Origin of the sequence: Dactylosporangium sp. NPDC051485 (assembly GCF_040682015.1) — a bacterium.
Classification (GTDB): domain Bacteria; phylum Actinomycetota; class Actinomycetes; order Mycobacteriales; family Micromonosporaceae; genus Dactylosporangium.
The window spans coordinates 1-86,233 of the sequence record NZ_JBFAZW010000036.1 but is presented as its reverse complement, the minus strand read 5'-3'; the positions used below and the strand labels follow the sequence as shown (position 1 = coordinate 86,233).

The following is an 86,233-nucleotide window of genomic DNA, read 5'->3' as shown; positions in this document are numbered from 1 at the left end:
GGGCCACCGGCATGCCCCACCCGCCCAACACCACAACAACACATCGGCTATCAGCGATATTTGGCTCACGCCTCCGCTACCCGCGGATCCGGGTCTGAGATCGCTGCCATTGCCGCCCTGAGCCTCATGGTTGCGTCCCGCCGTCGATGGGCCGTCGTTTGGCTGCGCAGTTCGGTACGGACGATGGCTAGGACGGCGTCGGCGGGGTGGCCATCCGGGTCGCCGATGGTGGTGGTGTAGGCGTCAAAGGTGACCGGTGCGGACGCGCGGATGACGGTGACATCGGGCCACAGCTTGCGGCAGGTGGCGTAGGCGTTCGTGCTGCCGCAGCGAGTCGGGCGGCGAGCCGGCCTGCGGGCGGCCCCAGCACGACTCACGTGCTGCCTACCCGGTGCAACCTTCGGTGTGTGAGGCTCTAGGCACCCGATAATCGTCCATGTAGTCGGTTAGACACGTTTGGGCAGTTTGTTGTCGTTGCTCGTGCGTCAGCCAGTCAGGCTTGATTTGCCTGGTCTTACACTCGATCTGCCAACGATGGCTTTGGGTTGGTGAGGCGCTGCACAGGTCAGATGATGATGATCGTTGTGTGCGATCAGCGTTCGTCGGTGTGGCGTGATCCGCCATTGGGTCAGGCTCGTGTTTGCTACCTCGAGTCGTGCTGTTGGCCGACTATCGGTCGGCAGCCCGATGAGGACTTGGTGGATTGCTTCGACCGTTTCCGCGTGCCCGACGAGGAGGAGCACCTCTGCGGGATGCTGGTCGGTGATCTTGTGTAGTAGCCGTTCGGTGCGGGTGACGTATTCGGTCCATGGCTCGCCACCCACTGCCAGCGGCAGCGAAGGGTCACTGGTTCGGCCGGTGGCCCGTGCTTCGTCGAGGACTTCCTTCCAGAGGCGTCCGTCGGCGTTGTCGCCATAATCTGGGTCGCGTAGTTCATCGATCGTGACAAGAGGCTTGCCGAGCCGCTCTGCCACCGGTTCAGCAGTCTCTGCCGTCCGCCGTCGAGGGCTGCTGTACACGACGGTGGCCTGCCCGGCGAATTGCCGGTGGAGCCGGTCGGCGAGCAGGTCTGCCTGTCGACGTCCGAGGTCGGTCAGTCCGGTGCAGGTGCGCGGTCCGCCGATGGTGCCCCTGACGTTGCAGTGCGCTTCGGCGTGACGGATGACGACGAGCTCGGTCACGGCACGGCTCCAGCAGGTGTGCGGCGGGTCAGGCAGTTCGCCGCGCGTCGGATGGGAACAGGAGCATGTTCCGCAGCCGTGGGTCGGCGAGGGTGGGGAACTCCATGTGTGCGGCCGGGAGCGGCATGTCCGGCTGCGAGGGTACGCCGATGACGTAGAGTCCGGCGGCGCGGGCGGCTTGGGCGCCGAGTGCGGAGTCCTCGACGGCTATGGCGGTTCGTGGGTCTGCTCCGAGTTGCTCGCACGCGTATCGGTACACGTCAGGGGCGGGTTTCGGGGCGGCGACGTTGTCGCTGCCGGCGATGACGGCGAACAGGTCGGCGAGGCCGAGCTGGATGAGGTACTGCTCGACGATGCCGCGCAGCGTGTTGGAGGCGACGCCCAGGAGTCGGCGTCCAGCGAGGCCTGCGAGCAGGTCGGTGACGCCGGGCATCGCGGTGACTCCTTGCCCGTGGTTGGAGGTGACCAGGGCGATGACCTCGTCGCCGAGTGCGGTGTGCTGGCCGGGCAGGTCGAGCAGCCGAGCGAGTTCGTGGCCGAGGTCGATGCGGGTCAGGCCGACCAGCCGGTGCCGGTCGGTCCTGGCGAGTTTGCGCTGGTGCCGGGTGAACAGGGTTGCGTATGCCTTGTCCCAGGCTCCTTCGGTGCTGACCAGGGTTCCGTCGCAGTCGAAGATGACGGGTCCGTCGGGGATCGTGCGGGGGTGCAGCTCGGTCATGGTGAGCTTCCTTTCCAGTTCAGGCCGTCCGCCGGCGGGCGGCAGCGCAGACGGTCAACGGGAAGTGGGGGTCGTGGTGGTTGAGCTCGCCGGGATGGAGCTCCTCGGTGGCTTCGCCGAGCAGCGCGGCGAGGCAGGTGCGCAGGTTTCCGTAGCCGGTGACGGACACCTCGCCGTGCCAGCCGGCGAACAGCTGGCGGAGACCGGCGGGGGTGAACCGCCACCGGTCTGCGTCGCCGCCGCTCGGGCTGATCCGGGCGACGGCCGGGACGGTGACCAGCAGCGCTCCGCTGGGTTTCAGCGCCTGGGCGCAAGCGTTGATGGTCTGGGCGGGATCGGGGAGCAGCTGCAACGTCTGGGTGAGCACGATGCAGTCGAAGCGGGCCGCGGGCAGGCTGTCGGGGGTGGCGAGATCGGCGAGCAGGGTGGCGGCCGGGTTTGCCGGGTCGACGTCGATGATCGTGGTTGAGGTGAGCCGGTTGCCGCCGTATCGGCGTAGGTAGGTGTCGTTCTTGACTTCGGCGGCGTCGCCTCGGATCAGGTCGGCGTGGGCGGTCAGGAAGTCGGCGATGTACGGGCGATCGACTGGGGTTCCCCGGTCGTAGCCGTAGCACTGGGACAGTGGCCGCAACGGCAGGTCCATCGGTCTCCTTCCGGCGAGACGTCAGGGGGTGTTGGTCAGGGCGTGGCAGCGGTCGGTGGCGAGGGCCAGGTCGGCGCGCAGGCGGGCGAGGCGGTGCTCCCGGCACGGCAGGTTGGCGTGGCGCCGGTGGGAGACGATCTCCCGGCAGGTGACCAGGACGACGGCCAGCCAGAACCCGGCTTGTAGGTCCCGGCCGCCAGGGATGAGGCTGACGAGATCGCGGGCCGTGGGATTGTCGGCCAGGAACGTGAACAGCTGCGCTTCGTCGTATCCGCGCGGGCGGACGGCGGTGAGTTCGAGGTCGATCAGGGCGGTGCCGATCTCGGTGCAGGTCTCGGTGCCAGCGCTGGTGTTGATGGCGTTGCCGAGGTGTGCGTCGCCGTGGGTGAGCTGGAGGCCGATTCCGGCTATGCCGAACAGTCGGATCAGCCGGTCCTTGGCGTCGGTGGTGAGCAGGTCGTCGGGCAGGGCGTTGATCTGCTGCTGGTAGTCGCTGTCGTCGGGAAACAGCCCACGTTGGCGGCCGAGCGGCCACTGGTGGAGGCGGTCGAGGGTGTGGAGGAGGCGGGTCACCGCATCGGCCGACACCGTGCCGGCTGGCGGATACCGGTCGGGGTGCAGCGGCCCGCCGGGCACGCGGGTGAGGATCAGCAACGGCGCGTCGACGTCGGCGGCGACGAGTTCGGGGACCGTGATCGGTGGCGGGTTGTCGGCTAGGGCCCGGTAGACGGTGATCTCTTGGCGGCACCGGTCCTGCCACCAGGGCCGGAGGTCGGTGGGGTGTTTGGCGATCACTGCCCGGCCATCGACGGTGCCGTGCTGCAGCTGTGAGGTTCCGGTCGTGATGGGTGGTCCGACAGCGATGAAGCCGGGACAGATCCGGTGCAGCGGTCCTGCCGCTTGGTCGCTGTTCAGGGCTTGACTCATGACGGCACCGGCTGCGCCTGCTTGGTGATCGCATCGGTCAGGTGGGTCCACGGCGGGATGGGCCGGCTGCGGCGGGTGTCGGCGGACAGGAACCGGGCAGTGGCTGCGGCCAGCGTCGGCACTGGCATGGTGCCGTCGAGGCGCAGCACCTGGTCCGGGGGGAGCAGGTCCAGCCAGGTGGAGCAGACCGCGCTGATGCGGGCTCGGACCGCGGGGTGGTCCAGGTGGTCGGCGACCGGTCCCCGGGCGGCCCGGCGTGCGGCGGTCACGTCGTCGGGGACGCTGACGTACACGTAGCGGTCCGGTGTGAGGATTGTCCCGGCTAGGGCGGCGTGGGTGTAGCGGTGCGCGGCGCCGGTCGGGTCGGCCGGAACGCCGAGGGCCTGCATCCCGTACTCGTGGGCGATCAATGTCAGCGGGCTCCGGTCGAGCAGCACCATCCGGTCGGATCGGTCGGATCGGTCGGATCGGTCGGATCGATCGGGTCGGTCGTTGGCGGCGCGGTGGCGCAGCTGTGTCTTGGCTTTGGTGGTGCGGAGTGCTTCAAGGTGTTCGAACTGCTGGAGGGCTGCGCTGACCGCATCCTCATCGGTGGGAGGCCATGCCGGCAACGGGGCGAGGTCGGTGTATTCGGGGGCGATGACCGCGCCGGTCAGCTCCGCGACGGCCCGGACCAGGGTGCTTTTGCCCGCGAAGCAGAGCCCTTCAACGGCGGTGACGGTGAGCCTGTCGCCGGAACGGGTGAACGTCACGGTGCGCCTGCTGTCCCCGGACCGGCCGGTGCTGGTACGAATAGGTCGTGGTGACAGAAGCGGCGGGTGGGGCGCATGTGACCGATGAGGCCCCGGCGACCGCGGACCTCCCTGTTGTGGCCGCGCGGTTCGGCCTGGGTGAGATCACCGACATACGAGTGATCACCGCCGGGACGATGAACCGCAACTGGCGGGTCACCACGACGCGCGGCGTGTGGGCGGTGAAGCAGGTTCTGGACGTCGATGCGGCCGCGGCCCGCCGCCAGCACCAGGTGACCATCGCGCTTGCCGGACGGGGCCTGCCGGTCCCGCCTGCCTGCACGCTCGCCGGCCATGGCGATGGCGGCCGGGATACGCTGCTGGACCTGCACGGCCGCCGCTACTCGGTGAGCGGCTGGGCTGCCGGTGTGCACCGGGAAGGCGCGACGCTGTCTCCGGCTGAGGCCGGAGATCTCGGCGGACTGCTCGGTGGTCTGCAGGTCGAACTCGGCCGGATCCTGCCGGACGTGCCCGAGACGATGCGCGAGGCCCCCACGGAGGCCGCGACCGCGAAGGACAGCATCGACCGGTACGCGGCGGCAGCCGCTGATCGCACCGACCCGGACGCGTTCGACGCGTTCGTGATCGAGCAGATGGCGGCGCGTCAGGTGCTGCTGGCTCAGGTCGCGCATCTGCGCCCGGACGAGGACGCGCCGGTCGGTCCGTGCGGATGGATCCACGGTGACTTCCAGCACCTGAACGTCCTCTACGGTGCGGACGGGGTCAGTGCAGTCCTGGACTGGGACCGGCTCAAGCCGCGCCCGGTCGCCGCTGAACTCGTCCGATCGGCGACGTTGTTGTTCGCCGGCCCGGACGGGTCGCTGGATCTGGGGCGGGTGGCGGCGTTCGCCGCCGGCTACAGGTCGGCCCGCCCGCTGCCGGACGCGGCGACCGTGGATGCCGTGCAGCGGCTGTGGTGGGAGCGGGTGTGTGACACCTGGCAGCTGCGGCGACGCTACGAGCGGCATGACACCTCCTGTGATCATCTGTTTCGCTCTGCTGAGGCGTTGCTGGCCTGGTGGACCAGCCACCGCGACGCGGTGACCGACGCATTCACCACACGTCGATAAGCGGTTGACCGGCGTCAGCGCACACAAGCGCCAACAGTTCGGTGACCTGCTCTCGGCTGCGCCCGGGCCGTAGCCCGCTGGTGACCGCCAGCGCACCTCGGCGCAGCCCGCTGCGCCATGCATGTTCCCGGCCCGGCCGTTGCGTCACGACGGCGACCGCGGAGGAGTACGCGATCCCGTGCTCGACGAAGTCGCGCCAGCAGCGGGCTGCCCACCGCCGGGCGCCGGGCAGGCTCCGGCCGGCGAAGAACGCGAAGAAGCTGCCGATCATCTCGGCGTGGAAGTCGTCATCGGCGACTCGGCAGCCGGTGTCCTGCCGGGGTACGGCCGCCAGATCGACCAGGTCGGCGAACCGGCGGCCCAGCCCAGGAAGCCACGTGCCCAGGTCGACGGGATCGACTGGGTACCGGCCGACCGCTCCCCATTTCAGGTGCGCGGCACCCAGCCGGGGATCGGGGCAGTGATACAGGTCGGCGCCGCTGTCGGTGAGGTCCGCTGACAGGTGCAGATGGTCGGAGTACGAACTCTTCCAGTCCGACAGGTCGACGAACCCGCCGGCGTGGTCCAGCGCCTGACGGTCGATCAGGCAGGTGCCGCCGATCAGCTGCACCGGCAGCGGCGCGACGATCCCGGAGTCATCCAGAAGCGGCGGCTGTGTTCCGTACTCGGCGGGCCAGGTGTGAAAGTGGGTGGCGAACTGCGCGCTGGCCGGGTCGAGCCGGCCGATCTGCGCCGTTGGATGCGTCTGCCGGGGTTGCAGCGCCCGGTAGTAGAACGGCACCATCACCGCGGCCGCGCGGCCATCGACGGTGCTGCGGAGCGTGTGCAGGGTGTAGGCCGCGCCGGACACGGTGTATGGGGTGAACACGCAGTCGTCGTCGCCGAACAGCAACCACGGGCTCCCGGCGGCGGCGACCGCCGCGTTCCGAGCCGCCGCGGCCCCCTGGTGGCCGGGCAGCCGCACCGTCCGAATGGGGATTTCGGGCCGGTCGCGGTAGCGGTCCAGGACGGCGGGGGTGTGATCGGTCGAGCCGTCGTCAACGACGACGACCTCGGCCAGCGCGGGCCCGGCCTGGCAGAGCAGGCTTTCCAGCGCCCAGACCAGCGGGTTGTCCCGAGCCTGCGCGCCGTCCGGGTCGAACGGGCACCGGTTGTACGTGGCGAGCACTGCCGACACCGACCTGGCCGGTGCCGCCTGGACTGCCCGGTCGAACCGGGCGTCGGCGGTCAACAGGGGTGGGACAGTGGTGGAACGCACGGCGGTCACCGTTCCGTCTTGCCGTGCGCCAGCTGGTTCCCGGCCAGCGCGGCGCGGGCCAGGTCGGCCAGGCACCACCACGGGCCGGCGCTGGACAGCAGCGCCGCCACGGTCATCGCGGCCACGTCTCGTGGCCGCAGGCGCAGCGGCGTCCCGGACGCCGCTGGTGTGCGGTTCAGGGCGGCTGCTGGGCCGGCGACGTAGGCGCCGATCGCGGCTGCTGCCACCGTGGCGGCGGCAGGCCGGTTGCGGGCCACGACCGGCAGCAGCAGGGTCGCGGCGACGGCGGTGGACTGGCCCAGCCAGAGACAACCCCGGCTCAGGCCCTGAGCTGTCAGCCACGCCCGGGAGCGCGGATCGCCGAGCCCAGCCTCGGCGGCGAGCTTCGCCGCCGCCGGGTACTGCGGGTAGGAGAAGAACCACTGCCGCAGCTGCCGGATCAGGCCGGCGACGTGCAACGGCGAGTCGGCAACCTCCAACAGCGGCAGCACGTCGATCGGCACCCCGGCCGCCGACAGCAGGTAGCCGTAGGCCAGGTCCTCGTTCATCGTCTCGGTCGGCATCGGCAGCTGCTGCCACAGGTCGGCGCGCACGAACAGGCCGTGACCGGTGCAGTGCCCGAGTCTGGGCCACCGGGCCGGTCCCCGTCGGGCCTGCCCGGCTTGGGCGCGCAGCCGTGGAATCTCGCGAGCGAGGCTCCACCGCGATTGCAGCAACCCGGCGCCGTCACACACCATCCCGGCCAGCCCGCCGCGGCGGCGCAGGGTGAGGGTGTGCACCGCTGACTGCTGCACCACCCGGCTGGTGGCCGTCATCGGCGCGAGCGCGGTCAGGGAGTCCGGGTGCGGCCGTGAGTCGGCGTTGTAGATCCCGATCCACACCCGGTCGGCGGCGGCACCCTGCTCGGTGAGCCGACCGAGCTCGCTGGCGACGGCGAGGGCGATCTGGTCGACCATCACTGAGCCCGGATCGGGATGATGGTGGTGCCGGATGGTGCCGCCGCTGTCCCCGGCGATTTTCTCGGCGAGCTCCACCGTTGTCGGGGTCTGCGCGAACTCCTGCTCGACCACGGTCCGGACGTCGATGTCTGCCCGGCCCGACAGGTCGGCGAGCCGACTCAGGATGTCCGGCGGCAGGACGCCGGCGAACCGGGAGGTCACCTGCTGCTGCTGGCGGGCCCGGGCCAGGAATCCGGCGAGCTGCGGCAGCCGCGCTCGTGCTCGCGCCCGGTCGTGATGTTCGCGTTCGGTGGTCGCCAGGACCACGGTCGCCGGTCCCCAGGCCGCGGCGAGCCGGGCGAAGTAGGTGCACGTCTGCGCGATCGTGGTCTGTTCTCGCAGCATCGGCAGGATCAGCAGCACATGCGGCCGCTCGGCCGCTGGGTTGCCGAGGGCGCGGTCTGGGGTGGGCCGGTGGCGTGTCAGCCATCGCACCGTCCTGGCGGCGGCCAGTGTGCCGCCGACGCCGCGCATGGCGACGGCTCCGGCAGCGGCCCAGCACACGGCCGCGGTCATGCTGCGGGCGGTCACGGCAGCGCTCCCAGCCGCAGCACGTCGAACGCCTCCCGGAACCCGCCGGTCGTGGTCACCCCACGCCAGGCCGACAGGGCCGTTCCGCCGGTGCCGACCTGGCTGGACTGGCCGGCGCCCTTGACCGCCGGCGACTGACTCTCGTAGCAGGTCAACGCCGTGATCTTGCGGTCGGTGTAGGGGGTCACGTCGCGGAGGAATGCCGGTGACCGGATCGGCTGCCACACCTCGTACCCGAGGACCGTGGGCACCCAGTGCGCCGGTCCGCAGTTGCCGAAGTTGCTGCTGCCGGACATGCCGGCGGCTCGCCACGCGAGTGCGAACGCCGCCTCATGGTCGAACGCTCCGTCGTGCGGGTGCGGCACGTACAGCAGCTCCGGTCGGCTGGCCCGCAGCTCGGTCAGCACCGTCATGAACTGCTCCACGTCGTAGGGGTCGATTCCCCCGTCGGGCAGCCGCAGGAACCGGACCCGATCGGCCGGGACACCGACGGCTGCGGCCGCGGCGACCGCCTCTCGGTTGCGGCGTCCCCGCAGTGCCTCCGGGTCGCTGTCACTACCGCCGCGCTCGCCGTCGGTGATGTGCGCGATCGTCACCTCGTCGCCGGCGTCGGTGTGATGCGCCAGGGAACCACCGGCGCCGATGATCTCGTCGTTGGGATGGGTGGCCAGGATCAGAACTCGTATCAACGAATGTCCTTTCCGGAACAGCGACGAATCGTTGGGGTCGGCTTGCTGCGGCAGCACCAGGCCGGCCGGAGACGTCGCAGCGGTAGCGGTCAGCGCAGGGAGTCGGCCCGGTGCGAGGCTGCGGTGATCAGCGCCGGAAGCTCCGGCGGGCAAGGTGTGTCGGCAATCTTCGTCACCGGAACCCAGCTGACCTCGCTGACCTCGCCGGCCTGAGCGACCAGTTCACTCAGGCCGTTGACCGGCTCGCACACATACACGAGGTCGATGTGCCGGTGGTCGCCGAACCGGTCGTCGCGGACCGGCATCTCGATGACCGTGAACGGCACCGGATGAGATGTAACTGCCGGATGGGTGAAGCTGGCCGGCGCGACGGCGCGCACCCGCAGGCCGGTCTCCTCCCGGGTTTCCCGGACTGCCGCGGCCGCCGGTTCCTCGCCGTCCTCGAGATGTCCGCCCGGGTAGAGCCAGAGCCCGGACCCGAGGTGCCGGACCAGCAGCACTCGGCCGGCGCCGTCGAAGACGACCGCTGACGCGGTCAGGTGCCGGACGGTCACGGCCGCTGGCCGAGTCGGGTGATCGCCGCGGCCGTCCAGCCGATCGCGTCGCGGGTCAGATCCGGATGGGCGGGCAGCTGCACCGTGCGCGCAGCGAGTGCTTCCGCGTTCGGGCACGTCGTGGCGTACGGGTGGAACAGCGGCTGTTCATACAGCGGCCGGTATCCGAATCGGATGCTGTCCGGCGGCAGGCCCGCCTCGGCGAACCCGGCCGCGATCCGGGTGGCGTGGCCGGGTTCGGCGAGCAGCACCATCGAGTAGTAGTTCGGTGCCGCGCCGTCCGGGATCGGCAGCTCGGACAGCGGTCCGCCATCGGGCAGCGCTGCCCGCAGCGTCCCGGCGATCGAGGCCCGGTCCTGCAACTGGCTGGTCAGTGCTGCGAGGCGGCGCAGACCGATCGCGGCCAGCGGCGCCGCGAGTTTGTAGTTGACGCCGTGGCCGCCGCGCAGATGCCCGAGATGGGTGTAGAAGTCGATCTTCTCGCCGAGTTCGGCATCGTCGGTGACGACGAAACCGCCCTCACCGGTAGCCAGCAGCTTGCGTTCGTGGGTGGAGAAGCACCCGGCGGTGCCGAACGTGCCCGCGTACCCGCCGCCGGGCAGCCGGGTGCCGTGCGCCTGGCACGCGTCCTCGATCAGCGCGATGCCCTCCCGGTCGAGGACCTGTTTCGCGGGCCGGTCGTCGACGGGATAGCCCCACAGCGGCAGGCTGATCGCGGCGACCGTCCGGCCGGTGATCTTCGCCGCGACGTCGTCGGGAGCGAGCGCGAGCCCGTCCGGGACGACGTCAACGATCACCGGAGTCGCGCCGCACGTCAGCACTGGTAGCGCTGTCGGTAGCGGCGCTGTCGCCGGCAGGAGCACCTCGGTGCCCGGGCCCGCGCCGGCCGCGACGAGGGTCGCGTGCAGTGCTGAACTGCCGGAGTTCACCGCGATGACGCGCCGGACCCCGAACCAACCAGCCAGGGCCTGCTCGTAGGCGGCGACGATCTCGGCGCCCCCGGAGAGCCGTCCGGAGCCGAGGACTTCACCGAGCGCGTCCAGCTCACCGGTCGGAGCGGGGAAGAACCGGTCGGGTACCGGTCGCGTGGCATCGAATCGGGCAGCCGTGACCGGGTTACTGGTGGTCATAGGTGAGCACCACCTTCACCGCGTCCTCGGGCCGGGTCAGCAGCAACGCGTACGCATCGGCGGCCTCAGTGAACGGGAACCGATGGGTGATCAGCCCATCGGTACTGATCAGCCCGTCGACGATCTGCTGACGGGCTGCCGCGTCCAGCCGGGCCTTGTCCCAGCGCGGGTGCAACCGGTGCGGGCAGCCGTTCACCGTCATCGACGAGCGCAGGACGATCCGGTTGCGGTGGTACTCCTCGCCGAGCCGCAGACCGTCCTGGCTGCCGTGGTAGGACGCGACGGTGGTCACCGTCGCTCCGACGCGCACGCACCGGATCGCCTCCTGCAGTCCGGCGTAGGCGCCGGTGGCCTCGATCGCAGCGTCCGCGCCGGCGCTGCCGACCAGACCGCGGACCTGGCTGGCGACGTCGCCGTCCCCGGCCAGGACGGTGGTGATACCGAAGCGTTGCGCGGCCTCGCAGCGCAGCGGGTGCCGGTCGACGCCGATGACGGTGGCGCCGTTGAGTCGGGCCTGCTGGGCCGCGAGCAGCCCGACGACGCCGAGCCCCATCACCACGACCGTGTCCCCGACGACCAGTTCGGTGTCGTGGACGGCGCCGAGCGAGACCCTGGCGAGGATGGAGAACACCGCCTGCTCGGGGGTGACGTGTTCGGGCAGCACGGCCGCAGCCGCCTCCGTGCCGTCCAGGACGTGCCATTCGGCGTGGGGGCGGTCGGCGATGATCAGGTCGCCGGGCCGGACGCCGGTCACCTCGTCGCCGCAGTCGATGACCCGGGCGATGCTTTCGTAGCCCGGGGCGACGGGGTACTGCCGGCCAGGGCCGGGCAGGTAGATGCGCGAGGCCGTCTCCCAGGTGCGGTGCAGGGCGGGTGCTTCGCCTCGCAGCCAGCCGATCTCGGTGCCGCCGCTGATCGCGGACAGCACCGTCGCGGCCAGAACCTCCCGAGGGCCGGGTTGCGGCAGCGGGCTCTGGGTCAGCTCGATCCGGCCCGGCCCGGTGATCGTCACATGACGATTGACCGTTGCGGTCGTGCGGCGGGCCAACTGTGTGGCGGGACTGCTCAAGGCTCCTCCTGGTGAGGGTTCCGTCCGGACATCGACGGTTCGTTGTACGTCGATATAACGAACAGTGCCTTGCGGGTAACCTTCAGTGAAGGGCCGCGATGGCCTACCCGTGATCCGGCCACCGGCGGGGCGGGCCATGTCGGCACACCCCACGCTGCTGGCGATCTTGGGTATGTCACAGCGGCATACGTCGATGCCAAAACATCGCCTGACGCCTGATCTGATCAGCACGCGCAGGCCTCACTGACAGCAGACCCGCGTAAAGTTGTAAGGACGGAACCCGGAAGGAGGCCACGTACATGATCGGAGAACAGATCGCTGTTCTCCGGCGCGCACGCGGCATGACCCAGGACCAGCTGGCCGAAACGGCCGGCGTGTCAGTCGACGTGATCCGCCGGCTCGAACAGGGAGTACGCCACTCCGCCCGGATGAACACCCTGTCGAAGATCGCCAACGCGCTGGCCTGCGAGATGTCGGTGATCATCGTCCCGCGCACCACGTTCGCACCGGAACCCGACCGCGGCATCCCCGCCATCCGCGAGGCGATCACCCGATCAACCGTCGACCGTCTCGGCGGTCTGGCTGATACCGACGCCGATATCGACCTTCCACGCCTCAGCGCCGCCGTTGACAGCGCCTGGCAGATCTGGCAGCGCGGCGACTACAGCATCCTCGGTCGCCTCCTGCCCGACCTTATCGCCGAGGCCCGACACGCCAGCGAGGAAACCAGCGGGCAGGACAATGAACTTGCCCAGTCGCTCCTAGCCACCGTGTTCGAACTCGCCGCTGGCGTCACCGTCATGCTGGGCAATGAAGATCTCGCCTGGCTCAGCGCCGAGCGTGCCGTCACCGCCTCGGAACAATGCTCCGACCAGGTAACCCGCGCGTCAGCCGTCTACTGGGCGGCGTGGATCTTGCGTAGACAAGGGCGCTACCGCGAAAGTCTCGCCGCCGCGACCCGCGCCGCGGAAACACATGAGCCCCTCCTGACCCGCGCTACCCCTGAAGAACTCACCGTATGGGGCGGCCTGCTGGTCAACGCTGCCGGAGCCGCCGCCCGCAACGATCAACCCACGAAAGCAGACGAACTGCTGACCGTGGCCCGCAGCGCCGCCGTACGCCTCCAACGTGACCGCGTCGACCGGTGGAGCGTTTTTGGGCCCCGCCTCGTTGCTCAGAGCTTCGTCGTCAACGCCACAGAACTCGGCGATTTCGAAGGTGCGGTCGAACGTTCTGCCCACCTCGACGAAACGGGCAGCAGAGTCCCTCCCACTTGGGAGGCTCGCTATCTGCTGGCGCTGGCCCAAGCCCAAACCGAGCTTGGACGCGATGCCGCCGCTGTGACATCGCTATCTCAAGCGCGGGCGGTAACCCCGGAATGGATCCGGTATCACCGTCTCGCCCGAGATCTCACGCTCGAACTCCGGGGAAGGATCGGCCCGGGTCGGCATCCAGACCTCGACGCTTTGACCGCGCACCTCCAGATCACAGCCTGACGCCACCGACCTATATCTCGTCCACGACCACGAAGGTGGTGGCACGCATCGCCGGATCGGCCGTGTATAGGTCAGTCATGTGCGGCTCCTGCGGCCTGTGCCCGCTGTGGAAGCGGTGCGTCTGTGGACTGGCTTGCACCGTGGGTACGCCAGGGCAGCAGCGCGGCGGACGTGAGGATCGCGACCGCGGCGACGGCGATTGCGGTGCGGGCGGAGGTCGCTGAGGCCAGGACGCCGCCGACGGCGATGCAGATCGGTTGGGCGGTCTTGGAGCTGATGGACCAGGCAGTGGCGACACGGGTCATATGGGTGTCGGCGGTGGCGTGCATGCGGTAGGTGGTGAAGGTCGGGTTGAATACGCCGGCGCACAACAGCAGCAGCGTGTCCGCCGCGATGATCAGTATAAGACCGGTAGTGCCGGTCGGAGCGACAGGCACCGCACCGAGCCACAGCGTCCGCGCGACCCCGAACACCAGCAGCACGGTGCGCGGCCGCCAGCGGAGGCGGCGGGTCAGCGGGCTCACCATCAGGGAGCCGATGATCCCACCGAGGCCGGGGATGCCGAGGGCGAGGCCGTACTGCCATGGTGCGAACCCGAGGTCGCGGAGCATCAGCACGGTGATCAGCGGCGACGCGGCCATGAGGCAGCCGCCGAAGATCATCGCGTTCCAGAAGAGCAGGCTCAGGTCGCGGTGGGCGGCGATGTACCGCCACCCGCCGGTGAGTTCGTGCAACCAGCGCCGCTGGGCTGCCGGCGGTGGCGGGGCGGGTTCGCGACTGCGGAGCTGGCGAATGCCGAGCGCGGAGAGGAGGAACGTGGCGGCGTTGACGGTGACGGCGGCGGTCGCGCCGAGCCACGACACCAGCAGCCCACCGACCGGCGGGCCGATCGTGGTGGCCGACCAGAGGCTGGTCTCGAACCTGCTGTTCGCCTGGGCCCGGTACGGTTCGGGGACGAGGCGTTTGAGGTTGGCGCCGCTGGCCGCGGCGAACACGATCGCGCCGCCGGTCTGCACCGCAGCGACGACACACAGCTGGGTGTAGGTGAGCGCGCCGAGCCACGCCGCGACCGGGACGCTGCCCAGGACAGCGAACCGGACCAGGTCAGCGGCGATCATGACGGGGCGTTTGCGGTGGACTTCGATCCACGGCGCGAGCGGCACCGCCACGGCCGCGCTGGCTATCCCGGCTACTACCGCGAGGATCGACACCTGCCATGCGGAGGCGCCCAGGACCAGGACCGCAATCAGCGGCAACGCCCCGACGCCGACCGCGCTACCGAGCTCGCTGATCGAGTACGCCGCCCACAGCCGGCGCAGATCACCACGCCAGCCCACCGGCTCCTGCACCGTCAATCCGGGCACATTGGCGACGAGCCCGGCTGTGCAAGGGCGCTGCTGCGCTGGTTCGCATTCGCTCGACGGTGCACGTGGGTCCGGCTCGGCCGCGGTCCCTGGGCCGTGCTCAGCCCGCTCAACGGCCATCGGGGCCGCTGCCGGTAGCTGCGGCTGGGCCGCCGAGACGGGCGATGAGCTGGTTGGCCTGGCGGCGGCTGGTCAACTCGATCAGGACGGCGTGGACGCCGTGCTCGGCCATGCAGGCACGGACTCTCGGCGCGTGCCGACGCCGGAAGCCTATGACGTACCGCAGGAACGCGACGGTGATGCGGTCGTGCACACCGTCCGGGTGTTGGCCGCCGCGGTAGCGCAGCCGGCGCCGGGCGATGCCCCACAGGCACACCAGCGGCGGCAGGTCCAGGAAGATGATCGTGTCCGCGGCGGCGAACCGGACCGGCATGCTCGCCGTGGAGTTCCCGTCGATGATCCACGCCGGGCCCGTCACGACGGCGCGTTGCGCGGCGACGAACTCGGCCTCCGGCACCGTGTTCCAGCCGGCGTCGTAGCGCAGCGCGTCGAGATGGGTGACCGGCAGACCGAGCAGGCCACCGAGCTGGTTAGCCAGGACCGTCTTGCCGGCGCCGCCCGCTCCGACGATCGCGATCCGCCGCACGTCAACCCGCCCCGCCCACACCCATGCGCAAATCCGGTACCGGGTCTTCGGGCCAGTCCATCGCCGCGTACGGGCGTCGCGACCGGTACAGCTCGACGCCGATCGCGGCGTAGCGCAGCAGCGGAGACGGCAGCGCGTCCAACGGCGCCCACCGCAGCTCGGCGCACTTGGCCGGTTCAGCAATAAACGGCACGCCGTGCACAGCCGGGCTGGCCTCGAGGTGGAAGTACACGCCGATGCGCGGCGTTGCGTCCGGCGGGTACCAGTGCGTCATCGCCACGACCTGCAGCAAGTGCGGCGGCAGCCGCAGCCCGGTCTCCTCCAACGCCTCCCGCGCCATGCCGTGTTCAAGGGGCTCGTCTGGCTCCAGCTTGCCGGACGGCGTGTCCCAGTGACCGGCGGCGAAGCCGCCCTGCCGCAACCCGACCAGCAGGTCCGGGCCATGGGTGTAGAGCAGCAGCAGATCCACCGGCACCGTGTACGGCACGACCCTGCCAGCGGTGCCGAAGCGGCGCCGTCTACCCGACATCGACGACTCCTGTCGCGGTCGTGGTCCGCAGCCGTCCGAGTTTGGTGAGGAACCGAGCCAGCTGCGGGTCCGTACATTCGGCCGGCCAGGCGATGACCTCGGCGCGTGGGTACCAGCCCCAGCCGGTGAACTCACCCGGATCGGGCGTGATCGGCTCCCCGGCATCCAACATCAACGGGAACCACAACGTCACATCACTGTGGACGTGCGGGCCGACGGTCTGCGTGACCGTAAGGAACAGCGGCTGCCCGGCCGGGCACAGCGGGTGTGGACGGGCGACAGTCTGGAGTTCTTCGTCGGCTTCGCGGATGACGGTGGTCCACGGCCCTTCCCGGGGCTCGACGTGACCGCCCGGTGGAAGCCTGCGCCGGGCTTTGCGGTGATCGACGAGGAACACCCGGTCGGTGGGCTCGTGGTAGGGCGGGAAGTAGGTGACGAGGTGCTTCGGTGGCACGTCCGGCGGCACCCGCCGGTACAGGTCGGCGCCAGCATCGATCCAGGCGAGGACGTCGGCGCGGTCGGCGGCTTCGCGGTCGTCGAACGGCACCAGTGCAGCGATCATCGCTCGCAGCGCGGCACGATCGTCCAGCACGATGGTCATGCGTCGGCTCCAGCTGTGCGGTCGGGTTGCGGCGTCTGTGCGGTGGTGGGGAGGTCGAGCTGGAAGACGGCGCGGTCCCGACCCGGACCTTTGAAGCTCGAGATCACGTGGACACCGTCGACGGTGGCGTCGCCGGGCAGGTTGCGGAACCCGAGCTGCTGCCGGGCGGTGAGCGCGACGGTGTTGCCGGGAGCGCAGGTGAGGAACAGCCGCCGGCAGCCCCAGACGTGCGCCTGCGCGGCGATCGACGCCACGAGCGTGGTTGCCACACCGCCTCGGCGATGATCCGGGTGCACAACAGCGTCCTGGACGTACACGTCGGCTGGCTGGTCCTGACTGCGCATCGCGATCACCGCACCGGTCACCGTGCCGTCATCGACGGCGACGGGGCAGGTGGAAGCGAACAGGGCGCTGTAGAGCCAGTAGTCCGAGTGGTCGCGGACGGTGACGTACGGCTCGCCGAGCCGCATCAGGTCCGCGACCTGGTCGATGAGATCCGCGCAGAGCGGCGTGATCAGCATCGGGTGCCTGCCATCGGGTAGGTCCGCATCGTGATGCCGTCGTTGCGGAGGCGCTGCTGGACGCCGGCCGGGGCGTAGGCGGCGACGCCGGCGTCGTTGAGGATCTGCTGGACAGTCGGGTGGGGCTGGACCAGGCCCGGATCGGTGAGGACGACATCGTCGACGTGGTGGCCGCCCGCGGCGACCCGGACCGCGTCGGACCCGGCGCGGAAGACGAACATCACGAACCGGTAGCCACGCCCGTCCGCGGTGGGGCCGGTCATGTCGTACACCCCGCACGCCGTCACGGTGCCGGCCCGCACACCGGCCTCCTCGAACGCCTCCCGCCGTGCCGTGTCGTCCAACGACTCGCCGTCCTCGACCTTCCCGCCCGGCAGGAGCAGCGACCCGGCGTACGGGCCCCGCTGCTGCCGGACAAACATCACCCGACCATCGCCGGTGGTGAAGATCAGCAGCGCCCCGACGATCAACCGCCCCGCCGAATCACCGCTGCTTTCGGAGGCGGCTGACAGCGGAGACGGCACGGTCGATTCTGTCTCCGGGTCAGAGCGCCGCATCGGCCCACCGCACCGTGAGCCGACTGCCGGGCATCCCGAACACGAACCGCCCATGCGCCGCATCGCACACATCGTCCGGCACCGCAGCTGACCCGCTGGCGGGTTCGGTGCCTAGTTCAAGGGTGAGGTGGACGTCGTGGCCGCGGTATCGGCGGTCCCAGTCCACGACGCACGCGGCCATCCGCTCGGCGAGCCCGCCGCCGTCCGTGCTGTGGCCGACCACGACAACCTCGACGCCGGTGCCGCCGTCGACCGGATCGAGCACCGTGGCGTACGCCAGCGCCGCCCGGCCGGTGGTCGCCATCAGCCACACCCCGTACGGCGCGACGACCACGCCGGTGTCCCGGGTCGCCCGGTCCGCGTGCAGCTCACTCAGCCCGCCCGGCAGCGCGCAGGCCAGCCACAACCACAGCCATTCCAGGGATTCGCTGCCCCCGAACCGGACCCCGGTGCGGATCTGGACCCGCGGCCGGTCGAGGACCCCGGCTAGCGCGGCGGCGTCGATGTGCTGTTCCTGGTAGACGCCGAGACGGACCTGACCGTCGCCGGTCAGGTCGATGCTGCTGTACGGGTCATCGGCGGCGCCGCCGCGCAACGGCATGAACCCGCACAGCTGATGATCGACGCTCACCCACCGGCCGGCCGTGCCGCGCTCGTACACCACGGACCGGGTCATCCGGCCCCGGATCCGCTGCGGCACGACCAGCCGCCCACCGGCGGCGACCTGGTCCAGCCACGCCTGCGGCACCCGCCACGCGCCGACCGTTGCGATCACCACGTCGAACGGCGCCCCGGACGGGTCGCCAAGCGCGCCGTCACCACACACCACCCGCACCGATCCGTACCCAGCCGCAGCGAGATTCGCCGCAGCTGCCTCGACGAGGTCGGCATCGACGTCAACGGTCGTGACCTGCCCATCAGGGCCGGCCAACTCGGCGAGCAACCCGGCGTTGTACCCGGTCCCGGCGCCGATCTCCAGCACCCGATGCCCGGCCCGCACGTCGGCCTGCTGTAACATCATCGCCACGATTCGCGGCTGCGACGCCGCACTGATCGGCCGCCCATCCTCGGCGAGCTTCGTGTGCACCACGTCGTTGGCATACGCCTGCTGCAGCGGCACGCCGGGCACGAACACATGCCGCGGCACCGTCTCCAGCGCCGCCATCACCCGCGGGTCGCTCGGCCACCCGGCGTCGATCAACGACCTGACCAGCGCATGCCGTAACCGCGCTGGCTCATCCGCACCGTCAACGTCGGCGGTCACCGCCCGACCACCTCGATCACCTCGAGCAGATCGGCAGCGGTCACCGACGCGAGCGCCTCGACCAGCACTTGAGTGTGTTCCTCACCTGCACCGGCGATACCGGCTTCGCGCAACGCGGCGGCCAGGGCTGTCGCCGGGACGCCGCGCTGCAGTCCGACGGTGACTGCCGTCGCGAGTGCATCCGCGAACCCGGACACCGCCGAACCGTGCACCCCCACCCGCAGCTGTATCGAGTACGGGGTGCCGTCATGGCCGTGCCCGACGGTCAGCACGCCGGGCTCGCCGCCGATCGTGAGGTCCACGGTGCTGCCGTTGACCCGGCGTGTGCGGGGCCGCGGTACCGTCAACTCACCCAATGATCCACCCCGCTCAATCGATGCCAGCCGCCAAGAACCGGCGACCGTCGGTAGGTTATGCCGCGACGAGCCGTCACGGGGGCGCACACGCCAACCTGGATCGAACGTGTGTGCGACACGCCGAGCGTGCGCGGCGACACGCCGTTGCCCCGCCCGAGCCGGCGACCGCGACAGCCGGACGCCGATACGCGGCCCTGGGCCGTAGTGGCCTCGGCGGTGCCATTGATATGCCGCATGGCCGGTCATGACGGTTGCGGTCCACGCGTGGGCGACGTTGATGCGGTCGGTTCGAACGCGTGACCGCCGACCCAGACGGCCACCGACACGATGACGCCGCCGCCGGCCGCGAGCAGCGGCAGGCTGTTGAGGTGGCCCGCTGCGACGGTCAGCGATCCGAGGGCGGAGCCGGCGACGACGCCGACCTGGAAGGCGATGCCGGACACGGCGTTGACGGTTTCGGTGTGCGCTTTAGCGCCGTGCCGGAGCGCGATGAGGGACGTGAGCACGGCTAGGGCGGCGAACGATGCACCCCACGCCACTACGAACACCACGCCGATTGCCGTCCGGAGCGTCGGCTGGGGCAGCGTCGGTGTGAGCCAGATGCCGATCAGCGCGAGCGTGAACGCGGCGACGGCGGCTGCGGTCCCGGCACGGGGACGCCGGTCGACGAACCGGCCGGCGACCGAGCTCGCCGCGACTGCCGCGGCACCATACCCGAGCAGCAGCACGGCGAGACCGGTGTCGCGGACATGCAGGCGTCCGGCGACGTACGGGGCGAGGAAGGTGAACGCGACGAAGTGCGCGGCCGAGACCGTCAACGTGGCGGCAAGCACCGTTGCGAGACCTGGGCGTCGCACCACCGCGAACAGACCGGGCCCCGCCTGCAGCCGTTCGTGCCCCGGCACCGCCGGGAGCAGTCGTGTCGCTGCCCCGGCGAGCAGAAGCGCCGTAGCGGCGATCACGGCGAGCGCGGTGCGCCATCCGACGAGCTGGCCGAGATAGGTGGCGAGTGGGGTCCCAGCGACGAGCGCGGTGGCGCTGCCGACCATGACCCGCGCGCCGGCCTTCCCCTGTGCGCCGGGGTCGGCGAGGCGGATCGCGGTGGGGACGGCGACGGCGAAGAGCAGGCCGTGGCCGAGCGCGGCGACCGCCCGCGCGGCGGTGAACACCGCGACGTGCCCGGCCGCTGCGGCGGCCAGGTGCCCGGCCGCGAACACGAGCAGGCTGGTCAGCAGGACCGGGCGCCGGTCCACGCGCGCTGTCCAGTGCGCCAGCGGCACCGACGACAGCCCGGCGATCAACGCGTACCCGCCGATCGCGAGCCCGACCTGGTCATCGGTGGTGTGTAGCCCGACGGCGATCTCACGGATCAGCCCGACGGGTGTCGTCTCACCGGTCACGACCAGGAACGCCATGACGGCGAGCACTGCGACCGCCCGCCGGGACGCGGCGGGATCGGCCGGGCGTGGCGACGCGACCGGCGCGGCAATGCTGGGGTCCACGACGGCTACCGGGGTTCGCCGGCGGGCGGTGCTGCCTCGAGGTATCCGGCGGCCTGCATCGTGAACAGTTCGGCGTACCGGCCGCCGGTGGTGGTGGTGGTGAGGGTGTCGTGGGTGCCGTGTTCGACGATGCGGCCGTGGTGCAGGACGTAGATGTGGTCGGCGTGGCGGACGTTGGCGAGCCGGTGGGTGATCAGGATGGTGGTGTGGGTGCCCTGCCGGTCGCGGATCGCCTGGAACAGGGCGTCCTCGGCGCGTGGGTCGAGGGCGGAGGACGGTTCGTCCATGATGAGCAGGTCGGCGGTGCGCAGGAACCCGCGGGCGGCGGTGATGCGCTGCCATTGGCCGCCGGAGAGGTCCTGGCCGTTGGCGAAGGTGCGGTCCAGGAGGGTTTCGTAGCCGTGTGGCAGCTCGATGATCATGTCGTGGGCGGCGGCTCTGGCGGCGGCGGTTTCGATGCGCTGCTGGTCGGGTTCGGCGTCGCTGTCGCCGATGGCGATGTTCGTGGCGGCAGTGAACGGGAACTTGTGGTAGTCCTGCGTCACCACAGCGATCCGGGCCCGCAGCGTGGCGGGGTTCCACGCGTCGAACGGCTCGCCGTTCCAGCTGATGGTGCCTGCGTCCGGCAGGCGGAGCGCGGCGATCATCGCGGCGAGTGAAGACTTGCCGGAGCCGTTCTCGCCGACGAACGCGACGGTCTGCCCGGCGTGGATGGTGAGGGTGACGTCGTCGACGGCCGGAGTGTCCCGGTCCGGGTACGCGAACGTGACCGCCTGTACGTCGAGGCGGCGCAAGGTAGCAGCGGCGGGCCTGACGTCCACCTCACTGTCGTTGCTTGCGGCGGATACGGCGGTGTCGCCGTGGGTGGGGAGATAGTGGGCGGCGCGGGTCATGAAGCCGGTGTAGTCGCTGAAGTGCTGCCCATCGGTGTAGATGCGGTCCATCTGCAGGGTGACCGTGGTCAGCGAGCGTTGTGCGGTCTGGACCGCGATGACGCAGGTCGCGGCTGCGGCGATCGGGATGCGTCCGTCGAGGAGGAGCAGGCCGAGGAGGGTGTAGACGCCGGCGGTGGCGATGCCGCCGATCGCGGAGCCGACGGATGTGGTGGTGGTGACCTTGCGGGCCAGGGTGAGCTGGATGTCGGTCTCAGCACCCATGACCCGGTCGTACTGGTCGAGCAGGAACCGGCGCAGCCCGTAGGAGCGCAGCTCGGCGGCGGAGTCCCGTTCGGCCATCAGCCGGTGCAGCAGCCACAGCCGGCGCCGGCGCACCGATCCGGCGATGAACGTCTGGTACCGCTGGTGCCCGGCCCGCAGCGACGCCCACGCATTCGGCAGGGTCGCGACCAGCAGCGCCAGGAGCAGCAGCGGATGGATGATGATCACCGCGGCGGCGACGGCGAGGAGCCCGGCAAGCCCGGCGAGGAGGTTCATCACGCCCTGCACGAGACCGACGGCGGAGTCGGTGCCGCGGGAGGCGCGTTCCATGTCGTCGGCGAACGCGTCGGCGTCGAATGCATCCAGGCGCACCGCCGTGGTCACCTCGAACAGCGCCCGTTCCACCTCCCGGTCCACCCGCGGCGTGAGGCCGTTCTGGGCGTAGCCGCTGGCGATGCCGAGCCCAGCCCGCAACCCCGTCACCACCGCCAGTACGGCGAGCGCCGGCAACGCGGCGGTGACCCGCTGCGGGGTCGGCCCGGCCGCGAACAGTTCGACCAGCACCCGGCGGGTCGCGAGCAGCCCGAACGCCGCCAGCACCCCGGCGCCGAGCGTCGCCACGCCGACGAGGATGGTTCGGCCGCGGTCGGCGCGCCAGCTCAACCGGACTGCCGCGGCGAGCAGCCGCGGCAGCTCCGCGAACACGGCGAACATGCCCACCTGAGCTCGGGTCCGCGCGCCGCTCTCCCACCACATCGCCCGCAGCTCCGGCAACACCGACTCCACCGCCGGCATCCCGCCTTGGGACGGGACCTTCCGATCCTGCTCGGTGCTGATGGCGTCCTGCGTGCTCGGAGCGCTCACGGTGCCGTCCCTCTCCTCTGCTGTGGTGTTCAGGTGGTGCGCGATGGGGCTGGTGGGGCAGTTGCTAGTGCGAGCCGGCTCGGAAGCGGGTCCGCCGGGTGCTCGCCAGGTCGGGTGGTGTGCTGAACGGCCTCGTCCGATGTGGGACGTGTGGCGTGGTCCTTGTCCTGTCCTCCGCGAGGTTTGCCAGGTCGTGGAGCAGCGGTGGCTGGGAACCGAGCGCTGGTGCGACGGCGTAGCTGGTGTTGTTGCCTCGGCTTGATTCAGCGCGACGTATCCGGGACGGGGCATCCGCGCGGGCACCGCCTCTATCTGTCGGCAATGACTGACCAGCCTCCGAACCTGATGCCACGCCACGTCCGTGGCGCTGCAGGTGCGAACGCCCTCGGAGGTCTCGGTCGTGGCGAGCGTAGCCAGGTGGTCGCTGGCGGGGATCGTGGTCGCGGTGGACCTACCGGCAAGAGCGATTTCCTGTCGCGGGGGCTTGACAGGACCGGCTGCGCTGCGGGCATGGCAGTGCTCGTGCCTACCGCAGGTCGAGGTCTTCCAGGGTGAGCGCGGCGCGCTGCATCGGGGGTGTGATGTTGCCGGTGACGAGGCCGGTGGGGGTGGGGACCTGGTGGTTGAGGCGGATGAGGTCGCGCCAGGTGAGGACCTGCTGCCAGGCGTCGGTGACGCCACGGCAGCGGCGTTGCTGCAGGCGGGGGCTGTCGCGGAGCTGGTCGAGGTGGATGCCGTCGGCGAGGAGGTCGGCGGCGGTTGTCGGGCCGATGCCGCGGACGCCGGGGATGTTGTCGGTCGGGTCGCCGGTCAGGGCGCGGAAGTCCGGCCACTGCCGGGCCAGGACGCGGTGCCGGGCGACGATGTCGGCCGGGGTGATCCGTCGCCGTGCGGGGTTGAGGACGGTGACGGTGTCGGTGACGAGCTGGAACAGGTCCCGGTCGCCGGAGTAGCACACGACGGTCCGGCCGGCCGTGGCGGCGGCGCTGCTGAGGGTGGCGATCACGTCGTCGCCTTCATGATCGTCGAGCTCGACCCAGGCGATTCCGGCGGCGGCGAGGCAGGCTTTGACCATGGGCAGGCACTGGATGGGCGTGTGGTCCGCGCTGGCTCGGCCGCTCTTGTACCCGGTGTCCTGGTCCTGCCGGACGGCGGTGGCGTTCTCGCCGTCGAACACGACCACGATCTCGTGCTCGGGCGCTGCCTCCAGGTGGGTCTTGCGCAGGATGGCGAGGAACCCGAACACGCCGGTGAGGTCGCGGGTGCCGTCCCGGGAGGTGACGCGCCGGTCGGTGAACCCCCACCACGATCGGTACAGCAGATGATGACCATCAACAATGAGCAATGGTGTCACGGCGTCCTCCCGGAAGGCATGGCAGTTCACTGCCTGTGACCGGGGCTAGCGGGTGCCCGCATCGCCGAGGACGATGCTGACCTGCCGAGTCTAGACACTGCGCTGTGGCGGCGCTGCGAACAGCCGGCCGAGCGTGTCGCCGCAGGTTGCGGACGGTGGGTAGATGCGTGGCCGCCTGTTCCTCCAACGCCAAGCAGCGGCCCACAGTCCTGAACGATCTGGTCACCAGGCGCCGAACGGCGCCGGTCTGGCGCCCGGCAAAGATCATCTATTGCCAATGACCACACCTGCCGCTGGGACCGGCATCGTGATGTCGCCATCACCGCCGCAGCGGGTACCAGGACTCAGCAGCAGGATCCGGTCGGCGGGGTACGGCACGGGCGGGCTGCCGGTTGACGTCACGACGAGCAGTGGCGTCGCCGCCGTACAGCCCAGGGTGTCGAGTTCTGGGCGCATCGGCATCCGTGCGGTCACGCTGCAGCCGGAGGGCAGGGTCAGCGTGGTGCGGTTCGGGACGGGGGCGACGATGGTGGGCCGTCCTTGCGTCTTGAGGATGAGCCCTTCGCTTTGCAGGACGCGGAGGGCGCGTCGGACGGTGCCGTTCTCGCATTGGTAGGTGTGGCAGAGCCTGTTCTCGCTCGGGATCGCTGTTCCGGGAGGGTATGTCCCGTTGAGGATGTGCGCTCGGAGCTCGTCGGCGATCGGGTCGTATTGGGTCACGGTGTCGTGGTCCGCCTTTGCGGGTCGGGGCGTGTCGTCCTGAGTTGGTGTGGCGGGTTACGACGCGGATTGGGTGTCGGTGTCCGGCTCGTCGGCGGGGACGGGCACGGGAATGTGGGCGATCTCGAGGCGTGTTCCGTCGGGGTCTTCGACGAAGGTGGCGTAGTAGCCGGCGCTGTAGTGGAAGGGCTGGGCGGCGTGGATGATGGTGCCGCCGGCGGTGGCGGCGGCGTGGTGGGCGGCGTCGACGACGTCGCGGTTGTCGACCTGCAGCGCGATGTGTTGCAGGCCGGGGGTGCCGTGCTGGTGTCGGCTGGTGTCGTCGCCTTCGACGCGGTAGACGAGCAGCTCCGGGCCGCCGTCTGCGGTGGCGTAGACGATCAGGCTGTCGTAGGTGTTGTCGCGGTGGTAGCCGAGTGCGCCGAGGACGGCGTCGTAGAAGGTGCCGCTGGTGGTGAGGTCGGCGGCGGTGACGGCGACGTGGTGGACGGTGACGGTCATGGCGAACTCCTGATTGGTTGCTGGGTCAGGTGGTGGTGTAGCCGTGGGGTTCAACGAGCGTGCGGAGGCGGGTCATAGCGGCGGCCGGGGTGTGGGCGGCGATGCCGATGGAGAGGCCGGCGTCGGGTCGGTAGACTTGGTCGTCGAGGTCGGCAGCGTTGAGGTGCCAGCCGATCACGTCGTCGGCCGTGCGCAGGGCGTCGGCGAGGTGCTGTTGGGCGCCGAGGGTGATGGAGTCGCGGCGGTCGTCGGTGAGGTAGCAGCAGGCGATGCATGCCGCCTGGTGGCGGCCGGTGCGGCTGTTGACGGTGCTGGGTGGGACTGGGCGGCCGATGCTGGCGGCGAGGTGGATCAGGCGTGGGTCGACGCCTGTGGTGGCGTGGACGGCGTGCGAGACGAGTCCTGAGCCGGGTCGTACGCCGACGTCCAGGACGTGCCAGACACCCTCGTGGAGCCGGAGTTCGACGTGCAGAACGCCGTCACGCAGCTGCAGGGTGGTGATGACGCCGGTGATTGTCGCCGGGAGTTCGGGCAGGGCGGTGATGATCGCGGACCGGACGGGCGGGGTGATCATCACCTGGTCGACGAACGGATCGGCAGCGGTCGCGGTGCATTTCTCGTGGACGACGGCATGGGTGGGTGTGCCGGCGCAGACGATGACGTCGACGCTGATCTCCAGGGCGTCGTCGCCGCCGAGGTAGGCGGCGGCGATGGTGGGGATGCTGGTGTCGATGTGGCCGAGTTCGCGGAGCCGCTGGTAGACGGCGAGGTTGTCGGTGATGCTGCGGTGGGGTTGGTAGCGGTAGACGCCGCGGGAGCCAGCGCCGGTGGCGGGTTTGAGGATCGGCGCAGGCCCAAACCGGTCGAGGGCGGCGGTGAGCAGGTCGATGCTGAGCGGGCCGGGTATGCACGGTGCGGTCGCTACTCCGTGGGCGGTGAGGGCGGCGTAGAGGGCGGCTTTGTCGGTGACGAGGCGCCGCGCAGCGGCAAGGGGGAAGTCGTGGTTGAGGGCGGTCAGGGCGGTGGTCCACCAGTCGTCGAAGCCGACGACGCCGGCGAGAGGCTGCCCGCGGTGGGTGGCGAGTCGGCCGAGGATCGGTGGCAGGAGCGCGGGGCGGCCGGTGTCGGCGGCGACGAGCAGGTCGAGCGGCACCTGACGCAGGACGGTGCCGGCGTGCAGGAGTTCGGTCATGGTGGCCGTGTCCGGGCTGATCCCGCCGTAGACGGCGTACACCTGGACGGCTGTGCCGGGGCGGGGTCCGGTCATGTCGAGCGCGGTCTGGGCCATGTCGAGCCTTCCGGGTGCGGGCGGTGCTGGACGGTACGGTCAGTGGGTGGTGCAGCAGCGTGAAGCGCAGTCGACGGCGTCGCCACGGCCGCTGCTGCCGGGCGGTGAGGTGCCGACCGATGCGGCGGTGGCGTTGGCCGCAGCGGTGCGGGCGGGGCTTCGTGGGCACGCCGATGCGGGGTATGTGGCCGGGACGGTCGCGGCGCGGAGTCCGGGCAAGCCGGTGCTTGGGGTGCGGATTCCGCTGCTGCGGGGTGCGGTCCGGACCGGGCTGCGGGCGGTGACGCCGCGGCGGGGCCGGGCGGATGCGGTGCTGGTGCGGCAGGCGGCGACGCTGTTGTGGCATGGCGAGACGCATGAGGAGGAGCTGGCGGCGTGCATGCTGCTGCGGTTGGCGGAGGTCGCGCCGACCGGGCAGATGCTGGCGGGCTGGGCGCCGCTGCTGGACAACTGGCTGTCCGTCGACGAGCTCGGCGGGGTCCTCGGCGCCGCCATCCACACCGGTGTGCTGATGGTCGGTGAGGTGGTGTGGTTGGCTGGGTCGGTGTCGGTGTGGCAGCGGCGGCTGTTCCTGGTCGCGTTGATCACCCCGATCCGGTTCGGGCTCGATCCCGCCGGCGTGCCGAACCTTGCCGCGGTGCTGCACGACTCGGCGAAACCGGTCCGCAAGGCCGCGGCCTGGCTGATTTCGGCGACGGTCAAGGCCCGCCCGGACGCGGCAGCGCAGTTCCGTGCCTTGTTGCCGCATGGGGAGCCGCTGCCGTTGGTCCGGCTGCTCGGCCCGGGACCGGCCGGTCGGTAGCCGGTCACGCCGGGACCGCCGGGACCGCCGCAGCGGCAGCCGTCGTGCCCTCGCCGACCGGGGCGGCTGGGGTGGCCGGGGCGGTCTGGTCGGCGGGTTGGCCCGCGGGTTCGTTGCCGGGTGCGGGGCGGCGCAGGCCGACGAGGTTCAGCAGCGGGCCGGTGGCGGCAGTGGTGACCAAGGCCATTACCACGAAGACGGTGAAGGTGCGCTCGTCGATGATCCCGGCGGTGCGACCGAGGCTGAGCAGGACCAGCTCGGTCAGGCCGCGGCAGTTGAGCATGACGCCCAGCGCGGTCGCATCCCGCCACCCGTACCCGATCACGCGACCGGCAACGGCACCGGACAACAGTTTGCTGCTCACCGCGACAGCGACGACGAGCCCGGCCAGGGCGAGAGTCGGGCCCGTGAGCAGGCTGAGGTGGGTACGGCTGCCGATCGCGGTGAAGAACAGCGGCAGCAGCAGCCATTCGGTGGCGCCCTGCGCCATGACCGCAACCCGCGTCACGGTCGCGGATCGGACAGGCATGATCAGCCCAGCCAGGAACGCGCCGAAGATCGCGTGCAGGCCGAGCCGTTCAGTGGCGACCGCACAGCCGAGCACCAAGCACAGCAGCAGCGCCGGGCGTACCGGCGACCCGCCGGGGTCGACGGCGAGGACGCGGCGGACGGCGGGACGCAGCAACCACCACATGCCCGCGGCGAAGGCGAACGCGGCCAGCAGCCGCAGCCCGGTGCCCGGCAGCGACTCGCCGCGGGCCACGCAGAGGGTGACGGCGAGCAGGCACCAGATGGTGGCGTCCGCGACCGCAGCCGCCGCGGCGCCGGTCGCGCCGAGCGGGCTGGTCAGCAGGTGCCGTTCGGCGAGGATGTGGGCCAGGACCGGCAGCGCGGTCGCGGCCATCGCCAGCCCGATGAACAGGGCGTGCGGCAACGCCGGCACACCGGCCGGCGGCGTCAACACGGTGACGGCGACGACGACGCCGGCCAGCAGCGGCACCGCGACCGTGGTGTGCCCGACGAGCACCGCCGTACCGCGGGTCGGCGGGGCGTGGGCGGTGCCGAGTTCCCGGCCGATGAGGAACACGAAGAGGATCACGCCGAGTTGGGCGAGGAGGTCGACGGCCGTGGCGGCGCCGCCGCTGTGCAGCCAGCCGGCGGCGACGGGTGCGACCTGGCCGAGTGCGGACGGGCCGAGCAGCAGCCCGGCGGCGGCCAGACCGGTCACCCGGGGTTGGCCGAGCCTGGCGGCGAGTGCACCGGCGAGGTGCGCGGCAGCGATGAGCACGGCGACCACGATCAGCACGTGGGGGATGTCGATGCCGTCCGTCACCGCCACAGCCACCGGCGCCGCCGGAGCTGTCGAGGCCGGTACGGGCTGCGCCGTCGCGCGGGGGTGGAGCACAGCCACCGCGACCACTGCGGTGGCGGCGGCACCGACCAGGAGCAGGTAGGCGACCGCCAGCCGGGCGATGCTGATGTCTGTGCTGGTCACAGGATGTCCAGCCGTTCCCTGGCGTGGTCGATCACGTCGGCGGGTTGCGCGACGCAGATCCGTACGGCGTCGTGGCCGGCGCCGAAGACGACGCCGGGGATGCCGACGATCCCGGCCTTGCGGAGGGCTTCGGCCGCGTCGCGTCCGTCGCGGGTGTGCAGCAGGAGGTGTGAGCCGCCGGTGGCGGGCACGACCGTGAACGTCCGGGACGCGGCGATCGTGGCGGTCAGGGTGCTGCGGTCGTGGGTGAGGCGGGCGTGGCGTTCGGCGAGCTGGCTGCTGGTGTCCGGATCGGTGAGGATCTCGGCGGCGAGGTGCTGGCCGAGGCGGCCGGTCGACATCGACAGGTGCGTCTTGACCCGGATGACCGCGTCGTGCAGGGCCCGGTCCTGGGTGATGAGGCAGCCGATCCGGACGCCGGGCAGCCGCAGCAGCTTCGACAGCGAGAAGACCACGACGCTCGTCGCAGTGACCACGCTGCGGACCCAGGCTCGCTCCGGCGCGGTCAGACCGATGTGGGAGACATCCCACACCGTCCACGCGGTGCCGGTGCCGGCGCCGGCGGGACCGGCGGGACGGCGGGGAACGACGATGCCGGTCGGGTTGTGCGGCGCGCAGATGACCATCGGTGTGGTGGCGTCCCGGACCGGCGGCACACCCGGCACCGGATAGTACGTGGGGGTGACGGCGAGGAGCTCGGCGAGCTGGGTGTAGCCGGGAAACGCCGGCGTGGGCAGCAGGACACTGCCGCCCGGGTCGGTGATGCAGGTGAGGGCCAGGTGCAGCGCCTCGCTGGCCCCGCCGGTCACCACGACCTCGCCGGGCGTGACACCGAACAGGTCGGCGAGGACACTGCGCAGGGACCATTCACCGGCGATGTCACCGTAGCCGAGGGTGACCGCCGGGCCGGGCTGGCGGCGCTGCAGCGCGGACACGGTGCTGCGCAGCGGTGGGGTGCCGTCAGCGCGCAGGTCGACGTCGCCGGCACGGACCGGGAAGTCGTCGTAGCTGTGGGCGACGACGGCGGCGGCGCGGCGGCTCACCGCCGGTCTCATGCCGCCACCCCCGCGGTCTCGGCCCGCCACGCCGCCCGCAGCCCGTCGCCGCGCAGCGACGCGACCCGCCCGGCGGCGGTCGCCAGCCACAACGCGGCCAGCTGCGGATCGAGGTCCTCACCGGCGGCGAACGTGCGCAGCTCCTCCTCCTCGACCGGGGTCAGGTTCAACGCCCCGCACACCATCGGTACCAGGTCAGGCAGCGGCCGGCGGGCAACCGCCGCCAACTGCTCACGCTGATCCAGGAACAAGGCCAGGGGGCCGGTGAGCCACCGGCCGGGCAGACGGTGGCGGAGCAGGACGAGTTCGCCGCTGAGGTTCCCGCCGCCGCGGCCCAGCCCGAGCACGGAGACGTCCAGCAGCTCCGCGCCCGCGGCCACGGCGGCCAGCGCGTTGGCGTAGCCGAGGGTGAGGAAGTCGTGGGCGTGGAACCCGACACTGACGCCGGTGTTCTGCCGGACGTACCCCACCAGGGAACCGACCTGGTCGGGCAGCAACGCGCCGCAGGTGTCGGCGACATAAAGCAGGTCCGGGCGCATCGTCGTGGCGATCCGCGTCGCGTGCTCGACGAGCTCCCCCGGAAGATACCGTGAGGCGAGCGCCATGTTGATCGACACCTGCAGACCGTGCTGGCGGGCGTGCCCGACCAGCTGAGCGATCTGCGGCCACCACTGCGGGTGGTAGACGATCCGCAGCAGCCGCAGCCCGGCGTCCGCGTACGGTTCGAGGTCCAGCGGCGGGTTCGCGTCCAGGGCGGTCGGGTGCACCATCGCCGCGAGCTGGACACCATCGGCGCGTGCCGCCCGGAGATGCTCCGGCTGCAGGAACGCGCCGACGCCGGGCCGCTCAACGCTGTGCTCCAGGGGGACGCCGCCGATGTAGCCGAGTTCGACGATGTCGACGCCGAGCGGGCCGAGCAGGGTCGGCTGGATGGCGAGGATGTCGAGGGGCCAGTGGAAGCCGGTTTCGAACCCGCCGTCGCGCAAGGTGACATCCAGCAGCCGCACCCCGGCCAGCACGTCCGTCTTCGATCCGACGCCGGCTGCGGGTGTGAGGGTGGGTGGGGCGAAGTGGTCACGCATGGCCGCTCCGCAGGGTGGTGCAGACCGCGGCGGCAGCTGCGGCCGGGTCGAGACCTGCCCGGGCCGTACACAACCGGATGTGGTCGGGAGCGCCGAACGTCGCCCCGGCGGTGACCCGCGCCCGGGCCGACCCGCCCGGACCGGATGCCCGGCCGGGCTGGGGCGGACCGCACCAGATGTAGAGAGCGCCGTCGGACAGCACCGGCACGCCGGCGTCGGTGAGGTGCTGCACGGTCGCCCGGCGGGTGACGTCGACCTCGGCACGGACCTCAGCCAGCCACGCACACGCGGTCGCACTGGTGATGAGGAGTTCGGCGATGCGCTGGTCGACGATGCTCGTGCACGACGCGTACGTGGCGCGGAACGCCGTCAGGGACCGCACGATGCCCTCGTCGGCGACCAGGAACCCGACCCGCAGACCGGCCGTGGTCAGCCACTTCGACGTCGAATCAACGACCAGGTGCAGGGCCGGATCGTACGCCGGCGCATGCACGGCTGACACCGGTTGCGGTCCGAACCAGCGGTAGACCTCGTCGGAGACCACGGCCAGGCCCAGGTCGACGGCCGCCGCGATCAGGGCATCCATCCGGCCCTGGTCGAGGGTGACCCCGGTCGGGTTGTGGGGATAGTTCAGCACCAGCGTCGCCGGCCGGTACCCGTCGCGGGCGGCGATGTCGTAGAGCAGCTTCGGGTCAGCGGCCAACGCGACCGGGTCGTACGGCAGCACGCGGACGTCGTGCGCGTGAGCCCAGATCCCGTACGGCTCCCAGCCCGGCTGCGGCAGCAGCACACGGCCGTGGCCGCGGCGGTGCAACTGGTAGCGCACGGCCAGCATGGCGGCCTCCTTCCCGCCCGCCGTCACCAGCACCCGGTCGATGAGCTCACCGGCGTCCATGTCGCCCGCCCGGCGGTTCGGGCCCTCGGCATGATCGCCGGCCGGGACCTCGAGCAGGCGGTGCAGGAAGGCGGCGCGCAACCCGGCGCTGCCGGTGGGATCGCCGTACCACGGCCGATCGAGGCCGGCGACTGCCGCGCCGATCTCGGCCCGGACCGGGTCCGGCAGACGGTAGCGTGCTTCGCCGACGGCGAGGTCAAGATCGGTGCGACCGTCGGAGACCTGCGGCTGGGCGTAGCCGCTGGACAGGGCCCGGTCGATGGTCCGCGACAGCACCAGGTCAGTCATGGGGCGTCGACCAGCTTCAGCTGCCGGCGAGGCGTGGCGGCGTCGGGCAAGGCGTTGAACGCACCGAGGCGCTGCCGGCCATGCCCGCTGATCCAGCCGACGTCATCGATCTGACCGACCTGCTGATTCATCCGGTTCACCAACCGCCCGTACAGGCGGTGCTGGGAATCGGAGAAGAAGTGCGCCATCAGCTCGCTGTAGGTCAGCTCCCCGTCCGGAGTCAGCCGCAGCAGGTCACCGTCGGTGACGGCGAAGCCCCGCTCGATGAGCTGGTCGATCCGCGGCCGGTACACCTCGGTCAGCGACAGCACCTCGAGGTCACGCAGGTCGAACGTGAGCCGCTTCGGGAAGAACACCAGGCCCTTCTCATACGCGTGGTACGGATGCGCCGCAACAACCGGCAGCTGCCCCGCCGACGCCCGCTGGACGTACTGCGCCTCGCCGGCCTCGTTGTAGTACGCCAGCCCACGCATGATCGAGTACGCGCCGGACCCGACCCCGACCGCCTCGTCGCGGTAGCCGCCGTACAGGGTGCTGAACATGTAGCGGGTCGGCGGCGCGGTCGGGTCGCCGAAGCAGTACATGTTCTGCACCCCCATGTGCTCCGCGAGCTCGCCGCGGGCGGCGTGGAACATCATCGACCGCTCATCCAGGTCCGCCGGTCGCGGCAGGTCGCCGCGGCGGATGCGGTCCTGCCAGCCGGGCAGCGTCATGATGTAGTCGACCGGATAGACCGACACGCTGCGGATCCCGGACGTGCCGGCCAGCCGGGCGTCCAGCAACGCGGCGTCGAGACCCTGGCCGGGGAAGCCGACCATCATGTCCAGGTTGGTGTTCGTGAAGTACTTGGTTGACCACTCGATCGCGGCGTGGACCTGTTCGAGGGACGCGGTGATGTTGACCATGTCCCGGGTCGCCGGGTCGAACGACTGCACCCCGAAGCTGACCCGCGTCACCCCGAACTCGACCAGCGCCCGGAACTTGTCCTCGTCGACACTCTTGGCCTCGAACTCGAACGAAACCTCCGCGTCCGCGCTGAGCTGGAAACAGTCCCGGACCACCGCGAACAACTCCGCGATCTGCTCGACCGTCAGCACCGACGGAGTCCCCCCACCGACGTAGACCGCGTCGAGGACCCACGCCCCGACGCGCGTCGTCGCAGCGATGGTCCGCAGCTCCGTGTGCAGCGCCCGCAGGTAGTTCGCCACCCGCTCGGGGCCGGCGTTGGCAGCCTTCACAAACGGGCAGAACGTGCACAGCGTGTCGCAGAACGGGATGTGGATGTAGAGCGACTTGTTACCCGGGGTGATATCGCCCGGAATCGAGGGATCGGCGGTGCTCAGGAACGCCTGCACGACCGCGGGATGATCGGCCAGGGTGTTCTGGTCGAAGAACGGGTAGGTGAAGGACTCGAATGGCAGCATCGCGAACCTCTATCGAATCGGTGGCGCCGACCGCGCCTGACGGAGAGACAGTGGGCAGGGGCGGCCTGCCGGCCGCGCGAAGGCGGGCCGGCCGGCAGGCCGCAAGGGCTAGCGCCGAGCGCTAGCGGACGGTCACGCGCCGCCGACGACCCACTTCTGCATGTAACTCACCTCCCTCCACGAGATCGCGTTCGCCACCGCGACGGTGGACACGAGCTCCGGAACCTTCGGACCCCGGAGAACGTGGCAGTACACGTTCAAGAGGGCCACTCTTCAGCGCTGCTGATCACCCGCTCGTAGTGGCGGGACGACCGGTTGACGGTCGTCGGTGTGTCCGGAGCGCGTATAGCACCGCCGCTCGTCATCGACCGTATTCGTCATGGACGCCGATCTGGGTACGTGCGATGGGTACATGCGCAGGTAGCGGTCCTTGTACCCATCGACGGCGATCGAGGGTAGGCGGCGTTGGGCCGGCGACGGCTCGCTTGCTGGACGGGCGGCACTGCTGGTCGCCGCCCGGTCACCGCTCGCGTGCTGCCGGAAGCACGGCCGAGCCAACGTGGTTCGCGGCGAGCGGCCGGGCGGTAGCCGTGAGGTAGGTCATCACGCGACCGAGATCACCGCGGCCGGCGATCACCACAACCCCTACAACCCCCGGACCCAAGGGCGGGCCGGCCAGCACCGCAGTCGAAGGTGGGTGCCAAACTGGCATGAAAGTCTGAGCGGAGCGGAGCGCTAGCGCGGGCCCGCTCGGTCGCTCTCGGAGGTGCGAGAAAGATCCCGTGAACTTCGTGAACTTCGATGCAAACGCGCGGCTACCGACTATGCGTGTCACCGGTCCGCTACGGTACGAATGTGGTCGATACGCGGGCGCAGGTCACGAGTACATCGCCGCTGATCGCTGACTTGTTGCGGATGGCTGAGTGGGGACCGCGGCAACTCGTCGGCGCGATCAACGCTCGGCTGACCAGCCAAGGCCGCGATCGGTTCCGGCTGGATCTGACCGCTGGATACTCCTGGGTGCAGCGCGGGTTCCGACCGCGACCACCGATCCCCGACGTCGCCGCCGCGGTCTTGACGGAGCGGTTGGGCTATACGGTCACCGCCGATCAGCTGTGGCCCGGCCGTGACCACGCAGCGTCGGCGCCGATGCCTGCGTTCACCGGTCTCGGGGCTGCGCAGCACGTGGATGACTTCGTTGGTGAGCTGGGTAAGCTCGCCACGAATGCCTCGACGCCCCTCAGTGCCATCGCCGACGCTTCGGGCGCCGAGCTGACCGCGGTCGTCCTGGACCAGCTTCGCGGTGCGGTCTTCGTGGCCCGTGACCGCGCCGGCCGCGAATACGTCCTACCCGAGCAAGTCGACCTGATCGCCACCCATGTGGCCGCGTTGCGACGGCTGGATGATCGGCACGGCGGCGGCGCGCTGAGCCTGCGGTACGTGACCGCTGAACTGCGCAACATTGTCGACTTGTTCGACTGCGCGAACTACGACAAGACCACCGGCCGGCGCCTCCTGGAGATCATCGCGGACCTGGCCCAGCTGCTCGGCTGGCTCCATTTCGATTCCAGCCGGTACGGCTCGGCCGAACGGTACATGCTGCTCAGTATCGGCGTGTGCCGGGCTTTGGGCGCGACCGATCGCGCCGCGAACGTCATCGGCATGCTCAGCTACGTGTCGGCGTTCGCCCGGCACGGGCGTGAGGCCACCCGCCTGGCTGAGGCCGCGGCTGCGGAGTGCCGCACCACCGATCCGGTTCTGCAGGCGCGGTTGCTCGGCCGCGACGCCACCGCCGCGGCTGCCGACGGTGATCTGGCCCGGTTCCGTAGGTGCGCCGACCGTGCCGCGACGCTGCTCGACCGCAGCCGAGGTCCGGACGGCGGGTCGTTCCTGTACTACCTGAGCCCGATGCAGCTGGCGGCCGAGGCGGGTCAAGGGCTGGTGGAACTCGCCGAGCACGCGACGGTGAACCGCGACCAACTCCTCGCTGAAGGCATCGACCTCCTCACCGGGGCGGTCGCCGGCATGACGAGACCGGAGCCGAACGGCGGCCGACCGCCGTATGCGCGGTCCGGTCTGCTGCACCTGACGTTCCTGGCGAAGGCGCACCTGCTGCGCCGCGAACTGGCGGAGGCAGTCGCGGTGCTGCGCACCGGCGTCGGCCTGGTCTCGCTCGTCCAATCGCCACGCAGTCGCACCTACCTGCGGCAGCTACGACCGGCACTCGCCCGTCGTGCCCGGTCCCGGGTCGTCGCCGACTTTCTGCCGGAGTTCGATGCGGCATTATCGAGGATGTGACCACTGAGATCCGGGCCAGCGCCGAGAGCTTCATCCTGCTCGGACGCCGGGTCGATCATCCGGACGCCGTGCAGCTTCTGCGCGCGTTCTACCAGGAGCAGGTCACCAGGTACGGCGTCGCCGACCAGGTTGATCTGGATCCGCATGCGTTTGCTCCACCGCACGGGACGTTTCTCGTCGGGTACCGGCAGGAACAGCCGATCGCCTGCGGCGGCTTCCGATGGCACGACCGGAACACCGGCATCATCGAGATCAAGAAAACGTACCTGGCTACCGATGTCCGCGGGCTTGGATACGGCCGGGTGCTCCTGTCCAGACTCGAGGCGCTGGCGATCGCCTGGGGAGCCCGGCGAGCAATTCTGGAAACGGGTGTCCGGAACACCGCCGCCCTCGCCCTGTTCACCAGCAGCGGCTATCAGCCGATAGCGTGCTACGTGGCTGGCCGCGACCCGGCGATCAACCGGGCGTTCAGCAAACCGCTGGACCAGCTTGCTCCGTTAGCGAGTGCCGCGGTGAGCCCGCCACCGTCGGATGATCGCTGCCTCTGAATCGGCCGCGATACCGTGCTGACGAAACCGCTCATGGTCAACTGGGTGTCCACCCGAGCGCAGCCAATCCCACGTGTCGCCGACAGTTTCGGCAAGCGGCCGGCACCGCAGCCCGACGGCTTGAGCTCGATCGACGTTCATGTGCCACGGCGCAGCCGCGTTGCGCCACAGCGGTAGCCCGGTCCACTGAACGACGCCCTGCGCCGTCAGCCACTGCTCGTCCACCCAAACCAGCTCCGCGGGCTGGCTCGCCACGTCGGCGACCGCCGTCATGCACGCACGGAGCATGTCGCCGTAGGTCGCCGTACCGGGCGGCGCCGCGATGTTGAACACGCCGGAGCGTTCCTGCTCGACCTGGTCGAGCAGGAACGAGGACACGTCACGTACGTCGACCGGCTGGATACTGCGATCCGGAGCCGGGGCAAGGACGTGGCCTCCGCGTTGCATTCTCGAAAGCCACCACGGCAGGCGACCCACATACTCGTAGCGGCCCAACACCACATGTGGCCGCAACAGCAGCAGGCGGTCGCTACCGAAGGCCCGCCGGCACGCGATCTCACAACCGACCTTGAGCGGGCCATAGGCATCTGGATCCCACCGACGTGTACCCGGATCAGCGTCGGCGTCTCCCTCCCACAACGGCGACTCCTCGCTCACCGGCGCGTGCGGCCAGTCCCGATACGCCGAGATGGTCGACACGAACACGCACCGCTCCGCCGCACCGGCAAGGACCGCCGCGGATCGACCGACCACAGCCGGGATACTCCCGCCCACATCGACGAGCACATCCCACGGACCCAGCGCAGCAAGCCGCTCAAGATCCTCGACGACTTCCCGGTCGCCGATGACCCGCCGGACGCTAGCAGAGAGCTGCCCCGACGACCGGCCCCGATTGAACACCGTCACGTCGTGACCGCGCTGCACAGCATCCTCAACGACCACCCGGCCCACGAACCACGACCCGCCCAAGACCAGAACCCGCATACGGCCATTGTCCAAGCGGACTATGACGCTCAGACATCCCTCTCGGGTGTTCACGAAGTTCACGGGTGCATGGCCGCCATTCCCGCAGTTCACGGCTCACGACGGCCCTCGGCCGCAGATCGACATGGTCGACTATCGGCGGTCGGCGCGCGCCCCGAGTAGCGCACAACGACCTGGTCAGATCCGCCGGGACCTGAAGGGCTTGAAGTGATGAGCATCGTTGCGGTTGAGCGCGGACCGCGCCCGCCGCACCGCACGCCGACAATCTTCGGCGACCCATTCATTGCTTGTCCCCAACGGACGCCACCACGAGTGCCGGCATCAGCCGACAGCGGGCCGCAGGAACCAATCTATATACCGCAGCCCGCCGTCGCCTCCGCCCGCCCTCCAGGCACGATGTCTTCGTCGGGCGTCGCGTTCAGGGGCGTTTGTCACCGCAGGCTGGCAACGAAGCGCGCCATCGCGACCGGGCCGACGACCCAGTCGGCGCGCGATCAGTTCGCTATCGAACTGCGACACCGCCGGCGTACGGCGAGGATGTCGCAACGGTCCGTTGGAGCTCAGCTCTTTGTCAGCCGCGAGTGGGTCACAAAGGTTGAGGCCGGCCGTGGATGGCCCGACCGACGGTTTGCGAAGCGTGCAGATGTGTTGTTCGAATGTAGTGGGACGCTGCTCGACCTCTGGGAGGCAGGAGACGTCGAGCTAACGGAAGAGCGCCGTATGCGCAGCGTCGAGCAGCGGATCCAGCAACTGACAGCGTCGGTACCAGTTTCAGGCGAACGGCTCGCTCGTCAGGTGCTGCACGCCGCAACCACCAACCCGTCCGACGTCGCTCAGGACGTCATCCTCACCGCGCTTGAAGTCTTGGGTCGGGCAGTTGCCGAAAGGATTGACGGGGTCGAGACGGTACAGCAGGTCGTCGACCTTGAACACCGGCTGACCACCTACCAGGCTGACGGTGTCGACGCGAACGACGCAGCGCAGCTAGGACGCATCGGACTGGATATCGCAGACGCTTCGAAGCTCCTCGACCGCGTCCGAGACAATCACCTCCGGTCGCGGGTGGTCCAACTGGCGGTCCAGCTGATGCACCTGATGGTGGATGGGATGGCAGATTGCGGCAACTCCGCAGCGGTCGAGGTCTGGACTGCGCTACTGCGCTTGGTCGACACCCAAAGGCACGATCGGTTCGAGGAAACGCTGGAACACCCCGATCGCCAGATCGACGATCCGCTGGCCGAAGGCCATGAGACGGCATCTCATGGGAACCCGCTGCTGGTCACCATCGGTGCGAGAGCAGCTCGCAGGTGCTCTGTTGCGTCAACCTCGTCACGAGCGACGAGCCGCAGGAGCCAGCCTGTTTCCAGGCCGAGCGGCGCGGCGAACCCAGCCGCGGCAACGCGGCACTCTTCGAGTGCGAGCAGGAGACGTAGGGGGCCGCAGAGATCGACACCCTCGCGTGGCCCTTGACGGACCTCGTGTCAGCGAAGCGGGTGAACAGACCAACGCTCCAAGGTGCTCAATCGTCCTTGACCGAGCGACGGACAGTTAGGTCGAGGATCAGGAGATCGAACACCGGCGAGTCGGGGAAGGGCTGTTTCGTCGTTGCCTTGACCCAGCCCCAGCTGTGGTAAGCGGCAAGGGCGGGTCCGTTGTCCGGCCGGACGAGTAGTTGGGCGACCTGTTCCTCACGGTTCCGCAGCAGCTCATCGTGGATTTCGTGGCCGTAACTGCGGCGCTGCCAGTCGGGATGCACAGCGAACTCGCGGAAGATGTACACCGGTTGGTCCGGTTGGAGATGCGGTAGCACCCGCCTGATCTCCGGCCAGGGGTTGTCGGTGTCGCGGGCGCTACCGAAGGCGTAGCCGACCATCTCCTCGTCGCGCCAACCGCTGACGAGGTCGAAGGCTCGGGTGGGTGCGTACAGGTTGATCAGCCGGTCCCAGAACTGGTCGGGGTGGAACCAGGGGTTGTGCATCTGGTCGGCGTGCGAGGCGCTGTAGACGCGCAGGATCTGCTGTTGCAGTTCGTCGAGTCCTGTCGGGCCGGTGTGCCGGAGGGCCAACGGGTCGCCGTTCTGCACCGGGGCTACACCTCAAGCTGGTAGGAGTGGTGAGCAGTTCTCGGGAGGCCATGACGTCCGGCTGGGCGCTGCGGGGGCAGGGCACCTGCGAGCAGGTAGCGACTGTCAGTCATGGCGCCTGGGCAGAAATAGCCTTGATGAGCACGTCCATCGGCGCGATGTTGGGGGGCGCGGTGGTGCCGACCTGTTTCCATCCCCATGTGCGGTAAATGCCCCGTGCGGCCGATCGGGGGTTCGAACATAGCGTGCCGAACGGCTCTGTGCGGCCGTTGAGGAGGCATGCGAACAGGCAACTGCCAACTCCCTGTCGCCTCCATTGCGGGAGTACGACCCATTCGAGAATGGCGAATTTTTGGTGACCTCGCGTTCGCTCGGGTTCGGTGCTGGCGCTGCGCCACCAGCGGCCGGGCGGGAAGGTGAAGCCGTATGCGAAGCCGGCGAATGCGCCGTCGGGGGCTTCTGCCGCTAGGAAGAGGAATCCGGGGCGCCCGCACTGTTCGGCAAGTTGCTCGGAGAACGTGTTCGCTTGCTGCTCGGGTTCGTTGTACGGAGGCTCTCGATAGACGATCGAGTACATTTGGGCGAGTTCACCGCTGCGCGTGGTGATGTCGGCGCCGGTCAGCGGTCGAATGGCGTAGCTGGTCATGCAGCCTTCATGAGGCCCAGCGCGGTAGCTTGCTCGATCAGGTCTTTTGCCTCTGGGACGGGGCTCTGCTGGAGTCCGGCCAGGCATTCGCCGAGGTGGGCTATTGCACGGCCAGATCGGACATTGGTGTATGCCGGCAAAACCGGAGCTAGGGCGACGCAAGCTTGGCGGTCGTCGCCGTCGGCGAGATGGGCCAGTGCGAGCCGGGCGCTGTAGAGGGCGTGGTTGCGGGTGTACTGAGGCTCAAGTGCGTGGACTGCGCTTCGGAGCTTGGTTGCCGCTTGAGCAGGTTGGTTGAGGTAGGAGCTGACCGATGCCTGTTGAGCAGTCAGTTCCGCAGTGGTGTAGAAGGACAGCCATACCGGGTCCTCGTCGGACCTGGCTGGTTCAAACGTGTGTAGTGCGCGGGTCATGGCGGTCCGGGCGGCGCCCGTGTCGCCGGCCTGCGCCCACGCGGTAGCTTCACGGGCAGTGAGCAGTGATAGGAGCCTTGGGCTTCCCCATCCTCGTGCTCGACGCTGTGCGAGTTGGGAAAGCTGTATCGCTTCGCGAGGCCGGCCGCGGTGCCGGGCCAGCATGATCATGCTGGCCAGGACGAGGACCTCGAGGTTCAGATCCCCGGCGATCTGGGCAGTGCGGAGTGCTTCGCCGAAGTGGTACTGCGCGGAAGAGATCTGGCCGGTGTCGAAGTCCAGCCATCCGGCCATCTCGGCGAGCTCTCCGTAGGCTAGCTGCAGTTCTTGACCTGCGGCTTCGCTGTACTCGGCGGTTTGCAGCAGCGCGTCGACCTCGCCGAGGCACCATTGGGTGACGTCGCTGACCGGTGCGCCGCCGACCTGGTCATCCAGGGCGTACAGGTCTGGGAGCAGGCTCCGGATTTTTCTGGCGTGACCATGGGTCACGACACGTGGGCGCTCTTCGGTTCCGAGGACCGCGGCGATCGGCAATGCGAACGAGGTAGCGAGAAGTGCTCGGCGGCGCATCGGACTCACCTCCAGTTGCGGGCTCACAGCAACGGTAACTCCGTCCTCGGCCAGGGCGGGAGCCAGGCCAGCGAAGATGCGTGGTGCGCCTAGGCCGTCGATCATCCGGTTGATCGCCCGGATGTCGAAGCACTTCGCGGTGCCGTTCATCAACCGTGAGACGTGCGGCTGGGAGAAGCCGGTGAGATTGGCGAGGTCAAGCTGGCTGATGCCCGTCGCGGCGACGACGAGGGTGAGCACCTTGGACCAGTCCCACTCATTCAACGCGGCTCGCATGTCCTTGCCGAACCACAGGCCAGGCGGGATGGGCTCGACAGCTACTGGAGTTCCGCGGCGAACCGCCTGACACACACCGCATTGGCCGGCGCCGTTGTAGCGGCTCAGTGGTTGGCCGCATCCCTGGCAGCGTGATCCTCCGGCTCCTGGCATGTCCTCACCTCGTCGTATGCCTGCAGGTATATCCCGTCGATACCGGGTCGTGTTGCTCGCCGTCGATCCCTCGATAACTGTAGGCGACCTGACGCGCCCGGGTGATCCGGGTTGCGTGAATCCTGCCGGCATGGAGCGAGGAACGGATGTCGCTTGCAACGACGCGCAGGCGCAGGTCATGCCCGCGTAGGTCGCGGCAGGCGTCTCCCGCCGCCTGCCATCGCTTCGGCCTAGGTGATGGTGACGGTTCTGCACGGGCGATGTTCGCTGCGGAACTGCGTCGGCTCCGCCGGCAGGTCGCCGGACTGACGCAGCGGCAGTTGGGCGTCGCGGCGTTCGTGAGCCGCGAGTTGGTCACGAAGGTCGAGGCCGGTCGGCGCTGGCCGGACCGGCGATTCGCTGAGGCTGCCGACGACATCTTGGGCTGCGGCACCGCACTCTTCGCGCTGTGGGTGCTCGGTGATGCGGAGCGGATCGCCGCCCACCGTCGGGCGGCGACCGCGGCGCAGATCGAGCGGCTCCGCATGTCGGTGCTGGTGTCCGGCGATCAGCAGCTGCGGCAGGTGTTGCACCGGGCTGCGCTGGACCCGTCGGAGGTCTCGGTGGAGGTGGTTGCGGCGGCGGTTGCAGCGCTCGGGGAACTGCTGGCTGGTCAGACGGGCGACGCGGACGCTGTCCGCCGACTTGCTGAACTGGAGCAGCGGGTGGCCGGCCACGAGAACCGCGGTGTGCGGCAGGATGCGTTGGTCCGCTTGAGCCGTCTGGCCTTGGATCTGGCCGACGCCGTCAGATTTTTGGACCAGTGCCAGGATCCGAACCTTCGCAGCCGGGTCGTCATCCTCGTTGGCCGACTGCAGCGTCTGCTGGCCGACGCTGCTTCCTCACTCGGTTTGGTCGACATAGTGGCGGTATGGGCGGCAGTACCGCCACAAGCGCCGGACCCGGCCGACGAGCCGGCAGCCACCGCCGTGCCGCCCGACGCTACTGAAACGACGGCCGCGACGACAATGCGCCGTGGTCGGGCCACGACTGTAGTCGCGTACACGGCTCATTCCAACGGCACGAGCTCCGGCAGACCCAGACCAGCTGCACAGCGCTGCGTCCGGCCGGGACCGCGAGGCACGACCGGCCCCTCGGCACCGACGACGGGCCGCGGGCGTGGCCGGCGCCGAAGACCCGCGACTCCAGGGGCTTGGTTGCCGCTCCCACGCGGACCGAGTCGTCAGACCAGCTCCACAGGATGAGCCTTGGCCCGAAGAGTGTTCACCGGGCTGTAAGTCCCCGAGAGCGCCAGGCAGCGCAGACCGGGTTGGGTACCAACGCAATCTGGCCGGGCGAGTACCACGTCAACCCATTCAGGCCGCGTCGAAGATCTGCGTCAATGAATGGCATCGGGCCAACGTGCTTACGGGTTCCGTTGAGCTCCGCCACCTGCCGTTGCGCATCCGCGAGGCGGCGGCAGGCGGCGGTTCCACCACAGCCAACAGAACGCGGACGCCGTGCCCGGCGAGCACAGCGCAGGCGCTGGTGACGGCGACACCGATGACGTGTTGTCCGGTCAGGTCGTCTCGCCAAGAAGAACCGAGTTACCAGGAAGGCATCGGGGGTGAGTATGTCTGGAGTCACGGCGAGTGCCGGTCGGCCGCTGCTGGCAGACCTGGCCGACGTTCGGGGTACGGAACGCCGGGTGGTGAACGGCAGGTCGGATGGCGGTACCGGTAGGAGCGATGCGGCGGCGCAACCTCGAACGGTGGCTGTGCGCGCCGTGGACCCGCAGCTGGCGAATGCCGGTTCGGCGTTGCGGCAGGCGCATCGTTATGACGGCGACGAAGAGCGTTGTGCTGCAGGGTGTGACGGCCCGCGGCCGTGCCGTGGGCAGCGGCTCGGTTCCCAGGTGCTGCTGGCAGCGTCGGCTCCGCATCACGCCCGGTTGACCGTGTGGCGGGACCTGTTGTCTCAAGGCGTGTTCACGCCGGGTGGAGTGCTGTCGCATGTCCGCTGATGTCGTTGACGCCGGCTCGCGTGGCTGCGGCGCTCCTAGGGCGGTCGGTCGTCTGGATGCAGACCGCGTCGTTCCGGCTCCGGGTCGCGCGGATCGCGCACTTGTTCCCCGTCCGACCTCGGCGGAGTGCCGACCAGTGCGGCCGGAGGACTTCTGATGCCGGCGACACGAACACGACGAGCTGGAGATAGGGCCGGCTCGCAGCCGCGTCGACGTCGTTGGCGGGCCAGTGACGTTCCGATCAGGGTGCAGGCCCTGTGGATTCTGATCATCCCTGCGGTGGCGCTGGTCATGGTGGCGGGTGTCGGGATGTATGCGACGTCGGGCGCGGCGGTGCGGGCTGGTGCGACGCGGGCGATGGCGGAGGTCGGCGCGGGGGCGGCTGAGCTGACGGATGCGCTGCAGGCGGAGCGGGTCGCGGTGGCGACGGTGCTGAGTCCTGGCGGCGGTGGGGCTGCGGCGCGGATGGCGTATGAGGAGCAGATCGGGCGGACGGTCGCGGCTGCGGACCGGTTTGCGCGGCTGCGGGTGCTGCTGCCGTCGGTGCCGGCGCGGATCCGTGAGGTGCTGGAGCGTGTCGACGGTGCGCTGCGGGATGTGGCCGGTCAGCGGGTGCGGGTGCGGGCCGGGCAGCCGGTGGCGATGTCGACCTCGACGTTCTCGTATCGGATCGCGATCGCCGCGTTGATCGACTACCGGGAGGCCGTGGCGCAGGCGGCGGTGGCGCCGGACCTGGCCGGTCTGATCAGTGCCGGGGCGGCGTTGTCGCGGGCGAAGGAAGCGGTCGGTCTGGAGCAGGTCGCGGTGCTGCAGGCGTTGGCGTCGGGTGCGATGTCGCCGGCGTTGGCGCAGAACGTTGTGGCGGCGCGGGCGTCGTTCACCGGTGAGGTGGAGACGTTCCAGCAGTTGGCTGACCCGGTGTGGGTGCCGTTGCTGCAACGAGGGCTCAGCGGTGGGGAGGTGCTGGACGCCACGGTGCTGGCCGGTGGTGTGGCCCGGACCGGTTCGTCGGCGCCCCTGGTCCTGCCCGGTGGCGCGGCGGCGTGGAACCGGGTGATGAGCGGGCGGGTGACCCGGCTGCGGTCGGTCGAGCAGCGCGTCGACGCCGACGTCGTGGCTGCCGCTGACGCGGCACGCACGGGTCAGCTGTGGCAGGCGGCCGTCCAGGCCGTTCTGGTGCTGCTGGCGTTGCTGCTGGCGTTGGGGGTGACGGCGATGGTGACCCGGTCGATCGTGCGACGTGTCCGCGCCCTGCAGGCAGGGGCGTTGCGGATCGGGCACGTGCACCTGCCGGAGGTCACCTCCCGGTTGCGGACCGTCGGCACGGTCGATGAGGCGCGACGGGTCGCTGACGAGGCGGCGGCGACCGTGGTGATCGGCGTGGCCGGCCGGGACGAGATCGGTGAGCTCGCCGCCACGTTCGACACGCTCTTCGGTGAGGTGCTGCGTCGCAGTTCGGATCTGGCTGTCGGGCGCATCACGGCCGCAGGTCAGGTGCTGACGCTGTCACGGCGGGTGCAGGGTCTGGTCGAGCGGCAGCTCGGGGACATCGACGCCCTCGAAGATGAAATCGTCGACGAGGACACCCTGGACAAGTTGTTCCGTGTCGACAACAAGGCCGCGCAGCTGCGGCGTATGGTCGCCAATCTGCTGGTCCTGTCCGGCGGCGGGCACGGCACGGCCCGCCGGCACGCCGAGCCGCTGCTGGACCTCGTGCGGGCCGCGGTGTCGCAGATCGAGCACTATCGGCGAGTCCGGATCGCGGAGCTTCCGGCCGTGCTGGTGGATCCGCGGGCCGCGCTGGCGGTGGTGCACATCGTGGCGGAGTTGGTGGACAACGCCACGATGTACTCAGGCAAGTACGAGGTGGTCGTCACCGGGAGCTGCCAGGGCGGCATGCTGTTTCTGCAGGTGCGGGATCGTGGCGTGGGGATGTCCCCCGACGCTTTGGTGCGCATGAACGCGTTGTTGCGCGATCCGGCCAGCGAGCTGGGCATTCTGCACCGGATGGGGCTTCCCGTGGTCAGCCGGCTGGCGGCGCCGCTGGACATCGACGTGCGGTTGGAGCCGGTCGGCGCAGCGCCTGGCCTGGTCGCGCTGGTGCGGGTGCCCGCCGTGTTGCTCCGTGAGGGGCCGACGCCGCTGATGGACGATCTGCAGCAGTTGGCGCTGCCCTCCGGTCCTGGTCTGCCGCCTGCCGGCGCGAGCGCGGCGTCCAGCGCGTCCGGAGCGATCGCCGCGTCCGGGGCTACCTGGCCTCCGGTGCCAGCCGGGCCGCGACACGCTGCGGCTGAAGACGGAGACGAAGACACCGCGCTGGCGCTGGCGACGGGGCGCCGTCGCGTACAGCTGACTGGTGACGAGCCGACGCAGGAAATGGCGGCGGTCGGACCGGCCGCGCAGTGGAACCCCGGCCAGCCGTCACACGACGTCAACCCGAGGGGTGCCGGGTCCTCGGCCGGCGGCACGCTGGCCGCCGTGCAGGTCACGCCGAAGGGGTTGCCGCGACGACCGCAGGAAGGCGCGGCCCACGGACCGAACGGCGGGACCGCGGGCATGCAACGCCGCGCCGAACCAATACAGAAGCGGGATCCAGCCGCGGTCGGCGCGCAGATCTCCGCCGCTGTTCAAGCGTTGCGGGCGCAAAAGGCACTGGCGGGCATCAACGGAAGATCCGGAGGAACTCATGAAGGTAATGACGGGTAGCGACGGTGTGGACCTGCGGGCCGGCGTCGACGAGGATCAGGTGTCGATGCTGCTGTGTGAGCTGCCACGGCAGGTTCATGGGATCGAGCATGCGATCGCGCTGTCCGCCGACGGCATCAGGATGGCCTGGACCGACGGGCTGGACGAGACCCGCGCCGAACGACTGTCCGCGATCGTGTCCAGCCTCAACTCGCTGTCCAGAAGCACGGGCACGGCGCTGGGCACCGGCGACACGACCTACACGATGATCATGATGTCCGGTGGGGCGTTGCTGGTCATGCCGGTCGGTAACCGGCTGTGCCTGGCCGCGCTCGCGCACCCGGACGCCGACATCGGCGCCGTCGCCGCGGGACTCGCCGCCACCGTGGACCGCGTCGGTGAGCTGATCACGCCGTCCCGCCGTCCGGCCACAGTCGCGGGCCGCTAACGGCCCAGATCTCCCTCCCAACCTCGTCCCGGGCCTGACTCCAACCCGACTTCAAGGCTCAACCGCGCTCCTGCACTGCCGGCGTGAATCGCCGCGCGGCAGGTCTCGCACGCCCAGGTCCGGAGCGCCTGACGACGCCACCACGCCCCTGAACGGCTCCGTGCCGGCCGGCGGCACACCACCTGAACATGCCCCTCCTCGAATCGAAGGACGCGAATCGATGAAACGACCGACACGCCCCTCAGTGCAGCGCCTCGTCGCGGTATCGGCTGCTACCGGTCTGCTGGCGATCGCTGGATGCGGCAACTCCAGCATGGACACCGACACCGCCGACAGCAGCAGCGGCGGTGAGGTGAAGATCGGGCTGATCGTCCCGAAGACCGGCGACTACAAGACCGTCGGTGATGACCTGCACGACGGCTGGCAGCTGTACCTCGACCAGCACGGCGGCAAGCTCGGCGGCCGGAAGGTCACCGTGGTCGAGGCCGACGAGGGCGACGGCGGCGAGACCGCCCGGACCGCGGCGAAGAAGATGCTGGAGCAGGACCGGGTCGTCGCGATCGTCGGTGGTGCGACCGCCCCGACGACTGCGACACTGCAGCCGCTCGTCACCGCCGCCGGGGTGCCGTTCATCGGCACCGGCGGCCGGCCGTCCACCGTCTCCGACGTGACCCATGTGTGGCACACGTCGTGGCTGTCGCAGGAGACCGGCGCCGCCGCCGCGGACTACGTGCGCACGACGGTGAACGGGCCGGTGTTCGCGATCGGCCCGGACTACATCGGCGGCCGGGACAACATCAACGGCTTCGTGAAGCCGTTCACCGCCGGCGGCGGGAAGCTCGCTAACGCCGACGGGGAGCCGGAGTGGACGCCGTGGACGCCACCGACGACGAACTTCGCCCCGTACCTGACGAAGATCAAGAAGAGTGACGCGAAAGCGGTGTACGCGTTCTACGGCGGCAAGAGCGCGGCGGAGTTCGTCAAGCAGTACAAGCAGTTCGGGATCAGCATCCCGCTGTACGGGCCGGGGTTCCTGACCGAGGGGCTGCTGCCGCTGCTCGGTGACGCCGGCGTTGGGGTGTGGACGTGCCTGAACTACGCCTCCACCCTGGACACCACCGCGAACCGGCAGTTCGTCGCCGCGTACCAGACCGCGCACCAGGGCAAGACCCCGAACCTGTACAACGTCACCGCCTGGGACGCCGCGCTGATCCTCGACCGGGCGATCACCGCGGTCACCCAGCCGGCAGCCACGCCCGCCACGTCCAGCACGTCCGGCACGTCCAGCGCTTCGGCGCCTGCTCCCACGCTGCCCGCGGTCTCCCCGCCGTCCGCATCGGCGGTGGTGGCTGCGTCATCGGTCGCCTCGATCGGTCCGCTGCCGGCGGGGACGACGGCGAGCGGGACGTCGTCGGTGTCGGGGTCGCCTCGGGCGGGTGGCAGGACGGTGGCGGGTGTGGACCCGGCGGCGCTGAACGCGGCGATCGGGGCGCTCGGTCAGATCGACAGTCCGCGTGGGCCGTGGCAGTTCGGTTCCCTCAACCACACGCCGGTGCAGAAGTGGTATCTGCGCCGCGTTCAGGCCGACGGCACCACGTTCAGCAACGTCGTCGTGCAGGAACTCGCCACCCTCGGCGCCTGACCATCCCCGCAGTCCGCGGCGGCGGGGTACGCCTCCCTGCCCCGCCGCCGCACCCCGTCCCGCTGTCAGCCGACCTCACCCCGACCGTTTGCCCCGCAATACCGCTCGAACGGAGACCTCTGATGCCGGAACCGGCGTATCTCTTCGACAACACGACGCCGCAGGCCAAGGTGCAGCTGCCGCTGCTGGCCGAGCTCCTCGACGGGCACACCACGAGCGTCCTGTCCGCTCTGGCCGAGCCGGGCCAGACCTGGCTCGACCTCGGTGCGGGCGCGTGCACGGTCAGTAAATGGCTGGTGGAGCAGGTCGGGCCGACCGGATCCGTGACCGCGATCGACCGGCAGCCGCTGCCACCGACACCGATCCGCAACAACCTCACCATCCACCGCGGCGAACTCAAGGAAGTGCACATCGCACCGGGCAGCGTGCACGGCGTGCATGCCCGGCTGGTGCTCATGCACGCGCCGGACCGCCTGGACCTGCTGCACATGTTCGTCGACGCGCTCGCACCCGGCGGCTGGTTCGTCGTGTCGGACTGGACGATCTGGGACCGCATGATCGTGGACAGCCCGTCAGACGACGCCACCGAGCTGCTGCACCGGTTCCAGACACACCTGCTGCAGCTCGGCGCCGACATCGGCATGGACATCAACTGGGCCGCGGACGCCAACCAGGCCATGCGCGAAGCCGGCCTCGTCGACGTGCAGACCACGTCGTTCGCCCGGACCTGGACCGGCGGCACCGGGATCTGCCGCCTGCACGACTCCAACTCCCGGCAAAAGGAGAACGAGCTGATCGGCGCCGGGTTCGGCCGGCAGGACCTCGAGGCGCTTCGCGAGGTCCTCGCCGATCCGCGGCTGACCTTGTCCGACTACCTCCTGCACACCACCGTCGGCCGCAAACCCCTGTCCGGTGACGACCGTCCGCAACCGGCCGGGACGGCCCGCGCGGAGCGGGACCAGTCGCAGCCGGCCATTCGTGGGCGGACGCAGATGCCGGTAAACCGGGGCTGACCGGTGGCGGCGAACCTGGTGCTGGTCGTGGACGGAGTGGCGTCCGGGCTGCTGCTGTTCTGCGTTGCGGCGGGCCTGACCGTGCTGTTCGGGGTGTTCGGCGTGTTCAATATGGCGCACGGCACCGGCTGCCTGATCGGCGCGTACATCGCCGCGACCACCTTCCCGCACGGCCTGCTCGGCCTCGCCGTGGGTGTCGCCGCCGCGACGGCGGGTGGGCTGCTGTTCGGTGCGGTGCTGCAGCTGCTGCTCGCGCCGCTGTCGGACCGGCCGATGCAGCAGAGCCTCGCCACGCTCGGCATCGCCGCGATCGTCGGTGACCTGCTCACCGAACGGTTCGGGGCACTGCCGCTGCGGGTCGACGCCCCGGGCCGGCTCGGCGGGTCCGTCACCGTCGCCGGTGAGGTGTATCCGCTGTGGCGGCTGCTGTTCATCGCCGCCGCCGTGCTCCTGGCCGTCGGGCTGTTCGTGACGGTGAACCGGACCCGGGCGGGCGCGGTCGTCCGCGCGGTCGCCGCGGACCCGGCGATGGCCGCCGCGTGCGGCATCAACCCACGCGCCGTGCGGTGGGCGGTGTTCGCCGTTGCCGGCGCGCTCACCGTGAGCATCGGCGCGCTCGGCGCCCCGATCCTCGGCGCCGCCCCCGGCGTGGACGAGCAGCTGCTGCTGCAGTCCCTCGTCGTGGTCGTCGTCGGCGGTCTGGGCTCGATCCGCGGCGCGTTGCTCGCCTCGCTGGGCGTCGGCGTGCTCACCCCGTTCGCCGCCATGTTCGCCTCGGGCCTGTCCCCGCTGCTGCTGACCGGGGCCCTGCTGCTGGCCCTCGCCGTCCGCCGCACTCAACCCGCCACCGCCCGCACCGATCCAGACAACGGAACGGCCGACCTCTTCCGGCCCGTCCGGCCCACAGCTGCGCGCCTCGACGGCGCTGAAGGAGCACGCTCGTGACCCCGACCGACCCCTCGGTCCCCACCGAAGACCGCCGCGACCAGCACGGCGCCGACGCGTCGGTGAAGGCCGGACCGCGCTGGCCGCGTGCCACACCGCTGCTGATCGGCCTGCTGGTCCTCGTTGTGTCAGCGGTCGCCGCGGTCGGCGCCGCCGTCGTGCGCCGGCACCAGCCCGGTGCCCCGAACTCGTGGTACCCGGCGGTAACCGCCACGCCCGGCCCGCTCACCGCGCCGCCGGCATGCGCAGCACCGCCGCCCACCGCCACAACCCGCACAGGCGCGAGCAGCGCACCGCTCGCGGTCCCGGCAGTCGGTGAGGACGCCGCGGCGTGGCTGCGCGGCACGGCGACGCGGCTCACGCCTACCGCGGCGGACACCACGACCGGCCGGTACGCCCACATCCGCCGGCACGCCTGGTACGGCGACATGACCCCGGACCGGCACGGGGTCGGGCACACCGACCTGCGAGTGGAAACGCTCGAAGGCTGGTTCGCCGAAGACGGCTCCGGCACCACGATCACCATCATCTACCCGCCGGGCACCACCGAGCCTGGGGCCGGCGCGAAGGATTGGGCCGTCGAGCGGGAGGACTTCGGCGCGCAGCAGGAGCCGCATCACCACCTCGCCTTCACCGGCCTGCCCAGCAGCGACCCGGTGCAGCTCACGCGGCAGCTGTTCCGGGTGCAGCCGCCCCGTGTCGGCGACCAGGCGTTGATCCGTGCCGCCGCCAGGCTCGTCGAGGAGTACACGCTGCCGTGCCCGGTGCGTGCCGCGCTGCTGCAGGTCCTCGCCACCAGCCGGGTGGTGTGGCGGGGGCAGGTCACCGACCGGGCTGGCCGGCCCGCCGTCGCGGTGAGCGTCGATGACAGCGACGGCAGCGAACGCGACACCCTGCTGCTCGACCCGGCCACCGGCGCGGTCCTCGGCTACGAGGACGTCGTCCTCCGCAATCCCGGCAAGCTGGCCGGCCCGTTCCCGTTGACGGTGAAATCGCTGCTCTTCCTGTCCGCCGACTGGCGCGACGCCATCGACCCCGTCGACCCGGCGGCCACCAGCCGGCCGGCCTGACCGAGCCGCAACCACCGCGAAGGAAAGAGTCGATGCCCGAGATGACCCGCCGGCTGCCACGCTCGGCGTGGAGCGGCCGTGCCCGGTGCCTGCCAGCGGCGCCTGCCGTGGTGGCGCTGGTCGCCGGTCTGACGGTGCTGCCGTGGCTGGTCAACGGCTACGTGATCACCGTCGCCACGACCGTGCTCATCTTCGGGCTGCTCGCCTTGAGCACACAGTGGCTGGCCGCGACAGCAGGCCTGCACACCATCGGGCAGGGCGCCTACCTCGGCGTCGGCGCCTACACCGCGGCCATCGTCGCCGAGCACGTCACCGCTTCCGGCCCGGTGCAGACGGTCGCCGCAGCGGGCGCCGCAGCGACAGCGGGCGGGCTGGTCGGCGCGGTCGCCTACCGGGCCCGCGGCGTCACCTACCTGATGATCACCCTCGCCGTCGGGGAGCTCGCCGGCGTGATCGCGGTCCAGGCCCGGCCGGTGACCGGCGGCAGCGACGGCCTGCACGTCCCGCCGGTCCTGCCGCTGCCCGGTCTCGGCCCGCTGCTACGCGACGGCTGGGCCTACCTGTACGTCCTGGCGTGGACGGTGGCGATCACCGGCGGGATGGTGGTGGCGCACCGGTCCCGGTTCGGGCTGATCCTGCGCGGCGTCGCTGGACACGAGCCGCGGATGCGCGCCAACGGTCACCCCGTCCCCCGCCATCTGATTGCCGCGCAGGCCCTCGCCGCCGCCGTCGCCGGCGCCGCCGGAGCGCTCGCCGCCGCCGCGCACCACTACCTGTCCCCGGCCGACCTGGCCTTCGACGTGTCCGCGCTCGCGCTCGTCGCAGCGATCGTCGGCGGCCGGTCCATCACGCTGACGCTGCTCACCGCCGCCGCCCTGATCGTGGTCCGGGACTGGGCCGCCCCCGTCACCGGCGCCCACGCACCGCTGCTGCTCGGCATGGTGTTCCTGCTCGTGGCATACGCACCCCTGCGCCACACCCCCTGCCGGTGGTGGCGCCGGGTCGGCCCGTGGCCTCGGCGCGACGCGACGCGTCCGCAGCTGGGTGCGGCGCGGACGGACATGCGGAGCTCTACTGCGGCGCCACGCACCGACATGGAACCAGCCCAGGACCAGGTCCAGGAGCCCGCCCGGTGAGCGTCCTGCGCGCCGAAGGGTTGACCGTCCGGTACGGCGCTGTGACCGTCCTCAACGACGTCACCGTCACCGCGGCGGCGGGTTGCAGCGCGGTCATCGGCCCTAACGGCGCCGGCAAGAGCACGCTGCTGGCGGTGCTCGCCGGCACCCGCCGCCCCGACAGCGGCCGGGTCCGTCTCGACGGGCGGGACATCACCCGGCTCAGCGACCACCGCCGGGCCCGGCTGGGCATCGGCCGCACCTTCCAGCACCCGGCCATCGCCGCCGCCCTCACCGTCGCTGACAACCTCGCACTGACCCGCGCGCCCGCGAGCAGCGGTCACGACGCCGGACGCACCGCAGCCACCGGCGCCGACCGGGGCGCGGCGCCGGTCGACGTGATGGCCCTGGCGGACACGGCCGGGCTGCTGGCCGCTGCGGACGTGCCCGCGGGGCAGCTGCCGTACGGGCAGCAGCGGCTCCTGGAACTGCTCGTCGCGGTTGCCGCCGCCCCTGGCGTGCTGCTGCTCGACGAACCCACCGCCGGTCTCGACACAGCTGGCGTAGCCGCGCTCGCCGCGCTGCTGCGGGCGCTGCCCGCCGACGTCGCGACCGTCCTCGTCGATCACGACACCCGGTTCGTGTTCGACCTCGCCGACCACGTCACCGTCCTGGCCCACGGCACCGTCATCGCCACCGGCACCCCCATCTCCGTCGCGGCCGACCCGCAGGTCCGGCGCAGGTACCTGGGCGACAGCCCCGCCGCCCAGCCTGCCGTCACCCCTCGAACGGCACCGACCGGCGCACCACCTGTCGGACGACACGGCCGGGAACCGGCGTTGGAGGTGCGGGGCATGCACGCACGTCGCGGCGTCGCACAGGTCCTGCACGACGTCGACCTCACCGTCGCGGCCGGTGCGGTGACCGGGGTCGTCGGCCGCAACGGCGCCGGCAAATCCACGCTGCTGGACACGATCGCGTCCGGCCGCGGCCTGCTGGCAGGCGAGATCACCCTGCATGGGCGCCTGCTGTGTGGCGGGCACGGGACCACCGGTGGTGACCGTGCGGGCCGCTCCGGGCCGGTGGCGATGCGCGTGCACCAGCCTTATCCGGCCGGTGTCGGATGGGTTCCGCAGCACCGGGGGCTGTTCGCCACTCTCACCGTGGCCGAGCACCTCAGCATCGCCGGCCGTCATCAGGCCGGTCGTGACCGGACCTGGTCAGGGCAGCGGGCTGCCGTGTCCGAACGGATCGCCACGCTGTTCCCGGAACTGGCCGCCCGGCTGCGGCACCGGCCGCACCAGCTGTCCGGCGGTGAACAGCAGATGCTGGCGATCGCCCGAGCCCTCGCCGCCGACCCCACCGTGCTACTGCTCGACGAACCGGCCGAAGGTCTCGCCCCGCAGGTCATCGACCGGCTCGCCGACGTGCTGACCACGCTCGCCGGCGACGGGCTCAGCATCCTGCTCACCGAACAACACCTCGGCCTCGTCACCGCCGTCGCCGATCACATCGTCGCTCTCGACGGCGGTCGCATCACCGACCGCCTCGACCGCGCCGCGGTCCGTGCCGACCCGGACCGGCTGCACCAGCTGCTGCTCGCCTCCTCGGTGACCCCCGCCGATCCCGGGCTGCGGGGGCGGCGATGAACCGCCAAGGGCAGCTGCGGTGGCCGCTGTGGCGGCGGGTGTCCTGCGTCGACTGCGGCTACCCGCTCATCCCCGACGCAGTCTGGCCGGTCCGCAGCTACACGTGCCGATGCGGCCTCCGCCGCGACGCCGTCGCGCTCGAGACGCGGGTGTTCACCGCCTGTTGGGCGGCCGAAACGGCCAGGACCGGCGGGCGGGTCCGGCCGTACGTCCTGGCCGCCGCATGGGACCGCCGCCCCGCGACCCGGCATGCCGCCGCTCTCGACAGCGTGACGGCGTTCGTGTCGAGCGTGGTGCCCGCACCGATCGAGGTCCTGGCCCGACCCGCCGCCGCACCACCAGGCCCGGCCACCCGCCAGAGCACCGCACGACAGCCGTCCGGTCCGTCGCCCGCGCCGAAAGGAACGCCATGCCACTCCGCCAACCCCCGCGCCGCCTCGCGCCGCCGACCGCGCACCGCACCGCACCGGCGGTGACCGGTTCCCGCCGGGCGGACCGGACTCGGCAGCTTTCGATGCTGTGCCTGGCGGCGCTCCTGCTACCCACCCCCGCCGGCAGCGCGCCCGGAGTGGGGGTGACGCTGCCCGGCGCAGCGGTCGACCAGCCGTACAGCGAGGTGCATCTGCTTCGGTGGACCGTCAGCTCCACCCGCGGCGGCGGGGACAGCGTCCGGCAGATTGTGGACAGTTGGCGGTGGCGTCACGACCTGGACGGCTCCGGCCTGCTGCGCCAGGGTTCACCAGCCGCCGCATCGGCAGTGTTTCCGCCCGGTGCGCTGCCGCTGTGGTCTGGCACCGTCGCGGTGCCCGGGGATCCGGACGGGTTGCGGCGGCTGCTGACCCGCGACATCGATACGGCGCCCGGATCGCCGGACACAACCGTCCTGGCTCGCATCGCTGACCTGTCCAGCGTGTACTGCCCTACACCGGCGCAGCGCGCCGCAATCGTCGGGCTGATCAATGACCGCATCGGCCCGCCGACGACATCCACCGGGCCGACCGACACGTACACCGCCACGGTGGCCGGCACACGGTGGACGCTCACCGTCGAGCATGCCACCAACGTCCTGCTCGGCGTGGACACCGTCGAGGTCTCGACGGACGGCGCGACACAGGCGCAGCACACCGACTACCTCAGCTGCCGGCACACCCACGCCCCGCACAGCACGGCGAACGGCGACGCGGCGTGACCGACGACCCGCGCCGCCGACGCCGCCGCACCCGCCGGCAACCACACCCGGCACCGGCCACAGATTTGCTGCCGGACACCGCGCTGCTGCAGCGCATCGCCGACACGCTGATCAACCCCACCCGGCCACGGGCCACCACCAGCAGCGACGCGGAACACGGCGCCGACCACAGCGCCGACCCGGACGCGCTCATCGTGGACGGCAAGCAGATCGGCACAGTCCGGGCGTTGCACCGCAGCCGACTGCTGCAGACCGACCGCGTCGAACTCGCCTCCGGCGCAACCCTGTTCTGGAAACGGCTCACCGGACCCCTCCGCGCCGAAACCGGCACCCTCACCGTGCTCGCCAGCACGGAAGGACCCGTCACCCGGGTCGGCTCCGGACAGCGCCCAGGCGACACCGCGGCGTTCGCCGTGCCGGCGGTGCTGGCAACAGTGCACGAGTCCCTGACCGACGGGCTGCTGCTGCAGGACCTCGGGCCGGCGCCGCTGCCGTTGCCCAGCGATGCGTGGCCCAGCACCGTGCGCGCCATCCACACCACCCCGGCACCCGCCTGGCTTCCTACGATCGACGGGGCACACCTGGCGTCCCTGCCGGCACGGGCCCTGGCGCACCTGGACGCGTTGCGCGCCGACGGCGTCGGCCGCTGGCCGGACAGTGACCGCATCGCCGCCGACCTCGCCTACCTGCGCAGCCTCGGCCAGCACCGCAGCAGCGGCGCCACTACCGCTCCCTACGGCCTGTGCCACAGCCGACTCGACCACAGCGCGCTGTTCGCCACCGCCGACGGGACCGTGTACGTCCTCGGCTGGGCGTGGGCCAGCCGAGGCCCTGGCCTGCTGGACCTCCTCGGCTCCTTACCTCTGGGCGCTGACGGTAACTACGACGCGTTCGACGCCCACGACGAGGTCCTCGACGCCTACCTCGCCGCCGGCGGCGACCCCGCCGCTGAACGAGACCGCGGTGGGCTACCGGCCACCCGCTGGGCCGCCGGCTGGCATCGCGTCGTCCAGGCCGAACGCCTGCTGCACATTGTCGCCACATGGCTGGATCACCCCGACGACGCCGAGCACCAGCGCGAGGTCGCCGCCTTGCTGCACGAGGCGGTCCAATGTCTGCGCTGACCCCCACAACCGGCCCGGGCGGCCCGTCCGACACCGAGTCACCCCAGCCACACGATCGGCCGGCAGCAGTCGAGCCTGTCGAGTCCGGCCGGCAGGTGGGCGCCGGCATCGTGCTTCCGGCGCCGTCATCGGAGACCGCCACTCGAACCCGGCGATCCGCCGGAGCACGTGCCGTGATCGCAACCTGCCTGGCCGTCGTGGTCTTGCTCGGTGTGCTGGTCGTCGCCGGCGGCGGCACAGGTTCGCTGGTACGGGCCACGATGCACTGGACAGGGCTGCCCCATGCGGCTGGTGACCGGTTCGTGCTCGTCCGGCGCGCGTTCACCATCGGGTGCCGTGTCGTGGACGGCGCCGTCCTGCGCAGCGGCGGTCATCGGGCCGGCGACTGTACCCGACTGCGGATGCCGGCACTCCCGCGGCTGCCGCAGGTCGGTACCCACCCCCTCACCGTCCACAGCGGATCTGCGTCGCAGGTCAGCGCTGTGTCCCGGTAGCAGCCCGGCGCGACGACGCGCCGGGTCACCCTCATCCGCTCCACGGAAGGATTCGATGACACTCGCACCACGACGGCTGAGACTGGCGTTGACCGCGCTCGCGGTCGCCGTCACCGCCACGGTCGGCACGGTCGCACCGGCCCGGCCTGCCGCAGCGATCGTCGGCGGCCAGAGCGCTAACGGCCCCTACGACGGGGTCGCCGCCGTCCAGGTCGTCTTCCCGGGTCTGGGGACCGCGCTGTGTGGCGGTACCTTGATCCGCGCCGACTGGGTCCTCACCGCGGCGCACTGCGTCAGCGACGACGCGGCGGCACCCGCCGCGGTCGCGGTCCCGGCGGGCAACATCACCGTCTGGGTCGGCAGCCTCGACCGCACCAGCGGCGGCGAGAGCGTCACCGGCAAGGCGGTCTACCTGGCGCCGACCTGGGCATGGGCGGCGAACTGGCCGGCATCGCCGGTCTCCGACTACGCCCTGGTCGAGCTCACCCGGCCGGTTGCGGCGCCGCCGATGCTGCTGGACGTCGTCCCGGTTCCCGAGGCCGGTGACGTGCGGCTGGTCGGCTGGGGACTCACCGCCTACCCGCCCACGGCCGGTCCGCCGTCGCTGCTGCAGGAGCGCGACACGGTGCGGCTGCCGGACGGCGACTGCGCCGGTGGGTTCCTCGGCCTCGGCGAAGTCTGTCTCGGCGGCGGCGCCTGCTACGGCGACTCCGGCTCCCCGAGCCTGCACCGGCTCATCCCCAAACCCACGACCGGCCAGCCGAACCGGCGGCCGGTGTGGGCAGCGAACGGCATGGCGAGCCGGGAGACCAGCGCAGACAGCCCGTGCGCGGACCCGACCGTCTACACGGACCTGACCTGGATGCCGCTGCGGCTCTGGGTGTGGACCACGATCCGTGACCACCGGTCGCCGCCGTGCCGGTGCGCGCCGACCGGACCGCTCGACGCCGCGGGGGCAGACCGCGTCCGGCGGCTCCGCCCGGCGATCAACCGATGACCACCTGACACGAAACACCCGGCTCCAACCGCGTCTGGCCTGGCGTTCCCCATCGACACGGGGAGCGCCAGGCCGGGACCCGGACCGGCGCTCGGACCGGAGCTCGGACCGGAGCTTGGACCGGAGCTTGGACCGGAGCTTGGACCGGAGCTTGGACCACCGGACGAATCGCCGGCGCCGGACCGAGTCCACCCATCCGATCAGAGCGCACTGAGCGCCAGCACCGAACGAGAGGGGCCATGATGATGGATCGACGGCACGCCACTGGCAGCGGCGTCCCGGCCACCCAACCTTCGGGCTGGTCCGCCGCCGGTCGCGGTGCTGCCGGTGCTGCACGCGCCTGCGCGGTCGAGCCGCTGGAGACGTTGCTCGCCGAGGCTCGTGACCATCTGGCCGGGTGGCGGTTCCAGGCCGCCCGGCAGGTCCTGGCGGCGGCGTACAGCGGGCTGGGCCGCACCGATCACACCGACGACCTCGCCGCGCAGATCGCGGTCCTGTATGCGGAGGTCCTCCGCGACACCAACCGCCTCGCCGACGCCCAGACCCTCGCCGAACCCCTGGTCGATGATCTGACGGCCCGGTACGGACTGCGGCACCCAGCCACCGTGCAGGCCCTCGCGGTCCTCGGCGCCGTCTACCACGACCTGGACCGCCTCGCCGACGCTGACGACTGCTACCACCTCGTCCTGCTCAGTGGCGCCGCACCGAACGGACCGGCCGGGCGGGCGGCGCGACGTACTGCGGCGAACCAGGCACTGCTGCGCCACGACCGCGGCGACACCGCTGGCGCCATACATGACCTCACCACCGCCCACGACGTGCTGCAGCGGGTGCAGGGCGCGGCGAACCCCGACACTCTGCACGTCGCCGCGGACCTCGCACGTCTGCTGCACCAAGCCGGCCAGACCCGCGACGCCCGACACCTGCTCACCACCAGCATCACCGCCGCCCGCGCCGGCCTGTCCGATGACCATCCCCTCGTCGGGCGCCTCAACGCCGACCTGCTCACGCTCACCGGCAGCACCGGAGGCGGAGCACATCAGATCGGTTGCGCGGGAGACGGCGCGGGCCGTCACCGGGAAACCCGTCCCGGTGGCCGGGCCACGACCGGCGCCGCAGCACGACCGGCAACGCCGGCAGCTGCGCCCTACCTGCTGCTGACGGCTCCGCTCGCCGGCGCAGCCATCGGATGCGCTGTCGCAGCCCTGCTCGGCGTCCTCGGGATCCTCGGCGTCCTCGGTGTGAGCGCAGTGCCCAGGGCGTCTGGAACGGAGGCACGCCGATGACCGAAGCCACCAGCCGGCAGCCGGCCAGCGACACCGCCGGGCCACCTGACGCCGACGACGCGACACTCGAACTGCGCACACGGATCGGCGACCTGCACGCCGCAGGCCGTTGCGCTGAGGCGCACCTGCTCGTGCCGACGGCCGTCGACGAGATCCTCGCCGGTCCTGCGGCACCGACGACGCTCGCGGCTGTCGCGGCGCTGTTCGCGATGCTGGAGTCCTGCCACGAGCACGACGACGCGACCGCCGTGGTCGCCCAGCTCGTCCCGGACGGCCCCGACGTTGGCGTGCTCCCGCTGATCGCGGCGCAATGGGAGATGCCGCCGGGCGGCTTCGCCGAACACACCGACGGCTCTGACCGCACCGAGGACTTCGGGCGTACCGCTCACCTCGAGCACGCGTCGCGTCATCACGCCGACGTGAGATGTTCCCGTCCCGACTGCCCGCTCCCGCGTGGCGGCTCCGCGTTCGCGGCCCGCTGGTACGCCGCGGTGTTGTCCGGGCACGACCCGGCCACTGCCGGGCGCGACGCGAGCCTCGAACTGCTCGCCGCGCGGTTCACCGGGCTGCCCGACGCCGACCGGCAGACGACCGCGTCCGCAGCACAATGGGCCGACTACCTGTGTCGGTGCGCGGTCGCCCGCGCGGCGCTGCTGACCGGGTCGCCGCCGTTCACCGCGGACGGCGCCACCCCGGCGGACACCGACCCGGTAGGAGACGGCGCAGGCAAGGAGGCAGCCGCGCGGCTGGCGATCACGGTGATGTCCGACGCCGGGCACCTGATGAGGGCCGCGGCCACCCGCGTCCGTCTCGCCAGGCTGCTGCACCGCCACGGCCGCTGCGACGACGCCCTGACCGAGGCCGACGAGGCCACCGGCACCTGGCGGTCTGCGCGGCCGGCCGCCGACGACCGCAACCTGACGTTGGCGATCCGGATCGCGGCGCTCTACGACGCCTGCCACCGCCACGACGAGGCGCAGCAGATCCTCGACGATCTCAACACGCCCGACCCGGCGCTGCTGCCGGACCCTACCTCGCGCGCCGCCAGCGGCGCTGCGATGCGGTGGCTGATGGTGCTGGAGGAGTCCCGGATCGCCGCGGCGGCCCACGCCCGCCTGTTCCATCCCGATCAACGGTGCGAGCACCGGCGGTGCCGGCAGCAGCTGACCGTCGCGGCTGACCTGCCGCACCTGCAGCTGCTGCGCGTCCTGCTGCCGCTGCACCAGCAGCGCCGGTCCACGCAGCTGCTGCCGGCGCTCGCCGCGCACCTGACCGGCTTCGACCCGGCCATCAGTCAGCCCGGCATGGGGTTGGTCGGCCTAGCCGTGATGTACGTGCTGAACGCGGTCACCGACCCGGTGTCGCAGGAACCCGACATCGTGTTCGGCTGGGCCGGCTACGCCTGCCGGGCAGCGACCGACGAGACGCAGGCCGGTCGGTCGAAGCTGTGGGTGGCCGCGCAGACCGCGCTGCTGCACGCCGCCGTCGTCTACGACACCCACGAGCGGGCCCGTGACCACGCTGTCGCCGCCGCCGGTGAGCTCCTCGCCTACTACACCCGGCCCGGCGCCGATGACGCCGTGGCCGCGGTCAACGCGCGGGTGAACTTCGCCGCAGCCTTGCACACAGCCGGCCGGTGCGCGGAAGCGGCCGACCATGTCCATGGCGCGTGGCGGCAGGCCCGGCACCTGCACGCCGACGACCCGACCCAGCGGCGGGTGGCCCGTGCGGCCGGAAACCTTGCCGCTGCCCTGCTCGGCGCCTGCCACCACCACCGGCAAGCCGTCGACATCCTCGCCGAAGCCGCGCATCGCTTCCCCCCTCTGCAACCCCGCGAACACACTGGTGACGTAGCAGGCCCCGACACGGCGGGGCAGGACACGGTCGCCGAGCCTCGCGAACCTCACGAGCCCTACGAGCTGCACGAGTTGCAGGTCCGTGGCGACCGGCACAGCGCTGAGTTCCACCCGGACAGTCCATGCGCAGGTGGACGGCACGCTGCGCACATCGCTGCCACGCTCGCCGTCGTCACCGCCGCTACAGCCGGGACCGCACCCGGCGGACCCGCCGCACCACATACCAGCACCTCATCGTCACATCCGGCCCGCCAACCGGCGGCGGGCAGGACCGCTCTCGTCGGAACGGATGACCCTGCCATGACCACCGCACGCCCACACCGCCGGTTCGCGATCATCGGTATCGCCGCCGTGACGCTCGCCGTGCCCACCGCCTTCGCCGTCGCGTTCGCGGGCGGATCCTCTCAGCCCACCAACCGCGGCGCCGCACCCGCAGCAGCCACCAGCAAGAACGCGGGCAGCAGCCAGCAGAACCCGTGCGAACCCGCGCGGTCGACCTCGCCCCCGTCCAGCCAGCCCAGCGAGTCCGGTCAGTCCGGAGCTACTGGCAATGCTGGTGCGGCGTCGCCGAGCGCCCCAGGTGCCATGCCGTGGCTCGCCGGGGGCCTGGTGCCGGCGCCAGAGGATGCGAGCACCGGCCAGTACACACTGATCAGCTTCCGGGAGTGGGCGGCGGACCTGGCCGGGAACGGGCCCCGGCGCGGCACCGTGACCGAGGTCGTCGAGGACCACACGCGGGTGATCGCCGCCGACGGTTCCGGCCACGAGACCATCACCCGATACCCGGCCGGGACCACCAACCCGAGTCCCGGCGCAGCTGGTGCGAGGACCCGCACCGAGCACCGGGACCCAGGCGGGTTCCGCGACGGGATCGCCCCGCCCATCAGCAGCGATCCGGACACGCTCGCCGCCCAGATCGACGTCGTGCAGCCGTGGGAGAACGGGCCGTTCGCCGGGATACGGGCCATCGCCGACACCGCGACGTCCCACGTGCTGCCGTGCCGGACCCGGGCAGCCGCTCTGCACCTCCTGGCCAGCCGCGGCGGCCGTGACGGTGGCACGGTCACGGACCGGGCCGGGCGGACCGGGACCGCTATCACCGTCGACAGCGGTGACGGCGCCGTCCGCGACATCCTGATCATCGACCGGCGCACCGGCGTGATCCTCGCCTACGAGATGCGGCTGCTGCGCAACCCCGGCCGGCTCAAGGGTCAGTTCCCCCGCACCGAGAACTACGTCCTGCTGCTCGCCAGCCACCGCAGCACCACTCCAGCACTCGCCACGCCCATGCCCTGACCGGCGCCCGGCAGCGCTACGCGCCGGCACGCACGCGTACCGGCGCCGGCCAGCCGGACACCGCAACCGGCCCCCGGTGCCCGAGCGCAGCGGCAGCCGCAGCGCCGACCGCCCGTCCTGTCAGCAACTCTCTTGAACCGAAGGAGTCCTCCCCATGACCAGTATCCGAGCCAGCCGCTGGCTCGCGCCGGCAGCGGCGGCCGTCGTCGTCGCCGCGATCAGCAGCGCCGCCGTCGTGCTGCAACAGGCGGCGGACACATCCGCCGCATCGACCACCGGGAGCTCATCGCCACCAACGGCGCTGCCAACGCCACCGTCGGCGGGAACGCCGGCGGTGGCCGGCACCGCCGGGACGCCGGTCGCCGACCCGCAAGCTGTCCTGCGCCGGCTGGCCGGACACCTGCAGGCCGCAGCGACCGACGGGCGGCACGGCGCGTTCGAGTACGTGTCCACCCGGGTCGCGCAACTGACCGGACCGCCGACCGCGACCGGCGCCACCGGCGACCTCGCCATGTCGCAGGTGACCTCCTGGACGAGCACCCGCGGCAGCGGCCGGTCCGTCACCTACGCCGTCCCGGACTCCGTGCCGGTCTGCCCGCCCACCTCGGATGAGACGTGGGATGAACCGCACCCGATGGACGGACCTCTCGAAGGTACTCCCGACGCGTTGCTGGAACGGCTCGTCGAGCCTGGCAGCCAGGTCGCCAGCCGCACCAACTTCAAGGGCGTCGACCTGTTCGGGCAGATCAGCGAGCTGGCCGCGACCCGGATCCTGCCCCGCGACACCCGCGCCGCGCTGCTGCAACTCCTGGCCGTGCACCCCGACGTGGAGGTCCGCGTCGACGTGCGTGACCCGCTCGGCCGGCCCGGCATCGCGGTCAGCATGCTGCTGCTCACCCCGTTCGGACCCGACCCGGTGCAGCGGACCCTCATCTTCGACGCGGGTACCGGCGAACTCCTTGCCGCCGGCCCGCAGTTCCAGACCGCCGTACCACCCACGCCCGCGCCCCTACCCGCGGCAGAGCCGGCGGCCGGCATCCCGCGTGCGGCACAGCCAGGGCTGCTCGTCACCAGCCGCGCATACACCACCGGCACCCACACTCCGGCACCGCCGTGCAGCACCCCCACCGTCACCCGGACCGCCACCCAGACGCTGCGCCTGCAGCCGCTCAGCATCCACCTGCCGCACCCGCCCAGCTTCGCGCCGTTCGGTCCGCACCACCTGCCGGCGGTCCGCGACGCCGCGCTGCCGCCCGGCCCTGCCGACGGTCACCGCGGCCAGCCCGGACGGGCCGGGTGGCTTGGCCGGGATGACCGCCGGCGCCCCGCCATCCGGGCGGCGTGCGGGGATCCGCGGTGAACGCCGGGGAACAGGACCTGGACGAGGAAGACCGCGCCTTCGACGCATGGCTGGCCGCGATCAACGACCGGGCCACGGCCGACGCGTTAGCGCTGTTGCAGCGGGACCCTACGACGGCGCCCGACGATCCCGAACTGGTCGACCACGCCATCGACCTGGGCATGATGAGCCTCATCGACGGCCGGGAGGACTGGCCGTTCCGTGACGACATCCTGGCCTGGCTCCGGTACGCCGACAGCGCCAGCCCCCGGGTGCACAGCCCGGACAGCGACGAACCCGACACCGCCGCATACCTGCTCCGAACGGTGCTCACCCGGCGGCAGGACTTCCCAGCGGCGCTCGCCGTGCAGCGCCGCCTCATCCGACACCACCACCGCCACAACCACCACCTGAGGGTCCGCGACAGCCAGATGACCTTCGCCGAACTGCTGCAGACCGCCGGGCAATGCGACCGGGCAGCGGGCGCCATGGACCGGATCTGGCGCGCATGGCAGCGCAGCGGCGGCAAGGACCGGAGGTGGCGCGCCCTGCCGTGGCCGACCTGGCCCAGGCAGGACGGGGAAGGGCTGAAGATCGTCATGCGGCTCGTCGTCGGGCTCGCCACCTGCGGCCAGACCGACGCCGCCGCCCGGCAGGTCACCGCAGCCGCCCCGTTCCGGCCCCACGAACCGCGCCGCGACCACCTCGCCGTCCGAATCCACTACGGCAGCCTCATCAGCGAGCAGTGGCGCACACACCGGCCACACTGCACGCGGACCGCCACCGGCATCCCATCGCACGAGTGGTTGGACAAGGTGCTGACCCGATGACCCTGCCCACAGCGCAACCCAAGACGCAACCCGACCTGCCGCCGACGGCGCGGGCATCGCGGGCCGTGCGCCGCACCGCCAGGACCGCCACCACGCGGCACCACACACTCGTGCCCGAAGGTACGCCGCACGACGCATCGGCCGAGCCGCCGCGCCCCCACACCCAGCGCCCCAAGCCGGAAGCCGGCCAACGGGTCCGGTTGCTGGACCGGGACAGGGCGTGGTTCGGTGAAAGCACCGGCGACACGGTGCCGACCGTTGCCCGCGTTGAGGACTACCTCCTCGGCCGGTACAGCAACTTCACGGTCGACCGCGAGCTGGGCGACGCCCTCACCGCAGTGTGGCCGGCGCTGCCCGCCCACATCCGTGCCCGGCGAGCCCTGCACTGCTGGATGACCGCTCGCCTGATCCGCGACGGCGTTCGACAGTTCTTGGACGTGGGCTGCGGCATGGTCGGGTTCGACGCGATCCACGAGATCGCCGCGGCGCACACCTCCGAGCCGGTCACCGTCCTCTACATCGACACCGACCCGACCGTCGTCGCCTACAACGATGCGAGAACCCGCCACAACAGCCGACTCCGGTCGATTCGTGGTGACCTCGGCGATCCGGACACGTTCCTGCCATGCGCCAGTTGCACCGACCGCACCGGTTCCAACTGTTCCGTTGGCATCGCCGGCGTCATCGATCCTGCGGCGCCGGTCGCGGTGCTCCTGTCTGGTGTCCTCGAATACCTGCCACCGATCGTCGACGTGACCCGCGTGCTGAGCCGCATCCTCGGCCGGGTCAGCCCCGGCAGCTACCTGGGCGTCACCCAGCTCCTGCCCGGCCCCGACCTGACACCGCTCCTGACGCAGGTCACCGCTCTGTACGCGCGGAGCCCAACCGGTCTGCACCCGCACAACAGCCACGACACCATCGGCCTATGGCAGGACCTCCATACCTTGCACCCGCTGATGTCACTCGACGCCGATCCCGATCCCGATCCGGGCCCGTGCGGCACTCCGTCCGCTGCGCCAGCAGGATCCTGTCCCCGGCGCGTCACCGCTCACACCGGCCAGCCCAACATATTCCCCGACCTGCACACGACACTCGTCCGCGTCGAACCGGCCGATAGCTCAACCGGGCCACGGCACGCGGCCAACGCCTCCGCAGGCCGGGCCGCCCGGAGTGCGCAGCGATGAGCACTGACCCGTTCGCGAGCCGGATCACCGGCACCGTCCGGCAACCTGCACCGGAGGACCACCAACGATGACCCCTCACACCTGGCGCACCAGCACCAGCACCCGTTCCGCTGCCCTTCTGAGGCTTCGGCGCACGGTGGCACACCTTGCCGCCGCCGCGTCTGTGCTGCTGGCCGGATGCCACAGCGCACCGCCGCCACCAGCGCACACGCCCAGCCCAACCGCGACGGCGGCCACGACCACGACCCTCACCCCCGAAGCGGTCGAGGAGCTGGCGATGCACCTGGCCCCGCAGACCTCCGACACCACCACCGGCCGTTACGAGCACATCGTGTCCCGCACCGGCGACGTCGACGACGCTGGGCAACCCACCGGACCGCAACTCCGCCGCGAATACTGGACCGACACCGTCGGAACCGGGCGGACACTCCAAGCTCAACTCGCCAACACCAACGCCAACACCAACCCGGGGTTGGATTCGGTCATTGTCCGCTGCCCGCCCGCCGACACCCGACGCAACGACCGGATCACCATGTGGGACGGGCCGATCCCGCCCGACCCGAACACGCTGCTGCTGTGGCTGCTCCCCAAGAGCCTCGACGACGAACCGCAGAGCACCCTCAACCTGGTTCTGCTGCGCCGGGTCACCGACCTGTTCCACAACCGTCTGGTTCCACCGGCCTCCCGCGCCGCTCTCCTGCGAACCCTCGCCCGGCAACCGGGCCTCGACTTCGACCTCGTCCAGTCCCCGAACAGCCGATGGCTCAGCGTCCGCAGCCGCGGTCACGAGCCGATCACACCCACCGGCAGCGCCGTTCCCACCGGCCGGATGCTCGTCATCGACGCCGACACCGGCAACCTCAGCTGGTCCAAGATCTTCCCACTCACCGGCCAGCCCAGCACCGCACCACACCCGGGCACCGCCGGCCAGACCCCGCCCGAAAAGCAACAGCAGCTCACCATCACGATCATCAGCCGCGACCGCACCACCGACATCGAACACACCGCACAGACCTGCGCACCACCCGACAATGGCTGATCACCTCGCGGCACCCGGGCAGGGCGGGGCGTCAACGGCGACGGCCGGTGTTCAGACGGTAAGCCGGTGACGGCATCACGCGGGCCGGAGCACACGCCGGCGACGGCGGAAGCGGTCTGCCGCGTTTCGGTGGCGCAGACGGCGACGGCGTCAGCGAGACGAAGGACGCCGGTGACGCTGGCGGCAAGAGCCACTCAGCCCTGAAGCACCACCTCGTGATCGCACCCCACCCCCAGCCGACACCCAGTACCCACCGCAGCCGGTCCGTGCAACGAACCGGAGCCACCGACATAGATACCCGGCCGCACCACCCGACGACCCCGCAGCTGTCGGAGCAACACCCCGGCGAACCAGCGCGCGGCGAGTCGGCGGCCGGACGGACCGATAGCACGAAGGTCCGCGACGAACCACCCGATACAGGAAGGCCCAGACCGTGACGACGCAGGACAGCGCCGGCGCCTCACCACCTCCCGACCCGACCGGACCCGGCCGACCGGCCGGTGTACATCCGCTCCTGGACGGGCCCGACTGGCTGGAGAGCCTGGACCCGGAGACGCTGCTCGCGCCGCTGCGTGGCGGGGACGGCAGGCTGCCGGCCGGCAGCCTCGGCAGCCCGGCCGCCTGGTTCGAACGGACCTTCGCCGACTGGCTGCGCGCAGGCTCCGCCGAGCCAGATGATCAGGCCGCCCGCTACCTGGACGTGATCGCCGTCGGCGGCGCTGCGCAGGCGTGGACGCTGTGCTGGCACCAGCAGCGGCCAGAGCCCGGACGGACCGAGCTGATTACGCCGATGTGGACCAGCCTGCCCGCTGTCCTGGCCGCCGCAGCCGTCGGCTGGACCATCCGCTGGACCGCCGTCGATACGGCGCTCACCCTGGACCGCAGAGCCATGGCCGACGCGGTCACCGAACGCACCGGTGCTGTGCTCGTCACCCACCCGTACGGGTCGGCGTGTGACACCAGCCGGCGCCGTCTCGACCTCGACGACCAGCGCCACCGGCAGCCGCGCTGGATACCGATCATCGAGGACGCCACCACCGCCTGCGGCACCAACCACAACTACCAGCTCGTCGGGGCCCCGGGCCACGAACGTCCCGCGGCGACCGTGTTCGCGTTCGACGACCGCACCCAACTGTTCGGCCTCGGCGACGGTGCCGCCCTGGTCACCGCCCGATACCCCGAACACCTGCACGATCTGCGGGAACTGCGCGACGACACCGGGGCATGGGCGGACCTCGCACCGGGCGCTCGACCCCGCCGCATGTCGCGCCAGACAGCGCTGATCGGCGTGCGACAACTGCCCCTGCTCCAACCCGCCATCGAGGAACTGCACCACCGCAAACAGCTCCTTCGCCGCCTCCTCGACGACGCCCCCGCCCTGCGGTGGTGGCCGCAAGCCGACCCGGACGGCGACACCGCCACCACCCTGATCGCCTACCTCCCCGACACCACCCACGTCACCCACGCCGTCACTGCCCTCCGCGCCGGCGCCGTCGACGCCCACCCCCTCCTCCTGCCGCCTGCGGAAACGACCACCGACCAGGCCGGCAGCCAACCCGGCCGGCAATCTTGCGGCTGGGCGGGCGACTGGGCCGACACCCTGCGCGAGCACGGCATCGACCCACCGGACACCGAACTCTGCACCGCACAGCGGCAACTCCTGCACACCGGCATCAGCATCCCGATGACCAAGCTACGCACCGACGACGCCGTCACCGGAGCCGCCCGACTGCTCCGCACCACCCTCACCTGACCACGACAGCGGCAAGCACCCGGTGAACGCGTACATCGGTCGCCCTCGCCGCCACGACCGGCAAGCGGCCGACCAGGCGATCAGAACGTCGCCATGTGCCGGACCAGCGCCGACGAGCTGGCTTCCCGCAAGTCGAGAACGGAGCAGTTGGTCGAGTAGGAGGAGTCACGGATCATGAAGTTGTTGACGGTCAACGCCTTGGACCTCTACAGGTTTCCCGGCGATGCTGTGCTGGAGGAGCGGTACGAACGGGTCGCGGCGTTGATCCGGTCGTTCGACGCGGACATCATCGCGGTGCAGGAGATCATCGCCGATGGTGTCGACGCGGCGGCGAAACGGCCGGGGGCGGTGGCCGGGCTGCGCCAGCTGGCTGAGGCCGTCGGTCGGCGCTGCGACGCCGATGGGGTCCCTGCGCTCGCGGTCGGCGGGATCATGCACCACACCGGGCTGTTGTGGCGCGACGGGATCACCGTGGTACCGGGGAGCGTGCACACCCTGACCCGCGAGGGTGCCGGGACGTGGCACTGCGCGGTCAGTGCGGTCTTCGACGTCGGCGGGCCGCGGATGCGGGTCGGGTCGGTGCAGCTGTCGCCGTTCGACCAGACGCGGAACGTGATGGACGTCAACCAGCTGCTGCGGGTGTTCAACCCCGGCGACGTCGCGGGGTTCCTCGGCGGCGACTTCAACGGTGTCGGCGCGGATCCGGGCTATGACCCGGACCCATATCAGGGCGTGGGCTGGCACCCGGACTTCGTCTATCAGCTTGATCAGGACGGTGCGGTCGACCGGCGGGCCACGGTGCGGCTGGAGTCGCCGCGGCTTGGCCGGATGCAGGACTGCGCCCGCCTCGCCGGTGTCCCGTGGACGGCCACGACCGGGCATCATCCGGCGGACGCGCACCCGTCCCGGCGGATCGACCGCTGGTACGGCACCCATCACGTGCCCGCCGCGGCGATCCTCGGCGTCGCCGTCGCCGACCGTGCGGTCGTCGGGGACTGCACCGACCACTGCCCGGTCCTGGTCGAGGTCGACCCGGCCCGCCTGCACGGGCAGTCGCGGGTCCGCCGGTGACCGGCCGATGCCCGGGGGCGTGGGGCGTCGGCGGCATCGGGCAAGGCCCGTGGCTGACCAGCTGGCGAACACCGACTTCGACCGGCCGTGTCCGACGCAACGCGGTGACCATCGCATGCGCCACAGGTAAGCCCGCGGCGGCGACGTACGCCGGCCGGACACAGGAGATGAGGAGATCATGGAGCGTTTCATCAGCGACGCGCGGGTCTGGCGTGAGCCGTCCCGGTTCCACGTGTACGTGCTGCCGGACCTGCACCGCGACCAGGCCCTGGCTGGGTTGATCGGCAAGGCCCGCACGGTCATGGCCGGGTATCCGGCGATCGCTGCGGTTCCCGACGCCTGGCTGCACGCCACGGTGCAGATGGTGACCGGCCGCGCCGGCGACGACATCACCACCGGCCAGCGCGAAGCCCTGACGGCCGCGGTGCAGCACCGCCTCGGCGGGGTCGCCCCGTTCACCGTCACCGCCGGGTCGGCGCTGGCGAACCGGTCCGGGGTTGTCCTCGACCTCGACGGCGACGAGCCGGACGAGCCGTGGACAGCGCTGTCGTCGGGCGTCCGTGACGCGATCACCGACGTGTTCGGGCCGGGCAGTACCGACTACGACCCGGGACCGCCACACATCACCCTCGGCTACGCCCACGGGCCCGCCGACTCCGGCGAGGTGCAAAGCGCCCTGCGCCGGACGGTCCGCCCCTCCCACGCACCGCTGCACGTCGACGCGGTCTGGGTCCTCGACGTCATCCAGGACCCCGCCCGCAGCGAGTACCGGTGGCGGCAGCCGGTCGCTCGGATCCCGCTGCACGGCTCTGCGCGGTGACCACCGCCCGCGCGGCACGGGCAGACACCCTGGCAGGCGCTGCCGGGGTGTCCGCGATCAGCTGGCCGGCACCGGCACCGGCGCCGGGTAGGCAGCACACTGCTCCGTCACGTCTGGAAGGAAACCAGCGCACATGTCAGGCGAATACAGCTTCTACACCTGGAATCTGAAGGACTTCTGGGCGGCCGGCGGCGACGCCGACCGGTACGCGGCGGTCGTCGAGGTGATCCGGGACCTCGGCGCGACGGTCCTCGCCGTGCAGGAGGTGATCGCCGCGGATCAGGCCGCCGCGATGGCGCAGCTGGCCCGGCTGGCCGACCTGACCGGGATGACCGCCACCGTCAACACCGCCAGTACGGGCAGCACCGGCGGGGCCGATGTCCAGCCGGTCCATGCCGGCGGTGCTGGCGGCCACCGGTTCGCGACGGGCCTGCTGTGGTCAGCCGATGCCGGCATCACCGTGCACGAGGACACGTTCCGGGTCTACGGGAGCAGCGACTTCTTTCACTCGCTGACCAAGCTGGACCTGACCATCGGCGGGGACCGGATCACGGTCGCGTCCTGGCACGGCTGCCCGATCGGACAAGCACGCCGGGCCAGTGAAGCTGAGCGGGTCGTCTCGGCGCTGTTGTCCAGCGAACTGGGCATCATCGGCAGCGACGCGAACACCATCGGCGCCGCGCGGGTGCCCGACGGCAGGGGCGGATACCGCGATTACGACGACGACCCGTACGCCGGTCAGCCGTGGCAACCAGGCTTCGTGCACACCTGCATGTGGAGCACCGACGCCGCCGGCGGCGTCGTCAGCCATCAGGCGGACCGGGCCGCCGCCCGCATCCTCGCCGCCGGTGGGCTGCACGACGTCGCCCCCGCTATCGGCGCGCCGTGGACCGCGACCGCCGGGCACCACAGTTCCGACGCGCTCGGCATGGGCCGGCGCATCGACTTCACCCACGCCACGACCGCAATGCTGGACCGCATCACCCGCCACCACGTGTACGACACCCCACGGGCCCGTTTCGCCAGTGACCACCTGCCCAGCGGCACCTTCTGGACGAGCAGCCGATGACGAGATCGGCGTCTCGACCGCCACCACGACACCCTCGACCACACCCCGGGGCCGGCCCGCCCGACGACCTCGACCGACTCCCCGCCGGCCGCGGGACAGCATCCACGCGCTCACCGTCCGGGTCGCGGTCCTGATCAACGAGCTCGTGGCATCCACCGAACCCGCTCCGGACGCGCGACGCGTGCCGAGCAACCCACCCCGTGCACCTCAGCCCGTGCACCTCGACGCCGAATGGCCCAGGAGCACCACCAATCCATCCACAATCGTGAAAGGAACGCTCAACCAGCATGCACACACCATTGATCCGTGCGGTGAGCTACAACCTGTTGAACTACGGCAGATCGGCGGTCTCCACCCGCAGCGGCCAGCACGAGCTGCTGCGCTTCCTGCGCGCCGATGTGCTGTTGCTCCAGGAAATCTGGGCTGAAGACACGGACCAGCTTGACCAACTGGTCCACGCGATCGCCGGCGCGCTGGGGATGACCGCCTTCGCCGTCCCCGCACGGCACTCCAGCAACCACCTCGCCATCCTGTGGCGACCCGAGTACGCGGTGCTGGCGCAGCGGGCACGGGACCTGCAGCTGTGGCACGGTCTGGGCATCGTCCGGCTCGACGTCGGCGCCGCCGTCCCGCTGACGGTCGCGGTCACCCACCTCGGACCGTGGAACCCGAGCAAACAACTCGACGACACCTACACCCTGACCGGTCAGCTCCCGCTGGCCGACGCCACCCTCCTGGGCGCGGACTGGAACTCCTTCGGCGCCGACCCCGACTATGACCCCGAGCCCGACTGGACCGCCCTGACCCGCGAATGGATCGAACGGCACATCCGCTGGAACGACGACCCCGCCGCCCCGCCGGTAGCAGACCGGCGCCCCGCCCAGCTGATGCAACGCAGCGGCTTCCACGACGCCGCAGCCACCCTCGGCGCCCCATGGCAGGCCACCGGCGGCCACCGCGGCGGCTGGGCCCGCCGCGAAGACGTCTTCTGGACCACCAGACCGGCAGCACTGCGCAGCTACCAGGTGATCGACACACCAGCAGCCCGGAACCTCTCCGACCACCTTCCGATCATGGCCGAACTCGACCCACAGGCGCTGGCGGCACCGCCCACCCCTGCGTGACCCCGTCCACAATCAGCGCCAGACCGAAGCAGGCGCTGCGGCGAACGCATCGATCACGGCAACGGCTGCACCGGCCCCTTGATCGACGTATGTCATCGGATTCTACGTGTTGTTGCGTACCATCGTTCTGGCATTGTCTGAGTCGTATCGCGCGACGTGAGGAGCGGACATGGATCTGCTGATGCGGCTGTCCCCGGCGTGCACGCGTCCCACCGGGTTGTTGCGTTCCCTGGCGGTCGGTCGATGACCGGGGGCGGGTTCGTCGCCGGGCGCGTGGGTCCGCGCCGTGCGAACACGTGCCAGGTCTGCACGGCGCCCGCAGAGGTGGCGGCAGCGCAGCCCGACACGGCGGAGCCGGCGCCGCATTGGTCGGCGGCGCGGGCACGGGCTCAGGCGGTGTTCGATCATTGGCGGGGTCCCCGGCAACGGTGGTCGACCGCGTCCGCGCAGGACCTGCTCGCCGTGCTGCTGCTCGTCGTCGCTCGTGAGCGTGGGGAACCGGTGGGTGCGGCGCCCTGGTCTGCGGTGCGGGCACGGTTGTCGTGGCCCGGCGACGCGTTGTGGGGACATCTGACCGCGACGACCGCCGCGATGACCGCGACCGCGCGCGACGACCAGGCCGGGCGGCTGGCTGCCGCCGCTGTGTGCGGCTTGCACTGCAGGCACCAGTACGACGACGTCGAAACCCTCCGTGGCGCGTCCCTTCCCGGCGGGCCTGATCCGCTGGACCTTTTCGACCGGAGCCTGCCGGTCGCCGTGGACATGGTCGACGCGCTGCTGGTCAGCGACCGTGACGGCTGGGCCGCCGGGACCGCCGTGCAGGTGACCACACCGTCGACCGGCGTACCGCAGCCGGGCACCGTCGTTGCGCCGCTCTGGGCGCCGGCCACGCCCCACGACGACCGGGCATCGGACCTCGCCGCCGGACCTCCCGCCCGATACACCGTGCGCGTGGACGGCGTCACGGAGGTCAAGGTGTACGCGTTCGCGATCACCGGCCTCCCGGCCGACGCGGCGCAGTCTCGATAGGCCACGACCTGGTCCGTGGTCGTCTCCGGGCTGGAGACCCTTTGCGACGTGGGTGCATGCAGCAGCCCAGCATGCGCTCGACACGCGACAACCCGGGGTGGAGGACCTGCGGTGCATGAGCAGCGTCGGGCCAGGGTGGTTCGGGTAGGTAGCGTGGCCGTGGCCGAGCATGAGGTGCTGGTGCCGGTCGATCCCGCGGACCCCGGGTTGGGCGAGTGCACGGTGTTCGCCCGGGACGCGTGGGACGCCGCTCCTGCGCCATAGCGTTCCGGCGTGCCCTGCGGCGCCAGCATCACGGCTCGAGGAGGTCCTGGCCGGAACCGCCGTCCAGGGCGACCTGACACGCGCCTGATCTGCGCAGGAGACCGGGGCCCCACCGGTGCCGGTGACACCGTCGCGGCACGAGATCACCGGCAGTGCCCGCCGTTGCCCTACCCTCAAGAGGTTGCCGGGCAACCGCTGGGACGCGAGGAGGAGCCCGTGACGTTGGATGTCGTGCGCGATGACGCCGACCGGCGTGACCTGCTGTGGGAGCAGGCGACCGCGCTGGCCACGACCATCGCTGACGTAGCGCAGCCCTTCGGTGTCGATGCCCGCCGGTCCTGGGACTACCGGCTCGTGCACGACACGGTCGCGGTGTACGCGTACGCGCTGGCGCTGCGCGACGCCCACACCGTCGTGCAGGTCGGGTTGGGATCCGTGCTGGGACTGCTGCTCGATGAGTCCGATACCGTCGAGCTGCTGCGACGCACGTTCGGCGAGCCGGCACCGGAGACACCGGCAGTACTGGCAGCGCCGGCCGGTACCGTGCAGGCGTGGCAGTGGCTGTCGATCGAGTGGGGCCCGCATCGGGTGCCTGATGCGCCGTGCGGGATCGCCGCCGGCCGGCCGGTCGGCACCGGGTGTGCTGTGGGCGGGCGCGGCCGTGCAGCAGGCGGTCCTGGCCGAGCGTGGCGGTTGGCCGCGCCGCACCGCCGTCGACGTCGTCGACGGCAAGTACGCCGGGCGGTCCGGGACGGTGTCGGCGCCCATGTGGCGCCGCAACAGCCCGGCCGGAGCCGTCGCTGCCGGGCCGCCCAACGCGTACCTCGTTGACGTCGGCGGGGTCGGCGAACCGCAGGCGCTGCCCGTGAGCGCGTTGCGTCGCGTTCCGGCGCGAACCCCAAAAGGGGTCAATTTTCAAAAATCGGCGACATCAGCCTCCGAGGGGAAAAAGATCGCGCACCCAGCTCGGTAGCGCGGCGATGACGCCAGCATGCCGGCTGTTGTTGCTGGACAGGCCGAGCATGCGCGGTGCCACCGGGTGCGGCCATGGGACGACGGGGCGGCTGAACGCTCGCAGCACGGTCAGCCGCACCCGCACGCTCGCTTGGTCCACGCCGATCTTGCCGTGCCACAGGTGCGGGGGCACGGGCTTGTCGAAGACGGGGTTGAGGGTGCAGTTGCCGGTGCCGGCCTCGAAGAGCGGTGTGTCCAGTGGTTCGACGCAGTACAGGATGCGCAGCCCGGACCGGGTGCCGGTGCTGGTTGGCCTGGTGACGAGGACGGCCAGTTGTGCGTCTGCTGGTTGGCACATGAGCAGGTGTACTGGTTGGTCCGATTCGGAGGTCGGTGGTTCAGACGCCGGACGGTGGTGCTGCCGGGGCGTCGGTGGCGGGCCGGCATTGCCGTGGATGTCGGCGATCTGGACGAATCCTTCGTCGGCCAGGAACTGGCGCAGTTCATGCAGTGCGGGTTGCGGGCCGAGGCGGTCGAGGTGTTGACGCTGCCTGGCTGAGGCCCGCTCCTCGTCGGTGACCTCGGGCAGCCATTGCAGCAGGTACCGGCGTCGTTCGCCGGTGACCTGATGGGGGCGCGGTGCGGGCGGTGCTGCGGCGGGCGGGGCTTGGTCGGGCAGTGCCGGGCGATGGCTTAGGAGGAGGTCGGTGGGTGGGTCCGGTGGTGCGGGATAGGAGCCTTCGGCGATCCGTTCGGCGATCCGCCGTGGTGTGGAATCGCCGACGTGGATGAGTTCCTCGTCCCGCAGTGCCCAGAGCTGCCGGAGGGCGCCGGCCCTGTACCGCTCGCCCGCGTCGGCGGCGACCGGGATGCTCCGCGGCCGGGGTGTCGTCGGGGCCGCCGACGGCCGTCCGGGCGCGGCGCTGGTGTCGGTGGCCGGTGGCGTGTGAGTGGCTGGTACCGGCCGGGCAGCGGCTGCCTCGTCGATCGGGTCCTGGTGCAGGGGGTCGAGGTCGACGCTGAGCCGGTCGGCGGCAACGGGTTCGGTCGGGTAGCTGTCGAATCCGTCAAGGGTTCTGCTGCGGTAGGCCAGCCGGTAGCCGATCGGTGGGCCGTCGTGCAGGGTGGCGGTGTCGTGGTCCAGCGCCCACACCGGTCCGAGGACCCGCGCCCGGTTGCCGAAGGTGCCGGGGTTGGCGCTGCCCAGCGGCGTGTTCGGAGGTCCGGTGACCTTGACGCGGCTGCCTTCGGTCCAGCCGCCGCGCAGGGTGATGAGGTACGCGTCGATGATGGCGATGGTGGTCGGCAGCTGCTGCCACAGCCCGCAGGACGGCGTGCCCGGGTACGTGAGCCCATCGCAGCTGTCGACGGGGGTGGACACCATGGTGCTGCCCCAGGTCCAGCAGCCGACGACGGGATCGTCGTCGGGGCGGGTGCCCGGTTCGGGCAGCTGCTGCCGGTCCCGGTCGGTCAGGGGCGCACCGGTCACCGCTCGGACAGCGGCGGCGTGCGGCAGCCAGTCAAGCGCTGCGCGGGCCTCGCTGAGGTCGGTGCGGGTGTGCGCGGGTGGGCTGACGGCGTGTCCCATCCCGCTGAGCCCGGCATAGAGCCAGTCCAGCAGTGCATCACGGTCGGTGCATCGGTACCGCAGGTCAGCGGCGGTGACCTGCACGACGGGCGCCTGCCGCTGGTGGGCGATGACGTAGACGGGTAAAGCCCACCACGGCAGCTCCCCAGCCGTGACCAGTCTGGCGGTGCCAGCACAACAGTCGATGGCAAGCGCTTGCGCATGGCGCAGCGCGTCCGCCCAGCGCAGCGGCACCGGCGTCTCCTCACAACCATCGAACGGGGGATCCGGGAACCAGTCTGCCGACGTCTCGCCGGGCCTGTCCACCTCGGCCGAAACTGCCCGCCCGACCGGGTTCACCGGCAGGCGCATCGTCGAACGACCGCGAGGATCGAAGGCGGCGGGCGAGCTGCTCACCCACCCGCTGCCGGCACCTGCCACCCACCTGCCACCCACCGGGCACCCGGAGCGGCGCCGGCCCAGCGTCCGAGCGTCCGTCCCGGCCCGCGAGTGCTGTAACCCCGGACGGTGACGGTACCGTGGTCGGGACGACAGCGGATGTCGAAGGCGGTGGAGGTCGGCGTGGACAGCACCGACGGCGATCGGCAGCGGCCCGTCGGTGCCGAACCCGGCATCGACCTGGGTGATCCGCAGTGGCTGCTGGACGCGGTGGACCTGGTATCCCGGCACGCCATGGCAGCGTTGCTGCAGGACCCGCCCGACGAGGACGCGTTCGATGCTGCGTTTCATCTGCCCACCGTGTGCACGGTTCCCAGCCGGGGCCTGGATAAGCCGGTGTACTGCAACCTGATCGCGGCGTGGGCGCTGGTCAGCTGCCTGCTACGGCAGCAGCCACTCGTGCTGCCGACGCCTGGTGAGGCCACCCAATTCCACCTGGATCGGTTGCTGGACGCGGCCCGCCGCGCCGACGAGCAAGGGCTGACCGCCGTGGTCGGCGACATCTGGGACGTGCTCAGCACCGACGACGCGTGGGTACTGACCGGTCAGCTGGCGTTCGGGTGTGCCGACGCGGTGCGGTTCTGTCACGGGCAGGACCGCCTCGACGCCGCGGACGGCCTTCTGCTGGCGTTTCTACCGCCGGATCTGCCAGCCTGTCACGGCCTCGGCTACGCAGTCGCCATGACCGGCGCAGACCACATCGACGATGCCCGGCACGCCCTGGCGGTGATCACGTCCAGGTCCGGGTTTGAACCGCTACCGGTCGTCGAGGCCCTGCTGCACGCCGTGAACGCCGTCACCGCCGCCGGTCCGGGCGGGGACCTCGCCCCGCTCGACGATCCACGGCTGCCGGCCACGATCGCACCCGGCATCACCGGACGTCCCGTCGACGCCGGCACCATCGCGCAACTACGGGCCTGGCCAGCCGAAGCGCGGCTGCATGCCGGACCCGCATTGCGCCTCGACCCCTCCCAGGCGCTCGATGCCGTCTGGTACCTCACCGTCACCGCTGGCGTGCAGCTGCGGGTCACTGACGGCTGGGACCATGCCCGCAACGGGGCCACGCCGTGACGTGGGTGTGGCTGCAGTCGTCGACACCAGTCGAGCACGGAGCCAGCGCCGCGAACAGGTATGGCGACGCTACGGCCGGCCGGTGGGCAGCGGGTTGCAGGCAGGTGCACTGTGCGTCGGCGGGAGCGGTGACGCAGCAGGCGGTCCTGGCCGAGCGGGGCGGCTGGCCGCGCCGCCGTTGACGTCGTCGGCCGCGCCGCCGGTCAGTCCCGTACCGACCTGTCGCCGCCGCGACCATCACCGACCGCTCCGCGCCGCGTCACACCGCATCGCCGCCGGTCACTACCTTGCTGGACGTGGACCAGTGAAGTGCCGCCACGGGTCAGAGATTGGCGGCCTCGAATTTGCTGGCGGCGTCGAGCAGATAGGTTCGTTGCCGTTCCCGTTCGCCGGCTGTAGCCGAGGTATCGCGCAGGCGTTGGGCGCCGCGCCGGATCCGGTCGATGATCTGTGCCGGGAACGGAACCGGCCGCCATCGTGGCCGGCATGGCGGTGGGCCTGTGGCGGCGAGCAGCGCGGCGGCGATCGTCATCAGCTGCTGGTGCAGGTCCTCGTAGCCGGTGTAGAGGGGGATGCGCCGTAGTAGTTCGGGGATGGCGAGGCCCGCTTCCGGGTCGCCGCGGCCGAGGCTGTCGGCGGCGCGCCGCAGATCGGCGACGGCGCATCGGACGGCGTGGCCGTGGGTGCTGCGCCCGTGGGTGCGTTGGGCGTGGCCGGTGGCGGCGGCAGGGTCAATGTCGAAGAGCACCTCACGGGCGGCGGCGAGATTGTAGTCGTCGCGGTGATGGTCCATCAGTACCTGGACGGTGAACTCGATGTCGTCGGCGTCGGATGGCGCCCCGTCTGCGGACACCCCGACGATCTGGCCGGGGTACAGCACGTCGCGGCCGGGAAGGGGTGCCAGGACGCGGTCGAGGAGCCGCAGTCCGTGCACCTCGGCCATCATCACCGCGACCGTGGCCGTCACGGCGTGCCGGTGCGCGTCGCGGGCGGTGACGGACGGGTCGTGTCGGCGCAGGTACGCCGGCCAGTCCTGCCGGGCGGTGCCGGCCAACGCCGCGTCGAGCCATCTGTCGAAGTCTGCGGCGGTCACAGCGTCGTGGATCTGCCAGGTCGGCACGGACGCCGGATCGGCCTTTCCTTGATCGGCGAGGGCGCGCAGGGCCAGGGCGAGAATGTCGGCCGCCTGTGTTTGCTCCTGCGTCGTCCAGGCAGGGTCGGTATGGTCGGCGGCGACTGCCACCGCTGCCAGTCGGGCAGCGGCGGCGTCGGCCGTTTCCCAGCGTGCGCTGTGATCATCGGGCATCGGGTCAGCCTTCCGGTGCGGATCGCCTGCAGGGTCTGGCGACTTGGTTTGTGGACGCGACTTCTTCTTTACCCAGTCTGGCGCCGATTGTGTTTGGCGCCCCCGCTGCGCGAGGAACTGAGGGGCCGTCAGCGGCACGGCGCGCGGAGCGGGGCGTTCCTTGCCGGTGCGGTCGGGTGGCTGCAGAACATCAGAACGCGCCAGTTCCTCGCGGTCGACGTCACCATCAACCGGCTGCGTGATGCACGCCCGCATGCTCGGCCGGACGGCGGCCCGCGGCCCAGGTCGACTTCGCTTCGCGGGGGCGGTGTTCACTGTTCAGGTCGTGGCGGCGGTGCTGGATCTGCGGAGTCCGGTCGGGGGTGATTCTGTCTTCAATGCTGCAGTGGTTCACCGTTGACGAGGCGGTCAGCCTCGTCGGGTACCTTCGGGCCGTGCGCGCGGATCAGGAGCGTGGTGGCGTGGCGGCGCTGTTCGCCGGTCAGGTATGGCATGTGCCCGGGCTCGTGGACGTCGGCAGCCTGGCTCAACGTTGCACCCATGCTAGGGGCTTGCCGTGGCCGGGATCGCCGGCCTTCGAGGCGGGGTCCCGGCCCCGCCGTGAGGGCTGCAGGCTGTGCTGCGCCGTCGATGACGGAAACCGGCCCCTCCCGTTCGGGAGGGGCCGGTTTCCGTGGTGTGGTTGGTAGGTGTCCGTCGTCGCGGTGTCAGGCGGCGCGGTTGGTTCGGGGGACCATGTCGCCGACGGAGTCGGCGTAGGCGCGGTTGAATTCGAGCAGGACGGAGGTGTAGATGTCGGAGGTCATGGCGAGGGTGGCGTGGCCGAGGAGTTCCTGGACTTTTTTGAGGTCGGCGCCGCTGGCGTAGAGGTAGGTGGCGCAGCAGTGGCGTAGGTCGTGGAGCCGGATCGGGGGTAGGGCGGCTTTGGCGACGAGGGTGTCGAAGCGGTTGCTGATGGTTTCGGGGTGCCACGGTTGGCCGTCGGGGCGGACGAAGAACAGGCCGGTGTCGGGCCAGTCCTTGCCGGACACCTGCTGCCACCGGTCGCGGCGGTCGACGTACTCGCGGAGGTCGGTGACGGTGGACGGTCCGAGGGGCATGGACCGTTCCCCGGCGCCGCTCTTGACCCGTTTGGTGACTGGCCGGTAGCCGATGGACGCGATCTGCTGGGCGACGGTGAGGTGTGCGTCGTCGAGTTCGACGTCGAAGTCGCGGAGGCCGACGGTCTCGCCGCGGCGCAGGCCGCGGTCGAGCATGAGTTTGAACAGCGGATACAGGACGACGTCGTGGGTCTCGGCGTAGTCGAGGAACGCGCCGGCGTGTTCGGGGGCCCAGACCATGACAGGGCCGGGACGTTCACCGGTCGCCCGCCAGCGTTTGACGGCTTTCGGGGTCCACACCTTGGGTTTCGGTGGCCGGCCGGAGTCGAGGTCGACGCTGAGCGCGGGGTTGAACGCGATGAGCCGGTCCTTGCGCATGCAGTCGTTGAGGGCTTTGCGGAGGGTTGCGAGGAGCCGTTGCATGCTCGCCGGTCCCAACGGCCGGACCCCTTTCACCGTGTCGCGGACGGCGGCGATTGGGCTGGCTTTCGCGGCGAGGATCTCGGCGTTGCGTTCCTTGAGGTCGATGAACATGGTGGTGATGTGCTCGTCGCGGAGGTCCTGGATCGGGATCGTGCCGAGGCGTGGGTTGAGGTAGTTGACGATGTGGTCGCGGTAGGAGCGGATGGTGTTCGGGGACAGGCCGCTGTCGTCGTCGGAGAGTCCCGCGCGGCGGTCGATCCAGGCGGTGAGGTATTCGGCGGTGGTCTTCACGACCGAGGCGGGGACCCCGGCGTGCAGCCGGGCGGTGATCGTGGCGGGGTCGGGGAGTGCCTGGCCGCGGCCGGTGGCCCAGATCAGGTCGCTGATCTCATAAGCGCGGTCCCGGTCGCCGCCGGCGAGGTCGAGCAGCTTCTTGACCTGCTCGCAGAGGGCGTTGGCGTCGTCGCGGCCGTCGAACCCGCCGCGGCGGAACGGCCGCCGCTGCTGGCCGGGGCGTACGGGCAGTTCGATCTGGTACGCCCACCGGCCGTGGGTGGGGTGCCACGCCCCGCCGGTGCGGCGGAGTTTCGGGCACTTGCCGCCCAATGGTTTGCCGTTGCCGTCTTTGCAGCTGCAGCGTTTGTAGACGGATCCTTCCGGGGTGGTGCTCACGGCGCTCCTTCGGTCGGTGCGGCCCGCGTGTGCTGCGGGCCGGTGCTTCTCATTTCGCCGTGGTGATCGACGCTCGACTGCGCCGACGCTGGCAAGTCGCCGACCGGGTCCGGCTCACCCGGTGCCGCCGACGGCACCGCCGGTGGTGTGGACGGTTCGGTGTTCGTAGCCGATGGCGAGGATCCGGCCGGTGCGGCGGGGAGGTGCAGCGCGGCGAGGATCGCGGCGACGGGGACGCGGTAGCGGTTGCCGACCCGCAGCACCTGGACCGGGAACTGTCCGTCTCGGGCGAGTTGGTAGGCGAGGGCGCGGCCGAGGCCGAATACCCTCGCGGCGGTGGGCAGGTCGGTGACGACGCCGAGCGCTCGGATGCGGTCGCCGGTCCACGGCTCGTCGCCGGTTCCGGCCGGCGACGGCGTGGGGGTTGCGGTGTGCTTTGAGGATGGGGTGGTGGTCACGGGGCGCTCCGATCGGCGTGGGAATGGTGATGTGCGGTGAAGTGACCGCCTCGGACGGCGCGGGCGCCGCCCGAGGCGGCGGGGTGGAGCACGGCTGGACCGTGCTGCCGGTCCGGTCAGCGGCGGCAGCAGGGCACCGCGCGTATCCACGCCGAGTTGACGCGGTCACGCACGTGGCGTCACCGGCCAGGGCTCACGCGTGCATCTGCGCGCGGGCCGTGGCGCATGGTGGGGGCGGCGAGCCAGCCGCTGTGGGGGCCGAGGTCATGGGCGAGTTCCAGGTGCGGGCGGCGGACCGCCGCGGTTGTGCGCCGTAGCGGCCCCGAGGTCCTGGCCGGTGCTGTCCGGGCTTGCCGTGTTGACCTGGTCGAGCCAGCCGAGCAGTTTCGGGAGGTTCTGGCGGGGTCCGTACGCCAGGTAGGTGCCGTCTGTGGAGTGCGCGCCGATGCTGGCGGCGTACCGCAGTCTGTGCAGGCTGTTAACGCGTCCGACGTGCACATGAAGGCCGAGAGCGCGTGCGTGGGCGGCGAGCTGGGCGGCGGCCGGTCCGAGTTTCCACGCCGTGGATCCGCCCAGGAACAGTCCGTCGAAGAGGCTCCAGTCGATGTCGAGGTGTTCCAGGCCGTCCTGGGCGACGAGCGCGGCGGGGTAGCCGAGGGCGCGGATGCGGGGCAGTACCGGCAGGGACCGCGCCCAGGTCGCTGCCGCGTCGCCGACGAGGTCGGGTGCGGTCGCGAACGTGCACCGTCCACGGTGGACTGTGCGGGCGGCGAGCCAGGCGAGGTAGCGGTCGTCGCCGGGGTAGTGGCCGGTGTAGGAGGCGTTGTCGGCGATCCAGTCGACGCCGGCCTCGACCCGGTTCCCCGCTGCGGGGGTGGCGATCATCCCGAGCTGCCCGGCGCGCATCGCCTCACGAACGAGCGGGCCGGAGGCGGTGGCGTAGTAGCGCACGGGCGGCGGCGAACACGGCGACGGGGACGATGGTGGCGAGGGCCTTCACCCACAGCTGTCCGGGCAGGGCGGCCCAGACCGGGAACCCGGCCAGGGTGAGGAACAGCAGCGAGTCGACCGGGACGCTGACGGCGTTGGACGCGAGCGCGGCGCGGAGCATGCCGCGGTCGCGGAGCCGTTGGTAAACGACGAGGTCGACGAGTTCGGCGACGAGGAACGCGACGGCGGAGGCGATGGCGAGGCGGAGGCCGACGGGTGTGGCGCTGAAGACGGCACCAGTACCGATGCAGGCCAGCACGGTCGCCCGTCCGGCGGCCTGGTGGACCCAGTCGCGGGCGAGGAGGGTCAGCCCGGCGGCGGCGGTCCCGGCGGCGGCGGTGAGACCGAACCCGACCGGGATGAGCCCGTACCGGGCGGTGAGGCTGTTGGCGGCTACCACGCTGCCGATGAACACGAGGACCGGCAGCACGGTGGCTGCCGGCGTCGGTGGGCGTGGACGATCGGGAGCCGACGCGGCCGTGCGGTGAGGGTGCGGTGGCTGGTGATTGTGGGCTGGCATGGTCGGAGCCCCTTTCGGGCAGGCAGGTGTGCCCCCGCGCCTGGGCTGGCGTGGGCTGGCGCGGGCTGGGTGTTGACGTCTGGTGGGCGGGTCCGCGGCGCGGTCGTCAGCCGGTGTGGTCGAGGTCGGTGAGCCGGTGCAGGCCGGTGCGTCGCATCCGCCGGATGTCGCAGGTGATGTCGGTACGGCGGTTGAGGTCAGCGGTGAGGCGGGTGCGGGCGTCGGCGGCGACGGTGTCGGGGTTGTCGCCGGTGACGGTGATGGCGAGCAGCGCGTCGGCGTGGATGCGGTAGACGCCGCCGACGGGGTAGCCGGGGTGCGGGTCGGTGCGGGTGGTGCGCAGCCGGTGCAGGCTGCGGGCGGCGGGGTGTTCGACCGGGGTGGCGGAGGTGTCGGGGCCGGTGAGGTAGCCGTCGCGGAGGCGGCTGAGCGCGGCGATGAGGTGGGCGGTGCCCACGCGCTGGGCGTAGCGGTCGTTGGGGGCGCGGACGGTGGTGGTGACGGGTACGGCGACGCCGACGACCCACCGGTAGGGGTGGGTGTGCAGGCCGAGGCGGGCCAGGACGTCGTCGCCGTCGCGGCGGCTGAGCGCGCCGCGGCTGACGAGCGCGCGGAGTTCCGCGCGGACGGCCTCGGCGGTCGGCGCCGGGACGGCCCGGTCGATGTGGCTGGCGAGCGTTGCGAGCGCGGTGAACGGGCGGTGTTGCAGTGGGCCGCGGGTGCTCGGCATGGCAGTCTCCAGAAACTGTGAGGGCATGACGCAGGCATCGGCCGGCGCCGGTGCCGGACAGGGCCGGGGCGACCGGCCTGGGGGCGGTGGTTCAGGTCGCGGCGGCGAGGACGGCGGCGAGCATGTCGGTCCACTCGACGCCCTGGATGCTGGTGTCGTGGTCGAAGGACCAGACGAGGTGGTCGAGCTCGTACTCGGTGCGGTGGCCGTCAAGGAACACGAAGCTGCTCGTGGCGCGGCCGTCGCGGCCGGGGGCGATGACGAGGCTCCAGGTGTCGGCGTGCAGGAGGACGGCGACGGGTCGGCCGCGCAGGTCCCGGCCGGTCAGTAGCGCTCCCGGTGTCGGGTCGGCGGCGAGGCGGAGTGCGTCGGCGATGATGTCGGGCACCTCCCGGATGCCGATCCCGGTCATCACGTCGTAGGTGGCGCCGACGCGGGGAGCGCGGCCCTGCCGGGCGGCGCTGGTCAACTCGTCGGCGGTCTGGTTCGCGGTGCTGCGCCGGGCGTGCTGCTCGGCGGTCACGGCCGATGCAGCTGTGGCGGCGGCCCGCACGATGGTGACCGGGAACGGCCCGGGACGCCGTCGTCGCGGGCGGCGTGGCTGAGGCCGCGCCGGACGTTGCACAGCCGGGTCGGTCGGGGCGCGGTGAGTGTCACCGGTCATGGTCGGCTCCTTCGAGGTCGCGCCGGTGGGGCCGGCACACGGTGGTGCCGGCCCCACCGGCTGTGCGGTGCTGGCGGTGGGACAGAGAGGGTTGCCGGGGTGGTGCGGCGGGCGCTGCGGATCACCGGTCAGGTGGGGGCGTGCCAGCGCTGCCGGGCGATGCTGGCGGTGCCGTGGTCGGTGCGGGGACGGCTGGGACGGGACCAGCCCGGCGTGGCCCGGCGCTGCGCGATGACGTGCCAGCCGGCGGCGCGGAGGCTGGCGCCGCTCTCCCCGGCCTGGGTGTAGGTGACCAGGCGGCGGTAGCCGAGCGCTTTCGCCGCCGTCCAGGCCGCGGCGTAGAGCATCGAGCAGGCGTTGCTGGTGCCGTCGGTGCCGACCCGGGTGACCTCGAGGGTGTGTCCGTCGTCGAGGAGCCGCGCGACCGGGCGGCCGATGACGGCGACGCCGGCCAGGAGGTTGTCCTGGCCGGCGACGCCGATGGAGTACTTGTGCCCGGCGGGTCGGCGGTGCGAGTCGGTGATGAACGCGCACGCCTGCGCGAACGTGACCGGCACCGGTCCGCAGCCTCATCCCGTACCGCCTGCCGGCTCCGCTCGCCCGCGGTGGTGCGGGGTCGGGTCGGTGCCGGTGGGCAGGTACGGGGTGAGCCGGGCGAGGGCCTCGTCGTGGAAGTCGGCGGCGATGTCAACGCCGATGTAGGCGCGGCCGAGGTGCAGGGCGGCGAGGCCGGTGGTGGCGGCGCCGGAGAACGGGTCGAGGACGGTCCCGCCGGGTGGGCACCCGGCGGCGATCGCCCGCAGTGGTAGGTCCAGCGGGAACGGTGCGACGTGCGCGCCGCGGTAGGGGCGGGTGGCGATGTGCCAGACGTCGCCGGGGTTGCGGCCGTTGTGGTGGGCGGCGGTGTGGGCGTGGCCGAGCGGCTGAAGGTTGCCGCGTCCGGCTCTGGGTTCGACGGTGGTGTCGTCGGCGGTGTACTTGCCGCCGTAGGTGCCGCCGCGCCGGCGTGCGGTGGCGTCGATACCGCCGGTGTGGCCTTTGCGGGCACCGCCGAAGACACGGCTGCCGTCCGCGGCGTCCGGCCGGGCGAGCGGTACCCGGATCGGGTCGAGGTCGAAGTAGTAGGTGGGGGATCTGGTGAGCAGGAACAGCAGTTCGTAGCCGGTGGAGAGCCGGTCACGGACCGACTCGGGCATCGGATTCTTCTTGGCCCAGATGATCGCGTTGCGCAGCCACCAGCCGTGCCGTTGCAGCGCGAACGCGACCCGCCACGGCACCCCGTTGAGGTTCTTCGCCGCCAGTCCGTCCGCGCCCGCACCGGCGGGTGTGCCGGTGCGGGTGCGGCGGGTGCCGGTGGCGTAGCTGTCACCGAGGTTGAGCCAGACGGTGCCGGTCGGCTTCAGGACCCGCCACACCTGCTCGAACACGGCCACGAGCCGGTCGACGTAGTCGTCGACGGATGGTTCCAGGCCGTACTGCGGGTCGGTCCACACCGCCCGGCAGCCAGAACACGAGGCTCCCGGCGCCAGCGGGTGAGGGGTGTGGTGAACACATCCCGGGTCTCCGCCGTGCCAGTGGCCGGTGCCGTAGTCCCTCAGCTTTCTCTTAACTTTGATGATCTTAAATGTGTTGGCTCAACTCGGCCCTCACTCACCGGTGCCGCCCGCCAGTGATTCCGTCCCTGTCGGCTGCGCT

At 71.2% G+C, this 86,233-nt stretch carries 80 protein-coding genes and 1 pseudogene; 35 read left to right on the top strand and 46 right to left on the bottom strand.

Annotated features, from left to right (window positions below; genetic code table 11):
* Window positions 1–485: 485 nt before the first annotated feature.
* From AB0M46_RS21805 to AB0M46_RS21785, 5 genes are read right to left on the bottom strand one after another with little or no spacing between them, the layout of a single operon-like run.
* On the bottom strand, window positions 486–1,181 hold the full coding sequence (locus AB0M46_RS21805; RefSeq protein ID WP_363338619.1) for a histidine phosphatase family protein: 696 nt from the start codon (window positions 1,179–1,181) through the stop codon (window positions 486–488).
* 28 nt (window positions 1,182–1,209) lie between these two features.
* Window positions 1,210–1,899, bottom strand: coding sequence for an HAD family phosphatase (locus AB0M46_RS21800; RefSeq protein WP_363338617.1), 690 nt, complete (start codon window positions 1,897–1,899; stop codon window positions 1,210–1,212).
* A gap of 19 nt (window positions 1,900–1,918) precedes the next feature.
* Window positions 1,919–2,542 (bottom strand): methyltransferase domain-containing protein, encoded by a 624-nt coding sequence (locus AB0M46_RS21795; protein WP_363338615.1) that lies wholly within the window; start codon window positions 2,540–2,542, stop codon window positions 1,919–1,921.
* A gap of 21 nt (window positions 2,543–2,563) precedes the next feature.
* Entirely contained in the window at window positions 2,564–3,469 is a 906-nt protein-coding gene (locus tag AB0M46_RS21790) for an aminoglycoside phosphotransferase family protein (protein WP_363338613.1), read from the bottom strand.
* On the bottom strand, window positions 3,466–4,221 hold the full coding sequence (locus AB0M46_RS21785) for a hypothetical protein (RefSeq protein WP_363338611.1): 756 nt from the start codon (window positions 4,219–4,221) through the stop codon (window positions 3,466–3,468). The genes AB0M46_RS21790 and AB0M46_RS21785 overlap by 4 nt, the downstream gene beginning before the upstream one ends.
* A 47-nt stretch (window positions 4,222–4,268) precedes the next feature.
* On the opposite strand from AB0M46_RS21785, the gene AB0M46_RS21780 reads away from it, so the two are divergent.
* Window positions 4,269–5,330, top strand: coding sequence for a phosphotransferase (locus tag AB0M46_RS21780; RefSeq protein ID WP_363338609.1), 1,062 nt, complete (start codon window positions 4,269–4,271; stop codon window positions 5,328–5,330).
* Here the strand turns inward: AB0M46_RS21780 and AB0M46_RS21775 are convergent.
* From AB0M46_RS21775 to AB0M46_RS21750, 6 genes are all read right to left on the bottom strand, one after another.
* On the bottom strand, window positions 5,314–6,588 hold the full coding sequence (locus tag AB0M46_RS21775) for a glycosyltransferase (protein ID WP_363338607.1): 1,275 nt from the start codon (window positions 6,586–6,588) through the stop codon (window positions 5,314–5,316). The genes AB0M46_RS21780 and AB0M46_RS21775 overlap by 17 nt on opposite strands.
* 5 nt (window positions 6,589–6,593) lie before the next feature.
* A complete protein-coding gene (locus tag AB0M46_RS21770) occupies window positions 6,594–8,117 on the bottom strand; it encodes a hypothetical protein (protein WP_363338605.1) in 1,524 nt (507 codons plus the stop codon).
* Window positions 8,114–8,806 carry a PIG-L deacetylase family protein gene (locus tag AB0M46_RS21765; RefSeq protein ID WP_363338603.1) on the bottom strand — a complete coding sequence of 231 codons (693 nt, stop codon included), beginning with the start codon at window positions 8,804–8,806 and terminating at the stop codon, window positions 8,114–8,116. The genes AB0M46_RS21770 and AB0M46_RS21765 overlap by 4 nt, the downstream gene beginning before the upstream one ends.
* 89 nt (window positions 8,807–8,895) lie before the next feature.
* Entirely contained in the window at window positions 8,896–9,360 is a 465-nt protein-coding gene (locus AB0M46_RS21760; protein ID WP_363338601.1) for an NUDIX domain-containing protein, read from the bottom strand.
* On the bottom strand, window positions 9,357–10,490 hold the full coding sequence (locus tag AB0M46_RS21755; protein ID WP_363338599.1) for a DegT/DnrJ/EryC1/StrS family aminotransferase: 1,134 nt from the start codon (window positions 10,488–10,490) through the stop codon (window positions 9,357–9,359). The genes AB0M46_RS21760 and AB0M46_RS21755 overlap by 4 nt, the downstream gene beginning before the upstream one ends.
* Complete coding sequence (locus AB0M46_RS21750) at window positions 10,477–11,502, bottom strand: zinc-binding alcohol dehydrogenase (RefSeq protein WP_363338597.1); 1,026 nt, start codon at window positions 11,500–11,502, stop codon at window positions 10,477–10,479. Before AB0M46_RS21750 ends, AB0M46_RS21755 begins: the two co-directional genes overlap by 14 nt.
* Before the next feature lie 356 nt (window positions 11,503–11,858).
* Between AB0M46_RS21750 and AB0M46_RS21745 the strand changes: the two genes are divergently transcribed.
* Window positions 11,859–13,055: a helix-turn-helix transcriptional regulator gene (locus AB0M46_RS21745; protein WP_363338595.1), complete on the top strand. Its 1,197-nt coding sequence runs from the start codon at window positions 11,859–11,861 to the stop codon at window positions 13,053–13,055.
* A gap of 71 nt (window positions 13,056–13,126) precedes the next feature.
* Here the strand turns inward: AB0M46_RS21745 and AB0M46_RS21740 are convergent, their stop codons facing one another.
* From AB0M46_RS21740 to AB0M46_RS21675, 14 genes are all read right to left on the bottom strand, one after another.
* Window positions 13,127–14,404, bottom strand: a complete 1,278-nt coding sequence (locus AB0M46_RS21740; RefSeq protein ID WP_363338624.1) for an MFS transporter — start codon at window positions 14,402–14,404, stop codon at window positions 13,127–13,129.
* Window positions 14,405–14,528: 124 nt separating this feature from the next.
* Window positions 14,529–15,065: a topology modulation protein gene (locus tag AB0M46_RS21735; protein WP_363338593.1), complete on the bottom strand. Its 537-nt coding sequence runs from the start codon at window positions 15,063–15,065 to the stop codon at window positions 14,529–14,531.
* A gap of 1 nt (window position 15,066) precedes the next feature.
* Window positions 15,067–15,594, bottom strand: coding sequence for an NUDIX domain-containing protein (locus AB0M46_RS21730; protein ID WP_363338591.1), 528 nt, complete (start codon window positions 15,592–15,594; stop codon window positions 15,067–15,069).
* Window positions 15,584–16,195 carry an NUDIX domain-containing protein gene (locus AB0M46_RS21725; protein WP_363338589.1) on the bottom strand — a complete coding sequence of 204 codons (612 nt, stop codon included), beginning with the start codon at window positions 16,193–16,195 and terminating at the stop codon, window positions 15,584–15,586. Before AB0M46_RS21725 ends, AB0M46_RS21730 begins: the two co-directional genes overlap by 11 nt.
* Complete coding sequence (locus AB0M46_RS21720) at window positions 16,192–16,716, bottom strand: GNAT family N-acetyltransferase (RefSeq protein WP_363338587.1); 525 nt, start codon at window positions 16,714–16,716, stop codon at window positions 16,192–16,194. The genes AB0M46_RS21725 and AB0M46_RS21720 overlap by 4 nt, the downstream gene beginning before the upstream one ends.
* Window positions 16,710–17,273 carry an NUDIX hydrolase gene (locus AB0M46_RS21715; protein ID WP_363338584.1) on the bottom strand — a complete coding sequence of 188 codons (564 nt, stop codon included), beginning with the start codon at window positions 17,271–17,273 and terminating at the stop codon, window positions 16,710–16,712. Before AB0M46_RS21715 ends, AB0M46_RS21720 begins: the two co-directional genes overlap by 7 nt.
* A complete protein-coding gene (fxlM, locus tag AB0M46_RS21710; RefSeq protein ID WP_363338582.1) occupies window positions 17,260–18,537 on the bottom strand; it encodes a methyltransferase, FxLD system in 1,278 nt (425 codons plus the stop codon). Before fxlM ends, AB0M46_RS21715 begins: the two co-directional genes overlap by 14 nt.
* Window positions 18,534–18,839, bottom strand: coding sequence for a hypothetical protein (locus AB0M46_RS21705; RefSeq protein ID WP_363338580.1), 306 nt, complete (start codon window positions 18,837–18,839; stop codon window positions 18,534–18,536). The genes fxlM and AB0M46_RS21705 overlap by 4 nt, the downstream gene beginning before the upstream one ends.
* A 296-nt stretch (window positions 18,840–19,135) precedes the next feature.
* Window positions 19,136–20,395: an MFS transporter gene (locus tag AB0M46_RS21700; RefSeq protein ID WP_363338578.1), complete on the bottom strand. Its 1,260-nt coding sequence runs from the start codon at window positions 20,393–20,395 to the stop codon at window positions 19,136–19,138.
* A 5-nt stretch (window positions 20,396–20,400) separates the two neighbouring features.
* Window positions 20,401–22,347 (bottom strand): ATP-binding cassette domain-containing protein, encoded by a 1,947-nt coding sequence (locus AB0M46_RS21695; RefSeq protein ID WP_363338622.1) that lies wholly within the window; start codon window positions 22,345–22,347, stop codon window positions 20,401–20,403.
* A 595-nt stretch (window positions 22,348–22,942) separates the two neighbouring features.
* A complete protein-coding gene (locus tag AB0M46_RS21690; protein WP_363338576.1) occupies window positions 22,943–23,770 on the bottom strand; it encodes a 5'-3' exonuclease H3TH domain-containing protein in 828 nt (275 codons plus the stop codon).
* A 264-nt stretch (window positions 23,771–24,034) separates the two neighbouring features.
* Complete coding sequence (locus tag AB0M46_RS21685) at window positions 24,035–24,490, bottom strand: GntR family transcriptional regulator (RefSeq protein WP_363338574.1); 456 nt, start codon at window positions 24,488–24,490, stop codon at window positions 24,035–24,037.
* Window positions 24,491–24,547: 57 nt separating this feature from the next.
* Window positions 24,548–24,991: a VOC family protein gene (locus tag AB0M46_RS21680; RefSeq protein WP_363338572.1), complete on the bottom strand. Its 444-nt coding sequence runs from the start codon at window positions 24,989–24,991 to the stop codon at window positions 24,548–24,550.
* Between the two features lie 25 nt (window positions 24,992–25,016).
* Window positions 25,017–26,279 (bottom strand): ATP-grasp domain-containing protein, encoded by a 1,263-nt coding sequence (locus AB0M46_RS21675; protein ID WP_363338570.1) that lies wholly within the window; start codon window positions 26,277–26,279, stop codon window positions 25,017–25,019.
* Between the two features lie 46 nt (window positions 26,280–26,325).
* Here AB0M46_RS21675 and AB0M46_RS21670 point away from each other — a divergent pair, with 46 nt between their 5' ends.
* Entirely contained in the window at window positions 26,326–27,081 is a 756-nt protein-coding gene (locus tag AB0M46_RS21670) for a DNA alkylation repair protein (protein WP_363338568.1), read from the top strand.
* A 4-nt stretch (window positions 27,082–27,085) separates the two neighbouring features.
* Here AB0M46_RS21670 and AB0M46_RS21665 read toward each other — a convergent pair whose 3' ends face one another.
* The 5 genes from AB0M46_RS21665 to AB0M46_RS21645 are packed head-to-tail and all read right to left on the bottom strand — an operon-like array spanning window position 27,086 to window position 33,320.
* Window positions 27,086–28,576, bottom strand: a complete 1,491-nt coding sequence (locus tag AB0M46_RS21665; RefSeq protein ID WP_363338566.1) for a cation:proton antiporter — start codon at window positions 28,574–28,576, stop codon at window positions 27,086–27,088.
* Window positions 28,573–29,631, bottom strand: coding sequence for a pyridoxal phosphate-dependent aminotransferase (locus AB0M46_RS21660; protein ID WP_363338564.1), 1,059 nt, complete (start codon window positions 29,629–29,631; stop codon window positions 28,573–28,575). The genes AB0M46_RS21665 and AB0M46_RS21660 overlap by 4 nt, the downstream gene beginning before the upstream one ends.
* Window positions 29,628–30,713: a hypothetical protein gene (locus tag AB0M46_RS21655; RefSeq protein ID WP_363338562.1), complete on the bottom strand. Its 1,086-nt coding sequence runs from the start codon at window positions 30,711–30,713 to the stop codon at window positions 29,628–29,630. Before AB0M46_RS21655 ends, AB0M46_RS21660 begins: the two co-directional genes overlap by 4 nt.
* Window positions 30,706–31,896 (bottom strand): pyridoxal phosphate-dependent aminotransferase, encoded by a 1,191-nt coding sequence (locus tag AB0M46_RS21650; RefSeq protein WP_363338559.1) that lies wholly within the window; start codon window positions 31,894–31,896, stop codon window positions 30,706–30,708. The genes AB0M46_RS21655 and AB0M46_RS21650 overlap by 8 nt, the downstream gene beginning before the upstream one ends.
* On the bottom strand, window positions 31,893–33,320 hold the full coding sequence (locus AB0M46_RS21645) for a coproporphyrinogen-III oxidase family protein (protein WP_363338557.1): 1,428 nt from the start codon (window positions 33,318–33,320) through the stop codon (window positions 31,893–31,895). The genes AB0M46_RS21650 and AB0M46_RS21645 overlap by 4 nt, the downstream gene beginning before the upstream one ends.
* Window positions 33,321–34,148: 828 nt before the next feature.
* On the opposite strand from AB0M46_RS21645, the gene AB0M46_RS21640 reads away from it, so the two are divergent.
* On the top strand, window positions 34,149–35,618 hold the full coding sequence (locus AB0M46_RS21640) for a hypothetical protein (RefSeq protein WP_363338555.1): 1,470 nt from the start codon (window positions 34,149–34,151) through the stop codon (window positions 35,616–35,618).
* On the top strand, window positions 35,615–36,166 hold the full coding sequence (locus AB0M46_RS21635; protein WP_363338553.1) for a GNAT family N-acetyltransferase: 552 nt from the start codon (window positions 35,615–35,617) through the stop codon (window positions 36,164–36,166). The genes AB0M46_RS21640 and AB0M46_RS21635 overlap by 4 nt, the downstream gene beginning before the upstream one ends.
* On the opposite strand, the gene AB0M46_RS21630 is transcribed toward AB0M46_RS21635, so the two are convergent.
* Window positions 36,116–37,150 carry a reductase gene (locus AB0M46_RS21630; protein ID WP_363338551.1) on the bottom strand — a complete coding sequence of 345 codons (1,035 nt, stop codon included), beginning with the start codon at window positions 37,148–37,150 and terminating at the stop codon, window positions 36,116–36,118. The two genes, AB0M46_RS21635 and AB0M46_RS21630, sit on opposite strands and share 51 nt — an antisense overlap.
* 210 nt (window positions 37,151–37,360) lie before the next feature.
* On the opposite strand from AB0M46_RS21630, the pseudogene AB0M46_RS21625 reads away from it, so the two are divergent.
* A pseudogene (locus tag AB0M46_RS21625) lies at window positions 37,361–37,822 on the top strand (helix-turn-helix transcriptional regulator); the annotation flags it as partial.
* 99 nt (window positions 37,823–37,921) lie between these two features.
* Here AB0M46_RS21625 and AB0M46_RS21620 read toward each other — a convergent pair.
* The 4 genes from AB0M46_RS21620 to AB0M46_RS21605 all read right to left on the bottom strand — a co-directional run bounded on the left by AB0M46_RS21620 (window position 37,922) and on the right by AB0M46_RS21605 (window position 41,138).
* Window positions 37,922–38,083: a hypothetical protein gene (locus tag AB0M46_RS21620; RefSeq protein ID WP_363338626.1), complete on the bottom strand. Its 162-nt coding sequence runs from the start codon at window positions 38,081–38,083 to the stop codon at window positions 37,922–37,924.
* A 586-nt stretch (window positions 38,084–38,669) separates the two neighbouring features.
* Window positions 38,670–39,233: a GNAT family N-acetyltransferase gene (locus tag AB0M46_RS21615; protein WP_363338549.1), complete on the bottom strand. Its 564-nt coding sequence runs from the start codon at window positions 39,231–39,233 to the stop codon at window positions 38,670–38,672.
* 109 nt (window positions 39,234–39,342) lie between these two features.
* Window positions 39,343–39,879 carry a GNAT family N-acetyltransferase gene (locus tag AB0M46_RS21610; RefSeq protein WP_363338547.1) on the bottom strand — a complete coding sequence of 179 codons (537 nt, stop codon included), beginning with the start codon at window positions 39,877–39,879 and terminating at the stop codon, window positions 39,343–39,345.
* Complete coding sequence (locus AB0M46_RS21605) at window positions 39,876–41,138, bottom strand: helix-turn-helix transcriptional regulator (protein WP_363338545.1); 1,263 nt, start codon at window positions 41,136–41,138, stop codon at window positions 39,876–39,878. The genes AB0M46_RS21610 and AB0M46_RS21605 overlap by 4 nt, the downstream gene beginning before the upstream one ends.
* Before the next feature lie 299 nt (window positions 41,139–41,437).
* Here AB0M46_RS21605 and AB0M46_RS21600 point away from each other — a divergent pair, with 299 nt between their 5' ends.
* The 28 genes from AB0M46_RS21600 to AB0M46_RS21465 all read left to right on the top strand — a co-directional run bounded on the left by AB0M46_RS21600 (window position 41,438) and on the right by AB0M46_RS21465 (window position 74,455).
* On the top strand, window positions 41,438–42,535 hold the full coding sequence (locus AB0M46_RS21600; RefSeq protein ID WP_363338543.1) for a helix-turn-helix transcriptional regulator: 1,098 nt from the start codon (window positions 41,438–41,440) through the stop codon (window positions 42,533–42,535).
* Between the two features lie 506 nt (window positions 42,536–43,041).
* Window positions 43,042–43,293, top strand: coding sequence for a hypothetical protein (locus AB0M46_RS21595; RefSeq protein WP_363338541.1), 252 nt, complete (start codon window positions 43,042–43,044; stop codon window positions 43,291–43,293).
* A 279-nt stretch (window positions 43,294–43,572) separates the two neighbouring features.
* Entirely contained in the window at window positions 43,573–45,999 is a 2,427-nt protein-coding gene (locus tag AB0M46_RS21590) for a nitrate- and nitrite sensing domain-containing protein (RefSeq protein WP_363338539.1), read from the top strand.
* Window positions 45,980–46,426, top strand: coding sequence for a roadblock/LC7 domain-containing protein (locus AB0M46_RS21585; protein WP_363338537.1), 447 nt, complete (start codon window positions 45,980–45,982; stop codon window positions 46,424–46,426). The genes AB0M46_RS21590 and AB0M46_RS21585 overlap by 20 nt, the downstream gene beginning before the upstream one ends.
* A gap of 220 nt (window positions 46,427–46,646) precedes the next feature.
* Complete coding sequence (locus AB0M46_RS21580; RefSeq protein ID WP_363338535.1) at window positions 46,647–48,068, top strand: ABC transporter substrate-binding protein; 1,422 nt, start codon at window positions 46,647–46,649, stop codon at window positions 48,066–48,068.
* 122 nt (window positions 48,069–48,190) lie between these two features.
* Window positions 48,191–49,081, top strand: coding sequence for a methyltransferase domain-containing protein (locus AB0M46_RS21575; protein WP_363338534.1), 891 nt, complete (start codon window positions 48,191–48,193; stop codon window positions 49,079–49,081).
* A 3-nt stretch (window positions 49,082–49,084) separates the two neighbouring features.
* A complete protein-coding gene (locus AB0M46_RS21570) occupies window positions 49,085–50,026 on the top strand; it encodes a branched-chain amino acid ABC transporter permease (RefSeq protein ID WP_363338532.1) in 942 nt (313 codons plus the stop codon).
* Window positions 50,023–51,096 carry a hypothetical protein gene (locus AB0M46_RS21565; RefSeq protein WP_363338530.1) on the top strand — a complete coding sequence of 358 codons (1,074 nt, stop codon included), beginning with the start codon at window positions 50,023–50,025 and terminating at the stop codon, window positions 51,094–51,096. The genes AB0M46_RS21570 and AB0M46_RS21565 overlap by 4 nt, the downstream gene beginning before the upstream one ends.
* A gap of 32 nt (window positions 51,097–51,128) precedes the next feature.
* Window positions 51,129–52,232 (top strand): branched-chain amino acid ABC transporter permease, encoded by a 1,104-nt coding sequence (locus AB0M46_RS21560; protein WP_363338528.1) that lies wholly within the window; start codon window positions 51,129–51,131, stop codon window positions 52,230–52,232.
* Window positions 52,229–53,860 (top strand): ATP-binding cassette domain-containing protein, encoded by a 1,632-nt coding sequence (locus AB0M46_RS21555; protein ID WP_363338526.1) that lies wholly within the window; start codon window positions 52,229–52,231, stop codon window positions 53,858–53,860. The genes AB0M46_RS21560 and AB0M46_RS21555 overlap by 4 nt, the downstream gene beginning before the upstream one ends.
* Window positions 53,857–54,336 carry a hypothetical protein gene (locus AB0M46_RS21550; protein WP_363338524.1) on the top strand — a complete coding sequence of 160 codons (480 nt, stop codon included), beginning with the start codon at window positions 53,857–53,859 and terminating at the stop codon, window positions 54,334–54,336. The genes AB0M46_RS21555 and AB0M46_RS21550 overlap by 4 nt, the downstream gene beginning before the upstream one ends.
* Window positions 54,333–55,049, top strand: a complete 717-nt coding sequence (locus AB0M46_RS21545; protein WP_363338522.1) for a hypothetical protein — start codon at window positions 54,333–54,335, stop codon at window positions 55,047–55,049. Before AB0M46_RS21550 ends, AB0M46_RS21545 begins: the two co-directional genes overlap by 4 nt.
* Window positions 55,046–56,173 carry a hypothetical protein gene (locus AB0M46_RS21540; RefSeq protein ID WP_363338520.1) on the top strand — a complete coding sequence of 376 codons (1,128 nt, stop codon included), beginning with the start codon at window positions 55,046–55,048 and terminating at the stop codon, window positions 56,171–56,173. The genes AB0M46_RS21545 and AB0M46_RS21540 overlap by 4 nt, the downstream gene beginning before the upstream one ends.
* A gap of 173 nt (window positions 56,174–56,346) precedes the next feature.
* Window positions 56,347–56,667 (top strand): hypothetical protein, encoded by a 321-nt coding sequence (locus tag AB0M46_RS21535; protein WP_363338518.1) that lies wholly within the window; start codon window positions 56,347–56,349, stop codon window positions 56,665–56,667.
* Between the two features lie 55 nt (window positions 56,668–56,722).
* Window positions 56,723–57,664: a trypsin-like serine protease gene (locus AB0M46_RS21530; RefSeq protein WP_363338516.1), complete on the top strand. Its 942-nt coding sequence runs from the start codon at window positions 56,723–56,725 to the stop codon at window positions 57,662–57,664.
* A 239-nt stretch (window positions 57,665–57,903) separates the two neighbouring features.
* Complete coding sequence (locus tag AB0M46_RS21525) at window positions 57,904–58,950, top strand: tetratricopeptide repeat protein (protein ID WP_363338514.1); 1,047 nt, start codon at window positions 57,904–57,906, stop codon at window positions 58,948–58,950.
* Window positions 58,947–62,102 carry a hypothetical protein gene (locus tag AB0M46_RS21520; protein WP_363338512.1) on the top strand — a complete coding sequence of 1,052 codons (3,156 nt, stop codon included), beginning with the start codon at window positions 58,947–58,949 and terminating at the stop codon, window positions 62,100–62,102. The genes AB0M46_RS21525 and AB0M46_RS21520 overlap by 4 nt, the downstream gene beginning before the upstream one ends.
* A 154-nt stretch (window positions 62,103–62,256) precedes the next feature.
* Complete coding sequence (locus AB0M46_RS21515; protein WP_363338511.1) at window positions 62,257–63,462, top strand: hypothetical protein; 1,206 nt, start codon at window positions 62,257–62,259, stop codon at window positions 63,460–63,462.
* Window positions 63,459–64,271 carry a hypothetical protein gene (locus AB0M46_RS21510; protein WP_363338509.1) on the top strand — a complete coding sequence of 271 codons (813 nt, stop codon included), beginning with the start codon at window positions 63,459–63,461 and terminating at the stop codon, window positions 64,269–64,271. The genes AB0M46_RS21515 and AB0M46_RS21510 overlap by 4 nt, the downstream gene beginning before the upstream one ends.
* Before the next feature lie 65 nt (window positions 64,272–64,336).
* Window positions 64,337–65,455, top strand: a complete 1,119-nt coding sequence (locus tag AB0M46_RS21505) for an SAM-dependent methyltransferase (RefSeq protein ID WP_363338507.1) — start codon at window positions 64,337–64,339, stop codon at window positions 65,453–65,455.
* A 136-nt stretch (window positions 65,456–65,591) separates the two neighbouring features.
* Window positions 65,592–66,494: a hypothetical protein gene (locus AB0M46_RS21500; RefSeq protein WP_363338505.1), complete on the top strand. Its 903-nt coding sequence runs from the start codon at window positions 65,592–65,594 to the stop codon at window positions 66,492–66,494.
* A 433-nt stretch (window positions 66,495–66,927) separates the two neighbouring features.
* Window positions 66,928–68,247, top strand: coding sequence for a DegT/DnrJ/EryC1/StrS family aminotransferase (locus tag AB0M46_RS21495; protein WP_363338503.1), 1,320 nt, complete (start codon window positions 66,928–66,930; stop codon window positions 68,245–68,247).
* A 174-nt stretch (window positions 68,248–68,421) separates the two neighbouring features.
* The gene (locus AB0M46_RS21490; protein ID WP_363338501.1) at window positions 68,422–69,318 is read left to right on the top strand and encodes an endonuclease/exonuclease/phosphatase family protein; all 897 of its coding nucleotides are present in this window, start codon (window positions 68,422–68,424) and stop codon (window positions 69,316–69,318) included.
* 178 nt (window positions 69,319–69,496) lie between these two features.
* On the top strand, window positions 69,497–70,138 hold the full coding sequence (locus AB0M46_RS21485; RefSeq protein ID WP_363338499.1) for a 2'-5' RNA ligase family protein: 642 nt from the start codon (window positions 69,497–69,499) through the stop codon (window positions 70,136–70,138).
* Between the two features lie 133 nt (window positions 70,139–70,271).
* The gene (locus tag AB0M46_RS21480) at window positions 70,272–71,207 is read left to right on the top strand and encodes a hypothetical protein (RefSeq protein ID WP_363338497.1); all 936 of its coding nucleotides are present in this window, start codon (window positions 70,272–70,274) and stop codon (window positions 71,205–71,207) included.
* Window positions 71,208–71,494: 287 nt separating this feature from the next.
* The gene (locus AB0M46_RS21475; protein ID WP_363338495.1) at window positions 71,495–72,331 is read left to right on the top strand and encodes an endonuclease/exonuclease/phosphatase family protein; all 837 of its coding nucleotides are present in this window, start codon (window positions 71,495–71,497) and stop codon (window positions 72,329–72,331) included.
* A 396-nt stretch (window positions 72,332–72,727) separates the two neighbouring features.
* Window positions 72,728–73,360 carry a hypothetical protein gene (locus tag AB0M46_RS21470; RefSeq protein WP_363338493.1) on the top strand — a complete coding sequence of 211 codons (633 nt, stop codon included), beginning with the start codon at window positions 72,728–72,730 and terminating at the stop codon, window positions 73,358–73,360.
* 480 nt (window positions 73,361–73,840) lie between these two features.
* Entirely contained in the window at window positions 73,841–74,455 is a 615-nt protein-coding gene (locus tag AB0M46_RS21465; RefSeq protein ID WP_363338491.1) for a hypothetical protein, read from the top strand.
* Between the two features lie 100 nt (window positions 74,456–74,555).
* On the opposite strand, the gene AB0M46_RS21460 is transcribed toward AB0M46_RS21465, so the two are convergent.
* Window positions 74,556–76,400: a hypothetical protein gene (locus AB0M46_RS21460; protein WP_363338490.1), complete on the bottom strand. Its 1,845-nt coding sequence runs from the start codon at window positions 76,398–76,400 to the stop codon at window positions 74,556–74,558.
* Window positions 76,401–76,703: 303 nt separating this feature from the next.
* Between AB0M46_RS21460 and AB0M46_RS21455 the strand changes: the two genes are divergently transcribed.
* Window positions 76,704–77,675, top strand: coding sequence for a hypothetical protein (locus AB0M46_RS21455; RefSeq protein ID WP_363338488.1), 972 nt, complete (start codon window positions 76,704–76,706; stop codon window positions 77,673–77,675).
* A 322-nt stretch (window positions 77,676–77,997) separates the two neighbouring features.
* Here the strand turns inward: AB0M46_RS21455 and AB0M46_RS21450 are convergent, their stop codons facing one another.
* The 10 genes from AB0M46_RS21450 to AB0M46_RS21405 form a co-directional block, all read right to left on the bottom strand.
* Window positions 77,998–79,236 carry a hypothetical protein gene (locus AB0M46_RS21450; RefSeq protein ID WP_363338487.1) on the bottom strand — a complete coding sequence of 413 codons (1,239 nt, stop codon included), beginning with the start codon at window positions 79,234–79,236 and terminating at the stop codon, window positions 77,998–78,000.
* A 119-nt stretch (window positions 79,237–79,355) separates the two neighbouring features.
* Window positions 79,356–79,511, bottom strand: coding sequence for a hypothetical protein (locus AB0M46_RS21445; RefSeq protein WP_363338485.1), 156 nt, complete (start codon window positions 79,509–79,511; stop codon window positions 79,356–79,358).
* Between the two features lie 177 nt (window positions 79,512–79,688).
* Window positions 79,689–81,176: a tyrosine-type recombinase/integrase gene (locus AB0M46_RS21440; protein WP_363338483.1), complete on the bottom strand. Its 1,488-nt coding sequence runs from the start codon at window positions 81,174–81,176 to the stop codon at window positions 79,689–79,691.
* Entirely contained in the window at window positions 81,173–81,634 is a 462-nt protein-coding gene (locus tag AB0M46_RS21435) for a hypothetical protein (RefSeq protein WP_363338481.1), read from the bottom strand. Before AB0M46_RS21435 ends, AB0M46_RS21440 begins: the two co-directional genes overlap by 4 nt.
* A 264-nt stretch (window positions 81,635–81,898) precedes the next feature.
* The gene (locus AB0M46_RS21430) at window positions 81,899–82,585 is read right to left on the bottom strand and encodes a hypothetical protein (RefSeq protein ID WP_363338479.1); all 687 of its coding nucleotides are present in this window, start codon (window positions 82,583–82,585) and stop codon (window positions 81,899–81,901) included.
* A complete protein-coding gene (locus tag AB0M46_RS21425) occupies window positions 82,545–83,054 on the bottom strand; it encodes a VUT family protein (RefSeq protein ID WP_363338477.1) in 510 nt (169 codons plus the stop codon). Before AB0M46_RS21425 ends, AB0M46_RS21430 begins: the two co-directional genes overlap by 41 nt.
* 196 nt (window positions 83,055–83,250) lie before the next feature.
* Window positions 83,251–83,874 carry a hypothetical protein gene (locus tag AB0M46_RS21420; protein WP_363338475.1) on the bottom strand — a complete coding sequence of 208 codons (624 nt, stop codon included), beginning with the start codon at window positions 83,872–83,874 and terminating at the stop codon, window positions 83,251–83,253.
* 91 nt (window positions 83,875–83,965) lie between these two features.
* Entirely contained in the window at window positions 83,966–84,538 is a 573-nt protein-coding gene (locus tag AB0M46_RS21415) for a hypothetical protein (RefSeq protein WP_363338473.1), read from the bottom strand.
* Window positions 84,539–84,666: 128 nt separating this feature from the next.
* A complete protein-coding gene (locus tag AB0M46_RS21410; RefSeq protein ID WP_363338471.1) occupies window positions 84,667–85,095 on the bottom strand; it encodes an XF1762 family protein in 429 nt (142 codons plus the stop codon).
* Between the two features lie 12 nt (window positions 85,096–85,107).
* Window positions 85,108–86,031, bottom strand: coding sequence for a site-specific DNA-methyltransferase (locus AB0M46_RS21405; RefSeq protein ID WP_363338469.1), 924 nt, complete (start codon window positions 86,029–86,031; stop codon window positions 85,108–85,110).
* Between the last annotated feature and the right edge of the window lie 202 nt (window positions 86,032–86,233).

Excerpts from the sequence above, each read along its gene's own strand:
- AB0M46_RS21755 (WP_363338599.1), bottom strand. The coding sequence starts at position 10,490 with ATGACCACCAGTAACCCGGTCACGGCTGCCCGATTCGATGCCACGCGA.
- AB0M46_RS21800 (WP_363338617.1), bottom strand. The coding sequence starts at position 1,899 with ATGACCGAGCTGCACCCCCGCACGATCCCCGACGGACCCGTCATCTTC.
- AB0M46_RS21475 (WP_363338495.1), top strand. The coding sequence starts at position 71,495 with ATGCACACACCATTGATCCGTGCGGTGAGCTACAACCTGTTGAACTAC.
- AB0M46_RS21745 (WP_363338595.1), top strand. The coding sequence starts at position 11,859 with ATGATCGGAGAACAGATCGCTGTTCTCCGGCGCGCACGCGGCATGACC.
- AB0M46_RS21630 (WP_363338551.1), bottom strand. The coding sequence starts at position 37,150 with ATGCGGGTTCTGGTCTTGGGCGGGTCGTGGTTCGTGGGCCGGGTGGTC.
- AB0M46_RS21485 (WP_363338499.1), top strand. The coding sequence starts at position 69,497 with ATGGAGCGTTTCATCAGCGACGCGCGGGTCTGGCGTGAGCCGTCCCGG.
- AB0M46_RS21660 (WP_363338564.1), bottom strand. The coding sequence starts at position 29,631 with ATGAGACCGGCGGTGAGCCGCCGCGCCGCCGCCGTCGTCGCCCACAGC.
- AB0M46_RS21415 (WP_363338473.1), bottom strand. The coding sequence starts at position 84,538 with ATGACCGGTGACACTCACCGCGCCCCGACCGACCCGGCTGTGCAACGT.
- AB0M46_RS21610 (WP_363338547.1), bottom strand. The coding sequence starts at position 39,879 with ATGACCAGCTACGCCATTCGACCGCTGACCGGCGCCGACATCACCACG.
- AB0M46_RS21525 (WP_363338514.1), top strand. The coding sequence starts at position 57,904 with ATGATGATGGATCGACGGCACGCCACTGGCAGCGGCGTCCCGGCCACC.
- AB0M46_RS21480 (WP_363338497.1), top strand. The coding sequence starts at position 70,272 with ATGTCAGGCGAATACAGCTTCTACACCTGGAATCTGAAGGACTTCTGG.
- AB0M46_RS21720 (WP_363338587.1), bottom strand. The coding sequence starts at position 16,716 with ATGCTGATCACGCCGCTCTGCGCGGATCTCATCGACCAGGTCGCGGAC.
- AB0M46_RS21515 (WP_363338511.1), top strand. The coding sequence starts at position 62,257 with ATGACCAGTATCCGAGCCAGCCGCTGGCTCGCGCCGGCAGCGGCGGCC.
- AB0M46_RS21680 (WP_363338572.1), bottom strand. The coding sequence starts at position 24,991 with ATGACCGTCACCGTCCACCACGTCGCCGTCACCGCCGCCGACCTCACC.
- AB0M46_RS21520 (WP_363338512.1), top strand. The coding sequence starts at position 58,947 with ATGACCGAAGCCACCAGCCGGCAGCCGGCCAGCGACACCGCCGGGCCA.
- AB0M46_RS21655 (WP_363338562.1), bottom strand. The coding sequence starts at position 30,713 with ATGCGTGACCACTTCGCCCCACCCACCCTCACACCCGCAGCCGGCGTC.
- AB0M46_RS21490 (WP_363338501.1), top strand. The coding sequence starts at position 68,422 with ATGAAGTTGTTGACGGTCAACGCCTTGGACCTCTACAGGTTTCCCGGC.
- AB0M46_RS21730 (WP_363338591.1), bottom strand. The coding sequence starts at position 15,594 with ATGTCGGGTAGACGGCGCCGCTTCGGCACCGCTGGCAGGGTCGTGCCG.
- AB0M46_RS21455 (WP_363338488.1), top strand. The coding sequence starts at position 76,704 with ATGTCGAAGGCGGTGGAGGTCGGCGTGGACAGCACCGACGGCGATCGG.
- AB0M46_RS21790 (WP_363338613.1), bottom strand. The coding sequence starts at position 3,469 with ATGAGTCAAGCCCTGAACAGCGACCAAGCGGCAGGACCGCTGCACCGG.
- AB0M46_RS21725 (WP_363338589.1), bottom strand. The coding sequence starts at position 16,195 with ATGACCATCGTGCTGGACGATCGTGCCGCGCTGCGAGCGATGATCGCT.
- AB0M46_RS21715 (WP_363338584.1), bottom strand. The coding sequence starts at position 17,273 with ATGCGGCGCTCTGACCCGGAGACAGAATCGACCGTGCCGTCTCCGCTG.
- AB0M46_RS21585 (WP_363338537.1), top strand. The coding sequence starts at position 45,980 with ATGAAGGTAATGACGGGTAGCGACGGTGTGGACCTGCGGGCCGGCGTC.
- AB0M46_RS21795 (WP_363338615.1), bottom strand. The coding sequence starts at position 2,542 with ATGGACCTGCCGTTGCGGCCACTGTCCCAGTGCTACGGCTACGACCGG.
- AB0M46_RS21675 (WP_363338570.1), bottom strand. The coding sequence starts at position 26,279 with ATGGCCCAGACCGCGCTCGACATGACCGGACCCCGCCCCGGCACAGCC.
- AB0M46_RS21575 (WP_363338534.1), top strand. The coding sequence starts at position 48,191 with ATGCCGGAACCGGCGTATCTCTTCGACAACACGACGCCGCAGGCCAAG.
- AB0M46_RS21420 (WP_363338475.1), bottom strand. The coding sequence starts at position 83,874 with ATGCCGAGCACCCGCGGCCCACTGCAACACCGCCCGTTCACCGCGCTC.
- AB0M46_RS21450 (WP_363338487.1), bottom strand. The coding sequence starts at position 79,236 with ATGCGGGCGTGCATCACGCAGCCGGTTGATGGTGACGTCGACCGCGAG.
- AB0M46_RS21645 (WP_363338557.1), bottom strand. The coding sequence starts at position 33,320 with ATGCTGCCATTCGAGTCCTTCACCTACCCGTTCTTCGACCAGAACACC.
- AB0M46_RS21600 (WP_363338543.1), top strand. The coding sequence starts at position 41,438 with ATGTCGCTTGCAACGACGCGCAGGCGCAGGTCATGCCCGCGTAGGTCG.
- AB0M46_RS21605 (WP_363338545.1), bottom strand. The coding sequence starts at position 41,138 with ATGCGAGCCGCGTTGAATGAGTGGGACTGGTCCAAGGTGCTCACCCTC.
- AB0M46_RS21695 (WP_363338622.1), bottom strand. The coding sequence starts at position 22,347 with ATGCCGGCGGTGGAGTCGGTGTTGCCGGAGCTGCGGGCGATGTGGTGG.
- AB0M46_RS21650 (WP_363338559.1), bottom strand. The coding sequence starts at position 31,896 with ATGACTGACCTGGTGCTGTCGCGGACCATCGACCGGGCCCTGTCCAGC.
- AB0M46_RS21580 (WP_363338535.1), top strand. The coding sequence starts at position 46,647 with ATGAAACGACCGACACGCCCCTCAGTGCAGCGCCTCGTCGCGGTATCG.
- AB0M46_RS21550 (WP_363338524.1), top strand. The coding sequence starts at position 53,857 with ATGAACCGCCAAGGGCAGCTGCGGTGGCCGCTGTGGCGGCGGGTGTCC.
- AB0M46_RS21560 (WP_363338528.1), top strand. The coding sequence starts at position 51,129 with ATGCCCGAGATGACCCGCCGGCTGCCACGCTCGGCGTGGAGCGGCCGT.
- AB0M46_RS21530 (WP_363338516.1), top strand. The coding sequence starts at position 56,723 with ATGACACTCGCACCACGACGGCTGAGACTGGCGTTGACCGCGCTCGCG.